Annotated in this window: 105 protein-coding genes, 2 tRNA genes and 4 pseudogenes (1 of these 111 cut by a window edge); 52 read left to right on the top strand and 59 right to left on the bottom strand. The window is 69.4% G+C overall.

Annotated features, from left to right (window positions below; translation table 11 throughout):
- Positions 1-470: 470 nt before the first annotated feature.
- Positions 471-5,786 (top strand): LamG-like jellyroll fold domain-containing protein, encoded by a 5,316-nt coding sequence (locus ACQP1V_RS09115; protein WP_433420844.1) that lies wholly within the window; start codon positions 471-473, stop codon positions 5,784-5,786.
- A gap of 154 nt (positions 5,787-5,940) precedes the next feature.
- A complete protein-coding gene (locus ACQP1V_RS09110) occupies positions 5,941-6,783 on the top strand; it encodes a hypothetical protein (protein ID WP_433420841.1) in 843 nt (280 codons plus the stop codon).
- A gap of 369 nt (positions 6,784-7,152) precedes the next feature.
- Here ACQP1V_RS09110 and ACQP1V_RS09105 read toward each other — a convergent pair whose 3' ends face one another.
- The 13 genes and pseudogenes from ACQP1V_RS09105 to ACQP1V_RS09045 form a co-directional block, all read right to left on the bottom strand.
- Entirely contained in the window at positions 7,153-8,007 is an 855-nt protein-coding gene (locus ACQP1V_RS09105; RefSeq protein ID WP_433420838.1) for an NlpC/P60 family protein, read from the bottom strand.
- Positions 8,007-8,870 (bottom strand): replication-relaxation family protein, encoded by an 864-nt coding sequence (locus ACQP1V_RS09100; protein WP_433420835.1) that lies wholly within the window; start codon positions 8,868-8,870, stop codon positions 8,007-8,009. Before ACQP1V_RS09100 ends, ACQP1V_RS09105 begins: the two co-directional genes overlap by 1 nt.
- Positions 8,867-11,278, bottom strand: coding sequence for a helicase HerA domain-containing protein (locus ACQP1V_RS09095; RefSeq protein ID WP_433420832.1), 2,412 nt, complete (start codon positions 11,276-11,278; stop codon positions 8,867-8,869). The genes ACQP1V_RS09100 and ACQP1V_RS09095 overlap by 4 nt, the downstream gene beginning before the upstream one ends.
- Positions 11,275-11,577: a hypothetical protein gene (locus ACQP1V_RS09090; RefSeq protein WP_433420830.1), complete on the bottom strand. Its 303-nt coding sequence runs from the start codon at positions 11,575-11,577 to the stop codon at positions 11,275-11,277. The genes ACQP1V_RS09095 and ACQP1V_RS09090 overlap by 4 nt, the downstream gene beginning before the upstream one ends.
- Positions 11,549-12,735, bottom strand: a protein-coding gene (locus ACQP1V_RS09085) for an IS3 family transposase (RefSeq protein ID WP_433412153.1) whose coding sequence is annotated in 2 segments (ribosomal slippage) — positions 11,549-12,463 and positions 12,466-12,735 — 1,185 coding nt in all. Because the reading frame shifts where the segments join, the coding sequence is not laid out codon by codon here. Before ACQP1V_RS09085 ends, ACQP1V_RS09090 begins: the two co-directional genes overlap by 29 nt.
- A 36-nt stretch (positions 12,736-12,771) precedes the next feature.
- On the bottom strand, positions 12,772-14,316 hold the full coding sequence (locus ACQP1V_RS09080) for a VirB4 family type IV secretion system protein (protein ID WP_433420827.1): 1,545 nt from the start codon (positions 14,314-14,316) through the stop codon (positions 12,772-12,774).
- Positions 14,313-15,251, bottom strand: a complete 939-nt coding sequence (locus tag ACQP1V_RS09075) for a PrgI family protein (protein ID WP_433420824.1) — start codon at positions 15,249-15,251, stop codon at positions 14,313-14,315. The genes ACQP1V_RS09080 and ACQP1V_RS09075 overlap by 4 nt, the downstream gene beginning before the upstream one ends.
- Positions 15,248-16,621: a hypothetical protein gene (locus ACQP1V_RS09070; RefSeq protein ID WP_433420822.1), complete on the bottom strand. Its 1,374-nt coding sequence runs from the start codon at positions 16,619-16,621 to the stop codon at positions 15,248-15,250. The genes ACQP1V_RS09075 and ACQP1V_RS09070 overlap by 4 nt, the downstream gene beginning before the upstream one ends.
- A gap of 197 nt (positions 16,622-16,818) precedes the next feature.
- Positions 16,819-17,184 carry a pilin gene (locus ACQP1V_RS09065; protein WP_433420819.1) on the bottom strand — a complete coding sequence of 122 codons (366 nt, stop codon included), beginning with the start codon at positions 17,182-17,184 and terminating at the stop codon, positions 16,819-16,821.
- A gap of 173 nt (positions 17,185-17,357) precedes the next feature.
- Positions 17,358-18,161: a hypothetical protein gene (locus tag ACQP1V_RS09060; protein WP_433420817.1), complete on the bottom strand. Its 804-nt coding sequence runs from the start codon at positions 18,159-18,161 to the stop codon at positions 17,358-17,360.
- A gap of 364 nt (positions 18,162-18,525) precedes the next feature.
- Positions 18,526-18,732 carry a hypothetical protein gene (locus tag ACQP1V_RS09055; RefSeq protein ID WP_433420814.1) on the bottom strand — a complete coding sequence of 69 codons (207 nt, stop codon included), beginning with the start codon at positions 18,730-18,732 and terminating at the stop codon, positions 18,526-18,528.
- A gap of 189 nt (positions 18,733-18,921) precedes the next feature.
- Complete coding sequence (locus ACQP1V_RS09050; RefSeq protein ID WP_433420811.1) at positions 18,922-19,374, bottom strand: hypothetical protein; 453 nt, start codon at positions 19,372-19,374, stop codon at positions 18,922-18,924.
- Between the two features lie 484 nt (positions 19,375-19,858).
- Positions 19,859-20,852, bottom strand: a pseudogene (locus tag ACQP1V_RS09045) (IS1380 family transposase); the annotation flags it as partial.
- A gap of 282 nt (positions 20,853-21,134) precedes the next feature.
- Between ACQP1V_RS09045 and ACQP1V_RS09040 the strand changes: the two are divergent.
- The 3 genes from ACQP1V_RS09040 to ACQP1V_RS09030 all read left to right on the top strand — a co-directional run bounded on the left by ACQP1V_RS09040 (position 21,135) and on the right by ACQP1V_RS09030 (position 23,874).
- Positions 21,135-21,761: a TetR/AcrR family transcriptional regulator gene (locus ACQP1V_RS09040; protein ID WP_433425788.1), complete on the top strand. Its 627-nt coding sequence runs from the start codon at positions 21,135-21,137 to the stop codon at positions 21,759-21,761.
- 199 nt (positions 21,762-21,960) lie between these two features.
- The gene (locus ACQP1V_RS09035; RefSeq protein WP_433420808.1) at positions 21,961-23,580 is read left to right on the top strand and encodes a CocE/NonD family hydrolase; all 1,620 of its coding nucleotides are present in this window, start codon (positions 21,961-21,963) and stop codon (positions 23,578-23,580) included.
- 81 nt (positions 23,581-23,661) lie between these two features.
- Positions 23,662-23,874, top strand: a complete 213-nt coding sequence (locus ACQP1V_RS09030) for a hypothetical protein (protein WP_433420805.1) — start codon at positions 23,662-23,664, stop codon at positions 23,872-23,874.
- 351 nt (positions 23,875-24,225) lie between these two features.
- Here the strand turns inward: ACQP1V_RS09030 and ACQP1V_RS09025 are convergent.
- Positions 24,226-25,618 (bottom strand): annotated as a pseudogene (locus ACQP1V_RS09025) (IS1380 family transposase).
- A gap of 222 nt (positions 25,619-25,840) precedes the next feature.
- Between ACQP1V_RS09025 and ACQP1V_RS09020 the strand changes: the two are divergent.
- The 5 genes from ACQP1V_RS09020 (at position 25,841) to ACQP1V_RS09000 (ending at position 31,151) form a co-directional block, all read left to right on the top strand.
- On the top strand, positions 25,841-26,638 hold the full coding sequence (locus tag ACQP1V_RS09020; RefSeq protein WP_433420803.1) for a hypothetical protein: 798 nt from the start codon (positions 25,841-25,843) through the stop codon (positions 26,636-26,638).
- Positions 26,635-27,501: a TRM11 family SAM-dependent methyltransferase gene (locus tag ACQP1V_RS09015; protein WP_433420800.1), complete on the top strand. Its 867-nt coding sequence runs from the start codon at positions 26,635-26,637 to the stop codon at positions 27,499-27,501. Before ACQP1V_RS09020 ends, ACQP1V_RS09015 begins: the two co-directional genes overlap by 4 nt.
- 172 nt (positions 27,502-27,673) lie before the next feature.
- Complete coding sequence (locus ACQP1V_RS09010) at positions 27,674-27,910, top strand: DNA-binding protein (protein ID WP_433420797.1); 237 nt, start codon at positions 27,674-27,676, stop codon at positions 27,908-27,910.
- Entirely contained in the window at positions 27,897-29,414 is a 1,518-nt protein-coding gene (locus ACQP1V_RS09005; RefSeq protein ID WP_433420794.1) for a tyrosine-type recombinase/integrase, read from the top strand. Before ACQP1V_RS09010 ends, ACQP1V_RS09005 begins: the two co-directional genes overlap by 14 nt.
- A gap of 117 nt (positions 29,415-29,531) precedes the next feature.
- The gene (locus ACQP1V_RS09000) at positions 29,532-31,151 is read left to right on the top strand and encodes an endonuclease NucS domain-containing protein (RefSeq protein ID WP_433420791.1); all 1,620 of its coding nucleotides are present in this window, start codon (positions 29,532-29,534) and stop codon (positions 31,149-31,151) included.
- 263 nt (positions 31,152-31,414) lie between these two features.
- On the opposite strand, the gene ACQP1V_RS08995 is transcribed toward ACQP1V_RS09000, so the two are convergent.
- From ACQP1V_RS08995 to ACQP1V_RS08975, 5 genes are all read right to left on the bottom strand, one after another.
- A tRNA-Lys gene (locus ACQP1V_RS08995) sits at positions 31,415-31,491 on the bottom strand.
- Between the two features lie 112 nt (positions 31,492-31,603).
- On the bottom strand, positions 31,604-32,200 hold the full coding sequence (locus tag ACQP1V_RS08990) for a nucleotidyltransferase family protein (protein ID WP_433420788.1): 597 nt from the start codon (positions 32,198-32,200) through the stop codon (positions 31,604-31,606).
- A gap of 122 nt (positions 32,201-32,322) precedes the next feature.
- Positions 32,323-33,075: a metallophosphoesterase family protein gene (locus ACQP1V_RS08985; protein ID WP_084259609.1), complete on the bottom strand. Its 753-nt coding sequence runs from the start codon at positions 33,073-33,075 to the stop codon at positions 32,323-32,325.
- Positions 33,072-33,317, bottom strand: coding sequence for a BON domain-containing protein (locus tag ACQP1V_RS08980; protein ID WP_066947049.1), 246 nt, complete (start codon positions 33,315-33,317; stop codon positions 33,072-33,074). Before ACQP1V_RS08980 ends, ACQP1V_RS08985 begins: the two co-directional genes overlap by 4 nt.
- A 112-nt stretch (positions 33,318-33,429) precedes the next feature.
- Positions 33,430-34,497 carry a glycosyltransferase family 9 protein gene (locus ACQP1V_RS08975; protein ID WP_433420785.1) on the bottom strand — a complete coding sequence of 356 codons (1,068 nt, stop codon included), beginning with the start codon at positions 34,495-34,497 and terminating at the stop codon, positions 33,430-33,432.
- 146 nt (positions 34,498-34,643) lie between these two features.
- On the opposite strand from ACQP1V_RS08975, the gene ACQP1V_RS08970 reads away from it, so the two are divergent.
- Positions 34,644-34,931: a hypothetical protein gene (locus ACQP1V_RS08970; protein WP_387412869.1), complete on the top strand. Its 288-nt coding sequence runs from the start codon at positions 34,644-34,646 to the stop codon at positions 34,929-34,931.
- A gap of 77 nt (positions 34,932-35,008) precedes the next feature.
- Here ACQP1V_RS08970 and ACQP1V_RS08965 read toward each other — a convergent pair whose 3' ends face one another.
- On the bottom strand, positions 35,009-35,407 hold the full coding sequence (locus tag ACQP1V_RS08965) for a ChaB family protein (protein WP_433420782.1): 399 nt from the start codon (positions 35,405-35,407) through the stop codon (positions 35,009-35,011).
- Between the two features lie 107 nt (positions 35,408-35,514).
- Here ACQP1V_RS08965 and ACQP1V_RS08960 point away from each other — a divergent pair, with 107 nt between their 5' ends.
- Positions 35,515-36,057 carry a shikimate kinase gene (locus ACQP1V_RS08960; protein ID WP_433420780.1) on the top strand — a complete coding sequence of 181 codons (543 nt, stop codon included), beginning with the start codon at positions 35,515-35,517 and terminating at the stop codon, positions 36,055-36,057.
- Between the two features lie 47 nt (positions 36,058-36,104).
- Here the strand turns inward: ACQP1V_RS08960 and ACQP1V_RS08955 are convergent.
- A pseudogene (locus ACQP1V_RS08955) lies at positions 36,105-36,626 on the bottom strand (ATP-binding protein); the annotation flags it as partial.
- A gap of 458 nt (positions 36,627-37,084) precedes the next feature.
- On the opposite strand from ACQP1V_RS08955, the gene ACQP1V_RS08950 reads away from it, so the two are divergent.
- Both ACQP1V_RS08950 and ACQP1V_RS08945 read left to right on the top strand, forming a co-directional pair.
- A complete protein-coding gene (locus tag ACQP1V_RS08950; protein ID WP_387412862.1) occupies positions 37,085-37,561 on the top strand; it encodes an SPW repeat protein in 477 nt (158 codons plus the stop codon).
- Positions 37,562-37,714: 153 nt separating this feature from the next.
- Positions 37,715-38,425, top strand: coding sequence for a maleylpyruvate isomerase family mycothiol-dependent enzyme (locus ACQP1V_RS08945; protein ID WP_433420777.1), 711 nt, complete (start codon positions 37,715-37,717; stop codon positions 38,423-38,425).
- Positions 38,426-38,445: 20 nt separating this feature from the next.
- Here the strand turns inward: ACQP1V_RS08945 and ACQP1V_RS08940 are convergent, their stop codons facing one another.
- Complete coding sequence (locus ACQP1V_RS08940) at positions 38,446-40,269, bottom strand: glycoside hydrolase family 15 protein (protein WP_433420774.1); 1,824 nt, start codon at positions 40,267-40,269, stop codon at positions 38,446-38,448.
- On the opposite strand from ACQP1V_RS08940, the gene ACQP1V_RS08935 reads away from it, so the two are divergent.
- Both ACQP1V_RS08935 and ACQP1V_RS08930 read left to right on the top strand, forming a co-directional pair.
- Complete coding sequence (locus ACQP1V_RS08935; RefSeq protein ID WP_433420771.1) at positions 40,268-40,855, top strand: SRPBCC family protein; 588 nt, start codon at positions 40,268-40,270, stop codon at positions 40,853-40,855. The genes ACQP1V_RS08940 and ACQP1V_RS08935 overlap by 2 nt on opposite strands.
- 65 nt (positions 40,856-40,920) lie before the next feature.
- On the top strand, positions 40,921-41,373 hold the full coding sequence (locus ACQP1V_RS08930) for a DUF2809 domain-containing protein (protein WP_433420768.1): 453 nt from the start codon (positions 40,921-40,923) through the stop codon (positions 41,371-41,373).
- Here ACQP1V_RS08930 and ACQP1V_RS08925 read toward each other — a convergent pair.
- Both ACQP1V_RS08925 and ACQP1V_RS08920 read right to left on the bottom strand, forming a co-directional pair.
- Positions 41,352-42,179 carry an ABC transporter permease gene (locus ACQP1V_RS08925; RefSeq protein WP_084259606.1) on the bottom strand — a complete coding sequence of 276 codons (828 nt, stop codon included), beginning with the start codon at positions 42,177-42,179 and terminating at the stop codon, positions 41,352-41,354. The two genes, ACQP1V_RS08930 and ACQP1V_RS08925, sit on opposite strands and share 22 nt — an antisense overlap.
- Complete coding sequence (locus tag ACQP1V_RS08920) at positions 42,176-43,204, bottom strand: ATP-binding cassette domain-containing protein (protein ID WP_433420766.1); 1,029 nt, start codon at positions 43,202-43,204, stop codon at positions 42,176-42,178. Before ACQP1V_RS08920 ends, ACQP1V_RS08925 begins: the two co-directional genes overlap by 4 nt.
- A 77-nt stretch (positions 43,205-43,281) precedes the next feature.
- On the opposite strand from ACQP1V_RS08920, the gene ACQP1V_RS08915 reads away from it, so the two are divergent.
- Positions 43,282-43,929: a TetR/AcrR family transcriptional regulator gene (locus tag ACQP1V_RS08915; RefSeq protein WP_433420763.1), complete on the top strand. Its 648-nt coding sequence runs from the start codon at positions 43,282-43,284 to the stop codon at positions 43,927-43,929.
- Positions 43,930-43,956: 27 nt separating this feature from the next.
- On the opposite strand, the gene ACQP1V_RS08910 is transcribed toward ACQP1V_RS08915, so the two are convergent.
- Positions 43,957-44,526, bottom strand: a complete 570-nt coding sequence (locus ACQP1V_RS08910) for a CGNR zinc finger domain-containing protein (RefSeq protein WP_433420761.1) — start codon at positions 44,524-44,526, stop codon at positions 43,957-43,959.
- Between the two features lie 70 nt (positions 44,527-44,596).
- On the opposite strand from ACQP1V_RS08910, the gene ACQP1V_RS08905 reads away from it, so the two are divergent.
- A complete protein-coding gene (locus ACQP1V_RS08905) occupies positions 44,597-45,370 on the top strand; it encodes a class I SAM-dependent methyltransferase (protein ID WP_433420758.1) in 774 nt (257 codons plus the stop codon).
- A 4-nt stretch (positions 45,371-45,374) separates the two neighbouring features.
- On the opposite strand, the gene ACQP1V_RS08900 is transcribed toward ACQP1V_RS08905, so the two are convergent.
- Positions 45,375-45,731: a nucleotide pyrophosphohydrolase gene (locus ACQP1V_RS08900; protein WP_387412844.1), complete on the bottom strand. Its 357-nt coding sequence runs from the start codon at positions 45,729-45,731 to the stop codon at positions 45,375-45,377.
- Between the two features lie 109 nt (positions 45,732-45,840).
- The gene (locus ACQP1V_RS08895) at positions 45,841-46,455 is read right to left on the bottom strand and encodes a hypothetical protein (protein WP_433420754.1); all 615 of its coding nucleotides are present in this window, start codon (positions 46,453-46,455) and stop codon (positions 45,841-45,843) included.
- Between the two features lie 298 nt (positions 46,456-46,753).
- Between ACQP1V_RS08895 and ACQP1V_RS08890 the strand changes: the two genes are divergently transcribed.
- From ACQP1V_RS08890 to ACQP1V_RS08870, 5 genes are all read left to right on the top strand, one after another.
- Positions 46,754-47,455, top strand: a complete 702-nt coding sequence (locus tag ACQP1V_RS08890; RefSeq protein WP_387412841.1) for a response regulator transcription factor — start codon at positions 46,754-46,756, stop codon at positions 47,453-47,455.
- 5 nt (positions 47,456-47,460) lie between these two features.
- Positions 47,461-48,954: a HAMP domain-containing sensor histidine kinase gene (locus tag ACQP1V_RS08885; RefSeq protein WP_433420751.1), complete on the top strand. Its 1,494-nt coding sequence runs from the start codon at positions 47,461-47,463 to the stop codon at positions 48,952-48,954.
- A 115-nt stretch (positions 48,955-49,069) separates the two neighbouring features.
- Positions 49,070-49,957, top strand: coding sequence for a polyphosphate polymerase domain-containing protein (locus ACQP1V_RS08880; protein ID WP_433420748.1), 888 nt, complete (start codon positions 49,070-49,072; stop codon positions 49,955-49,957).
- A gap of 6 nt (positions 49,958-49,963) precedes the next feature.
- Positions 49,964-50,641: a DUF4956 domain-containing protein gene (locus ACQP1V_RS08875; RefSeq protein ID WP_433420746.1), complete on the top strand. Its 678-nt coding sequence runs from the start codon at positions 49,964-49,966 to the stop codon at positions 50,639-50,641.
- Between the two features lie 6 nt (positions 50,642-50,647).
- A complete protein-coding gene (locus ACQP1V_RS08870) occupies positions 50,648-52,411 on the top strand; it encodes a CotH kinase family protein (protein ID WP_433420743.1) in 1,764 nt (587 codons plus the stop codon).
- A 154-nt stretch (positions 52,412-52,565) separates the two neighbouring features.
- Here ACQP1V_RS08870 and ACQP1V_RS08865 read toward each other — a convergent pair whose 3' ends face one another.
- A complete protein-coding gene (locus tag ACQP1V_RS08865) occupies positions 52,566-53,372 on the bottom strand; it encodes an endo alpha-1,4 polygalactosaminidase (protein WP_433420741.1) in 807 nt (268 codons plus the stop codon).
- 300 nt (positions 53,373-53,672) lie between these two features.
- Between ACQP1V_RS08865 and ACQP1V_RS08860 the strand changes: the two genes are divergently transcribed.
- Entirely contained in the window at positions 53,673-55,181 is a 1,509-nt protein-coding gene (locus tag ACQP1V_RS08860) for an alpha/beta hydrolase (protein ID WP_433420738.1), read from the top strand.
- Positions 55,182-55,256: 75 nt separating this feature from the next.
- Here the strand turns inward: ACQP1V_RS08860 and ACQP1V_RS08855 are convergent, their stop codons facing one another.
- Positions 55,257-55,409 carry a S26 family signal peptidase gene (locus ACQP1V_RS08855; RefSeq protein ID WP_433420735.1) on the bottom strand — a complete coding sequence of 51 codons (153 nt, stop codon included), beginning with the start codon at positions 55,407-55,409 and terminating at the stop codon, positions 55,257-55,259.
- Positions 55,410-55,810: 401 nt separating this feature from the next.
- On the opposite strand from ACQP1V_RS08855, the gene ACQP1V_RS08850 reads away from it, so the two are divergent.
- Entirely contained in the window at positions 55,811-56,863 is a 1,053-nt protein-coding gene (locus tag ACQP1V_RS08850; protein WP_433420733.1) for a hypothetical protein, read from the top strand.
- 363 nt (positions 56,864-57,226) lie between these two features.
- Here ACQP1V_RS08850 and ACQP1V_RS08845 read toward each other — a convergent pair whose 3' ends face one another.
- Positions 57,227-57,703, bottom strand: coding sequence for a MarR family winged helix-turn-helix transcriptional regulator (locus ACQP1V_RS08845; RefSeq protein WP_433420731.1), 477 nt, complete (start codon positions 57,701-57,703; stop codon positions 57,227-57,229).
- 77 nt (positions 57,704-57,780) lie between these two features.
- Between ACQP1V_RS08845 and ACQP1V_RS08840 the strand changes: the two genes are divergently transcribed.
- From ACQP1V_RS08840 to ACQP1V_RS08830, 3 genes are all read left to right on the top strand, one after another.
- A complete protein-coding gene (locus tag ACQP1V_RS08840) occupies positions 57,781-58,821 on the top strand; it encodes an LLM class flavin-dependent oxidoreductase (RefSeq protein WP_433420729.1) in 1,041 nt (346 codons plus the stop codon).
- Complete coding sequence (locus ACQP1V_RS08835; RefSeq protein WP_433420726.1) at positions 58,818-59,459, top strand: NADPH-dependent F420 reductase; 642 nt, start codon at positions 58,818-58,820, stop codon at positions 59,457-59,459. Before ACQP1V_RS08840 ends, ACQP1V_RS08835 begins: the two co-directional genes overlap by 4 nt.
- Positions 59,460-59,743: 284 nt before the next feature.
- Positions 59,744-60,316, top strand: coding sequence for a Pycsar system effector family protein (locus tag ACQP1V_RS08830; RefSeq protein ID WP_433420723.1), 573 nt, complete (start codon positions 59,744-59,746; stop codon positions 60,314-60,316).
- Between the two features lie 40 nt (positions 60,317-60,356).
- Here ACQP1V_RS08830 and ACQP1V_RS08825 read toward each other — a convergent pair whose 3' ends face one another.
- From ACQP1V_RS08825 to ACQP1V_RS08810, 4 genes are read right to left on the bottom strand one after another with little or no spacing between them, the layout of a single operon-like run.
- Positions 60,357-61,127 (bottom strand): hypothetical protein, encoded by a 771-nt coding sequence (locus ACQP1V_RS08825; RefSeq protein ID WP_433420721.1) that lies wholly within the window; start codon positions 61,125-61,127, stop codon positions 60,357-60,359.
- A 4-nt stretch (positions 61,128-61,131) separates the two neighbouring features.
- Positions 61,132-63,219, bottom strand: a complete 2,088-nt coding sequence (locus ACQP1V_RS08820) for a hypothetical protein (RefSeq protein WP_433420718.1) — start codon at positions 63,217-63,219, stop codon at positions 61,132-61,134.
- A complete protein-coding gene (locus tag ACQP1V_RS08815) occupies positions 63,216-63,974 on the bottom strand; it encodes a hypothetical protein (protein ID WP_433420715.1) in 759 nt (252 codons plus the stop codon). The genes ACQP1V_RS08820 and ACQP1V_RS08815 overlap by 4 nt, the downstream gene beginning before the upstream one ends.
- A 57-nt stretch (positions 63,975-64,031) precedes the next feature.
- Positions 64,032-64,703: a Crp/Fnr family transcriptional regulator gene (locus tag ACQP1V_RS08810; protein ID WP_433425786.1), complete on the bottom strand. Its 672-nt coding sequence runs from the start codon at positions 64,701-64,703 to the stop codon at positions 64,032-64,034.
- A gap of 647 nt (positions 64,704-65,350) precedes the next feature.
- On the opposite strand from ACQP1V_RS08810, the gene ACQP1V_RS08805 reads away from it, so the two are divergent.
- A complete protein-coding gene (locus ACQP1V_RS08805) occupies positions 65,351-65,764 on the top strand; it encodes an ISL3 family transposase (protein WP_433425785.1) in 414 nt (137 codons plus the stop codon).
- Positions 65,765-66,287: 523 nt separating this feature from the next.
- Here ACQP1V_RS08805 and ACQP1V_RS08800 read toward each other — a convergent pair.
- Positions 66,288-66,359: transfer RNA gene (locus ACQP1V_RS08800), tRNA-Arg, on the bottom strand.
- A 132-nt stretch (positions 66,360-66,491) separates the two neighbouring features.
- Between ACQP1V_RS08800 and ACQP1V_RS08795 the strand changes: the two genes are divergently transcribed.
- Complete coding sequence (locus tag ACQP1V_RS08795; protein WP_245656588.1) at positions 66,492-66,881, top strand: response regulator transcription factor; 390 nt, start codon at positions 66,492-66,494, stop codon at positions 66,879-66,881.
- 2 nt (positions 66,882-66,883) lie between these two features.
- Entirely contained in the window at positions 66,884-67,435 is a 552-nt protein-coding gene (locus ACQP1V_RS08790) for a hypothetical protein (protein ID WP_433420713.1), read from the top strand.
- Here ACQP1V_RS08790 and ACQP1V_RS08785 read toward each other — a convergent pair.
- A complete protein-coding gene (locus ACQP1V_RS08785) occupies positions 67,432-68,136 on the bottom strand; it encodes an alpha/beta fold hydrolase (protein WP_433420710.1) in 705 nt (234 codons plus the stop codon). The two genes, ACQP1V_RS08790 and ACQP1V_RS08785, sit on opposite strands and share 4 nt — an antisense overlap.
- A 103-nt stretch (positions 68,137-68,239) precedes the next feature.
- Between ACQP1V_RS08785 and ACQP1V_RS08780 the strand changes: the two genes are divergently transcribed.
- From ACQP1V_RS08780 to ACQP1V_RS08765, 4 genes and pseudogenes are all read left to right on the top strand, one after another.
- Complete coding sequence (locus ACQP1V_RS08780; RefSeq protein ID WP_433420708.1) at positions 68,240-68,812, top strand: TetR/AcrR family transcriptional regulator; 573 nt, start codon at positions 68,240-68,242, stop codon at positions 68,810-68,812.
- A gap of 179 nt (positions 68,813-68,991) precedes the next feature.
- Positions 68,992-69,648, top strand: coding sequence for a hypothetical protein (locus ACQP1V_RS08775; protein WP_433420705.1), 657 nt, complete (start codon positions 68,992-68,994; stop codon positions 69,646-69,648).
- A 713-nt stretch (positions 69,649-70,361) separates the two neighbouring features.
- Positions 70,362-71,609: pseudogene (locus tag ACQP1V_RS08770) on the top strand (DUF222 domain-containing protein); the annotation flags it as partial.
- Between the two features lie 359 nt (positions 71,610-71,968).
- Positions 71,969-72,595 (top strand): HNH endonuclease signature motif containing protein, encoded by a 627-nt coding sequence (locus tag ACQP1V_RS08765; RefSeq protein WP_433420702.1) that lies wholly within the window; start codon positions 71,969-71,971, stop codon positions 72,593-72,595.
- Between the two features lie 254 nt (positions 72,596-72,849).
- Here the strand turns inward: ACQP1V_RS08765 and ACQP1V_RS08760 are convergent, their stop codons facing one another.
- The 6 genes from ACQP1V_RS08760 to ACQP1V_RS08735 all read right to left on the bottom strand — a co-directional run bounded on the left by ACQP1V_RS08760 (position 72,850) and on the right by ACQP1V_RS08735 (position 81,378).
- Entirely contained in the window at positions 72,850-74,058 is a 1,209-nt protein-coding gene (locus tag ACQP1V_RS08760) for a hypothetical protein (RefSeq protein ID WP_433420700.1), read from the bottom strand.
- A gap of 1 nt (position 74,059) precedes the next feature.
- Entirely contained in the window at positions 74,060-74,440 is a 381-nt protein-coding gene (locus tag ACQP1V_RS08755; protein WP_433420697.1) for a RidA family protein, read from the bottom strand.
- 22 nt (positions 74,441-74,462) lie between these two features.
- Positions 74,463-75,749, bottom strand: a complete 1,287-nt coding sequence (locus tag ACQP1V_RS08750; RefSeq protein ID WP_433425783.1) for an alanine racemase — start codon at positions 75,747-75,749, stop codon at positions 74,463-74,465.
- A gap of 186 nt (positions 75,750-75,935) precedes the next feature.
- Positions 75,936-77,531 (bottom strand): N-acyl-D-amino-acid deacylase family protein, encoded by a 1,596-nt coding sequence (locus tag ACQP1V_RS08745; protein ID WP_433420694.1) that lies wholly within the window; start codon positions 77,529-77,531, stop codon positions 75,936-75,938.
- Positions 77,532-77,545: 14 nt separating this feature from the next.
- Entirely contained in the window at positions 77,546-80,692 is a 3,147-nt protein-coding gene (locus ACQP1V_RS08740; RefSeq protein ID WP_433420691.1) for a DUF4153 domain-containing protein, read from the bottom strand.
- Entirely contained in the window at positions 80,689-81,378 is a 690-nt protein-coding gene (locus tag ACQP1V_RS08735) for a response regulator transcription factor (RefSeq protein WP_387408590.1), read from the bottom strand. The genes ACQP1V_RS08740 and ACQP1V_RS08735 overlap by 4 nt, the downstream gene beginning before the upstream one ends.
- Before the next feature lie 231 nt (positions 81,379-81,609).
- Here ACQP1V_RS08735 and ACQP1V_RS08730 point away from each other — a divergent pair, with 231 nt between their 5' ends.
- The 3 genes from ACQP1V_RS08730 (at position 81,610) to ACQP1V_RS08720 (ending at position 83,378) form a co-directional block, all read left to right on the top strand.
- Positions 81,610-82,461, top strand: coding sequence for an arylamine N-acetyltransferase family protein (locus tag ACQP1V_RS08730; RefSeq protein ID WP_433420688.1), 852 nt, complete (start codon positions 81,610-81,612; stop codon positions 82,459-82,461).
- Positions 82,462-82,517: 56 nt separating this feature from the next.
- Entirely contained in the window at positions 82,518-83,117 is a 600-nt protein-coding gene (locus ACQP1V_RS08725; RefSeq protein ID WP_433420685.1) for a hemerythrin domain-containing protein, read from the top strand.
- Positions 83,118-83,186: 69 nt separating this feature from the next.
- Positions 83,187-83,378: a hypothetical protein gene (locus ACQP1V_RS08720; protein ID WP_067130278.1), complete on the top strand. Its 192-nt coding sequence runs from the start codon at positions 83,187-83,189 to the stop codon at positions 83,376-83,378.
- 96 nt (positions 83,379-83,474) lie between these two features.
- On the opposite strand, the gene ACQP1V_RS08715 is transcribed toward ACQP1V_RS08720, so the two are convergent.
- Positions 83,475-83,801 carry a DUF3817 domain-containing protein gene (locus tag ACQP1V_RS08715; RefSeq protein WP_433420682.1) on the bottom strand — a complete coding sequence of 109 codons (327 nt, stop codon included), beginning with the start codon at positions 83,799-83,801 and terminating at the stop codon, positions 83,475-83,477.
- A gap of 23 nt (positions 83,802-83,824) precedes the next feature.
- Positions 83,825-84,646 (bottom strand): SURF1 family protein, encoded by an 822-nt coding sequence (locus tag ACQP1V_RS08710; protein WP_433420679.1) that lies wholly within the window; start codon positions 84,644-84,646, stop codon positions 83,825-83,827.
- Between the two features lie 237 nt (positions 84,647-84,883).
- Between ACQP1V_RS08710 and ACQP1V_RS08705 the strand changes: the two genes are divergently transcribed.
- Together ACQP1V_RS08705 and ACQP1V_RS08700 are read left to right on the top strand one after the other, a co-directional pair.
- Complete coding sequence (locus ACQP1V_RS08705) at positions 84,884-85,057, top strand: hypothetical protein (RefSeq protein WP_169806527.1); 174 nt, start codon at positions 84,884-84,886, stop codon at positions 85,055-85,057.
- Positions 85,058-85,236: 179 nt separating this feature from the next.
- Positions 85,237-86,676 carry a flavin-containing monooxygenase gene (locus ACQP1V_RS08700; protein ID WP_433420677.1) on the top strand — a complete coding sequence of 480 codons (1,440 nt, stop codon included), beginning with the start codon at positions 85,237-85,239 and terminating at the stop codon, positions 86,674-86,676.
- 44 nt (positions 86,677-86,720) lie between these two features.
- Here the strand turns inward: ACQP1V_RS08700 and ACQP1V_RS08695 are convergent, their stop codons facing one another.
- From ACQP1V_RS08695 to ACQP1V_RS08655, 9 genes are read right to left on the bottom strand one after another with little or no spacing between them, the layout of a single operon-like run.
- Positions 86,721-87,071, bottom strand: a complete 351-nt coding sequence (locus ACQP1V_RS08695) for a cupin domain-containing protein (protein ID WP_433420674.1) — start codon at positions 87,069-87,071, stop codon at positions 86,721-86,723.
- Positions 87,072-87,114: 43 nt separating this feature from the next.
- Entirely contained in the window at positions 87,115-88,491 is a 1,377-nt protein-coding gene (locus ACQP1V_RS08690) for an NAD(P)/FAD-dependent oxidoreductase (RefSeq protein ID WP_433420671.1), read from the bottom strand.
- Complete coding sequence (locus ACQP1V_RS08685) at positions 88,488-89,654, bottom strand: ABC transporter ATP-binding protein (protein WP_433420668.1); 1,167 nt, start codon at positions 89,652-89,654, stop codon at positions 88,488-88,490. Before ACQP1V_RS08685 ends, ACQP1V_RS08690 begins: the two co-directional genes overlap by 4 nt.
- Positions 89,644-90,438, bottom strand: a complete 795-nt coding sequence (locus tag ACQP1V_RS08680; protein ID WP_387408580.1) for an ABC transporter permease — start codon at positions 90,436-90,438, stop codon at positions 89,644-89,646. Before ACQP1V_RS08680 ends, ACQP1V_RS08685 begins: the two co-directional genes overlap by 11 nt.
- Positions 90,435-91,340, bottom strand: a complete 906-nt coding sequence (locus ACQP1V_RS08675) for an ABC transporter permease (protein ID WP_433420665.1) — start codon at positions 91,338-91,340, stop codon at positions 90,435-90,437. The genes ACQP1V_RS08680 and ACQP1V_RS08675 overlap by 4 nt, the downstream gene beginning before the upstream one ends.
- Entirely contained in the window at positions 91,325-92,410 is a 1,086-nt protein-coding gene (locus ACQP1V_RS08670) for an ABC transporter substrate-binding protein (RefSeq protein ID WP_433420662.1), read from the bottom strand. The genes ACQP1V_RS08675 and ACQP1V_RS08670 overlap by 16 nt, the downstream gene beginning before the upstream one ends.
- Positions 92,403-93,914 (bottom strand): 2Fe-2S iron-sulfur cluster-binding protein, encoded by a 1,512-nt coding sequence (locus ACQP1V_RS08665; RefSeq protein WP_433420659.1) that lies wholly within the window; start codon positions 93,912-93,914, stop codon positions 92,403-92,405. The genes ACQP1V_RS08670 and ACQP1V_RS08665 overlap by 8 nt, the downstream gene beginning before the upstream one ends.
- Complete coding sequence (locus ACQP1V_RS08660) at positions 93,911-95,107, bottom strand: FAD-dependent oxidoreductase (RefSeq protein ID WP_433420656.1); 1,197 nt, start codon at positions 95,105-95,107, stop codon at positions 93,911-93,913. Before ACQP1V_RS08660 ends, ACQP1V_RS08665 begins: the two co-directional genes overlap by 4 nt.
- A gap of 3 nt (positions 95,108-95,110) precedes the next feature.
- Positions 95,111-95,485, bottom strand: a complete 375-nt coding sequence (locus tag ACQP1V_RS08655) for a (2Fe-2S)-binding protein (RefSeq protein WP_433420653.1) — start codon at positions 95,483-95,485, stop codon at positions 95,111-95,113.
- A gap of 226 nt (positions 95,486-95,711) precedes the next feature.
- Here ACQP1V_RS08655 and ACQP1V_RS08650 point away from each other — a divergent pair, with 226 nt between their 5' ends.
- Entirely contained in the window at positions 95,712-96,335 is a 624-nt protein-coding gene (locus tag ACQP1V_RS08650) for a TetR/AcrR family transcriptional regulator (protein WP_433420650.1), read from the top strand.
- A gap of 68 nt (positions 96,336-96,403) precedes the next feature.
- Here ACQP1V_RS08650 and ACQP1V_RS08645 read toward each other — a convergent pair whose 3' ends face one another.
- Positions 96,404-98,302, bottom strand: coding sequence for a gamma-glutamyltransferase family protein (locus ACQP1V_RS08645; protein ID WP_433420649.1), 1,899 nt, complete (start codon positions 98,300-98,302; stop codon positions 96,404-96,406).
- 142 nt (positions 98,303-98,444) lie between these two features.
- Positions 98,445-99,026: an NADPH-dependent FMN reductase gene (locus ACQP1V_RS08640; RefSeq protein ID WP_433420646.1), complete on the bottom strand. Its 582-nt coding sequence runs from the start codon at positions 99,024-99,026 to the stop codon at positions 98,445-98,447.
- Between the two features lie 210 nt (positions 99,027-99,236).
- Here ACQP1V_RS08640 and ACQP1V_RS08635 point away from each other — a divergent pair, with 210 nt between their 5' ends.
- The 4 genes from ACQP1V_RS08635 (at position 99,237) to ACQP1V_RS08620 (ending at position 102,317) form a co-directional block, all read left to right on the top strand.
- On the top strand, positions 99,237-99,575 hold the full coding sequence (locus tag ACQP1V_RS08635; protein WP_433420643.1) for a winged helix-turn-helix transcriptional regulator: 339 nt from the start codon (positions 99,237-99,239) through the stop codon (positions 99,573-99,575).
- A 93-nt stretch (positions 99,576-99,668) separates the two neighbouring features.
- Positions 99,669-100,796 carry a sensor histidine kinase gene (locus tag ACQP1V_RS08630; protein ID WP_433420640.1) on the top strand — a complete coding sequence of 376 codons (1,128 nt, stop codon included), beginning with the start codon at positions 99,669-99,671 and terminating at the stop codon, positions 100,794-100,796.
- Entirely contained in the window at positions 100,793-101,455 is a 663-nt protein-coding gene (locus tag ACQP1V_RS08625; protein WP_387408569.1) for a response regulator, read from the top strand. The genes ACQP1V_RS08630 and ACQP1V_RS08625 overlap by 4 nt, the downstream gene beginning before the upstream one ends.
- A gap of 214 nt (positions 101,456-101,669) precedes the next feature.
- Positions 101,670-102,317 carry a phosphatase PAP2 family protein gene (locus tag ACQP1V_RS08620; protein WP_433420636.1) on the top strand — a complete coding sequence of 216 codons (648 nt, stop codon included), beginning with the start codon at positions 101,670-101,672 and terminating at the stop codon, positions 102,315-102,317.
- Here the strand turns inward: ACQP1V_RS08620 and ACQP1V_RS08615 are convergent.
- A complete protein-coding gene (locus ACQP1V_RS08615; RefSeq protein ID WP_433420633.1) occupies positions 102,271-102,447 on the bottom strand; it encodes a response regulator transcription factor in 177 nt (58 codons plus the stop codon). The genes ACQP1V_RS08620 and ACQP1V_RS08615 overlap by 47 nt on opposite strands.
- Before the next feature lie 220 nt (positions 102,448-102,667).
- The gene (locus ACQP1V_RS08610; RefSeq protein ID WP_433420630.1) at positions 102,668-103,294 is read right to left on the bottom strand and encodes a hypothetical protein; all 627 of its coding nucleotides are present in this window, start codon (positions 103,292-103,294) and stop codon (positions 102,668-102,670) included.
- Between the two features lie 371 nt (positions 103,295-103,665).
- On the opposite strand from ACQP1V_RS08610, the gene ACQP1V_RS08605 reads away from it, so the two are divergent.
- Both ACQP1V_RS08605 and ACQP1V_RS08600 read left to right on the top strand, forming a co-directional pair.
- Complete coding sequence (locus tag ACQP1V_RS08605; RefSeq protein ID WP_067129145.1) at positions 103,666-103,866, top strand: hypothetical protein; 201 nt, start codon at positions 103,666-103,668, stop codon at positions 103,864-103,866.
- A gap of 2 nt (positions 103,867-103,868) precedes the next feature.
- Entirely contained in the window at positions 103,869-104,975 is a 1,107-nt protein-coding gene (locus ACQP1V_RS08600) for an urease accessory protein UreH domain-containing protein (RefSeq protein ID WP_433420627.1), read from the top strand.
- Between the two features lie 51 nt (positions 104,976-105,026).
- On the opposite strand, the gene ald is transcribed toward ACQP1V_RS08600, so the two are convergent.
- Together ald and ACQP1V_RS08590 are read right to left on the bottom strand one after the other, a co-directional pair.
- Positions 105,027-106,142, bottom strand: coding sequence for an alanine dehydrogenase (gene ald, locus ACQP1V_RS08595; RefSeq protein WP_387408564.1), 1,116 nt, complete (start codon positions 106,140-106,142; stop codon positions 105,027-105,029).
- A gap of 29 nt (positions 106,143-106,171) precedes the next feature.
- Entirely contained in the window at positions 106,172-107,554 is a 1,383-nt protein-coding gene (locus ACQP1V_RS08590; RefSeq protein ID WP_433420624.1) for an aspartate aminotransferase family protein, read from the bottom strand.
- Between the two features lie 246 nt (positions 107,555-107,800).
- On the opposite strand from ACQP1V_RS08590, the gene ACQP1V_RS08585 reads away from it, so the two are divergent.
- The 5 genes from ACQP1V_RS08585 to ACQP1V_RS08565 form a co-directional block, all read left to right on the top strand.
- On the top strand, positions 107,801-109,141 hold the full coding sequence (locus tag ACQP1V_RS08585) for a M20/M25/M40 family metallo-hydrolase (protein WP_387408562.1): 1,341 nt from the start codon (positions 107,801-107,803) through the stop codon (positions 109,139-109,141).
- Positions 109,142-109,280: 139 nt separating this feature from the next.
- A complete protein-coding gene (locus tag ACQP1V_RS08580) occupies positions 109,281-109,934 on the top strand; it encodes an ATP-binding cassette domain-containing protein (RefSeq protein WP_387408561.1) in 654 nt (217 codons plus the stop codon).
- 11 nt (positions 109,935-109,945) lie between these two features.
- Complete coding sequence (locus ACQP1V_RS08575; RefSeq protein ID WP_433420620.1) at positions 109,946-112,282, top strand: YhgE/Pip family protein; 2,337 nt, start codon at positions 109,946-109,948, stop codon at positions 112,280-112,282.
- Complete coding sequence (locus ACQP1V_RS08570; RefSeq protein ID WP_433420618.1) at positions 112,279-112,863, top strand: TetR/AcrR family transcriptional regulator; 585 nt, start codon at positions 112,279-112,281, stop codon at positions 112,861-112,863. Before ACQP1V_RS08575 ends, ACQP1V_RS08570 begins: the two co-directional genes overlap by 4 nt.
- 155 nt (positions 112,864-113,018) lie before the next feature.
- A protein-coding gene (locus tag ACQP1V_RS08565; RefSeq protein WP_433420615.1) for an extracellular solute-binding protein crosses the window boundary here: on the top strand, positions 113,019-113,770 show its beginning. Its footprint extends 1,081 nt past the window's final position; the window shows 752 of its 1,833 coding nt (coding positions 1-752); the start codon lies at positions 113,019-113,021; the stop codon falls past the right edge of the window.

The raw sequence follows: 113,770 nt of genomic DNA, 5'->3' as shown, positions 1-113,770 counted from the left end.
CACGAGACCAACAAAGCCCAACTGATCAGCCAGCTCGCACCTACGTAAGCAATACCCGTTCTGCCATCCGGCAGGACGGGCCTCGTCGTAGCTCAACTCATGGCAGCGACCGGTGGCTGGATCTGCGGACTTGAGACAACTTCGTCCCGCGCCTTCCGGGTGGAATACAAGGCGTCCTTACAACCCGAGAAGATTGTGATCTTTGTCACATGGAGGGCTGGTGTTCACATGTACGGCGATCGTCGACCGAGCCTTCGACTACTGACTGCTGACACACGTATGGCCGGTTCCCCCAGGTGAGGGCGCCGCGTATTGACATCGCAGCCTTACCAGATTTCAACATCTCTGTTCTTTATGCGGGCCTTATAACCGATCGAGCGGCAGATGTCCATGCTTGTTGATTCCTGAAGATCGCCTGTAAAAGATCATCTGAAGCTGAGTAATTCCTGTGAACTCCGAACGAGGAGAACGTGAACAAGTCAGGATCACCTCCCCCCTCCCCACTGGGTGGCGTCAGCCTCCACAAGCTATCCGGCCTGCTGGTAGCAGTAGTCGCGGCATCGCTACTGACAGCTGGCCCTGTACCGGCAGCAGCGGACGACACCCAGCCCACCCCAAGCCCTGAACCGACGACGGCCCCGAGCACAACGACGTTCCCTAAGCCGGACGATCCGGACGCGGACCTGCGGGCCGCGATCGCCGAAGCCCGGAAGCAGAACAAGCCGGTCGAGGTGCTCAGCAAGGGCACCGAGTCCAGTCGATCCTGGGCCTATCCGGACGGCCACATCACCACCGACACCTATGCCGGCCCCGCCCGTGTCAAGCAGGCGGACGGTTCCTTCGAGTGGATCGACACCACTCTCGTCGAACGGGATGGAACGTTCCAGCCGAAAACAGCGAAGGCGGACGTCCGATTCAGCCAAGGCGGGGACACCAAGCTCGCCTCTCTGGAGAACGCAGACAAGGCCCAGCTGTTCGCTCTTGAATGGCCCACGCCTCTGCCCAAGCCCCGGATCGAGGGCAACAAGGCTATCTACGCGGGCGCAGCCGGTCCGACGGCCGACCTCGTCGTAACCGCCCTCGCCACAGGCTTCCGTCACGACGTGGTACTGCACGAGCGCCCGACCGGACCGGTCGAGTTCCGGCTACCCGTACGGACCAAGGGGTTGAAGCTCTCCGAGACGAAGGTCGGCGGACTGAAGCTGACCGACGCCAAGGGCAAGACCGTCGCCTCGGCAGCAGAACCGTTCATGACGGAGGCGCCCAGCAGCGACGCAAAGACGCTGCCGCACCAGCGAGGCGAGATCGACGCCTCCGTGGTCACCGCGAAGAACGGCGGCCAGGTTCTGGTGATTAAGCCGGACCCGGCATTCCTCGCGGATGAGAAGACCACCTACCCGGTCACCGTCGACCCCACCGTTTCCCTGACCGCAACGACGGATGCCTGGGTCCAGTCCAAGACAGGCGCCGCTGACGCGACAGGTTCCGAGCTGAACATCGGCACCGGCACCTACTACCAGTCCGAGCGCAGGTGCACAGGTAGCGTCTGCACCTACACCAACAAGATCTACCCGAACTTCCTGCGCGGCTACGTCGGCTTTGGCAGCATCAGCGGCTTCTCCGGGAAGTACGTCGACTCGGCCACCATCCAGCTGCTCGGCTCCTACGCCGGGCCATGCGGTTCGCGTACGCTCACCGCCTTGCCGATCACCTCTTCATGGTCGACGAGCTCGCTGTCGTGGAGCGGCCTTCCGCCCACGACGAGCACCGGTGCGGTCACGATCACGCCGAGCTGCGGTTCCAGCACGGTCACCAGCTTCAACGTGACGCAGATGGCCAAGAACTGGGCGGCGGGCTCGCCCAGCTACGGTGTGGAGCTGAAGTCGACGGAGGACTCGCGCTCCAGTTGGCCGGACGACCCCAACCCGGTCACGGCGCAGTACTGGTCGTTCAACTCGGTGGAATCCGGGCAGTCGCCTCCCAAGCTGACGGTCAACTACCTGCTCCCGCCTGAGATCCCCACCGTTACGGGCGAATCCATCGACTCGATCGCCGGCAACGACGCGATCTCGCGGTCCAGCGACGTCAAGGTGAGCTACAAGTCCACCTCGATCGACGGGAAGAAGATCGACTACCTGGTGTCGATCTCCGACCCCACGCGCCCGATCCCCCTGCCGCCGGTCCCGTCGCCGTCGCCCAGCCCGACCTCCTCACCGTCGCCGTCACCGACGAGCACGGCCATCCCGGGTCTTGTCGCGGCCTATGGGATGAACGAAGGCTCGGGTACGACAGTGGCGGACGCGTCCGGCTCCGGTAACACCGGTACGGCAAGCGCCACAAGCTGGGCCGCCGGCAAGTTCGGCCAGGCGTTGTCGTTCAACGGCACATCCAGCTGGGTAACCGTCAACGACTCCCCCTCCCTCAGGCTGACCAACAAGATCACGATGGAGGCGTGGGTCAAACCCACCAGCATCTTCAACTGGCACACCATCCTGATGAAGGAAGCCAGCCCCGATGACAGCTCATACGCCCTCTACGCCAGCATCACCGCCAACGGGGGCATCCCGATCGGTCCGGCCACGGACCTCCAGATCGACGGCTACTACGACGGCGCCGACACCCCGACGAAACTGCCCACCAACACCTGGAGTCATGTCGCCGGCACCTACGACGGCACCAGCACCAAGATCTATGTCAACGGGACCTTGGCCGCGGAAACCACGCTCAGCGGCGACGTCACAAACGGCGCGGCGCCACTGCGCATCGGCGGCAACAACCCCTTCGGTGACTACTTCAGCGGCCTCATCGACGAGGTAAGGATCTACAAAACCGCCCTCACTCAGGGGCAGATCCAAGCCGACATGAACAACCCCGTCGGCGCGGCCCCCGCACCGGACAACCCACCGTCGGCGCCGGGCACTGTGACCGCTGTCGCCGGGCCCGACACCATCAACCTGTCCTGGGACGCGGCGCTCGACGACCGCGGCGCGGTCACCTACCAGGTGCACCGGTCCAAGACCGCCGGGTTCACCCCGTCCACCACAACCCGGGTCGCCACCGTCAGCAACCTCACCTATGCCGACAGCGGCATGGTGCAGGGGCAGTACTACTACCGCGTGGTCGCCATCGACAGCGCCGGCCAGGCAGGGCCCGCCTCCAACGAGGTCTCGGCCCTCACCTCTGCACAGCTGTTCCCGCCGGTAACCGGAGCCAACTCCGGCCAGGTGGTCAACAACGAGTTCAACCTGGGCAGCCCAGACAGCTTCAAGTTCAAGGTCAAGGCCTGCCTGACCGGTATCACCCCGCGGATGTGCAACGAGACCCCGTACTACCGCATCACTACCGACGCACCGTACGCTCCCACAGATACCGGGACCGGCCTCGGCAATCCGCAGATTCCCATCCTTTCGGCGATGGTTGCCCGGCCATCCGGCGGCCCAGTCACCGCGAAGTTCTACCTCACCAACAGTCTCGGACAGCCTGTCGGATCTGTACCGCTAGCCCAGCGGACCGTTCCTGGCAGGGAACGCGTCTCCGTCGAAGTCCCTGAGGGAACCGTGCAGGGGGGACAGGCGTACTCTTGGCGAGTCCAAACGTGCGTCCAGGAAATCTGCTCCTCGAAGAGCGAGCCGGAGACGTTCACCGTGGACCCGGTTGAGGGCGAAGACACCACAGCACCCGTCACACAGACGGTGACACTTGCGCAGGATCATCTGTATCTGAAATCTGGCAAGAGCAGTCCAACTGCCTGCGGCGGCGCACCCTGTCTCTTGACTGACACAAGCACGATCCATGTGGATGGGACCTCGGGCGACGCTACCGTGGCCACATTAGCGATCAATCTGTCCGATATTCCGGACGGGGCCATGATCGATAGTGCATTGTTGGATCTGGGGTCAGCGACATGCGAAGACGGTACCTGCCCCGCAGACACCGCTATCTCTCTCCGCCCCCTCTCCGGCTCGGTAACCTCTGATACCAAGGCTTCGGATCTGGCAGGCATGGCTGTGGCGACGACCTATACGGCCACCGTCGCCAATCCGCAGGTGAATGTCACAGACGATGTGTACGCATGGTTCTTGGTTGAGACCAGCCGCGCAGGTCGCATGACTTTCGGAGAGGCAGCAGCGAGTGTACCGGTGTCGGTCAAGATCAGCTACGTGTCTCCGGGACCGCCCAGTCCGGTCATGAATCTCGCGGCCAGTCCGGGTGACAGTTCCGCCACCGCGAGCTGGGGAGTGCCAGAGTCGAACGGATCGATGTCGGTCCTGGACGGCTATGACGTGGAAGTCCTCGATGCCGCTGGCGCTCTCGTAGATAGCGAGGAGACTGAAGACGCGACTATCGGGATCGACGGTCTTACGAACGACGCGACGTACACAGTACGCGTTCGCTCCCGTACGCGCTTTGGCGATAGCGCCTGGTCGAGCACTACGGTGACGCCGAAAGCCCCACCTGGCTGTGGTGCTTCCACTTACACCGACGCGATCGTGAGCTACTATCAGGCCCAGGATGCGGTCCTTGAGGGCCAGGCGGCGGATGTGTGGAGCGTCTCGGGGATGACTCCGAACTCCCGGGTCGCGGGTGCTGTCTCGGTTTTGAACGCCCCGCTAACTCAGGAATTCCAGTCCCTCGGCGAAGCGGGAATTACACGAAGCGACTCTACGGTCACGCTGAAGAACGTAGTCGTGTCGCCGTCAGCAGGCGGCAAGATTCAAGTGTCGGCTACGGTGGAACGCACGTGGAAAGAAACCACTTCCGCGGCAGCGTCTGGCGCATCAGTTAGCGCGAGATCTGTTCAGACGCAGGACGAGACCGGTACTCCAGGCCAGGTCGAGCCCCGTGACAGTAGTGACAATGTCACGTACACCTTCGATCCGTGCGACCGTCTCAATGTGACGCTTGAGATGTCTGACCAGAACGAAGACTCCAGCGATTACGTCGACACTGGCACCGGTTCGTCTACTGGAGATGGCGCTGATGTCCTAGCTAGATACTTCGGAGTTTCGTCAAGATCGTCGCTGGCTGCCACTTCGGCCACAAAATCAACCTCCGCCCTATCCACGGCAACCACCTGCCCGCAAGGCCGCTACTGGACAGGCATTAAGATCGCCAGCAAGCTCAGCAAAGGCCTTGCCAAGGGAATGCTGCTTGAAGTTGTCGGCGGTTCCCGCTGGCAGGTATGCAAGCCCCGCCCGGATATCCATGAATGGAATGTCGACCAGATCGGCGCCGTCACCACTGTCTACACGAACTCTTCGTTCCGCAATCCCAAGATCAAGAAGAACGGGAAGTTGACTGCAGACAATGCTACAAAAAAGCGCAATGACTACATTCGAAAGTGGTCCAATGTAGAGCTAGCTACTACCGCCTGCTTCCGCGTGGATCAGAGTCAGGTGACGCCAAACTTCGAAATAGGGGTGGGCGGAGAATTCGGATTCCCGATTGCCGCCATAAACGTTTCAGGTGCCGCTGGCGTCACTATGGCCGCAAGCGCTGCGAAGGACTGCGGGGCGACCGCCCAAGCCGCCAGCAGAGTAGGCGGTCAGAATGCCAGCGTCGCATTCCGCACCTCCATGTGGAGCGTCAATAATTCGGCAATCGCCACCTGCTTTACGACCGCCGGCGTATGGTGCAACGTCGGACTCTACCGCCAGAGCACCACAGGAACATTCAACTTCGCAAAGAGCAAGGGAGTGGACGCCCATCTGAAATTGTCGCCGACAAGTGGGTGGTTGGGCTACGCCTACTACTGCGACACAATATACAAGACCTGCTTCCGGTAATTAGACACGATCAAACGTCAGCCCCGACGGTGCGAATGCGAGCGAAAACTGCCACCTCGCGTCACCGTCCGTGAATCAATAGTCGTGGTGGCGCCAGACTTGGTTTCTTGCGCCACCACGACCCGCGTCTACACCTTACCGAAGAGGAGTAACCGTGAAGCGAATCAAGATATGCGCCTCTATGCTAATCATCGCATCTACAGGTCTCGCTTGTGGAACGACCACAAAGCCGCCTTCCCAGTCAATCCACGGATTCTCGCCCGCACATCTGGAGACTGTCCTTCGCGGCGCTATCGTGATCAGCAATCCAGGCACGCCATTGATAGTCAGCGACTCCAGGCTTCAGCAGGTCCTCGGCGGCTACGAGTTCAGGGTCGCCGGAGAGGAGTGGTCGGGATACTATCAAGACAGTACACCGATCATGGACATCGACTATCCTCTTACGGTCACCCTGGACAGCAAAGGAAATATCAAGGACATTTCGAAGCTTCCCTTTAATAGACTGGATAGTGCGCTTAGATATTTTAGTCGAGGCTCGAGGGATGGCAGCGACTGGATCTTACCTCGACTCCCGGCCGGCATCCGATTGAAAGTATTAGTGGAGCTTAAGAACCCAATAGTCGAAAAGAATCTTGCCTGGGATTATCAATCCAATCGATTCTTTCTTTCCCGCGGATCCGGGAACGAGCGACCGCTATATTGGGGGGGAGATATCGGCTGCCCCGAACCACCCGTGAAGCCTGCCTGCGACAAAGATTCTTCAGTCGACACCTTTCGAAGCTGGGTTCAGCGCCTGACTGATAAAGACAGGCCGATCTTAGATAAGTTTGGGATCTCACTCAACTCGCTTCGGACTGTTGCCAAGGAGGGTCAGATCTACGGCTTCATCCAGGAGGCATCCCCGCAAGTTGTTCGACGATTCAAAAAGGATAAGAACGTCCGCTCGCTATGGGTTATAGACATGTGGCCATGTCGCCAGAAAGAGCAATGTCCTTAACCTCGATCCTTAATGATCACTCCTCCCGCACTCCTCTTGATCTTCGCTCTGGTCCTGCATGGGTCTGTTGGCATGCCAAAGGCTCTGTGGTGTGGACGCCGGACATGGTCTCCCCCCGGTGGGCCGGTTAGTCGGGGCCTTTCATATCGCCGGGATGGGCGGACGGGTGATCACGGTGGTGCCGGGACGTCGCTACGCTTTCAACGTTTCAGCAGTGGTTCACTCGCGTCCACCTTCTCGACCCGCACCTGACACCTCCCAGACGCCTTTTCCGCGATGCTCACCATCACGGCCATTGAGCATTGAGCCATTGCCGATAACGGCCTGTTGCTCTCGATAGCGGGCGAGGTCGACTGATGCGCCCAATGATCAGGAAATTCGTGCAAAGCCAGCAAAATCTGCTCGGTGAGCGTAGGGAGCGATCGAGACGACGTCGCCGGTTTGGGGGGCGTGGATCATCCGGCCGCCGCCGATAACGATGCCGACGTGGCCGGGGCCCTTGGACTCCATCCGGAAGAAGGCCAGGTCACCCGGCTGTTCCTGCCCACGTGGGACGTGCACTCCACGACGCCACTGGTCGTAGGTGACACGCGGGATGGTGATCCCGGCGGCCTCGTAGGCGCGCATGGTGAGTCCAGAGCAGTCGAAGGCGTGGGGGCCATCGGCTCCCCACCGGTACGGCTTGCCGAGTTGGGCGCGAGCGTAGACGATTACGCGGGCGGCGACCGCCGTCGGCGGAAGCGCAAACGCAGTAGCTCGCCGGTATCGCTCCGCCACCGCGAGCACTCGATCGACGTACTCCCAGGAGTGGTTGTAGGCGAAGAGAGCCTGGCGTACATCGCGATCGACGCCGGAGGCGCAGAGGTAGCGGGCCGCTGAGAGGACAGCGTCGGCGGGGTTCATGATGTCGGCACGGCCGTCGCCGTCCCCGTCGATGCCGTACGTCGTCCATGTCGCAGGCATGAATTGCATCGGCCCGAGTGCTCCAGTCGAAGAAGGGCCGGTGTTGGTCCCGTGGCCGGATTCAACCTTTCCGATGGCGGCCAGCAGCGCCCAGTCCAGGCCTGGGCAGGTCTTGGCTGCCTTGGCGTACAGCGCCAGATAGCGGGGCGGGATGTCCCTCGGCCGACCGGTCTGCGCACCCGGTAGCGACCCGTCGAGCAGGGCGGAAGTAACGCCGGTGAGCAGAACGACGACCAGCACCATTCCGGCCACCGCCGCCATCACTCCACGCACGAGTCCCCTCCTCGTGAGGAAGGCCAAAGGTCCGCAAGTTCGATCAGCCGCAGCCGGCGTCTGGCGGAGTCGATCGGAAGCCACACCGCCTCGCGTGGCCCGGAGGTCGTCTGGGCCGCGGTGGCGGCCGGCGCCTCAGGCGTGCCGATCTCAGCGCGGAGGTGCTGCTCCCGGCGAGTGCTCGGGAGCCAGAACAGCACAGGGGTGCTGATGCCGGTGGCCTCAGCGAGTTCGGCGTACGCGTTGAGCTTGGCGACCACCCGAGCCAGGGTTTCGCTGCCGGTGTCGTGTTCGAGAAAGAAGTCAACCTCGACGCCGCCTTCGGCCCACCGGCCGTACCCGTCCGGGCGGACGATGTCGCCCCAGAGCTGCGTGCAGCGGCGTTCGCCCCACCAGGCCGTCAGCTCGCCCTCTTGCTCGGCCTTCAGCCGGGTGAAGAAGTCGTTGACACCAATCAGATGGCCGAGCGTGGCGGAATGGCAGGCAGCCAGCGTCTGGTCGTGCCGGTAGCCCAGTTCCCGCACCGTGATACCCCGATGTGCTGCCAGGACGGCAGCCCCCGCCGGGCCAAGCACCCAGTGCCAGGGAGCCGATCCCGTCGGAGTCCAGGGGCGGGCCCGGTCAAGGGCCGCGAGCCGGTAGAGATCCAGCAACCGGTGACGAGCCTTGTCCGGGCAGGTGAAGTACGCGCGGGCGAGCTGGTGGGTAGTCAGTACGCGATGCTCGTGGGCGAGCTCCAGAATCTGCCAGTCACGTGGGGTGAGCCGGGCCGCGAGCTCGGCGATGACCGCGCGGGATGCCCGGGGTGGCACGGTACGACTGGCCCGCTGCCGGATGCTTGGGCGCGTCATGCCGCTCCCCCGCTGGGAGCCCTTCCGGACAGGCGTTCGTCGTTCGCTCTGGCCGAGTTACGTGGTTTCACCGGTCCTCCTGTGGTCGCGAAGGTGGCGCGGGAGGCCTGCCGTACCTGGGCCTCTCGCTCGGGGATGGCGGCGGGCAGCGGGCGGGTACGGAAGGTGAAGGCCGGGGTCGCGGCTCCGTCGACGACCAGGCGTCCGACGGCTTGGAACGCACCGAGGTGGGTGAGGTCGTGCGCGGACAGCACGGGCCCGACGTGCGCTTTCAGGTCGGCGGCGTCCTCGGGAGAGACGGCGAAGAACAGCTTGTTGCGGGCGTCGGCGGAGATCGCCTCGCGGAGGTCCTTGGGAAGCTGGGTGAGATGCTGATGGGCCAGAACAAGCGACAGCCGGTACGCGCGGGCCTCGGCCAGGACGTCGGCGATGCTGCCCGGCAGGTTGAGGAAGTTGTGGCACTCGTCGACGTAGATCGCAGTGTCGTGCCGTACGGCTTGCGCCTGGCGGGAGCGACGGGTGACCGCTTGCCACGTGTGGGCGAGCAGGACCGAACCGAGGAGCCGGGTAGCGTCGTCACCGAGTACGCCCTTTGGGGCGCGGACCAGGCAGATGCCTCCCTCATCGAGGTGCCGGCCGAGGTCGACCGACGAGACAGGGCTCGCGAGAGCATCCCGGACGAATGGGCGCAGCAAGACCGCGCGGAGCTTGTTCATCACCGGCCCGATCACAGCCGAACGACCAGCTGGGGTCAGGTCCTCGTACGCCTGCCAGAACCCGGTCAGCAACTCGTCACTGAGCTGGCGTACGACGCGGGCTCGGTAGCCGGTCTCGGTGAGCAGGCGCGGCACCTGGGCGAGGGTGGCGCGCGGGCCATTCACCGTAGTGAGCGTCAGGCAAGCCGAGCGCAGCAGGTCGTCGACACGCGGCCCCCAAGCGGAAGAGAAGCAACGGTGGAAGATGGTGACGACCGAGTCGACGGCGAAGGCGGGATCGGGTCCAGCGAGGACGTTCACGCTCGGCGGCCTGCCGGAGTCCGCGGGATCGAAGACGACAGTACGGCCGATGGCCGACTTGGGCAGCCGGGCAAGCACATCGCCGACGAGGTCGCCCTTGGGATCGATCACCAGCACGCCGCGCCCTTCCGCGGCATCAGCGAGGATCATGTTCGCGAGCAGGGTCGATTTCCCGACGCCGGTTTCCCCGACCACATGGATGTGATGCCGGGCGTCGGCGACCGACAGTGCCACGGGCCGCTGTGGGCCGCTGTCGGCGTCCCCCAGCATCCGGACCGGCCCGTCGTACGGCACCGCCGGGGACGGGGCCACGGGCCGCGTTCCTGCCCGGGTGATGCCGGGGGCGTCGGCGTCCAGGGGCAGATGGGCGACGGCGGCCAGCTCGCCGACCGACAGCAGGTAGCCCCGGTCAAGTCGTCGCAAGGCCAGCGCGCCGGCCGGTCGCCACAGGCGGTGTCGGCGCAGGTACTGGTGGCCGGAGGTGAACAGCGCGAAGACCGACGCCACGTTGTGGGCGCGGCCTCGCAGCCAGCCGTCGGCACCGGATGCGGTGGTGGCCACGCCGTACCGGATCGCGACTTCGTAGCGGGGCTGGCTCGCCTTGGCGAGGATCGCCCGGACCTGCTCGGCCCGTTCCGGAAACATGCGGGCCAGCTCGGCCGGGTGCCCGTCGCCGGACATCGTCCCGTGCCCGGGAGTGATGAGGTCGAACAGCTCTCCCACCGGGTGTGCCGATTGTCCGCCACGGAGGAAGGCCGCCGCGCGGTGTGCGCGGCCAAGCCGCGCTCCAGTAACCGGGCGGGCCAAGACCTGCACCGTCACGTGCTGACCATGAGCCAACCCGGACATCGCGCCGAGCAACGCCCGGAGCGGATCGGCATCATGGTCGTGCTTGATCGGCAGATGCTCGGCCTGCCCAAGAACCAGACGACCGCCCGTCGCATCGGCGTCAAGTGGCAACGGCGGTACGGCGGACTTGGACGTGGCCGTGGCCCCTGGCCAGGCGGACTGCACGGCCTTCTCGATGATCCCGTTCGGGACGCATCCGGGCACCCACACCTGAATCCGCACTCCGGCGGCGTCGCCGACGTACTCGAACACGATGTGCGGCTGGCCGAGCAGGAACCGCTTCCAGGCGGGCCGCAGCAGCCCGACCAGATGCGCCCACAGCGCGGCGGCGCCGGCGAGGTCGGCCTGGGGTGGGCAGGAGATCTCCACGATCCGCGCGTCCCGCGCCAGCCGTACGTGACGAAGACGCCAGAGCAACCGGCGTACGCCCGCCAGCAGGCTCGCGAATGCGAAGGCCACGACGGCGACGCGCCAGCCGTGCGTCCACATGAGCTCGGGCAACCGCTGCGGCAGCTCGTCGAGGATCCTGGGCAGGTCGTTCACAGCGGGTCGCCCTCCTCGTCCAAGCTCCGGAGCGGAGGTGGCTCGGCGGTGTCGAGAGCGGCGAGTTGCGCCGGGTCGCTGGTGGCCAGCATCGCCTCTGCGGGTGAGGCGACGACCTGGAAGGCGACCCGGTTGGCGGGGCCGGCGACCATGAGCGCCTCGCCCTGCTCCGCGGTGAGCAGGAACTGGCGTTCGCCGTCGGACAGGTCGAAGGCGTCACCGACAGCGTCGATCGCCTTGGGCTTCCCCCCGGGGCGTGGACACCCGGTTTCATGCAGCCAGTTCGGCCACTCTAACAAGCCGATCTTCATAGACGGCCGGGGGTAGGTTCCCGGTCGCCGAGTGCCTTCTCCGGTGGTTGTACCAGGCGATCCAGCGGAAGATCTCGGTACGGGCCTCTACCTCGCTCGACCAGCGGCGCCTGCCCCGGCCGTGCAGCAGTTCACGCTTGAGCGTGGCGTTGAATGCCTCCGCCAGGGCGTTGTCCAGGCACGTCCCGGTCCTGCCCACCGATCGGCGGATCTCGTACTTCTCACACAACTTCGCGAACTCGGCCGAGGTGTACTGACAGCCGCGGTCACCATGAAAGATCACCCCGTCGACCTGGCCGCCTCGCGCTCCGACCGCCGCCGTCAACGCGTCGCTGACCAGCTCGGTCCGCAGATGGTCGGCGATCGACCAGCCGACCAGCCGCCGTGACCCGATATCGATCACCGTCGCGAGATACAGCCACGCGTCACCGACCGGCAGATAGGTGATGTCCCCGCACCACCTCCGGTTGACCTCACCGGCCGTGAAGTCGCGTTTGAGCAGGTCAGGGACCGGCGGAGCGAGCTCGTCAGGGATCGTGGTCCGCCTGCCCTTACGCAGATGCAGCCCGACGATGCCGTTCACGCGCATCAACCGGGCCACCCGCTTGGCGTTGACGCGCTCACCGTCATCACGCAGGTCCGCCGTGATCCGCGGGGAGCCGTTCGTCCCACCCGAGGCGCCATGAAAGCGCCGGATCTTCTCCACGATCCGCTCGTCCTCAACGACACGCGCCGCTCGGGCCGGCTCCCGCCCCAGCCAGGCATAGAAGGCGCTACGCGCCACGTTCAGCACCCGGCACAGCCGCTTGACCCCGTAGACGAGGCGGTGGACGGAGATGAACTGCAAGCGGCCGATCAACGATCCATCTCCTTCGCAAAATACGCGGCTGCCTTGCGGAGGATCTCCTTTTCGATCTCCAGCTCGGCCACCCGCTTACGCAGCCGCGCCAGTTCCTCGCGTTCACTGCGGGCCAGCCCGACTCCGGCATCGGACTCCTGCTGTTCGGCCTCACGCACCCACACGCGCAGGGTCTCGCGGTTCATCCCCAGTTCCCGCGCGACATCCGCGCAGGTCCGGCGCGACTCGCGGACCAGCTTTACCGCGTCCTTCTTGAACTCATCGCCGTACTTCGACGGACGTGCCACCCGACAGTCTCCCCTTCATGGAACGAGGTCCAATTGTCAGGGGTGTCCACGCCGAAGGGGGAACCTCACCTGTGGCGCCTGTCGGAGCAGGATCTGGCTGGCGGCGTTGGCGACGATTGCTTGGCCGAGGTCGGAGCCGAGCAGGTCGGCGGCGTCCTGGGTGATGACGGCGAGTCCGGCCCAGTGCTTGCGTGCTGCTTTGGCCATACGGAACAGGAATCGGGCGCCCTCGGCTTCGCGCATGAGCAGCCATGCCTCGTCGACGACGACAAGGCGTCTGCGCCGGTCGCGGGGGTTGGCGACCCTGCGCCAGATGGCGTCCAGCGCGAGGAGCGTGCCGACCGCTTTCAGCTCCTCGGGCAGGTCGCGCAGCGAGAACACGATCAGGTGACCGGAGGGGTGGGTGGTGGTCGGCCCGTCGAACAGTCCCCGGTAGGAGCCGGTCACGTACGGCGCGAGCCTGCTCGCGAGCTCCTCGCCCTGCAGGTTCGCGACAAGGTCGGTGAGAAGCGGCGCGGGTCGATGCCAGGTACGGCTGTCGCGGGTGATTCCTGCCTTGGCGTAGGTGGTCAGGATCGCGGAGTCGAGCACTGCGCGGGCTTGCGCGTCGAGGGGTTCACCGAGCATCGTCGCGATCAGGGTTTGCAGGAACAGTGCGCGTCGGGCGAGAACGTCGTCCTCTGGTCCGTGGCTTGCCGGAAGGTCGAGGGGGTTCCAGCGCACGCCGCTCGCGCCGAGGCGAAGGTGTGTCCCGCCGACCGCGTAGGCGAGGCGCGCGTACTCGTCCTCCGGGTCGACGACCGCGACCTCGACGCCGTGGTAGAGCAGCCGGAGGATCTCCAGCTTGGTGAAGAAGCTCTTGCCGGCTCCGCTGCGGGCGAGGACGACGGAGTTGTGGTTGTCCTGGGCGAAGCGGTCCCACAGCACTACCCCGGAGCTGCTGGCGTTCACGCCGTACAGCACGGCCGTGTCGCTGGCAGTGCCCGCCAGGTCGGGTGAGGTGAACGGGAAGGCGGCGGCGAGCGCGGTGGTGTCGAAGCTGCGGCGCAGCCGGATCGCGTCGGTGGCCAGTGGCAGCGTCGTCACCCAGCCCTGCAGGGTGCGGAAGGTCGTCGGCTGTGCCTCCAGTAGGAGGGATGCGGCGAGTGTACGGGCGCGTTCGACTTCGACCTCCAGTTCGTCCTCGTCAACCGCGTGGACGGTGAGGTAGAGGCCGAGCCGGAAAAGGCGACCGTGTCCGCGTGCGAGGCTGGCGGCCAGATCGGTGGCGTCATCGGCGGCGGCTTCGGCTTCGAAGTCCTGCAGACGGCCGTGTTCGGCGTCGGCGCGGCTGGTGGATTCCAGGCGGGCGAGCTGGCGGCGCAGCCGCATCGCGGCCACTGCCTTCGGGATCGGCTCGATGTGCAGCGAGACGTCCAGCCGTCCGGGATAGGTCACCAGCGGCTCCAGCCACCCTGCCCCGACCTCGCGTGGGTACCCGGTCACGGCGAACGACGCGGTAACCCCGTGAGGCAGGACGAGGCTACGGGCACCGATCCGGAGCGCGCCCGGCTGGGTGAATGTGCCGTGCCGAAGTGTCATCGTTCCTCCCTGCCGGTGATGGGCTCCGCGAAGGTTTCTCTGACGAGGTCGCCGCCGGGGTCGAGGCACTCGGCCAGCACGTGGTGTGCGGCTTCGGCGTCGAGCACGTGCGCGGTGAGGCCGAGCGCGGCCAGCAATCGTCCGGCCTCGGCGGCCCGGCGGAGCACCACGGCCGCCCCCGCATCTCGTACGGCTCTGCGTCGCCCCGTCGTGGGCGAGTTGTCGCGGATGACGATGAGCACCTGCCGAGTCAGCAGGTCCCGTGAGGCGTTGAGCTGTGCCAGAAAGGCGGCGTGTTCGCGCGCGGCCTCCTCCAGCGCCGGATGCGGCAACGTCGCGGCGTGCCGTTCGACGGCGTCGATCTGGCCGCCGAGGTCGATGCGGCGGGCGCGGACGAGGATCTGCACCGGGGCGTCGAGGCTGTTGAGCCATCGCCCGAACCCACCGACCAGCGCCGCCTGCTCGTCCGCCGTACGCAGGTGGAAGGAGAGCGTGGATGCCTCGACCAGTACGGCGACGCCGTCGGTCAGCTCCAGCACTCCGTCGGTGCGGACGGCACGGACCGGCAACTTCAACGGTTGGGGCAGGCGTCCGCGCACCCGGCACCAGCGCGGCGGCGCGGCAACTCCTTCAGGGGCGGCGACCAGTTCCTTGGCTGAGCGCCAATGGAGGAGCGCGGCGAGGCCGTACCGGTCCAGGGTGAGCCCATCGCGGCGGCCGAGCGCGACCGCGATGCCGACCGCAACGAGGGGCAGCAGCATGGCGGCGAGTACGACAATCGGCAGAAGCTTCCCCGCCGTCCAGTAGATGGCAGCGGCGATGCCACCGGTGAGGATCAGGATCAGGAGTTGCCGTGCGGTGAGCCCGGAGACGACCTTGTCGGGCCGGTCCACGTCGGCGGGAATCCGGGCGATCAGGGGTTCGCTATCGGTCATCGCCTACCTCCCTTGCGGTCGGGCGGGAGTTCCAGACGGAGCCGGAGTTGGACCGGGCGTGGACGGCGGGTTGGCATACCGGGCAGCCGGTCCTGCACCCATGGCGGCTTGGGCCGGACCCAGGTCGTGGGCCGTGGACGCGGCGCGGGCGGGGCCTGCGGCCGGGGGACGCGCTGGACCGGGAACGGTAGGGCGAGCTGTGTCCCCTGCTTGCCCCTGTTCACGGGGAGCGGGATCGGCAGGGCGAGCTGCTGCCCTCTGGATGAGGAAGCCGGGGCCAGACTGCGGTTGGCCGGAGCCGCACCGGGGCTCGGCGTGGGTTGCGTCGTGACCCCTGAGCCGCTGGGACCTGGACCGGCGGCCAGTGCGAGACCCGGCCTGGTTTGTCCGCCCATGTGGCTCACGCTCGTGCTGGACTTCCGAGCCGATCCCAGCGTGGCGGCGGCTCCGGCACCTCGCGAGCCGCGGAACAGGCCACCGACGACGCCGAGCGACTTGTACAGCAGGAACGTGCGGACCAGGCGCATCACCAGGCGGGGCTGTGCCTGCTGCCAGATAGTGCGGGCCACCCAGCCGGGGATCCGGATCAGCACGTACAGCAGGCCGATCAGGATCAACACGTCGGCGGCCTGCGCGACCGGCGAGTCGCCACTGGTGAGAACGGTCTCGTGGGAGTGGGCCTCGGGCTGGGTGAGCTGCACCTTGAACGCCAGGATGAGCACCAGCGCCTGGAGGACCTGGATCGCCAGCACCCCGAAGAAGCAGCGCCACCACAGCCGGGCAATGCCTTCGGTCTGCGGAAGCGCGTGAAACAGCAATGCGAGCGGCGCGGCGATCATCAGGAACAGCAGCAGCGTGATCCGGATGACGGCGATGAACGCGAGAATCGTGCCCATCAGCACCGCCGTACCAGCCATGAGGACGAGATAGATCACCGCGCCCGTCGAGTTAGTGACCAGGGCGAGGACCTTGCCCGCCAGCAGATCGCCGGCGCGCTGCGGGTCGACTCCGTCGCCGAGCAGTCCTTCCACCAGCGCGTTGGCCAGCTCGATCGCTCGCTCACACACCAGCAGTGAGCCGTTGACGAGAATGGCCGCGACCACCAGGCGAGGGGCGACCTCCTTGACCGTGGTAGAGGTCTGCACGCTGCCGTACGACATGACGATCAGCCCACCCGCGAGCACGAACAGCACCAGCAGCGCGTTCGCAACCAGGGCGACGTGACCGGCCAACTCCTGAACGCGAGCGAGCATCGACGGCGGAGGCGACGACAGCAGGCTCTGCCCGACCAGCCGAAACGCCGGGTTGACCGCGTCCCGCACCAGGCTGGTGAACCAGCCGTTGACCGCCTCGTTCACCTTGCAGCCCACATCCAGCCACCCACAGCCTGTGGACGGGGTTGCCCGACCGACCTGCGGTGACGGCGTGGGACGAGGAGATGCGGCGGCGACCGGCGATGTCGCAAGAACCAGCAGGCCAGCGGTGAGCACCGCCAGGAGGACGCAGACGCTGAGCGCGAGCCGCGGATCTCCGCCTCGGGCCGCAGGGGAACGACGACGAAGCATCGCTACGCCCCCACGATCCCTTTGAGGATGTTGACCAGAAGCGGCGCCAGGACGGCGATGCCGTACCCGAAGGCGGCGTACCGGAGCGTCTTCTTGGCGGCCTCGACCTCACCGGGGTCGCCTCCGGCAAGCATGTAGCGGACGCCCCCGATAGTCAGGAACAGCGTGGCCAGCCCGACGAGCAGGCCGACGATGACGTTGCGCAGGTTGTCGATCACCTGGTTCAGCGAGGACGGGGCGGCGAGCAGACCCGCGGCCCAGGCCGGCGACGTGCACAGCACGATTGCGACGGCGATCAGCGCGAAGGTCCAGCAGCGGGTCCAGGTGATGCCCATCCGGCGGTGTCCCGAGCGCGATGGCGTGGGCATGAAAGCCTCCTCGATGACAGCGGGGCGCTGGTGCCAGAGGTCCGCACTCGACCGGCGGGGCCGCCGGGTTTCCTCCTTCGCGGGATGCGGGTGGCGGGTGCGGCTGGGGACCGGTGGACCGCCCTGGCCTTCGCCGGCCGGTGCGGACCTCTGACACTTGGGAAATACGCCGGTCAGGAGGCCGGATCGGACATCGAGTCGTGAATCTTGGTGCTTACTCGGCCGTCGAGGATCGCGTCCCGCAGGCGGGCTTCGGCGCGGCTCCTGCGCTTGCGCAGCGCGTCGTAGCCGAGGCCGAGCATCTCCGCCACGTCGGTCAGGTTCACGTCTTCGAGGCGGGTGGTTCCGATCAGTTGGGCCTCGAACCTCGTGATGATCCCCTGCTCGACGGCGTCGGCGAGCAGCAGATCGGGGTGGCCGTTGGGCGGTGCCGACATCGGTCGCAGGATCGTGTCCGGCGAAACCGGAACCACGTCGGTCCGGCGCGCTCGCTGGCCCGCCTTTCGTGCGATACGGCAGAGCCGGAGCATGATGCGGGGCCGGTCCAGGTCGATGTCCTCAAGGGCGTGGACGAAGCCGATGACGACCTCGGCGGTGATGTCCGCCCTGTCAGTTGCCGAGGATGCGCGGGACAGGGTGGAGATCACGTGCCGCAGGCCGGGCATGGCCACGCCGACGCAGCCGATCGTCCAGGCGTCGCCGTATGTCCTGGCCTGGGTGATGAGCTCACGCCAGGCCGCGTCGCGGGTGGTGCGGTCGGCCGAGGGGTGCAGCAGGATCGCTCGGAGTTCGGTGAGCGGGATGAGCCGGGCGGGCAGACCGTTCCCGATCGCCTTGCCGTCGATGGCGAGCGGAGCTGGGCCCTCGCAGAGCTGCCTGAGAGTCCGCTCGACGGTGTCGAGCAGGCTCGGGTCCCAGGTGATCGTTCGCGCGGTGGTCGGGTGCGCTTCTGGCCGGTCGTACGAGATTCGTGGCATGTGAACCCCCGTTGACGTGCCCGAATGGATCAGGACACGTTCAGCCACTCATCTGGTTTGGGAAGAATTCGGAGCCAGTTTGGGACCACCGCTTCCAGGACGGCACCCGAAAGCTGTCCCGGATGTGTACCGAATCGCGCTGACCTGCGAGAACAACTCTCGAATACTCAAATCGGGAGAAATTGAACGCCGCCCCAAAACCCGCTTTGACCTGCGGAGATGCCACCCTCCAGACGGCTGATCAAAGAACAGACAAAGATCCGAACTGGAGCCTTGCGCTCACGTGCGCCGCTCTTCAAGTGGACTCTTCACCAGGGACGGCAGCCCTTGAGGGTCAGTCGGGAACGCCCCGGGGTACCGCCGTCTATCGCCAGGTACGTTCGGCAGCGACCACCCGGGCGGCTTCGGCGTCAGTGGCGTCGCGGACCGTCAGAAGATCGTCCTCTTCGCCGATGACCGTGACGATCGCGGAGACCAGAGCCCGGCCGTCGGCGGCCTCCCGCTTGATGATCTGTCGATCGGGGGTGAGGATGCTGTTTCCGCCCTCCGAGTCCGCCTGCCACTGCTGCACCCGACCACTTAAGTTGAAGAGGCGGAGGAGCCGGGGCGCTGGGCAGCCTGCAATTTTGGCGTTGCCCTTGCCCTGCCCGAGCAGCTCATCGTCGCGAGGCTAGCCGCTCGCCTCACCGATCTCGACGGTGCGCCAGCCCTGTTCCCGGCCCTGCTGGGCCATTCTGTGACCAGGATGTGTTCGGCGAGGTCACCTGAGCGTGGGGCCATCACCGTTGTCATCTCCGGTGAAGGAGGTCGTTTTGCGGCGGCGGTAATGACCGTGAATTCCGTCGTAGTTCTGGCGCCAGAACCTGATCTTCTGCTCGTAGGAAGGCTTCGGAGTGAGTCCGTACAGATCGGCGGCGAGGTTGAAGAATCCCGGGCCTGGATCGGGGGAGCCCTTGTAGAGGACCAACGCCGAGATCATCCAGCCGGTCTCGGGCCGGTTTCTCTTCACGATCTCGCCGAGGAGGTAACCGATCGCGGCACGCTCGTCGATTCGTTCGAAGTCGAACCCTGGCAGCCCGGTGTGCTCTACCAAGGCCGCGTTCAGATCGGAATACGTGGTCGTTCCGCCCTCGCGTGCTATTTCGATCAGGAACTCGAGCCCCGCATCGATGAGCAGATCCCAGGTTTCATCGTCACGCCCATACGCCGACATCCCACCGCCTCCGCTTCGAGGGTAACCCGCGAATTTCCCGCTCGCCGGGAAACTCGGGTTTAGCCGGCGCAAGATCGACACGATCCGGCCCAGCCATCTGATTTAGTCCTGGAGTGGCTCGCCAGGAGTCGTCAGTTCCTGCCTGTGAATCGCGAAGGTGGGCGCCCCTTCAGGGTTGAGCTCCCACCCCCTCGTCCTGCGGAGACAGTCCGAGGTCGTCCAGACTGAAGCTCCCATAATCCACCTTGACCGATTCCTCGACCTTCCGAAGCAACTCAGCCATCGACCGTCCTTCCAACAAGACTCACGGGAGGACCGACGTTAGCCTCGATCTTTCGTGATCTTCGTTTGGTCGGTTAAGCGGTCCGTCTGGGGCTAAATTTCTGGCCTTGGTCAGCGCGGCTGCCCGGCTGTCGCGCCGGGTGGGCGGGGTTCCAAGGCCCGCTGGGTTTCCTTTCTCGCTCGTCGGGGCGCTTTGTGCTGGTCAGGTGGGTGCTGGCAGGGCGTGCAGCCGGTCGAGGGCGGCGGTGACAATATGCGTCGCCCAGGGCCATCGTTGGGCGATGCGTAGCCGTAGCCTGCGGCCGCCGCGGACGATTCGGCCGGCGACGGCGAACAGGCGCAGTCGCAGGCGTTTGGGTTCGTAGCGGCGGGCGGGGGTGCCGTGCAGGGCGAGCATCTGCATCCATGCCTGCAGTACGCAGGCCAGAGCGACGCTCTCCACCCAGATCTGGTTTTGGTCGAAGTCGTGCAGGGGGCAGGTTGGCCAGACCGGTGTCCTTGGCGCAGTGGATCCGGTCTTCGCAGCGGGCCCGACGGCGGTAGCGAAGCTCCAGGTCGGCAAGTTGACCGGTGCGGGCGTTGGTGACGAAGCAGGTGAAGCGGTGCCCGTCGATGTCGGTGAAGCGCAACTGCGCGCCTGGATGCGGGCGTTCCTTGCGGACGATGACCCGCATGCCTTTCGGCCAGGAGGAAAGGTCGAGCATGCCGGACAGTTCGGCGACCCACGCGCCGGGCCGGACCTGGCCGTGGTCGTCGTAGGCGGGCGTCCACGCGGCGGCGGGCAGCGCGAGGATCGCGGTTTGAATGTCCTCGGTGAGGGTGAACCCGATCGAGTAGGCGAGCCGGCGTCCCGGCCCACTCAGCCAGGACAGGAACTCGCGGGTGCCGCCGCCGGAGTCCGTGCGGATCAGTACCTGACGGCGGCGGTGCTTGGGCAGTTGGGCGAGCGCGAGACGGGTGGCGTCTATGTGGTCGGCCGCGGTGTTGGACCCGGCGTTGCCTGGGCGGAGCATGATGGCCAGCGGCTCCCCGGCCCCGCCGGCGCCGTGGTCGGCGAAGATCGTTATTGGGTGGAAACCGTAGCTCTTTTTCCAGGTCGGCGCCGCGTGCTGTTTGTCGGAGTGGGCGATCACGATGGTCGCGTCGATGTCCACCGGGATCAGTTCACCGTCTGCGCTGGGCGCTGTGTCGTGCGCTAGCTAGGACGATGTGCCTTGCACCGCTGTGACACGGTATGACCCGGTCCCATAGTCGGCGTACCGGTAGCTGCAGCGGCGTTGTGATCACCTGGAGTCCATCGCTGACCTGCATGGCCAACACCATGCCTTTGCTGTCTCAACCATCGACTGCCGGCGTCACTCGGGCCCTGGCTTCATACAGGCGGGTGCGGCCATTGGATCCACTGCCCAGCGCGGCCGCAACCGCGGGCGAGAGTATCGGCTTCCCATTGCGCTGACCATATGGTTAGTATCTTGACCATGCGATCAGCCGACGATGATTTGACCGCGCGGGCCCGGATCAGGAACGCGGCACTGGAGTTGTTCGGTGCCGAAGGAGCCAGCCGGGTAAGCCTTCGCGCGGTGGCCCAGCGCGCCGGCGTCTCGCACGCCCTGGTGCTGCATCACTTCGCCACCAAGGAAGGCCTGCGCCAGGCGTGCGACGACTACGTCATCTCGCTGGTGAAAGGTGCTCCAGACGCCGATCTGGGCGACACGGCCGGGCTGGCGGCGATGCTGGAGGCGGGCGTGGCGGTACGCCGCTACCTGGGACGGGCGTTCCTGGACGGCACTTCGGAGGCGGCGGCACTGTTCGATGAGATCGTCGCCTCCACCAGCCAGTGGCTAGAACAGGGCGTGCGCGAGGGCAGGGTGCAGCCCAGCGACGACCCGCCCGCGCGCGCCGCGATGTACGTGACGTGGCTACTGGCGCCGCTGGCGTTCGGTGAGCACCTGGCACGGTCATTGGGCACGGCGGACGTGCACGACATGCGGACGTTGCTGCGCTTCTCCCGCGCCGGCATCGAAATCTTCACCCGGGGTGTGTTCACCGACGAGCACGCCCTTGACGCGTGGGACGCCGTCCGCGACGAGCGCGGGCCACGATGAACGGTGTGCCTCGTCACATTCGTGGCGCCAGCGGTGACGCATGGCCGTACGCCGCTGATGCTGCAGCGCGCCGAAGCCGACGCGACTCGGGCCGAGCTTGTTCGTCCGCCGCCTGACCGGCCCTTGCCCATTGCTTCTCGAGGCGCATGTCGCCGTCACCCTCATCAGCCGTACTGCCGCACCGAAAAGGACACCTGCCATGAGCATTGCCGCCAGGATTCTGGCACGTAGGGCAAAACTGGCCCCGGCCGAGACCAAGAACGTGACTGTAGAGAAGGATCTGCGCGTTCCGATGGCGGACGGCGTCGTGCTGCTGGCCGATCACTACGTGCCCCGGGGTCTCGGCGATCGGCCGACCGTCCTGATCCGCTCCGTGTATACCGACAGGACCAAAGGCGGCATGCTGAGCCGCCTTGTCGCCGAACGCGGCTTCCACGTCGTAGTTGTCAGCGGCCGGGGTACCTGCGGGTCCGGAGGGAAGCTCACCCCGTTCGTCTCTGAGCGCGACGACGGCCTGGCCGTCCTCGCGTGGCTGCGCGAACAGCCGTGGTTCACCGGCGAACTGGGCACACTGGGCCAGAGCTACAACGGCTACACGCAGTGGGCCATCGCCGCCGAGGCCGGGCCGGAGCTGCGGGCCATGAGCACTTCGCTGATCGGGTCGAACGCCTACGACCTGCTCTACCCGGGCGGCGCGCTGGCCCTCGAACTCTGCCTGGGCTGGATCAGCATGGTCGCCAACCAGGAAAGGCCGGTACCCGCCTATCTGTCCGCCGTTGCGTTAGGCGGCAAGAAGCGGGCGCAGGCCGCTCATCGGCTCCCGCTGACCGAGGCCGACACCATCGCCATCGGCGCCGCGGCACCGCACTGGCGGAACTGGCTCGCGCACCCCGGTGCCGACGACCCGTGGTGGTCGCGCGGCGATCACAGCCGGGCGGTGCCGACGGTGACCGCCCCCAACCACCTGATCAGCGGCTGGGATGACATCGCGCTGCCCGGCCTGGTACGCGATTACCAGGCGCTGCGGAAGGCGGGACGCGAGCCGTACCTCACCATCGGGCCGTGGCAGCACTGGGACGCCGAGCTGTCGATGACCGCCCTGCGAGAGAGCCTCGCTTGGCTCCGCGCCCACCTGCTGAAAGACCAGCACGGGCTGCGCGAGGCACCGGTGCGGATCTACGTCAGGGGAGCTGAAGCGTGGCGTGACCTGCAGGTCTACCCACCCGCCGAGGCGCAGCCGCAGCGCCTCTACCTGCACGCGAATGGTGGTCTGGCCCGCGATCTACCGGCGGATTCCGCGCCCGACCGTTACCGTTTCGACCCCGCCGACCCGACCCCGGCCGTGGCCGGCATGTCCCGCATGATAGGCATCCGACGCAAGACCGGCGACATTGTGCTGCGTGCCCGTGACGACGTTTTGACCTACACCGGCAAGCCGTTGCCGACCGATCTGGAGGTCATCGGCATCCCCTCCGCCGAACTGTACGTGACCTCCAGCCTGGCACACACCGATTTCTACGTGCGCATCAGCGAGGTCTCGCCCGCCGGCAAGGTCACGCATGTGTCGGACGCGCTGCGCCGGTTCGCTGCCGACCAGTCGATCGACCGGATGGTCGAGATCGAACTGGCGCCCGTCGCCCACCGGTTCACGCGCGGCCACCGCATCCGGGTACAGATTGCGAGCGCGGCGTATCCTCGTTGGGACCGCAACCTCGGCACAGGTGAGCCGCCAGCTACCGCAAGCGCAATGCGCGCAGCCGACCAGCAGGTCCATCACGACACCAACCGCCCGTCCGCTGTCATACTGCCGGTCACTTGAAGGGCAGGGACTACCGCTAACAAGTACGGGTGTACCCCGTCTACCCCGTTGGACGGTGTGCGCATTGCGTAAAGTGCCGACATGGCGAAGTGTTTGAACTGCGGAACGAGATTCGATGTCTCAACTGTGCGAGACGAGTACGAGGAGTACGTCGGAGACGGCGACTATGACGGAGAACTCTGTGCCGAGTGCGCCATACCGGACTTGGAATCAAACCTGAACCTCGGTCACGCAATCATGATGATGAACGGCGACGAAGACTACGACGAAGACCATGTCGAGAAATGGCTGTGAGTGACTGGCCGCGACGCTCACGCCGTTCAAGGACTACCCGCGTCGACTCACGTCGGCGCGGTGCGCTTCAAGGCGGTCGAGTGCTTCAAGCGCGGTCATGTCGCCAGCGCGCTCCCGAACTTCGCTACGGCGTAGGACCGCGACCGCGTGCGGTGCTGGGCGCGGTGCTGGCCCTTTACGACAGGCGCTAGCCTCGATCTTTCGTGATCTTTCGGTGGTCGGCTGAAGGGTTCGGCTGGGGGTTGATTTCGCGGTCGTGGTCAGCCTTTTGCCCCGGCTGTCGCGCCGGTTGGGCGGGGTTCCACGGGCCCGTGGGTTCCTTTCCTGGTCGTAGGGACGGTTTGGTGCTGGTCAGGTCGGCGCTGGCAGGGCGTGCAGTCGAGCCAGGGCGGTGATGATCTGCGCCGCCCTGGCCATCATGTGGCGATGCGCAGGCGGAGGCGTCGGCCGCCGCGGACCCTGTCGTCTGGCGACGGCGAACAGGCGCAGTCGTAGCCGTTTGGGTTCGTAGCGGCGGGAGGGTCCGTCGAGGGCGAGCATCTGCATCCAGGCCAGGAGTTCGCAGGCCAGTGCGACGATCTCCACCCAGATCTGGTTCTGGGTGAAGTCGTACAGCGGCAGGTTGGCCAGGCCGGTGTCCTTGGCGCAGAGGATGCGGTCCTCGCAACGCGCTCGCCGCCGGTGGCGTAACTCCAGATCGGCGTCGGGTGTTGGTAACGAAGCAGGTGAAGCGGTGCCCGTCGATGTCGGTGAAGCGCAACTGCGCGCCCGGGTGGGGGCGTTCCTTGCGGACGATGAGGCGCATCCCCTTCGGCCCCGGTCAGCTCGGCCACCCACGCGCCGGGCCGGACCTGACCGTGGTCGTCGTAGGCCGGCGTCCACGCGGCGGCGGGCAGGGCCAGGATCGCGGCACCGATGTCCTCGGTGAGGGTGAACCCGATCGAGTGGGCAAGCCGGCGTCCCGGCCCACTCAGCCAGGACAGGAACTCGCGGGTGCCGCCGCCGGAGTCCGTGCGGATCAGCACCTGACGCCTGCGCTGTTTGGGCAGTTGGGCCAGCGCGAGCGCCGTGGCGTCGATGTGGTCGGCCGCGGTGTTGGACCCGGTGTTTCCAGGCCGGAGCACAAGGGCAAGCGGCTCTCCGGCCCCGCCCGCGCCATGGTCGGCGAAGACGGTCATGAGGTGGAAGCCGTAGCTCTTTTCCAGGTCGACGTCGCGTGCTGTTTGTCGGAGTGGGCGATGACGGTGGTCGCGTCGATGTCGAGGGGGATTAGCTCGCCGTCGGCGCCGGGCGCTGTGTCTCGCGCGAGCGTCCAGGCCCGCTCACGCGCGGTGGCGCGTGCGGTGCGGATCGCCTTCAACGCCTGAGCCGGGTCGGCGGCCATCCGATCGATCAGCCGGGAGACCGTCGGGTCGGAGGCAACGTGGCCGAACAGGTCGGGCTGGGAGCGCAGCATCGCAACATCGGCCAGGCAGCCCCCACCGAGAGCGAGGCTGATGGCCAGATCAGCGATGACCTTGCCGGGATCTTGGACGGCGCGAGCAGAGCGCCATCGCTCCAGCTGTGCTGACAGCGCCCGGTCCAGGCCGGTGACGCGCAGCGTCTCCAGGAGTAGCAGACCGCCCGACTGGGAGATGAGGCCGTTGCCGTCGGCGGAGGCAACAATCTTGGAACGGGAGACGATAGTCTGCACGCGAAAAGTGCCTTCTGATCTGGCGCGGATTGGACCTTCGACAAGCCCCATCCTCCCAGCTCAAAGACACTTTTCTCATGTAAACGATCAACTCCGGCGAAATTCGGCGCGAAAGCCCGAGGTTAGAGGCCGCCGCCGACATTTCGATCTTCACCGCCACGCCTTGATGCCCTCAACTCGAAGATGTTCGCGACCAGGTGTCCGATCTGGCGGGCGGCACGAGGTATTTCCAGGTGTAGCTGGGGATCGGTGACCGCCTCGGGTCACCACGCAATGACGAAACCTTCCACCTCGGGCCGGCAGCTCCTGCCGCTGTCGGTCTGGCTCTGCGCCGACGAGCAGCCCGAATGCGACCAGGCCACCACCGGGTGCCCGCGCCGTAACACGCTGGTCAGCATCGAGCTCGCCCGCCACCTCATCTCCGCGTGCAGCAAGCCCGGTGAGTTGATCGTCGAGACGCACCCGGTCAACGCGGCCACGCTCGCCTGCGCCGTACTGCAAGGGCGGAAGGCGATCGCCCTCGTTCCCAAGGTCGCGCACGCCCAGGCCATCCGCGCCCAGCTCCAGGAGATCTTCCCCGCCAAGGAGCTGACCGGCATATACCTGCGCCCGTCGTCCCCTCGGCAGATGGAATCCGCGCTGGCCAAGCAGGCCGGAACCGCCCGGCTGGTGATCTACGCGCCGCCGTGCCCTTCCGAAGGGCAGTGCCCCGCCTGTCCGGGCAGCGGAGGACCGGAGGATGAGCGGCTCGCACTGATGCGGGGCGCGTGGCAGGTTCTCGGCGACGGCGGGCACCTCGCCGTCGTCACCGCACCCCATCGAGAGGGCGAACGGCTCCGCGACCAGGCGCCTGTTCTGATCCGAGCCGCCCGCACCGCTGGGTTCGCCTACACCCAGCACGTCATCGCGTTGCGGGTTCCCGTCCGCGAAGGCGAGTTGGTCGTCCAGGCCGCTCCCGAGGGCCTCGGCTACCTCTACGACGTCCGCACTCCTGCGCCGCCCGTGACAGTCGGCGTACATGCCGACGTCCTGCTGTTCACGAAGGTCGCCAGCGACGGAGGTGCGCGATGACGCTGCCCTCGGTGTGGGCCACGGGCAATCTGACCTCCCGCACCCAGCGGACGGGCCGCTACCTGCCCGCGTCAATGGACCACCCGGCCAAGATGCTGCCCGCGGTCGCGTCCAAGGTCATCGCCGCCTACACCCAGCCCGGCGACCTGGTCCTCGACCCCATGTGCGGCATCGGCACCACCCTCGTGGAGGCAGTCCACCTCGGGCGGGAGGCGGTCGGCGTGGAGTACGAGGCCCGCTGGGCGAACCTCGCCGTCACAAACCTGCTGCACGCCCACCGCCAGGGTGCGACCAGCACCAGCCGCGTGATCGTCGGAGACTCTCGCCGCATCCGCGTCCTTCTCGGAGACCGCGCGGGTCGTGTGGCGCTGGTGCTGACCTCACCGCCGTACGGCTCCTCCACCCACGGGCACGTCCGCTCCACCCGGGACTCCGGCGAGCCGGGAATCAAGAAGTGGAACCACCGCTACAGCCACAACCCGGGCAACCTCGCCCACCGCGATCTCGTCACCCTGATGGAGGGATTCGGGGAGATCCTCACCGGCTGCCGGCATCTCCTGCGGCCCGGCGGGATCGTCGCGATCACCATCCGGCCGATCCGCGTACGCGGCGAGCTGATCGACCTGCCCGGCCAAGTGCTCGACGTCGCCGAGCACGCCGGGCTCGTTCTCATCGACCGGATCGCGGCCCTGCTGTGCGGGGTTCGCGATGACCGGATCGTGTCTCGTGCGTCGTTCTTCCAGCTCCAGGAGGCACGCCGGGCGCAGGCCCGCGGTGTCCCCGTCCACGCCATCGCCCACGAGGACCTGCTCGTCTTCACCACCCCGACCGGCGACACCGCGACGGATGGTGATGTGCGATGACCATCGCTCTCAGCGCGCCGATCAGGGGGAACCCCGCCGCTGGTGCCAGCGGATTTCCCCGGGTGGTCCAGCGGATTCCACTTGACGACCGGCATGGAGCCGAGCGTCGATCAACCACTCCGGCGGGGGCCGCCCGCGCCGCCGACTTTCGGGTGTCGGCATGAGGCACGGGATGTCCCTGACGGAGCTGGCCGAACTCCCGGCGGTGATCGACCTGGTCACCGCCGGGCGAGCCCTCGGACTGGGACGCACCAAGACCTATGAACTGGCCAAGACCGGCCAGTTCCCCTGCCGGATCATCCGCATCGGCAAGACCTACCTGGTGCCCACCGCCGATCTGCTCGCCCTGCTCGGCCTCCAGCAGAACGACGGATCGGACAGAAAGGCGGGTGCCGATGGCGACCGGTAAGACCTACAAGCAGTGCGGCTGCCGCGACGAAAACGGCAGACGACTGGGCCAGAAGTGCTCCAAGCTCCGCCGCACCGGCGGAGCTTGGAGCCGCGATCACGGCACCTGGTACTACCAGCTGGAACTGCCTCCCAAATCGGACGGCACCCGCCGTCAGCCGCTTCGGCGCGGCGGCTTCAGCGCCCAGGCAGCGGCGCAGGAGGAGATGGGTCACGCTCGGAGCCTGCTGGCCCTGGCCGACGTCGACGATCTGGACATCAGCGTCAAGATCGCCGATGCCATCCAGCGGACCGTCCGGGAACGCCGGGAACTCCCCGACGTCGAAGCCCTCCGCCGCCAGCTCCGATCCGGCCGGGATCTGACACGCCGCCTCACCGTCGGCCAATGGCTCACCGAGTGGCTATCCGGCAAGACCGGCCTGCGCAAGAACACCCGCCGAAGCTACGAAAGCCACATCCGGCTCTACCTCATCCCCCACATCGGCAGCATCCGCCTGGATCGGCTCCAAGCCGCCGACGTGGCCAGCGTGTTTGACGCGATCGACGAGCTGAACGACGCCATCGAGCGCGCCCGAACCAGCAACGACCCCGATGTCCAGGTGGCGGTGAAGGGCAAACGCCGTATCGGCCCCGCCTCCAAACAGCGGATCCGCGCGACGCTGCGGGCCGCGCTCAACACCGCGATCAAGCAGCGGCTCATCGACATCAACGTCGCCGCCCTCGTGGAACTCCCCTCCGGGAAACGCCCCAAGGCTCTGATCTGGACCCCCGAGCGCGTACGAGCGTGGCGTCTCGAGTACGCGCAGCAACTCTCCGCCGAGCACCAACGGCCGTACGGCAAGCGGCCCCTCGATGTCTACATCTCCACACCCCGCCCCTCGGCCGTCATGGTCTGGACGCCCGAGCAGACGGGAGCCTTTCTCGCGGTCGCGCGAGCTCATGAGCTGTACGCGCTGTACCACCTTGTCGCCCTCCGAGGGCTACGACGCGGCGAAGCATGCGGGCTTCACTGGAGCGACGTCGACCTCAAGGCCGGGGTCATCACCGTGCGATGGCAGATCACCCAGCTCGGCTGGACCACCGACCAAGGACAGCCGAAGTCCGAAGCAGGCGAACGCCACGTCGCCCTCGACAGCGAGACGATCAAAGTGCTCCGCACCCACCGCAAGAACCAGCGGCAACAACGCCTCGCCACGGGCGGGGACTGGACGGACAACGACTTCGTGTTCACGCAGGAGAACGGACAGCCGCTCCACCCGGCCCACGTAACCGACCAGTTCGAGCGGGTCGCTCACCAGGCCGACCTGCCACCCGTACGGCTCCACGATCTCCGCCACGGGGCGGCGACCCTCATCCTCGCCGCCGGGCACGATCTCAAGGTCGTCCAGGAGACCCTTGGCCTGTCCTCCATCACCATCGCCGCCGACACCTACACGTCGGTCCTCCCCGACCTCGCTCGCCAAGCCGCCGAAGACGCCGCCGCCCTCATCCCATTGAGAAGGTGATGCTGCCGGCCCTTCCCGGCCCATGAACACAATGCCGAATCTTCCGAACAAGCCACGCATACGTGTCTCGCCATCGTAGAGTAACGAAGATCTCTCCCCCCATCTCTGGAGATAACGGTGCAATCCAGCCCTCGCGAGAGTGTCATCCGTGACTTACTCAAAGAGAATCTTCATGTGATCGAGCCGGGACTCCGGCTAGTCAAGTCGGAGTTTCCTCTTGCCAACGCTCATGGAACACGTGGGTCTATCGATATTCTCGCCCGCGACCAGTACGGCATGTGGGTCGTAATCGAACTTAAGCGCTTGAACTCGACTGCCCGCCAGGCTGTACACGAAGTCGCCAAGTACACCGAGTTGCTTTGCCGAGAGAAGCAACTTCCGGCAGACCGGATCAGAGCGATCATCATAGCTCTTGATCCCCAGTGGAGTGAGCTTCTGACCCCTGTCAGCAACCTTGCTCGAGACTGGTCCTATGATCTCCGCGGTTACCAACTCACGATCGCACGAGACGGCACCCCTCTGAACGCCGAGCGAGTGAGCCTACTCGAGCATCCCTTCGGTCACGCCTTGACCCCAATCCAGTTCGTCTACTTTTTCAACTCCCCTGAAGATCGTGATCAAGGCTGGAAGAAAATCATCCGCTACGCCTCCGAGGCTCACGCACACGACATCGCCGGCGCAGATCTCCACTACATAGGACCTTCAGGGATCATTCGAGCTCCATATGCCCTCTACTGCGCGATCGGCCGAATCGATTCTCGTTTAGTTCCACCAGGAACCGATGTCGATGAGGCCGAGAACTGGGACGAAGAGGAGCCCGACGACCATCCATACCCCCTCGAATACGCGGCGTTGTGTCATATATGTGCCAACGTGTTCGCCGTCGGAACCGTTGAAGATGGGTCTCCGGACGAGTTCGTCAACTTGGTGAACCACCCCAACTGGGAGCTCGAAGGCCTGCGCGGCTCTGGGGCCTATACCCCATCAGAGTTGCTCGAGGAGCAGGACATCCTTAGGGCCTTGAAGGGCCAGGATGGCGGAGCGCAAGTCCTATTTGACGGGAGCGCGAACACCAAGATTGCAAGCCGGTGGGCGGCCTTCCGAGAGGCGGCTCTGAACAGCCTGGCGGGCAACACTGACTGGACGATGCTCGTTGGTGAATGGCTCGATAAAGTGGCGGATCTTCCTCAGCCCTACGACGTCGCCCTTCACGTCTACAACCCCTGCGATCTGCTTAGCACCATCGTCTTTGGCGCCCCCGGGAACCTTGCCGAACACGAGCCGATGGTGCTGGGATTCGCGGTCTCCCACACCGAGGGAGTCGAGCAGTTTCGCATCCAAGGTCAACTCCAATGGGGCGGGGCTCGTACCCCAAACCTTGAGCAGTGCGTCATGTCTGTATACCGGGATCCGATCATCTGGGGCATTGCCCGCAACCAGGGTGTCGTCTGGCAACACGACCAAGCACTTCTCGATCTTCTAGGACTTCGTTACGTGATCTACGAGATCGTCAGCGATTCGCCGCTAACCCGCAGGCCGGAAGATTTAAATAACACGACCCTCCTCATGCCAAGCGAGGCCGGCATGCGTCGCATCACGGGGGTTGAGGAGCTACGCGACTGGGGGTGGAAAGGCGCACTCAGCCTAGAGACCTTCTTAGAGGAGCATGCCCAACAGGTGGCAGCGCTGCTCAGGAAGTACCACGCAGAGCTCGCCATCCACATCACCTCCACCTGAATCTCTGTTCGCAGCCCTCGCCAAGACCGGCCTCGATCACGCGATACCTCAGGCTCGAGCGCGGAGGGTACTTTGCCCTTCAGCCTCAATCTTCTCGACAGCAAGCCCGCCCAGCGGCCGCAAATGATCATGCCGCGACCAGGATTTCGGCTGGCGAGCAAACGACGAGCAACCATCATGATCGCCAAGGGGCACGGGTCGCGGTTGAGTTGGTCACCAAATGAAGAAAGCCCAGGTCAGACACGCCGACCTGGGTTTCTTGCTGGTGCGCCGCCAGGGACTCGAACCCCGGACCCGCTGATTAAGAGTCAGCTGCTCTAACCAACTGAGCTAGCGGCGCCTGACACCCATAAGAGTAGCGAAGATTTGAGGTACTTCGTCCATGCGCATGAAGGCGCACGCGCCCCGAAAGCCCGGCCCTCGTCACGTACGCGGCGTCGATCAGGGGGCGGTCAGGGCCAGGTCACCCCCGCCGAGGGCGTGACCGGGGCGATGACGCCCAGCCGTTCGAGCAGTGTCACGAAGGTCGAGGCGTACGGCGAGGGCGCGGCGACGGCGACCACCCTGCCCCAGTCGACCTGCTCGCGCATCGCCCGGACCATGGGGAGCATCGCCCCGTAGTCGCAACTGTGCTCCGACATCGGCATGATCCACGAGATGACGAGGTCGGTCGCCTCCAGGACCTTCAGGTTGAGCGCGGCAACGTTGATCAGGTCGGCACGGGCGATCATCTCGTCGGTGACCGGCCGGTTGGCCAGCGAGAAGATGAGGTCCACCAGAACGCCGCTCTCGTCGTACGCCTTGACGAGCCAGTCCTCCGGCGGTTTGACCGTGCGGAACCCGAGATCCTCCAGGGTCTTGAGCGCGAGCCCGACGTCCTCCTCGACGAGCGCGAAGTCGACGTCGTGCAGCGAGGGAGCGGCCCCTCGCGCGTAGCCGGCGCAGCCGCCGGCCAGGGCGAAGCGCACCCCCGCGTCGCGCAGGCCCGCTCCCGCGCGCTTGAGCGTGTCCAGGATGGCGTCGGTGACGGCGTGCGTGTGACTGCCCACTTGGCTCGTCTGCCCCTCCGAATTCGACGCAAACAATCCGGGGAAGGCGGTTTCGATGGCAAACCGCAAGGAACGCCCCTCCGCGCCCCCTTTACAAAGTATGTCGGATTTGGCGGCCGCGGTCACCGGTCCGGCCCCGACGGCGGCGCGGTGTCATGGGCGTTGAGGCGGTAGACCGCGTACGCCATGCCGATCACCGGCACGGCGACGTTGCGCACCTGGATGCCGCCGGGAGTGAGCCCCTTCTCCGTACCGAGGTGCGCGTGACCGTGGATGATCAGATCGGCGCCCTCCTCGTCGGCCGCCTCGGCGAGCAGGTAACTCCCGAGGAACGGATAGATCTCCGTTGGCTCGCCCATGAGGGTGTCCTTGACGGGCGAGTAGTGGCTCAGCACGACCCGGTGGTCGCTGTCCAGGCCGCTCAGCGCGTTCCGCCAGCGGTCGGCGATGTGCCGGGTGTGCCGGACGAACGCCTTGGTCTCCGGCTCGCCGAACTCGCTCGCGCACTTGCCGGCGAACCCGCCGCCGAACCCCTTGCCGCCTACCACGCCCAGCGTCGCGCCGTTCATCGAGAGAATCGTCGCCTCGTCGTCGAGCACGATCACCCCGGCGTCCCGCAGGATCGCGGTGATCGCCTGCTCCGAGTCCGAGTGGTAGTCGTGGTTGCCGAGCACGGCGATCACGGGGATCGGCAGGTCGCGCAGCTCGTCGGCGACCACCCGGCCCTCGGCGACGGTCCCGTGCCTGGTCAGATCACCGCCCACCAGCAGGACGTCGGCCCGATCCTCGATGCCGTGGAGCTTGGGCCGCAAGCGCCCGCGCAGGTCCTCCCCCATGTGAATGTCCGCCACGGCAGCGACTCTCGTCTGTGTCACAGAGGCTCCTCCTCTCCCGGCTCACGGACCTCCACCAGCGTGATCTCGTTGTGCACGGAAAGGCCCGGAGCGGCTTCACGGGCGACGTCCTCGATCAGGAGACGGCGCTCCGGCGCGCTGACCCGGCCCCGGAGAAAGATCTTGTCTCCCCGCACGTCGACCCTGATCCCCAGCTCGACGGTCCGCTCGTCCTCCGCCAGCGCCCGCTGCACCCGGGCCGCGACATAGTGCGGCGCGTCCATGGACTCCCCCTCAGATCAGCCTCTCCAGCGCCTGCCCGCCCAATCAGGGATAAAACAGGTCGTCGCGCGGCTGGCCGAGGTCGGCCCCCTCCGCCTTCTCGGCACCGTCATGTCAGCGCCATCCCAGCAGGTCCCGGGCCTGTCCCACCGCCTCCTCCACGGTCACGTCGCCCACCCACGACACGCGGTGCTCGCACGGCTCGCCGTACGGGTCGGTCCCGTCGGCGCCGCAGACGGGGCAGGCGGTGGTCCACGAGATCAGCGGCCGGTGGTGGCTGCGGGAGAGCGGCCCCGCGTTGACGAGGTTCACGCACAGGAAGACGCCGACGGTGGGCGTGCCGGTGGCGGCGGCCAGGTGCCGCGGTCCCGTGTCGTTGGCGATCAGCAGGTCGCAGGCGGCGTAGAGCGCGGCGAGTCCGCCGATCGACAACTCGCCGACCACGGGCACGGCGGGGCCGCGCATCGCGCGCACGACCCGCTCCACGATCTCGCGTTCCGGCTCGGTACCGGTCACGACGACGGGACGGCCGAGCCGGTCGGCCACGGCGGCGAAGCGCTCGGGAGGCCATCGGCGGCGCGCGTCGTTCGCGCCGGGATGGACGGCGACCACGCCGCGCGGCAGCGAGCCGACCACTCTGCTCAGCTCGGCCCAGTCGGCCCGGGTGACCACCACCCGGGGCTCCAGGGAGCAGCCGCTGTGCGCGCCGACCAGCCGGGCCACCTCCAGAAAGCGCAGCGTCTCGTGCTGGTAGGGGACGTACGGCACCCAGCGGTCGAGCGGCGCGGCGTCCGGCGTACGCAGCCCCGCGGTAACGCGGGCGCCGAGCCGCCGCAGGAACGGATTGGAGTTGCGGCCTCCGCCGTGCATCTGGAGCGCGAGGTCGAAGCGTCCGCGCAGCGCGTCGTAGAGGCGGCCGATCCGCGGTGTTTCCGTACCGGCCGCCTGGTCGGCCGGTACGGAAACACCGCGAATCGGCGGCAGCGCGACGACGTCGTCCACCGGTCCCGGTCTGCCGCGCAGGAAACGGGCATGCCACTCGCGGGCGAGCAGCGTCAGCCGCGCCGCCGGATAGGCCCGCTTCACCGCCTCCAGGGCGGGCAGCGCGAGCAGGAAGTCACCGAGAGCGTTGGCCCGGAGCACGGCGATCTGTTCGACGCCTTCGACGAGGAGATTCCTCATGGCGCCACGCGATCGCGGGACCCGACACCGGCCGCGCTTGTTACCGGTAGAGGCTGGGACACCTGGGCACGGCTACCCGGAGCGCGTACCGGCAAACCCGCTACAACGACGCGATAGTCGACCGGATCCGAGGGTAGGTGGGCCGCATGTCCGAGGAACCCCGTAGCTATCCGCAGGAACCCCGCGTCACGCCCGAACAGGAGTCCGAGAAGGGGATCGCTCGCGTGCCCGCGACGCCACGTGACGTCATCCACATCCTGCTCGGCGCTCTCCTCCTGGCGGTGTGCTTCGGCGTCGCCCTCACCGGCGCGCTGACCCGGGTGTGGTGGGTGCTCGCCGCGGCGGGCGTCGTCGCCGCCATCGTGATCGCCGACATCTTCTTCGCCCTGCGCCGCCAGCGCCGGCTCGGCGTGGGCCCGCGGTCGAGAGGGTGACCGACCGTGCCCGGCGTCGGGCACGGCCGGGCGGGAGCCCGGGCGGAGCGCTCCGTTCGGGCTCCCGGCCGGCACGCTCAGCGTCCCCGCGCCCGCGCGGTCACGCGGCGGTTGGCCTTCTGGATCGCGTCGACCAGCTCATCCTTGGACATCTCGGACCGGCCCCTGACCTCCAGGCGGGCGGCGGTCTCGTAGAGGTGGTGCTTGGAAGCGGAGGCGTTCACTCCCTCGGCGGTCTTGCCACGCTTGGGCCTGCTCTTGCGCGCCTGCGCGTCCGACGGCCCCCGCTTCTCCTTCTTCTCCCAGTGGTCACCCACCTTCTCAAAGGAGTGCTTCAGCGCGGAGTACGCGGTCCGGTGCGCCCGCTCCCCCTCGCCGTACGTCTCGACGGCGGAGTCATGGGCCTTGATCCACGTCTTCTGCGCCTCCTTGGGCGAGCGCTCCAGGGTGGACGGGAGTTCCTCGCGGCCTGGCATCCGTGCGGCTCTCCTTTCTCGAACTCTCGCGGATCGCCTTCTTACGAATCAGCCCTATCCGCCCGACGGCTCCCAAACATCGGCCGCGAGGCGGAGGGAGGATCCCCGTGACGGACATCCCGATCGTCGTGGCCGGCCTCATGGGAGCCGGGAAGACCACGGTCGCCCGGCTGATGGCCGACGCGCTCGACCGGCCGCTGCGCGACAACGACGAGGAGCTGCTGGAGCGGTACGGCACGACGGCGGCGGACATCGCGACCGATCTCGGGGCGGCGGAGCTACACGCCCGTGAGGCGTCCCTGCTGCGGGAGGCGCTCGCCGGGGACCCGTTCGTGGTGATCGCGGCGGCGGCGAGCGCCGTCGAGGACCCGGCGTCGAGACGGGCGCTGGGCCGGGCCTTCGTGGTGTTCCTGGACGCTCCGCCCGCGGTCCTCGCGGAGCGGACGCTCTCGGGGACGCACCGGCCGCGTTTCGCCCCCGATACGGCGGAGATGCTGGCCAAGCAGCGGGAGCGGCGGCTGGCCTACTTCAGCGAGGTGGCCGACCTGACCGCGGACAGCTCGCGGCAGGCGCCGGAGGAGATCGCGGCGCGGGCGCTGGCCCGGTTCGCGAACGCGAAGCGATCCGGCCGAGCCGGACACTCCGAGTAGTCCGGATAGTCCGCGTCCCGTCGGGCGCCGCCGACGACGAACCACACCGTCTTGCCGTGGCGGCCCGGCCGTACGCCCCACTCGTCGGTGAGCGCGCCGACGATGAGCAGCCCCCGGCCGTCGGTCGCGCCGGGGCCGGAAAGCCGGGCCCGGGGCACGCCCTCCCCCGGATCGAAGATCTCGCCGCGGATCCCGGCGCCGTCGCCGGCCAGGCGGAGGGTGAACGCGGCCCCGCCGTGCCTTACGACGTTGGCGGCCAGCTCTCCGACGACGAGCACGCAGTCGTCGACCAGCGCCTCCGCGCCCCACGATGGGAGCTCTCGGCGGACGAGCGCGCGGGCGGCGGCCACGCCGGCGCCCGTCGCGGGCAGTAGGAACTCCGCCGCGCGCGTCGACGCCTCCGGCGGCTCCTTCGCGAAGGGAAGAACCACTTGCGCCTCCTTAGTTGTGGGAGCGCTCCCACAATCACGATACGGCGGCCTCCCCGCGCCGTGAATCGACAACCACGTGATCGCCGCGGGTCGATCACCACACGAAAGGCAGGGAATGCCGCGCCGGATCGGGCACATCAGCTGTTTCCGCTGATCGGAGCGTCGAGAACGCCGACCGTTGACGCGGCGAACACCGAACCACCGCCTCTCGATGACGGCGTCGCCGCCTGAATTTAGCTGAAACGTCGCGACCTAATTTGCGCCGGTGACGAGGCGCCCGTCCACGATGAGGCCGCACCCCACCTCGGCGCCCAGCGTGACCAGCGCGAACGGCGACGCCCTCCCCGAACCAGTACTCGGCCACGGTCGGCGCCCTGACCCCGTTCTCCAGCGTGACGTCGAGGCCGATGGCGTCGGCGAGAAGCGCTTCGGGCACCGGCTCGACGTCCCCGGAAACAGAGGCTCCGGGGCGGCGGGTGCGGGCGTCGCCAACCTTACTCGGACGTAAATGCATAAACCCGAATTGAGGGGAAGTAGCGGACATAGAATGGAAGGTGTTCGTCTCATCCCCGGAGGGGGTGCGCAACATGTCGCACATGTCGCACAGCAGCACGGACATCGGGCAGCATCCTGACATCATGCAGATGCGTGCCCGGTACGAGGCAGCCGCCGCGAATCCCACGGCCCAGCTGACGGACGGGCTCACGCTGCTCGCCGGGATATACCTGGCGCTGTCGCCGTGGATCGTCGGCTTCAGGACCCACCCCAACATCACGGTCAACAACCTGATCACGGGGATCCTGGTCGCGCTCCTGGCGCTGGGCTACAGCTCGGCCTACGGCCGGACCTATGGCCTGGCCTGGGTCGCCCCCGTCATCGGGGTGTGGACGATCATCGCTCCGTGGGTGATCAGCGGCCCGAACAACACTCTCGGAATCATCATCAGCAACGTGGTGGTGGGTGCGATCATCCTGCTGCTGGGGCTCGCGAACATGTCGACCGGCATGACCGCCGCCAAGCGGCACACGCCGCGGTTCGGCGCTGAGACCCACACCACCACCCACCCGCGCTGACAGATCAGGCCGCCAAGGGCGCTCACCCGTACGGCCCCACCCGGAAAATCCATCGGTCGTCCGACGACCGCCGGCCGGGAACGCGGGCACGGGGAGCGCCCCGGCGCCGGGACAGCGGTGAGATCCGGCGGGCCGGCGGGTAGGTCGTGTCGCATGACCACCACCGACCCGCTGCGGGATCTCGACCCGTTCGACATCTTCGACGCCGAGGCCGCCCGGCTGGACCGCTTCTTCTCCTCGCTCGACGACGAGGGATGGCGCAGACCGTCCCGGTGCGCGGGGTGGTCCGTACGGGACGTCCTCGGCCATCTCGCCGGGGAGGAACTGTACAACCACGCCTGCCTGGACGGGGACCTCGACGGGCTCTTCGCGATGCTGGAACGCGAAGGTGTCGGCGGGGGCTACAACGGCTTCAACGAGTGGACTGTGGAGCAGCGCCGTGACCGGCCGGTCGCGGACGTGCTGGCGGAGTGGCGCGGCAAGAACGCCGAGACGCGCGAGCGGATGCGAGTGCTCGGCCGCGACGCGACGCTGACCACGGGCGCGGGGCCGTACCCCGTGGGCCTGCAGACCTTCCACTACAACTCCGAGTACGCCACACACGGCGACGACGTGCACGCCCCGGTCTCCGACGAGGAGGCCGGGGCGCGCACACTGTGGCGGGTCCGGTTCGGGCTCTTCGTGCTCGACGAGCAGGGGTCCGGGGCACGGGCCGAGCTCTCCGACGGCCACGTGGACGTCCGGGTGGGCGACGCCGCCGCGCGCCTGCCGTACGCGGAGTTCGTCGACGCGACGGTCGGCCGGTTGCCCGCCGGGCATCCGCTGGACCCCGAGATCGTCTCCGCTCTGCGCTGCCTCGCGTAGTACGCGGACGGCCCGGCGGCTCAGCAGAGGATCTGGCCCTCGGACAGCGCGCCGTCGATCGCCCAGGCGGCGTTGACGAGACCGATGTGGCTGAACGCCTGCGGGAAGTTGCCCAGCTGCCCGCCGGTGACCGGGTCGATCTCCTCGGCCAGCAAGCCGACGTCGTTGGTGAGGGAAACGGCGCTCTCGAACACCTCGCGCGCCTGCCCGACCCGGCCGGCCAGCGCGAGGGCCTGAGCCAGCCAGAACGTGCAGAGCACGAACGTGCCCTCCCCGCCCTCCAGGCCGTCGTCGGCACGGTACCGGTAGACGAGGCCGTTCTCCCCGGTGAGCCGCTTCGCGATCGCGTCGATGGTCGCCAGCATCCGCGGGTCGTCGGCGGGCAGGAAGCCGACGATCGGCATCATCAGCACGGACGCGTCCAGGTCGGCCGAGTGGAACGCCTGGGTGAAAGCGCCCGCCTCCGCGCTCCACCCGTCGCGGAGCACGGCCCGGCGGATCTCGTCCCTCGCCTGCTGCCAGCGCGGCACGCGCTCGGCGGCGTCCAGCCGGTCGGCGAGCTCGATCGCCCGGTCCAGCGCGACCCAGCACATGACCTTCGAGTACACGTAATGGCGGGGATCGCCGCGGATCTCCCAGATACCGTGGTCGGGGCGGCTCCACTGGCAGGCCGCCGCGTCGGCCAGCGCGGCCAGGAAGCCCCGCTCGTCCGGGTCGATCCAGGTGAGCTGGTCGGCCAGCCGCCCGGCCGCGCCGAGCAGCGCGCCGTACACGTCGATCTGGGCCTGGCGCCAGGCGTCGTTGCCCGTGCGGACCGGCCGGCTGTCCCGCCAGCCGCGCAGGTGCGGCAGCTCGCGCTCGCTGAGGTCGTGCTCGCCGCCCACGCCGAACATGATCTGCAACGCCCGCCCCGGCTCGTACGTCGCGGCGGCCGTCGTCATGAACGAGAAGAACTCCTCGGCCTCGTCCGGGCAAGCGGCGACCCACAGCGCGTCCATGGTGAAGCTCGCGTCGCGTACCCAGGCGTACCGGTAGTCCCAGTTGCGCATCCCGCCGGCCTCCTCCGGCAGCGACGTGGTGGGCGCCGCCACGATCGCGCCCGTCGGCTGGTAGCTGAGGCCCTGCAGGACGCGCCCCGAGTGCCGCACCAGGTCGAGGTACGGCCCCTCGTACGCCTGGTGCACCCGCGACCAGGCCCGCCACGAGGTCAGGGTGGCCTCCAGGTCGGCGGCGATCTCCTCGGGCGAGCGGCGGCCGGGGTCCGGCTGGTCCAGCGCCGCCCAGCAGAGGGCGAACCGCAGCACCTCGCCCGCCTCCAGCGCCACCGTGCCGACGGCCTCGTCTCTGGCGATCTCCAGCTCCACGGGGGACGACAGGACGATCCGGCCGGAGCCACCGCGCGCCCTGACCCCGCCGTCCATCCGGGACAGCAGCGGCGTGACCAGGCCATACTCCGGTCGCGGCCGGTAGCGGATCTCCACCTCGGCCGAGCCGCGCACGCACATGACGGAGCGGAGCAGCGTGTGCGGGGCGGCGGCGCCCAGCCGGTGCGGGTCCGGGTCCGCCCCGGTCGCCATCGCGTCGGTGAGAACCACCGCACCGGTCCCGGTCTCGAAGACCGTCTGCAGCACCAGCGTGGCGTCCATGTAGTGCCGCGAGACCCTGTACGGCGCGGCCGGGCGGATCGACCACGACCCCGCGTCGTCGTCGAGCATCGCGGCGAACACCGAGGGACTGTCGAAACGCGGCATGCACAGCCACTCGATCGTGCCGTCCCTGGCCACCAGCGCCGCGGAATGCCGGTCGGACAACATGGCATAGTCGGCGATCGGAGTCGTCGTCATGATCCCTCCGGGTGCACTCGGGGTGCCCGCCCTCCCTCCACTGTGGACCAAGGCGGAAGGACCCGGCCGCTCGCCCCTCTCGCTGAGCCGCCGCCGTCCGGTGCGCGCCCCGCGCGGAAGCGGGCAGAAGGAGACCGTGGACAAGTCTCAGCTCACCGTGACCGCCCATTCCGACGCGAGCCCGGAGCGGGTGTTCGCCGTGCTGACCGACTGGCCGAGGCACGAGGAGTGGATGTTCCTGACCCGCGCGCTGGTCACCGCGGGGGACGGCCACAGCACCGGCAGCGGCCTGGCCGCGTTCACCGGGGTCGGGCCGCTCGGCTTCCTGGACACCATGGAGATCACCCGGTGGAACCCTCCGCACACGGTCGAGGTGCGGCACACCGGGTGGCTCGTCCGGGGGACCGGCGCCTTCCACGTGCTGCCGCGCGCCGGGGGCGGCAGCACGATCGTGTGGCGGGAGGAGCTCGACCTCCCCCTCGGCCTGGCCGGACGGCTCGGCTGGCTGGCGGCCAAGCCGATCAGCGCGGCCGTGCTGCGCCACTCGCTGCGGCGCCTGGCCGAGCTGAGCCAGGACAGAGAGTGACTTCGGCACCCGGCGGCCTCTGGGACGCTGGAGCGGCCCACCACAGGAAGCCGCCGAGGTGCCGTATGAACCCGTCAGAGATCCACGAGCGTTCCCGGACGAGCGCCCTCACGAGCGGCCGGATGGCCGCGCTGCTGGCCGCACTGCTCACCGTCGCCGCCGGGCTCGGGATCCGGGCCGTGGCGGACGGACCGGTCGCCAAGTACGGCGGGGACGCGCTCTACACGCTCCTGCTGTACGCCCTGGTCCTGGCGGCCGCCCCAAGGACCCGCCCCACGGTCGCCGCGTCCGTGGCGCTCGCCGCGAGCTGGGCGGTGGAGTTCTTCCAGCTCACCGGCATACCCGAGGAGCTCGCGGCGCGCAGCGTGCTCGCCCGCCTGGTCCTCGGCACGACCTTCAACCCGACCGACCTGTTCTGGTACGCCGCCGGAGCCGGGGCGGGCTGGCTGCTCCACACCCTGGCCGGCCGTACGCGGCGGGGTCGGGCGGCCGAGGCTCAGCGGGCGAGCCGCCGGTAGCGCCGGGCGGACAGCGGCAGGAAGACCAGCGTGAGCGCCACCGGCCAGGCGACCGCGAGCGGCAGCGCGTGTGCGGCGGCCCAGGAGTCGCCGCCCCAGCCGGGGTTGCCGAACAGCTCGCGGCAGGCGGCGACGGTCGCCGACAGCGGGTTCCACTCCGAAAGCGCCCCCATCCAGCCGGGCATCAGCTCCGGGGAGACGAACGTGTTGGCCAGCATGGTGAGCGGCATGAGCGGCATCCACGCCGCGCCCGCCGACTCCGGGGTGAGGATGAGCCCGAGATAGATGCCGACCCAGATGAGCGCGAAGCGCAGGAGCAGCAGCAGCCCGAGGGCGGTCAGCGCGTTCGCGAGGCCCCGGTGCCAGCTCCAGCCGACCGCGAGGCCGCACAGGAGCAGCACGGCCAGTTCGAGCACCGAGTTGACCATGTCGGCGACGGCGCGGCCGAGCACCACCCCCGTCCGGGAGATCGGCATCGAGCGGAACCGGTCGGTGACCCCTCGCGCCGCGTCGTTGGTCACGATGATCATCGTGGTCATCACGCCGAGCGTCATCGTCTGCCCGAACATCCCGGGCATCAGGAACTCGCGGTAGTCGCCGCCTCCGGCGACGTTCATGGCGCTGCCGAAGACGAAGCCGAACAGCAGCACCATCACGATCGGATACAGCAGCAGGTTGAGGATCGCGGCCGGGTTCCGCGCCAGGTGGACGAGGTTGCCGCGGGCGATCACACACCCGTCCGCGAACGTCCAGTACAGCCGCTGCACGCGGGAGCGGGGGATCACGGGGGCGATGGCGGTCGTCACGCGGCCACCCGCTTCCCGGTCGCCTGCTCCCCGTCCGCCTTTCCGGCTGTCTGCTCCCCGGCTCCCTGCTTGCCTGCGCCGGGCGCGGGCTTCCCGCCGGTGAGGCTGAGGAACACCTCGTCCAGGGTCGGCCGGCGCAGGGCGATGTCCTCGACCGCGACGCCGCGCTCGCCCAGCTCGCCCACCACCTCGGTCAACGCCCCGATCCGGTCGCGTACGGGAGCGATCAGGCGGCGGGCGTCGGGGTCGGCGACCGGTTCGGCGCCCGCCGCGGCGGCCAGGACCCGGGCGGCCTCGGCGAGGTCGGCGGCATCGCGGACGACCAGGTCGATCTGGTCACCGCCGATCATCGACTTGAGCTCGTCCGGCGAGCCGTCCGCGATCACCCGCCCGGAGTCGATGACCGCGATCTGGTGGGCGAGCTGGTCGGCCTCGAACAGGTACTGGGTGGTCATCAGCACGGTGCTGCCCGACGCGGCCAGGTCGCGGACCGCCTGCCACACCTCGTTGCGGTTGCGCGGATCGAGCCCGGTGGTGGGCTCGTCCAGGAACAACACGCGCGGGGCGAGGACGAAGGCCGCGGCCAGGTCGAGCCGGCGCCGCATGCCGCCGGAGTAGTGCTTGACCCGCTTGTCCGCGTCGCCGGCGAGGCCGAACCGGTCGAGGAGCTCCCCCGCGCGACGGCGGGCAGTGGCCCGGTCCAGGTGGTAGAGGCGGCCCCACATCTCCAGGTTCTCCCGGCCGGTGAGGATCTCGTCGACGGCGGGGTTCTGCCCGGCCAGACCGATCCGGTAGCGCACCTCGGCGGGCCGGTCGGCCACGTCGAAGCCCGCGACCAGCGCCCGCCCGGCGTCGGCGCGGAGCAACGTGGTCAGGACGCGCACCGCCGTGGTCTTGCCCGCGCCGTTCGGCCCGAGCAGGCCGCACACCGTCGCCTCAGGGACGGTCAGGTCGAACCCGTCGAGGGCCTGCGTGGCGCCAAAGCGTTTACGCACCCCTTCTGCGACGACTGCAAAGGAATCCATGCGCCTCATTGTGGGACATCAATGTCCCAAAAACAAGCGCGACAGTCTCGTTGTGGTGGCGCTGTTAGCCTTTGGCCGTGAGCGCGACCCGGCAGCCCCCCTCCCGCACACCCGCCTCAGGCACGCCCGAGGCGGGCGAACCCGGAGAGCGGAAACCGAAGGCGCCGGAATCCGGCGTGCGGGGGCGCACCCGGCGCGCCATCCTCGCCGCCGCCGCCTCGGCGCTCGCCCGCGACCGCGGCGCCACGCTGGCGGACATCGCGGAGGCGGCGCAGGTGGGCCGGAGCACGCTGCACCGCTACTTCCCCGACCGCCATGACCTGCTTAACGCGACCATCGTCGACTCGTTCCGGGTGGTCGAGCAGTCGATCGCGGCGGCGGCCGTCGACCAGGGGCCGCCGCGCGAGGCGATGCGCCGCCTGATCACCGCCATGGTGGACGTCGGCGACCGGCTGGCGTTCCTGTTCGGTGATCCGCGCGTACTGGAGGAGAACAGCGCCTGCTTCGAGCCGGATGCGTCGGTGCCGACCGCGCTCAGCCTCATCGAGCGCGGCCAGGCCGAGGGCGTCTTCGACCCCCAGGTCAGCGCCGAGTGGATCCAGGAGATGCTGTACGCGATCACCTACACGGGCTGGGAGGCGGCGGAGAGGGGCCTGCTCCCCCGCCACGGCGTCACCTCGACCGTCATCCGCACGTTCGAGAACGGCCTGGCCGTCCGCCCCTGATCCGCCCCTGATCCGACCGTGGCGCCGTCACGCCTGCCGGGCGCGGAAGGCGGCGGTCTTGACCCGGTTCTGGCAGGGCGTGGAGCAGAAGCGACGGGTGCCGTTGCGCGAGGTGTCCACGTAGACGCGGTCGCAGTGCGGCGCGGTGCACACGCCCAGCCGGTCGTACAGGTCGCTGCCCAGCACGACGGCGAGGCCGGTCGCGCAGCTCGCCGCCCAGTCACCGGCGAGCGTGCCGCCGCGCCCGTGGAAGTGGACATGCCACGGCTCCCCGTCGTGCCGGTCGAGGTGCGGCCGCGCGTCGGTCTCGGCCAGGAGCCGGTTCGTGTGGTGCGCCGCCGCGTCGATGTCGCCGGCCGCCACCGACTCGAAAACCGTCCGCAGCGCCTCCGCGACACCGGCCAACTCGTCCGCCTGCTCCGCGCTCACCTCGTACGACCGGGAGGCGCCGGGGGCGACGGCCCGGCTGACGGCGTCGGTGCGCTCCTCGCCCGAAGGCGGCGCGTACAGCCGGCCGCGCGACTCCCCGGCGGTCAGCGTGTTGACGAGGGCGACGGCGACCGCCACCACGGCATCGGTGTGACTGTTGAAGTTCACTTGACCAGTTACGCCTTCTGTTCTAGTTTGTGACTGGCAAAAGCATATGTGACGGTCACAAGGAGGGTTCATGCTCACGTACGACACCGCGCGGAAGTGGATCGACCGGTGGGACCGCCAGCAGGAGGGATACCTCCCCGGCCGTGAGGACCGGTTCAAGGCGCTGATCGACGCGGTCGAGGTGGGGGTGGGACGGCCCGATCCCCTCGTGATCGACCTCGGCTGCGGCCCCGGCTCGTTGTCGGCCCGCCTGCTGCGCCGGCTTCCGTGGGCCACGGTCGTCGCGGTGGACACCGACCCCCTGCTGCTGTCGCTGGGTGAGGCGGGGTACGGCAAGACCACCGGGCTGCGCTTCGTCTCCGCCGACCTGCGCACCCCCGGCTGGAGCGAGCGGCTCGGTCTCGACCGCCCGGCCGACGCCGCCGTCAGCACCACCGCGCTGCACTGGCTGCCCGAGGAGCGCCTCAGGGCGATGTATGCGGAGCTGGCGGGCGTCCTGCGGCCGGGCGCGCTCCTCCTCAACGGCGACCACCTCAACTCCGACGAGACGACCCCGACCCTGGCCAGGCTCGAACGCGCCGTCCACCAGAACGAGGAGCGCCGGGTCTTCGGCGACGAACGCCCGGAAGACTGGCGCCACTGGTGGGACGCCGTGCTCGCCGACCCGGCGCTCGCCGAGGCGGGCGAGGCGCGGCGCCGCAGCGCGGCGGCCGTCGCGCACGAGGGGTCGGAGTCCGGCCTCCTGTCCCAGCACGTGAACGCCCTCCGCGACGCGGGCTTCGGCGAGATCGGCACGCTTTGGCAGCGCGGGAACGACCGCCTCCTGTGCGCCGTACGGTCGTGAGCCGTCACGGGGCCGCCGGAGGAGCCTTCCTGGCCGAACCCCGATAGAGCTCGGGATCGTAGCGGCGGTCACTCTCGTCCAGCTTGGTGTGCGCCACCTCCACCAGGTCGACGCCGATGACGTCGGCCAGGCGGACGAGGTAGGCGGTCACGTCGCCGAGCTCCGAGCGCACCCGGGCGAGGGTCCGCGGATCCAGGTCCGCGGACTCGGCCGGCGTCAGCCACTGGAACTCCGCCACCAACTCACCCACCTCGCCCGCGAGCGCCATCGCGAGGTTCTTCGGGGTGTGAAACTGCTCCCAGTCACGGGCGCGGGCGAACTCGCGCAGCCGTACCGCCAGTCGCTCCAGCTCGTTCGTCACGTCTCGCGACCCTACTCCGGCCCGGGGGCCCGGGATTCACCCGCGGATCGCGACGACGTAGACAGGGAACGGTGCCCGGGACGGCGGTCCCGGGCACCGGGGAAGGCGATCAGTTCGCGCCGCTGATCCGCTTCAGGTCGTCGGCCGTGAGCGCGACCGGGTTCTCGGGCAGCTTGGACGGCTTGCCCGCCGCGTCGAGGGGGTACTGCCCCTGGACCGGGTTGAGCAGTGCGGCGGGAGCGTCCGGATACGTCTGAAGGAAGAGGACGTAGCCCGTCTCCTGCTTGAGGGGGTGCGCCTCCGCCTCCTGGTAGGTGATGCCGTCGAGCCGCCCGCCCAACTGCTGGATCTCGATCGTCTGGCCGGGCTGGACGGCCCCCTTGTACGCCTTCTTCACCTCGGCCCGGTAGACGGAGATCACCACCGGGTCGGCCTCGGCCGCCTGCTCCGCCGGCACTCCGGCCGCCGGGTTGAGCTGGGGATCGTCGCTCGTCGTGTCCGGCTTGAGCTCCTGGACACGGACCGGCGCGGCGCTCACCGTGGCCTCGATCACGACGTCGGCCTTCTGGAAGAGGTTGTTCGCCGAGTCGTAGGCCGGATAGTCGGCGTGATAGGTGATCGTCCGCCCCTCGCCGGACGCCGACGTTCCGGAGCAGGCGGCCATCGTGGCCGCGGACGCGACGAACACGAGCGTCACGGCGAGCCGCCGGGAAACCCTCGCCATCAAGCAAAGCGCGGACCCGGCCGGCGACACCCGGCGGGAGAGGCGGCCGCCGCGTGTTCCACGGCGTGGGCGGGGAAAGGGCATGCGTCGACTCCGAATCTCTGGGCGAGATGGCACGGCCATCCCGCACCCTGAAATACGACGAGGCGGCCAAGTCGGTTCAGAGCCCTTGATCGCCACCCGGACAGCAACCAGACAAATCTGGTAAATCAACGACAAGAGACGCAGTAAAGAATGGAGTGACGAGCGGCCTGCGGTCTCTCAGTCCGCTCTCACATGGCACACGTAGAACGAGGCCATGAACGAAGCTGTCCCCCCGAAGGTGTTGGTCGTCGACGACGAGCCGAACATCCGCGAGTTGCTGTCGGAGGCGCTCCAGCTCAACGGCTTCGCCGTACGGACCGCGTCGAACGGGCGGCGAGCGCTCGACGCGGTGGCGCGGGAGCGGCCCGACCTCGTCGTGCTCGACGTGATGCTGCCCGACCTCGACGGGTATGCGATCGCCCGCAGGCTGCGCGACAGCGCCGACAGCCCGCTCGTGCTCTTCCTGACCGCCAAGGACGCGGTGGCCGACCGGATCGCCGGTCTGACCGCGGGCGGAGACGACTACGTCACGAAGCCGTTCAGCCTGGACGAGGTCGTCCTGCGGATCCGCGCCATCCTGCGCCGGATCCGGCCGCCCGAGGAACGGGCCGACGACGGGGTGCTGCGGTACGCGGACCTGGAGCTGGACGCGGAGACCCACACCGTACGCCGCGCCGGACGGGCGATCCACCTGTCCCCGACCGAGTTCAGCCTGCTGCGCTACCTGATGATCAACGCCGAACGCGTGGTCAGTAAGGCGCAGATCCTCGACCGGGTGTGGGAGTACAAGTTCGACGGCGACAGCAGGATCGTCGAGTCCTACATCAGCTACCTGCGGCGCAAGATCGACGTGGACCGACCGCCCCTGATCCACACCCTGCGCGGCGTGGGCTACCGCCTGTCGGGCCCGTCATGAGAGCGGTGGGACGTCCGTGGCCGTTGCGGCACCGGCTGCTGGCGGCCCTGCTCGGCCTGTGCGCGGCGGGTCTCACGGTCTTCGCCGCGGCCGGCGTGCTGCTGCTGGACCGGTCGCTGCTGTCACGGGTGGACTCTCAGCTCGCCGAGATCGCCACCTCTTTCGGCAAGCACCCGCCGACCGGCCCGCCCCCAAGCCTGGCGGACGCCGGACCACCCATGACACCCGCGCCGGCCGTGGACATGGAGCTGCCGACGCGCTTCCAGGTCGCCTTCTACGACTCGTCGGGAACCCTGCTCCGGGAGGTGCCGAGCGGATCTCCCGAACGCCCCGCGATCCCCACCGAGGCGATCACCAGGGTGCCGGACGGCCCGATCACCGTGCCCGGCACGACCGGGTCGGGCGGATGGCGCGTCCTGGTGGTGCACACGCCATACGCCGAGCGGATGGCGGTGTCGATGTCGCTGGAGTCCAACGCCTCCACGGTGCACCAGCTGCTGGTCATCGAGGTGGCGGCGGGCGCGCTCGTGCTGTCGCTGCTCGGCGCGGTCGCGCTCGTGGTGGTGCGGCTGGGGCTGCGCCCGCTCACTCGCATGGAAGGCACGGCACAGGCGATCGCGGCCGGGGAGATCGACCGCAGGGTCGGCGACGCCGATCCCCGCACCGAGATCGGGCGGCTGGGCGGGGCGCTCAACGTCATGCTGGAGCGCCTGGCCCGCGCGCTGCGCGAGCGCGAGCGCTCCGAGCGGCGGCTGCGCCACTTCGTCGCGGACGCCTCGCACGAGTTGCGCACCCCGCTCACCTCCATCCGCGGGTTCGCCGAGCTGTATCACCACGGGCACGCGCCGCGCGACCCCGCCGCGGAGCGTGTCATCCGCCGCATCGAGGGCGAGGCGGCCCGCATGAGCGTGCTGGTGGAGGACATGCTGCTGCTCGCCCGCCTCGACCAGGAGCCCTCTCTGGACCAGACCGCGGTGGACCTGCACGTGCTGGCGGGAGACGTCGTCCACGCCGCCCAGGCGCGCGACCGCGAGCGACCGATCCACCTGGCCGTCTGCGACGACCCGGTCTTCGTGCTCGGCGACGAGCGCCGCCTGCACCAGATCATCACCAATCTCGTCGGCAACGCCGTCACGCACACGACGAGCGACACGCCGGTGCGGGTCGAGGTCAGCCGCCGGGCCGCCGCCGGGCCTCCCCCTGAAGGCGTCGTGTGCGCCGGTCCCGGTCCCGCCGCCCATGCCGAGGCGGCGCTGATCGAGGTGCGCGACGACGGGCCGGGCATCGCCCCCGAGCACCTGCCGTACGTGTTCGACCGGTTCTACCGGACCGACACGAGCCGCTCGCGCCACCAGGGCGGCACCGGCCTGGGTCTGGCCATCGCCGCGGCGCTCGTCGAGGCGCACGGCGGCCGGATCGAGGTGACCAGCTCCGCCGGGCACGGAACCGCCTTCCGCGTCCTGCTGCCGCTGCATGTGCCCCGGGACGCGGACTGCTGAGAGCCCCCTCGGGCGACGCCCGGGAGGCAGCGTTGTTCACTCTCCGTTTCGAGGCCGTTCACACACTATTCCCAGCTTTGTCCTGTCAGATGTGCTCTGACCCGGAAGGAGGCACATGCTGCAAAGATTCCGCAAGCGTGCCGTCCCCGCAGCTCAGAGCGGTGAACAGGCGAGATCCGCCGGCGACGGGGACGACGACGCGGGCCACCGGCTGCGCGCCCCGAGCAGGCTGCACGCCTTCAACAGGTACGAGATCAAGTACCTCGTCGACACGGCGGCGGCGGCCGAGCTGCGGCAGGAGATCGAGGGGAGGCTCGACCGCGACAGCCACAGCGGCGACACCGGCTACGGCATCTGGAGCGTCTACTACGACACCAGACATCTGCGGTTCTACTGGGAGAAGATCGAGGGGCTGAAATTCCGCAGGAAGCTGCGGGTGCGGCATTACGGCGACCGCTTCACCGTGAGCGCGGACACGCCGGTGTTCGTGGAGATCAAGCAGCGGATCAACCGCGTCACCCAGAAACGCCGGGTTCGCCTGCCGTATCGGGACGCGCTGCAGTTGTGCGACCGGCGCGAGATGGTCGAGCACGAGCCCTCGCAGCGGGCGTTCCTCGAAGAGGTGCTGGACCTGATCCTCCGGCTCGACCTGCGGCCGACCGCGATGACGGGCTACCAGCGCCACGCGTACGTCGGCAGGGACGCCGACGTGGGCCTGCGCGTCACCTTCGACCAGCGGATCCGCGGCCGCGACCGGGACTTCCACCTCGGCGCGGACACCGAGAACCGGCTCATCATCCCCGCCGGCAAGACCATCGTGGAGGTCAAGGCCAACGACCGGGTGCCGTACTGGCTCACGGACCTGACCGCCAGGCGCAACCTGCAGGTGGTGCGGGTCTCCAAGTACTGCCAGAGCGTGGAGGCCTACGGGCTGGCGCCGCGCTCGATCTTCCACGTTCCCGACCACGACCTTGACCGATCGACCGTTCTCTCGGAGGCCTGACCCCCCATGGACTTCACCTTCCAGGACCTGTCCGGCACGTTCAGCGTGGCCGACATCGCGATCGCCATGGCGCTGTCGTTCGTGCTCAGCGCGATGATCGGCTGGGTCTACCGGGCGACGCACCGCAACGTCTCCTACAGCCAGTCGTACGTGCAGACACTGGTCATCCTCGGCATGCTGATCTCGCTGATCATGCTGGTGGTCGGCTCGAACATCGCCCGCGCCTTCGCCCTGGTCGGCGCGCTGTCGGTGGTGCGCTTCCGCAACGCGATCAAGGAGACCCGCGACGTCGGGTTCATCTTCCTGGTCATGGGCATCGGCATGGCCGTCGGCACCCGCTTCTACCTGCTGGCCGTCGTGGCGGCGGTGGCGATCTCGCTGATCGTCATGGTCATGAACCGGTTCAACTGGTTCGCGCTGAACGTCCGGCGCCAGGTCGTCAAGGTGCAGGTGCCCTCCGACGAGGACTACACCCCCGCCATCCAGGACGTGCTGATCCGGCACACCGACGAGTTCGAGCTGGTCAGCATGGAGTCGATCAGGGCGGGCGCGCTGACGGAGCTGATGTACACGATCAAGATCAAGAAGGGCAGCGAACCCGCCGACGTGATCGCCGCTCTGCGCGAGCGCAACCACGGCCAGTCGGTCACCGTGCTGACCGGATACGACCAGACCGACCTGTAGGCCACCGTGGCGCATCTCAAGCACCGGATCCCGGTCAGGCTCCGGCACAACTGGAAGCTGGTCGCGACCTGCGCGGCCTTCCTCGCGATCTGCGCGGGCGTCTTCGGCAGCGGGACGATCCGCCCGTACGTGACCACCGTACGGACCGCCTCGGCTACGACCGTGACGCAGAACCTGACCGGGACCAAAGAGCTGTTCGACACCTCGGTCCCGCACGAGGTGAAGATCACCTTCAGGGACGAGGCGTACCGGGACATGCTGAGCGAGTACTTCACGGACGGGGAGAAGAAGTACGTCGAGGCGGACGTGACCATCGACGGGACCACGATCCCCAGCGTCGGCATCCGGCTCAAGGGCAACTCCACGCTGGCGGGGCTGACCTGGAAGGACAAGTCCCGCATGGACCGCCGCGGCGTCCCCGGCGGCGGCAGGCTCCCGGACGGCGTGAAGCTCCCGGACGGTTTCCAGCCGCCCGCGAACGCGCCGGCGCCGGGCGCGGGGGCGGAGCAGCCGTCCCCGTCTCCGTCCCCATCTCCGTCCTCGTCCCCGTCTCCGTCCATGAGCCCGAGCCAGGCCGACGGAACGACGTCAGAGGGACCGGCGCCCGACGGCCAGACGACCGGGCAGCGTCCCGGAGGCGGCATGTTCGGCGCCACGCTGAAGGCCGAGGAGCCGGAGAACCTGCCGTGGCTGATCCGATTCGACGAGTTCGTGAAGGGGCGTCGCTACCAGGGCCACAGCCAGGTGGCCGTACGGCCCGCGGCCATGCAGTCGGCGACGCTGCTCAACGAGGCGCTGGCCAGCGCGCTGGTCGGCGCGGCGGACGAGCCTACGCAGCGAACCGCCTACAGTTCCTTCACGGTCAACGGCCGCGCGTCCACGCCGCGCCTCATCGTGGAGTACCTCGACGAGGGGTACGCCGAGGCACTGGGCGACGGCGTGCTGTACAAGTCACTGGCCAGCAGCACCTTCGCCTACAAGGGTGAGGACCAGACGGAGTACACCGCCGACTTCAAGCAGATCAACAAGCGCGGCGAGCGTGATCTCCAGCCGCTCATCGACCTGGTCAAGTGGGTGGAAGGGTCCTCCGACGAGGAGTTCGCCTCCGGGCTGGCCGAGCGGCTAGACGTCGAATCGTTCGGCCGCTACCTGGCGCTGCAGAACATCATGCTGAACTTCGACGACATGAGCGGCCCGGGCCGCAACTACTACATGTGGTACGACCTGGGCACGAAGAAGTTCCGCGTGATCTCCTGGGACCTCAACCTGGCCTTCGGCGGCGACGCCACCACGGGCGTGAACGACACGGTGGGGATGGGGTTCGGTGGTGGCGGCATGCGCCCCGGCGCGCAGCAACCAGGCGGACAGGGCCGGCAGCAGGGACAACCGCCGCAGGGCTTCCAACCGCCCGAAGGCTTCCAACCCCCGGCGAACGCCGACCAAGCCGGTCCGGGTGGTCCGGGTGGGGGCGGCCGTAACGGTGGCGGTCCCGGCGGTGGCGGTGGTCCCCGCATGGGACACGCGCTGAAGGAGCGATTCCTGAAGACGGCCGCCTTCAAGGCGGTCTACGAGGAGCAATACCGCGCCCTCTACCGGAAGCTCCTCTCCGGCGGAACCGCCACCACGCTCCTCGACGGCATCGTGAGCTCCTACAAGCTCAACGCCGGGGCCGACACCGCCAAGATCGAGTCGGAGGCCGCGTCCCTGCGTACGATGCTCCAGACCCGCACCGAGACCCTCCGCTCCGACAAGGCGATCAGCGGCGGCTGACGGCGACGACCGCAACCGTCGGCCGCAGGCCCAGACCGCCGGATCCCCATCCGGCGGTCGAGCGGTGCGGGCGATGCGGCGATGGAAACGGTGAGCGCCGGGACACGTTCGTCCTCGGTCACCACTGAGGTCACCACTGACGCCCGGTCAGGGGTCAGACGGGGCAGGTTTCGCGTTTGGCGGTGAGGTCGAGGGTCTTCTTGATCGAGCTCAGGCCGAGTCGCTTCGATTCCGGGCAGAACTTGCTGAGTGCCAGGGAGTACTCGGCGTGGAAGACGGGCTTGCCCGCCTTGATGAACGGGGTCAGCGAGGAGCACTCGCGGTACTGGGCGCACTGCTCGTTCACCGCGAAGTCGAAGTCGCCGACCAACTGCGGGATCTGGTCGAGGTCGTTCTTCAACCCGATCGAGAGGCCGTGCTGGTGCGCGACCTGGGCGAGCATGCGGTTGAAGGCGAGCTGATGCTTGGCGGTGACCGGGAAGCCGGAGTCCTGCTGGTAGGCGTCCACCAGGTCGGCCTCGACTCCGTCGAAGCCCTTCGCCTTGCACTGGTCGAGCCGGGCCGACCAGATGCGCTTGAGTACGTCGATCTGCCGGATGTCGACCCACCGCTCCTGCGGCCAGCCGTCGACCTGGTTCCCGAGGATCGACTTCGGGAAGTCCTTGAAATCGGGACGCCCCTGCTCGGCCGCCCCGATGTCGATGTAGCAGACGACCTTGCGGCCCATGCCGTGTAAGGCGGACACCGTCGAGGCGGGCGTGTCGAACAGGTCGACGTCGTACACATCGGCCTTCACCGAAGTGTCGATCTTGCCGGAGAGCTGCCACTGCCAGGTCACCCCGGCCTTGGGGCGCCACCAGTCGCCGGACGCGGCGGAGGCGGCGTGCGCCGACGTCTGGAGGCCGGCGACGCCGATCGCGGCCAAGGCGAGGGCAATGATCCGAGGGGGTTTGATGATCACGACGGGACTATAGCTCTGCGGGTCGCCATGAGGGGCAGCCATCGGGAAGATCGGCCCGCTGGATGAAGGCGAGAATCTCGGAGCACGATGTGCCCCTTCTCAGGAGATCTCCCTCATGGTCCACGACCAACGAGCGCCAACGAGAAAGTTGGACACAAGCCTGTACGTTGCCCGTGGTCTAAACCTTTGGTATCGCCCTCACGTCGACTTTGGTTCGATGGCTTTGCCCTGATTGAGGAAGATTCGCGGAGGAACCGCTGGGAGGGTCGAGGAAGAGATTCCTCGACTCCGAAGGCGGTCATGTTGATCCTCCAGTCACCCAGGTCCCTGGTTCTGTCGGTGGTGGCCGCGCTGGGACTCCTGCCGGCCACCGCCGCCGTCGCGGGCACGACAACCGGTACGGCCGCCACGGCGCCCGCGATCTCCTGGGGGGCGTGCACCGGACTGCCCGTTCCCACCACGGGCCTGGACTGCGGCAAGCTGACCGTGCCGCTCGACTACGGCAACCCGAGCGCCGGGACCATCGACGTCGCGGTGATCAGAGCGAAGGCCACCGGCACCCGGATCGGCTCACTCGTGATGAACTTCGGCGGCGACGGCCGCGGCGTCATCGACCTGGCGGCGAGCCACCAGAAGTACGCGGACCTGCGCAAACAGTACGATCTGGTGAGCTTCGATGCGCGCGGCTCGGGCGCTACCTCCCCGGTGACCTGCGGCCCTGGCGCCTCGATCGACCGCCTGTTCGCCGTCAACCCGGGCGTCAGAAACCCCGCCGACCGTAAGGCGTTCCTGGGGGCGACCGCCGACTTCGTCCGTACCTGCGAGAAGGAGTCGGGCAGGATCCTGCCACATGCGGGCATGGGCGACACGGCCAGGGACATGGACGGGCTGCGCGCGGCGCTGGGCGAGAACAAGCTCAACTACTACGGGATGTCCCTCGGCAGCGTCCTCGGCGGCGTCTACGCCACCCTGCATCCCCAGCGGGTCGGCCGGATGGTGCTGGACGCCGGGCTCAATCCCCGGCAGTCGGTGCTCGAGGTGCAAACGCAGCTCACCCGCACCTTCCAGCTCTTCTACGAGAGGTTCCTGGCCGGGTGCGTCAAGAAGGGCTGCGACCTGGGCAAGGACACCAAGGAGGTCAACAGCGCCGTCGAGGGACTGGTCGAGCGGCTCAAGCGCAAGCCGCTCGAGGTCGGCGACCGCCGGCTCGGCGCCAGCCTGGCGATCGCCACCCTGCATGCAGCGAGCGGCGGCGAGGCGTACTGGCAGGAGCTGGAAGCCAGGCTCGCCAAAGCGATCAAGGGCGACGGTGGTCCCCTGCTGGAGCTCGCCGACGCGATGACCGGTCGCCAAGGCGACACCTACAGCCCCTTCGGAATCTTCGGCTCGGCCCCGTACGGCAGCGCGGTCTACTGCCGTGACCGCGACCGGCCCGCCATACGGGACCTGCCCCGGATCGAGGCCAAGCTGACCCGTATCTCCCCGATCTTCGGCCAGCTCAGCCCGACGACCGCCTTCATGATCCCCTCATGCGCGCAGTGGCCGGTGCCCGTCGACCCCGAAGGCCGCACGGTCAGGCACACCGGCCCGGCCCCGATCGTGGTGATCAGCTCGAAGCAGGACACGGCCGCGCCGACCAAGGAGGCGGCGAGCCTGAGCAGGCAACTCACCAACGGCGTGCTGGTCACCTACGAAGGCGACCTGCACGGCGCCTACCCGGCCGGTGGTCCCTGCATCACCGGCGTCGTCGAGGACTACGTGGTGAACGGCAAGGTCCCCGCCAAGGGAACCTCCTGCCCCGCCACCTGATCGCCGGCGTCTCCGTCACCCCCACGCCGTGACTCTCGGCGATCGACACGGCAGTTGCGACGGCGGCGGCGAGCATCAGCCGATCTTGCGGAGCACCACACCGCGCAGGCGGTCGGTTGCCAGGTAGCCGGTGTGACGTGAGTCGTGCGAGCGATCCGGGTTGTCGCCGAGCACGACCAGGTGGCCGGCCGGCACCCGTGTTCCCGGCGCGGTCCGCGGCGCGGGCACGGTGTCGCGCGGGATCGCGTCGCCCGGCAGGGCCGCCGCTTGATGATCCAGCGGGCGCCCACGCCTGTCTCGGGGTCGGGGCGTCCGGAGAGCACGACGACCTGGCCGGCGAGCAGCGAACCGGGTGCCGCCCGCTTCTACGCTGTTCACCCTGGTCAGCGGCCGGAATCACTGATCAAGATTGTGTGCCCCCTGCAAGATTCGAACTTGCGCTCCCGGCTCCGGAGGCCGGACGAATTCATGCTTCCGACCTGCGGGAACGCTCTGTACACACGCGCGCCTGTACGTCTCCGGACGTGATCAAGCCACGAGGCCTCTGAGGCGGCGAATCGGTGACGAGTGGTTCCTCCAAGACCGAATTTGAGTCAGCATGATCCAGTCGTTGTGGTGTGGGAGGGCGGATGGTCGTGTTCGCGTGCGCGGGATGCGGTGTCGTGCTGACGGCGCGGGTGTCACGGGTCGCGCTCCCCGTCCACGCCGGTCAGCATTACGGCCATGAACTGCTGCCTGCGCTCCTGGAGCCCGGGACGTACGCGGTGAACCCAGAACCTTTCGGACCGCCGAGGCGGCGATGGGAGGAGGTGGGGGCGGACGAAGCGGAGGCCCGCGGCGTGTATGCACCGGTCTACTCCCTGTCGTACGGGCCGCCCGGAACGGTAGGGGTTGCGCCCGGCGATGTTCGCGGAACCGTTCTGATACCTGAACGGTGCGACGGTTACTGTTTGGGGCTGGACGGGCGAGACGGTCCGAACCTGGCGTGCGAGGAGTGCGGGCAGGCGGTTGCGACCCGCATTGACGACTGCACGCTCTGGCAGGTGGTGTGGCTGGACCCGCGCGCCGTGCGCCCAGTCAGCGTCGAGGGCCCCGCTCGCCGGGTGGTCGGCTGGGAGGCACTACGGGAGGAACATCCGGGCACGCCACCTATCGAGCAGCCCGGATGGTGGAGCCCGGTGTGGACCGCGGCGGTCGCGGTGGCGCTGGCCCACCTGCTGGCGGCGTCGGGCGGCAAGCGAGTGGCCGTCCCCGACGGACCGGTCGCCGAGGCGTTTCGCAGGGCGATCGACACCTTTCTCCCGCCGGGACCACCGACTCGGGACCTTGTCTTGGCCGGTCCGGGCCTGCCCGCCACGGTCACGGACCTAGCCCTGGTACCGCGGCATCCGCAGACTGATGAGGTGTGGCCGACCAGTGCACGGGGGGCGGTGCCGCTGGCTGCTGACGTGTGGATGTACATGGCCTTCCACGACGATCGGCGACTTGTTCCAGCGGCGAATGGGATGCCTGACGGTGTCCGCCGCGACGATCCGCCGCCACTGTTGCCGTGGAGTCCGTTCCGGCCCGATTGGAAGGTGTTCCTCAGTACATTGGCGCGCCTGCCGGAGGTTCGTCAGCCGTGGTTACGCGCCATCTATGACCAGGTGAGAGACCGCCGATACCAACACCCGTTCTCGTAGACGATTTCGCGACCATTCTCGGCGGCAACCTCGTGCACCGCCCCGACTCCACGAGCGGACGCCTGATCCGTCATCGATGAGGACGACACGGCCACTGGGACGCAGAACGTACTGGCCTCATCCGACTGCACGGACACCATGGAGGCGGCGTACCACTGGAACTGCATTCTGAACCCGTTGTCGAAGGCGAATTCGGCATCGAGCCGCCACCCCAGGTCCGCGCAGAACGTCTTCGACCCGTCGACGTCCGACACAGGAATGACGATGGCGACACCGGTCGGGCCGGCGCCAGAGGGTGAGGACCCGAGCAGGTGCTGGAGGCCATCGACCGGGCCTGGCACCACCGAACTGCGCAGCGGTTGATCAGCGGGACGCGTGGTCCTGGCGCCCGGCGTGCGCGCGGAGCGCGGTGGCCACCTCCCCGGCCGCACCGAGCTGCTCGGGCGTCAGCGCGTCGACGAACAGCTCCCGTACGGCCCGCAGATGCGGCACCGTCGCCGCCTGGAACGCCTCGGCCCCAGCGGCGGCCAGGACGACCTCCGCCCCTCGGCTGTCGGTGACGCAGTCCTCCCGCCCGATCAGCCCGCGCCGCTCCATCCGCCCCAGGTGGTGCGACAGGCGGCTGCGCTCCCAGTTGATGTGTGCCGCCAGGTCCGAGGACCGCATCCGGTGGCCCTGCGCCTCGCTCAACGCCAACAGCACCGCGTAATCGCCCGGCGAGAGCGCGGAGTCGCTCTGCAGCCGCGCCGAGATCACCGCCCTGAGCGCCTCGGCCGTCTCGATGTAGTCCCGCCATACCCGCAGCTCGTCCGCCGTGGGCAGGCTGCGCTTCCGCGTCATCCCCGCCTCCTAGTTGACATGTCAATCACATCATACATAATTGACGCGTCAATCACATCGGGCGAAGGAGGCCTGTCATGTCTGATCTCGTGTTCGGCCTGGACACCTTCGGCGACCTGCCGGAGGACGACCACGGCGAGCTGATGACCCACCCCGAGGCGATCCGGCAGGTGGTGAAGGAGGCGGTGCTGGCCGACGAGCTCGGCGTCGACGTCATCGCGCTGGGCGAGCACCACCGCCCGGAGTTCGCGATCTCCACCCCCGAGACCGTGCTGGCCGGCATCGCCACGCGCACCGAGCGGATCCGCCTGTCCTCGGGCGTCACCGTGCTGAGCTCGGACGACCCGGTCCGGGTGTTCCAGCGCTTCGCCACCGTCGACGCGCTCTCCAACGGCCGCGCCGAGATCATCCTCGGCCGCGGCTCGTTCACCGAGTCGTTCCCGCTGTTCGGCTACGACCTGGCCGACTACGACGAGCTGTTCGAGGAGAAGCTCGACCTGTTCGCCAAGCTGCGGGACGAGCGGCCCGTCACCTGGAAGGGCAGACTGCGGCCCGCACTCGAGGACGCCGACGTCTTCCCGAAGACCGCCTCGGGCAGCCTGCCCACCTGGGTCGGCGTCGGCGGCTCGCCGCAGTCGGTCGTCCGCACCGCCACGTACGGCCTGCCACTCATGCTGGCCATCATCGGCGGCCCGGCCAAGCGGTTCGCCCCCTACCTCGAGCTGTACCGGCGCGCCACCGAGCAACTCGGCACCACCGCGCACCCGGTCGGTATGCACTCGCCCGGATTCGTGGCCGACACAGACGAGGAGGCCAGGGAGCTGTTCTGGCCGCGCTATCGGGTGCTGCGCGACCGGATCGGCGCGCTGCGCGGCTGGCAGCCGATCCGCCGCGAGGAGTACGACGCCGAGGTGGAGCACGGCTCTCTCTACATCGGCTCGCCAGAGACAGTCGCCCGCAAGATCGCCGACGCGGTCGGCACCCTCGGCGTCGGCCGCTTCGACCTCATCTACACCGCGGGCTCGCAACCGGCGAGCGCCCGCCTGCGGGCCGTCGAACTGTACGGCAAGGCCGTCATCCCGATGGTCCGCGACCTGCTCGGAAGGAGTGACCGATGAACGAGACCATCGGCGTGCTCGGCGCGGGCAAGGTCGGCACCGTGCTGGCCAGGCTCGCGCTGGCCGCGGGCTACAAGGTGCTCATCGCCGGGTCGGGCGATCCGGCGAAGATCGCGCTCACGGTCGGCGTGCTCACTCCCGGCGCGGTCGCGACCACGGCGGCCGACGCCGCGGCGCGCGGCGATCTCGTCATCCTGGCGCTGCCACTCGGCAGGTACCGCACGGTGCCCGCGGCGGAGCTGCGCGGCAAGCTCGTGATCGACGCGATGAACTACTGGTGGGAGGTGGACGGCGTCCGCGACGACCTCACCGACCCGGCGACGTCCTCCAGCGAGATCGTGCAGGCTTTCCTGGCTGGGTCCCGCGTCGTGAAGGCCTTCAACCATCTGGGTTACCACGACCTGGAGGACGAGGCCCGGCCCGCGGGCAGCCCGGGACGCAAGGCCATCGCGATCGCCGGCGACGACCCGGCCGGTCTCGACGCCGTCGCCGCACTGGTCGACGCGCTCGGCTTCGACCCGGTCGTGGCCGGGCCTCTCGCCGAGGGCGTGCGGTTCCAGCCGGGGACGGCCCTGTTCGGGGCCGACGTCGACGCTGCGGAGGTCCGGGCCAGGCTGAAGAGCTTCCCTCAGCTCTGAGAACAATTCAAAGGAGTCAGGATGTCTCACCCCGTCGATGCCGGTCACGCCACTCCCGAGCTGACCGAGCTGGTGCTCTCCCTGTTCGAGCAGAAGGCGGCCGCGTCCGCCGCCGGGTTCTTGGACCGGGCGCGGGACCTGCTGTCCTACGGGCTCGGAACCTCGGTACGGCATGTGGTCGGCAGAAGTGGTGTGCAGCGGGAGCGAAGCGCATCACGGGCTTCAACCCACGGCGGTCGTGGAATGCTCTGCGTTGTGATCGCCCCCCGGCGAGGAGGTTTCTCGTGTTCCACAAGATCGTGCGAGCCTTCACCCAACCCCCTACAGACGAACGGCAGGCAGCCGAGGACGATGCGTGCGCTTACGGAACACAGTTACTTAGAGAAGCCCGTGAGGAGCTCAGCCGGGCGGACACCAAAGCCCAGGTCCTCCTCGGCATCGTTGGCATCGGCCTCGGCGCCGTCGCAGGCGGTCTGCTTGCGGGAAGCTGGTCACCCTTCGAGATGTCCAATGCCGTCGAGTGGCTGTGGTGGGTAGGGGCAGCGGCAGCCCTAGCGTCCGTGGTCGTGCTCGCCGGCGCGGTCTATCCGCGCCTGGATCGACGGAAGGGGAGCAGCGCCGTCATGTACTACGCCGATGTCTTCCACCTCGACTCCACGGCGACTGTCGCCAGCGCTCTAATGCGGTCCTCGGCGCTCGACCTGGAGCGGATCGCTGATCAGCTGTACCGGGTCAGCCGCATCGTCGGGCAGAAGTATCGCCTCATCCGCTGGGGGTTTTGGCTGCTCCTGAGTGGAATGTCGGCCACGGTGAGCGCGGCCCTCATCAATGTCGTGCTCACCGGTTCTCCGCCGTGACCGCGCAAGCGTAGACATGACGCCTGCGCGGTCAGGCAGGTCACGCTCTACCTGCCAGCAGCGTGTCGTCCTCCAGCGACGGAACGGGCAGACCGAGAAGCTTCAGGGTGCTGCGGAGCACCGATTCGTTGCTGACGACGAACTCGAGCATGTCCACTGCCTGGTAGCTCTGCATGATCCTCTCGACCGTGCCGAGCAGTTCCTGCGCTCCCTGCTGTCGCTGCTCGACGAGCTCCGCGATGATCTGTGGCAGTTGCTCCGGGGCGACGGCCAGTTGGATCGCGTGCACCACTCGGGCGCTTCCCTCCACAGCGGCGAGAAACTCCTGCCACTTCTGCCGGACCTCGTCGGTGCTCTTGATCTGGAGCAGCGCCGCCGCGGCGTCAGATCTGATGTCATGCAGCTTCCTGTGGCTGTCTCGGTTGAGCTGGCGTATCTCCTCGGGAACGTTCACCTCGGCTCTGACCGTCCATCGGTAGACACCCGTCATCGAGCCTGAGATCAATCGGAGTTTCTCGTTCGCGGCCTGCTCCGCCGCGCCCGCCTCGGTGATCTCGAACCGCCTGGTGATCAAACGTACCTCCAGGCAAGCGCGCTGGAGAACTGCCTCGGCTTCGGGCACTTCATCGTCGAGGAGAACTCGGGCCCGCTTCCCGGCCGAGGTCGCGGTCCGGCGCAGGGTGACGGAGAAGTCGTAAGCGTCGCCCTTGGCGGGCGCGGCCAGAACGAACGCCTCGATGTTGACGGGCGGTTCGGCCTCGGGCTCGTTCTGCTGGACGTGATAGAGCACGGGTGCCAGCCATTTGCGCATGGGATCAGCTCCTGTGAACGAGTTGACGCAGGTGATGGTAAAGATCGGCGGTGATCTCGCCATGGTGCCGCCAAAGCCGGAGGTAGAGCAGTGCCCGCTTGGCGTTCCGTCTGTCGGTCAGGCTGAAGATCTGGTCCGTGATCTCCCGTACGGTGGGCCGCTCGTCGTAATGGCACAGCCATTCGCTCAGCAGCAGGTCCCAGGACTCGGGCACGACCAGGCGGCCATCTTCCTCGTAGCTGAGCGCGTTGCGCCAGAGCGTCACCAGCGAGGGATGGGGATCAAGCCGGCTCAGATGCGGCCGCTCAGAGGTCGAGACGGGCAGTGCGGCCAGCCGTCCGAAGGCGAGGGCGGCGCTGCGATGACCGGCCGGTCCTCCGTCACCGACCCAGTCGGCAAGGCGGTGCACGATGGTGTACGCGGTGTCCCCGCGATAGAGGTAAGCGATGGACTGGGCCACGTCTTGGTGAAACTTGATGCCCTTGGTGAGAACCAGGTTCCTGAATGCAGCGAGGGCTTGGTCAGGTGCGGAGAGACCGACGGACGAGGCGTAGGCGCGGATCGCAATCGACTTCTTTGCATCGTTGCCTTGAATCATCGAGCGGAGATGGAGATGGACACGGCGTGTCATCGACGGGTCCTCAGCGGCGGCCTCCAGCGCCAGGGCGGCCAGTTGATGATCCCGGGACCGGCGGGATCGGCTCCACACCTCCAGGAACCGCTCGTTCACGAGGGCGAAGTCGAAGGTCGCGAGCTTCCCGACCGCATGTCCGACCTTGATCCTCGTATGCGAAGATCCCTCACCACCGAGCCAGAGCAGCCAGTCGACCAACGAGTCGCGGATGGTCGGTTGGTCCTCCCAGATCGCGCGCAGCATGACGGCCGCCAGCTTGGGGCGTCTCAGCCTTATGCTCCGCCCGCCACCAGGTCCGGCGGGTGTGGCCTCGGCATCCACGTAACTCAGCCAGAGGGGCAGTTTCTCCCAGAGCCGGACCGGTTTCGGCGAATGGTCACGACGCCACTTCTCGTCGAGCCGTTCGGCCAGGGCCAGCGCCGCGGCGGAGATTTCCGCCTCAGGCAACCCGTGGAGTACGGCGATGCTCGTCATGAAACACCGGCCCAGGATCGGCCTGCGCTTCTCGAGGTCTTCGCCCACCTTCGCGCGCATTCGATTGAACCGCCGGTCCAGCATGACCTCGATGGAGGTGCCGGACTCCACGGTGGCGGCCACCTGCCTGACCAGTTCGACCACCTGCCAGGGCGCGGAAAGAGCTCGGAGCTCCTCGTTCAGAAGCTGCTGGTCGTCCGAGACAAGCCGTGCGCTCTGTGCCTGGACGGATAGATGTTTGGCGAAGATCCGGCTGTTCGGTGGGGGGTCGTGCTCGATCAGGGGCGCTACAGACGATTTGATGTGCTCCGGCACCAGGACGACCATCCTGCAGTCCGCGTTGACGCCAGCACGCTTGAGATTCGTGGTCACCCTGTCTACGGCATCGGGCGTATCGACCAGGTCCAGCAAATAGCCGTGACCCGATTCCAGTTTCCAGTCGCGGGGGTTCGGCGTGCTCGCTCCGTGCGGAATGATCCAGCTCACCCGGCCACCCCAGTCGAGCAGCGCCGCCAGGGACGTGGTCGCTTTGCCGGTCTCCGGCGCGCCGCTGAGCAGAACCAAACGTTCGCTGTCGAGCAGCCTGCGTATTTCGGCTTGCGACTGGGTCGATACCAGCGTTCGTCGTAGGTCCTCGACTTCGTTTACTGTCAGTTCATGGATCGTCGCTGTCGGTTGTGGCCGCCCCTGGTCAACGTGGATGTCACCCTGGGCGAACCAGATATTTCCTTTCTTGACGCGGTTGCTTACGCGGCCATTCAGGTCTCGGGTGCCGGCGCTGGGCCTCTCGTCGGAGAACAGGTCGTCCAGGCTCTGCCTGCGTTCCAGCCACTCCTGTCCGGAAGCAGTCATTTCGTTACGGATCGATTGGCTGTCGGGTTCCTGTGACGTCTCGTCCGGCTCCTCGGGCGGAGTGTCCTCGACCTCCGGGTCTTCCGGTTGCGGGGTCTCGGATCTCGATTCCTCAGGCGGGGAGTCGCTCATTTCTTCCTCCGCTCGGGGTCATGGGTGACGTTGATGTCTCCTTGCGCGAAAAAAATGTCGCCTTTCTTGACCCGGTTCTTGATCGATCCGATGCCCGACGGCGGTGTGGACGGGGCGTCGTCGCTGGGCAGCGGGGATCCCGGAGGCTCCATGTCGTGGACATCGAAGTGCGGCACGTACAGGTATGCCGGGTACTCCTGTTTCTTCTCCGCCACCGCAACCTCCAGGAACTCCGACGGTCTGGGCCGCCCCGGCCCCTGTGATACGTAGTCGCGGAACACCTCTCGCGAAATGATCAGCGCCAGGTCGGCATCGCGGAAGATGTCGAGCGCGGTCCGGATCGGTGCCGAATCACGCAACCTCGCGGGCTGTACTGCATGCTGTCCAGGCCACCCGGCCGCGCCGTCCAACTGCAGCGGTCCGACGTGGACGGCAAGCCGTATTCTCATCCGCGCCCAGGTGGGATCGGCGCGTCGGCTGTTGTGCGCCGCGATGGCCACATCCAGTTCAGTCAGGAACTGGTCGAGGAGAAGAGGAATTGTGATGAGAGGGCCCGGCTCGGCGGGAAGGACCGCGGTCAGCGAATCACCGCCCACCTGACGCGACCACGACTCGTGATCCAGCTGAACGCGGTCCGCCGCCGTCTCGATCGCGCTGATCAGGCCAGACTGGAGGGTCCGCTGTTGGGCGTCAGTGCGGCCGCCGTAGTTCTCGATGTCGGCTGTGAGCAGGACGTGGTAATCGTGCATGACCATGGCATCTCCAATGAGCGGGTGGGCTCTACCGTGAGGCACCATCCGGCGGGAGAAGCCTTAGAAATATGGCTTGGCGAGGAATGGGAGGTCGGCGAGCGCAGTCAGCCCTGCCAGGTCCTTCACTACCACGTCGCGGCGCCCACGCCGGATGACCCCCTCCGCGGCCAGTTCGCGCAGCGCCTTCTGCGTCGTGATCTCCTTGGCGCCCACCAGCATGCCCAACTCGGCTCGCGTGAGTGGGATGCCGATGCTCACGCCGTCATCCGTGGTGCGGCCGTGCCGCGAGATCAGCGCGATCAGCACGCGTGCCAGGCAGATCTTCGTCTCATACCCGGCAAAGTCGAGGCGCCGTTGATTGGACCAACGCAGCCGCTCGGTCACGACCTGCGTCAGCGCCAGTGCCGCAGCCGGGCGCCGGGCCACGAAAGACCGGAACACCGGGCCCTTGACCTGTTGGCAGACGGCGCGCCCGCAGGTGGTCACGGTCGCTGACCGCGGCGACCCGTCCATGGCAGCCATATCGCCCACGATGTCACCCGACACCCGGATTGCCAGGGTCGCCTCCACTCCGTTCTCAACGCCCCCGGTCACCTTGACCAGAGCGTCCAACAGGATCCAAACCGATGTACCGCGATCCCCCTGCCTGATCAATGCGTGTCCGGGCGGAAACGAGCGCAAGGTCCCGAGCCCAAGGAGTTCCGAGCGCAATTCGTCCGTCAGACGGTGCATGAAGGTGCCGATCGGCCATCGGTTGGGTGCCAAAGTTTCCTCCAGCAGGCGATGTCTCACACATATGCCAGCCGGGTTGTCTCGGCAAGGTAGTTATACGTTCGCGAACGTTCAGCCCTATCGTGTCAATGGCCAAGTGCGTCTAGGCCAGACCCACTTTTACATTGCCACGGAAACATCGGTGGGGCCTTTTCGGGCTCTTCGAGCTTGATCGGAAAGGTCCGCCGCGTATCTCGGTAGGCGATCACGGTGAGTGACGGCTGAGGTGCCGACCCCGGCGCCGCTGGATCTGCCGGGAGACGTTGTGCCCACGCAGGTCATTCACCGAACAGATCGCGCAGGTCAGTGCCGGGATGCGAACGACGGCCCGGCTGCGCCGCGCATGCGGACGGGCAGTGGCCGATGGCGGGCGTACGGTGGCCCAAGCCGCTCGCGACCATCGCGTGTCCTGGCCGGTGGCGATGCGCGAGATGCGCGCCTACGCCGCACAGGTGCTTCCTGAGCAGCCCAAGCCAACGGAGGCGATCGGGATCGATAAGATCCGCCGGGGCCGTCCCCGCTGGGAACTCGACCCGGTCACCGGGAAATATCGGCTTGTCACGGACCGATAGCACGTCGGGTTCACCGACCTTTCGCGCGGTCAAGGACTGCTCGGTCAGGTCGAGGGCCGCGTCTCGACGGCGGTCGCCACGTGGCTGACCGCCCGCCCCACCGAGTGGAGAAACGCCGTAACGCACGTGGCGATTGACATGTGCACCGTGTTCCGGTCGGCGATCCGTACCGCATTGCCCCACGCCGTCATCGTCGTCGACCACTTCCACCTGGTGCAGCTGGCCATCACCAAGCTCGCCGAACTGCGACGACGGCTGACGTGGAAGATGCGCGGACGCCGCGGCCGGGCAGGCGACCCGGAGTCCGACCACCGCAGGCTGCTGCGCTCGAACACCGAGGACCTGACCGACCAGCAGCGCTCCGACCTGAAGCGTGACCTGAAGCGGACCGGCACCTACGGCAAGACATCCTGGCCGGCTGGCACGCCAAGGAGAAACTGCGCCGCCTGATCGCCCTGGCCCGGACCAACCCTGCCCGATCACAGATCAGCCACCGCCTGCATGCCTTCTACGCCTGGTGCGCCGACCACGCCTACCTTTCACAAGATCGAGCTACAAGAGTCACTTTGGCCATCAATCAGGCACGGAAGGTGGCTTACCGGATGAAGACCACACGCTTGCCAGCATGAATGATCAAGTGGAGATCGGGCGGAGGCTATTGGGATCGTTGCCGGTAGAAGAGATGAGCGAGTGCGGCGGTATACGGCGGCGGAGTGTTCGATGCGGAGTCGGGCATCGTGCCTCAGTGCGGCCGGGTGCAGGTGGTGGAGCTCTGCCCGAGCTCGGGTGCGGTGCGTCTGGCTTGGAGGAGTCTGAGGCAATGGAGGGTCCCACCCAGAGATCGATCATGGCCCACGACTGGCCCACAACCCACGAGCGACAACGAGAACGGGCGGGACTCCGTGAAACTGGAGACCCGCCCGTTCCTGTGCCATTCACCCTGCTCAGCGGCTAGATCCGCTGAGCAGTTGTGTGCCCCCTGCAAGATTCGAACTTGCGCTCCCGGCTCCGGAGGCCGGTGCTCTATCCCCTGAGCTAAGGGGGCTCAACGAGAGATAAGGCTACCAGTTCTCGCGGACTCCTCGCGCACATCGTTCTGGGCCGTCTTTGCGACGATCCCGCGACGATCCGGCGAAAGCCACGCGTGGACCCCTGGCGAGGGGTTAGCTTTGCGCCCGTGAACGACGTTCTGGGCCGTGTACTCGTGGTGGACGACGACGAGGTCATCAGGCAGCTCATCGCGGTCAACCTGACTCTGGAGGGGTTCGAGGTCGAGACGGCGTACGACGGGCAGGACTGCCTCGACCGGGTCCACGAGGTCGATCCGGACATCATCACTCTGGACGTGATGATGCCGCGCCTGGACGGATGGGAGACCGCCACCCGGCTGCGCACCGATCAGAGCACCAGCCACATCAAGGTCGTGCTCATCACGGCCCGCGCGCAGGAGGACGACAAGCGGCGGGGGCTCGGCATCGGTGTGGACGCCTACCTGACCAAACCGTTCGACCCGGCCGAGCTGATCGACGTGGTCCGCGACCTCGCCGACGGCGCCCTATCGTCATAGCCATGAAGCTGGCGGTATGGCGCGAATCTGGACCTATTTCACGTGACCAGGCCCGGGAACGTTTTCTCGACGGCCCACCGGAGCCCGACGACGACTTCGCCGACGCGTTCGCCGCGCTCTTCCCCGGGGAGCGGATCGACGACATCCCCCTGGAACGCGTGGACGAAATCTCGAACGCCGTGTTCGCGCTGGCCCGGGAGCACGGCCTCGTCTGCTACGACCCCCAGCGCGACCTCGTGCACAATCTTGAGCCGCGCAGCGTGTATCCCCAGATGCAGATGCACACCGGCGACGGGATGATCGTCGGAGACCCGGACCTGAAGCTGATCTCCGACGTGCTGGAGACGCTCTCGCCGCAGAACCCGTTCGTCGCGCTCGTCTGCTTCGGGGAGCACTTCATGCAGGTGTCCCCCGGCTACGAGCTGGAGTTCAAGGAGAACGGGGAGATCCGCGCCACCGTGACCGCCGACCTCGCCGAGGTGCGCCGCGCGATGCTGGAGTACGCCACGGGAGACCGGTCGTTCCTCCAGCGCCACGAATGGAAGGCGGTCTAACCGGCCGCCACCTCGGCGGCCGCGCGGTCGAAGAACACGGCCAGCCGCTCGGGAGCGGCCAGCACGCTCAGGTGGCCGCGTCCTGAGATCGTGATGAGGCTGCCGTTCCGGCAGGCCCGCAGGAAGGCGCGCTCGTCCGCGCGAAAGTGGTCGCGTGCCCCGTTGACCAGCCACACCCGCCCCGGATATCCCGCCAGCGACGCCACCGGATCCTCGGACGCCACGGCGGCGACCACCGACGGGACGACCTCGCAGGACAGGCCGCCGGCGAGCATCGCCTCCCCCGCTGAGCCCGGCAGCGACCGGCGGATCACGTACGCGCTGACCCGGTCGGCCCGCGCCGCGTTCGCGACGGCCAGCCGCCCGGCGAGCCGGTAGGCGTGGATCAGGGCACCGGCGGGCCGGGCCGTACACCCCATGGCGACCAGCCCGGCCACCATGGACGGATGGCGGGCGGCCGTGGCGATGCCGACATAGCCGCCGAGCGACAGCCCGCCGACGAGCGCCCGCCCGCCGAGCCCGGCGATGCACTCCGCGACCGCGTCGCAGGCCGCGTCCAGGTCGAACGGCTGCCCGCGCCGGGAACCGTGGCCCGGCAGGTCGGGCGCGGCCGACGGGCTCCGCAGCAGCGACCGCACCGGCGACCACATCGAGCCGGAGACCCGGGTCCCATGGACGAGGACGACGGGCAGATCCGCCATGACACGACCTCCTTCAACGCCAAAGAACGCAACGCAACGTCGCGTCGCATTTTTATTGAACCACAACGCAACGGTGCGTTGCGGTCGCGGTAGGGTGACGGACATGGCACCGCGTAAGAAGGACGACATCCTCAACGCCACCCTGGAGCTGCTCGCCGAGAAGGGGTACGAGGGCCTGACCGTCGAGGGCGTGGCCGAGCGGTCGGGGGTCAACAAGACCACCATCTACCGGTGGTGGCCGTCGAAGGCGGCCCTCCTCGGCTCCGCGCTGATCGAGGGGCGGGCGCTCGACCTCGAGTCGCCCGACACCGGTTCGCTGGGCGGCGACCTCCGGGCCCTGACTGAGGAGATGGCGCGGCTCCTCACCGCTCCCCCCGCGTGCGACATCGCGGTCGCCGCACTCGGCGCCGCCGTGGGCAACCCCGAGCTGGCCGAGGCGACCCGCGCCTTCTTCGCCGACCGGTACGCCCGTGAGGCGCCCATCTTCGAGCGCGCCCGCGCGCGCGGCGAGATCGCCGAGGACATCGATCCGATGCTGATCGTGGACCTGCTGGCCGGAGCCGTCTGGCTGCGCGTGGCGTTCCGCGGGCTGCCGCTGGACAAGAGCTTTACCGGCGAGGCCGTCAGGGCCGTGCTGGGCGGGGTAGCGGCGGTGCCAGGCGCCCACCGCGGGTGACAGATCGCGGGCCGAGGGCGCCTGACCGTGCCCGCGGCCGGTCCGTGCCGCGCAGATCGCGTCGCCGGACGGAGCGAGCGCGGCGGAAGGACACCCTGAGCGCAGCGCACTCCCGAGAGGAGGGAGGGGCGATCTTCCCCGCCCCGAACCGGCTGGGGAACGCTCGCCCCGGAATCCCGATGGTCGATCGCGAGTTCACCCCAGCCCGGCTCCCGCGCGAGACGCCGCCGCGGCGCCTGATCCGCCGCGGACTGCTCCTCGGAGCCGCCACCCTGATGGTCGCCGCCGGTACGGGCGCAGCCACTCAAGGGGCGCAGGCGAGCGCCCCCACCCGGCCCTCGTACGGCGACGCGGCCGCCCAGGGTGCCTCCCGCGGATATCCGGTTCCCAGCCCGGCCGACGCGCTCGGCGCGGCCGCCGTCCTCGCCCAGCCGACCCCGTCTCCGACCGGGCCCACCGGGCCTCCCGGGCACGGGATGGAAGGTCCGCTCGGCGCCGTCCACGGCGAGCTGGTCGTCCCGAAGCGCGGCGGCGGCTACCAGACCGTCACCACCCAGACCGGGACGGTGACCTCGATCAGCCAGAACTCCGTCTCCGTCCAGAGCACCGACGGCTACGCTCGTACGTACACGATCAACGACTCGACCCGCGTCTGCGCCGACCGCAGGGGGCTGGCGGACATCGTCTCCGGCGACACGGTCTGGGTGATCAGCTCCGGCAAGGAGAACAATGCGCCCGCCACCCTGCTCGTGAACCTCAGCCGTCCGCAGTGGCCGACCGGGCACGAGGGAGCCGGATCCCCGGGCGTCCCGACGCCGTTGGAGTCGCCGTCGTGACCGGCCCCGTGGCGGTCACGTGAGACACGGCCGGTCTCCGGGAAACGTTCCCGGGAGACCGGCCGTGCCCCCGTTTCGAGGGAACACGCTCAGAAGCGTCGACACCGAATCCAGATAACGGGGACCGTCGCCGACCCGCACCGTGACGCCTCACCGACCTGAGCCGACGAAGCTCCCCGACGGCTTCGTCCGGGACGCCGCGACCGCCGGCGGATTCACAACCCAGGCTCGCGACAACGACAGGCGGGGTTGCGCACGGGAGCGTTGTTAGAGTTCCCGCTGGTAGCTACGTAGGGGCGGGTCCCGCGCCGGCCTCCCCCTGGCCTGCTCCCCTTTGAGAGCTCGCGGGGACCTCAACGGTCGGACACCTGCCGCAGCACCGAACCGGACGTCGGTCCCACCGTGCGCCGCCGGGAACTCGGCTGTGCGCCTGCGCCGGGAACCGGCCGCGTGCCTGCGCGGATCCGCCATAGGGACCGTTGAGGGACGGCCGCGAGGGACGGCGGCGAGGGGCCGGCCTTCCACCTGCGCGGGTACTCGCGTGATCCCGGGTGGGATCGGGCACCGCCACTACCCTCGCGACATAGACGTCCGATATTTCCTGAAATTTGATATCGATATTCGCCTCGAAATTCTTTGCGAATTCGACTTGAATAGCGCCGCCGCCTTTGGCATTATTCATACAGGCGTTCTAATCGCGATCGGGGGTGGACATGACTCAGCTGTTCGAGCCCGCCGGGGCCTTTCCGGATGAACTACCGCGTCGCGACGAGTCCCGCCCTTGTGATGCTGACTGGTGGGAGCGCGCCACGATCCCCAGGCCAGCCCAAACGGGCGAAACGCCCCGTAGTGCCGCCATATTTACGATTGACGACTTTCTCCCCAATACGGCGAAAGGAAGCAATTCAACGGCGAATAACGCGACCTCGACAAAAACCGTGCCCCCTTTCCTCGGCCACCTGGGTCCGGACGCGGCTGCGGCGAAAACGGCACCGCTTTCCGGCCGAGCGGGCCGGGGCCCGCTATCTCCGGGTGTGCCCGTCGTTCCTCCGCGGTCATCGCCTGACGCCACCTCCTTTGGCACTAGCCCTCGGGTCCCGGGCGCCGAAGGGCGGTCGGCGGCGGAGCCCGAATTGCCGGTGGGTGAGTCGGTGCCGGTGTCCGAGGCTCACCCCCCGACCGCGTCAGACGACGGTGACGAATCCCCCCGCGCAGCCTCCGGCCCCGACCCGTCCGACGCGGACCCATCCTCTGCCGGGTCCGCGTCCATGGCTGGGCCTGGTGGGTCTGGTGAGGGTCGGGGTTGTGGGGTGTCGTGGCCGTTGGTGGCGCAGGTCCGGCAGGTCGCGTCGGCGTTGGCGGTGGGGGTGGTGCCGGACGCTCCGGGGGTGTGTCTGGCGGAGGCGGAGGATCTGCTGTTCGCGCGGGACCGGCTGATTTCGGCGATCGCGGCGCGGGTGGAGCGGGTGCATGCCGCGGGTGAGGCCAGGCGGGCTGGGCATGCCTCGACGCGGTCGTGGTTGCGGGGGGCGGCGGGGATGAGTGTGGCCGGGGCGGGCCGGGTGCTGGCGTTGGCGACCGAGCTTGCCCGCCTGCCGACCGTGCGGGCGCGGTTCGCGGAGGGGAGCCTGGCTGAGGGTGTGGTGACGGCGATCTGTTCGGCGACCGCGCGGCTGACGGATGAGCAGGCGGCGTTGGCGGAGCCGATTCTGGTCGGGCTGGCGGACCAGGCGACTCCTGCGGAGATCGCACGTGCGGGGCGGTATCTGCGTGCGGTGCTGGACCCGGACGGAGAAGCTGACGACGGCGAGGCGGATTATCGGGGCCGGTTCCTGTTGGTACGGGAGAGCGCTTCGGGCGGGGTGGAGGGGGAGTTCCGGCTGCCTCGGGAGGCGGGGGCGCGGTTGCGGGCGTTGTTGGATGCGTATGCGAAGCCGAGGGTGGCGGGGGATGAGCGGCCGCTGCGGGTGCGGAACGCGGATGTGTTGATCGCGTTGTTGGAGCAGCAGATCGGTACCGAGTTGCTGGTGTTGATCAACGCCGAGTCCCTTCCCGACGACCCGCCCGCCTCCTCACCCACTGAGACGTCCGACTCCTCATCAGCGGGAACGCCCGCGCCTTCGCGGTCGAAGGCGTCCGACCTGGGCGAGGCGAGCCGTCTGCCCCCGACCGGCGCAAGACAAGCGATCAAGATGACACGAGCCGCGAGCAGGGCGCCCGCAGCAACGGGCAACCTGACCAGAGCGCTGGTCACGACGCAGGGCATCGCCGGGAAACTCGCGACGGCGGGCAGCATGGTCGGAGCGCTGGGCGCGACGCGGTGCGCGGTCAGAGAGCGGGCGGCCGGGGCACCCGGGCCGGTAGGCCGAGCAATCGGCCTGCCCGCGATGGCGGACAGCGCAAACAAGGCCAGGCACGGGAGCGGGGACAGGCACGGGGCCAGGCGCGGGGGCCGGGACAGGGACAAGGCCAGGCACAGAGCCAGGGACGGGGGCGGGGTGCGGACTGGGCGACGCCCGGCGGGCTCATCTCAGGACGCACACTGCCCGGGCTGCTGCTCGCCACCGGACAACTCCTGCCCGTCACCGACATCCACCGCCTCGCCCAGACCTCCGGACTCACCCGCCTGGTCATGGACGCCGACGGATGCGTCCTCGACGTCGGACGCACCGCCCGCCGCGCCACCCGACGACAACGCCGGACCATCCTCACCCGCTACACCCGATGCATGGTCGACCACTGCCCCATGCCCGCCCACTTGTGCCAGATCGACCACATCACCAACTGGTCCGACGGCGGCACCACCGACCTGGACAACCTCGGACCCACCTGCCAGTTCCACAACCGCGACCGCTACCGCAACCCCGCCCACTACCAACTCCACCAGGTCGGCAAGAACCGCTGGGGATTCACCTACCTCAGCCCCCGAACCAGGACCCGCCAATGATGATCAGAGGCTGGCCAATCACCGAGCAGATGCCTGGCAGATCACTGCCCAGGCTGCGAGCCTTGCTGCCCGGCATCGGGGCGGACCCGATAGCGGCAACCACGGCGACACCAGTCCACGCGTGCCGCCACAATGCAGGCTGCCAAGTAGCCCCGGACTGGGTGACCGGACGCTCTACCCCGCTCACGACCGAGCGGCCGAGCTCTACCCGCGGACTGGGCGACCGGCGGAGGCACCGGGACGGAGTCGTAATGTCAGCCGAGTGCTCCCTGGATGCGACCGAGAACGTCGAAGGGGGCCAGGCCGTAGGCGTAGAAGTCCACCGCCTCGGCGCCGGCCGCCTTGGCCGCGCGGACCTTGGCGGCGAGCCGATCCTCGGAGTCGGTGTCGGGCGACCCCGGCCGCAGGACGGCGCGCAGTTCCCGGTCCTTGCCCACCGACCGCTGGTAGGCGGCGATGTCGTCGGCCACGCGGGCGGCGTCCCTGGCGTAGGCGAGCACGGCGAAGGACGGCACGATGTCTCCGAGGGCGACCAGGTCCACGCCGAGCTGCCAGGCGTCGTGGGCCGCGAGACCGGCGGAGGGCAGGCCGTCGGCGTAGCCCTTGCAGGCGCCCGTCGCGTCCATGAAGGTCAGCCGCGCGCCTTCCGCGGTCACGGCCGCGGACACCTCGGCGACCAGCGACGTCACCGTCTCGGAGCGCGCCCTGGCGTACGCGACGACCTCGGGGCCGGCGTAGGCGGTCAGCGCGGCACGGGTCACCTCGCCCTGGGCGGGCGGGTCGCCGTCCAGGACGCCGCCGACGATGCGTGAGCACTCCTCGCGGGCGACCTCGGCGTTCACTCCGAGGTCCGTGGCCCGGCGCATGCAGTGGTCGCAGAAGCACAGCCCGAAGAGGAACGCGTCCATCGGCCCGAGTGCCACGAAGCATCGCTCGTGGTGGTAGCCGTGGCCGAAGGTGCCGAAATGCAGTGCCTCCGCGACCACACTGTCCACACCCTGCCGGGCCGCCGCGCGGCCCAGCGCCACCGCGTACGCGCGGACGTCCGGATGGGCCGGGCAGAGGTCGGCGGGGGATCCCCGGTCGCCGAAGCAGTTCTGGACGGTGACGTCCGGGGAGGCCAGCCCCAGCGTGGTGTTGTGCAGGAAGATCGTCCAGGCGTGCATCTTGAGGCCGCGCTCGGCGCAGGCGCGGCGCAGATCGGCGAGGGGTTCCTCGTCGGCGCCCTCCTGCACCGGGGGAGTCAGGCGCAGCCCGGCGAAGAGGTCGTCAGGCGGGGGGAAGTGGACGCCGTCCCGTCGGAGCGTCACGCGGGAGGCGCCGTGCGGGGTGACGTCCCGCGCCCGGTGATAGGCGGCGGCGATCGTCACTCCCTGGGCGCCGTATCCGGCCACCCGGTCGAGGACCTCGTCCACTCCCTCGCCGCGCAGGTCCTCGACGAAGACGTAAAGCGAGCTGTCCACGTCAACGGCCCTTGTAGGCCACGAAGTCGATCTCGACCAGGATGTCCATCAGGTCGGAGCCGACGGTCGTACGCACCGGATAGGGCGGGGTGAAATACGACTTGTAGACCTCGTTGTAGGCGGCGAAGTCCTCTTTCACGTTCTGCAGATGGACGGTGGCCTTGACGACGTCGTCGAAGGTCAGCCCCTCGGCGGCGAGCACCGCGCCGAGGTTCTGCATGGTGCGGCGCGTCTGCGCCGCCACGTCGTCACCCACGACCTCTCCGGTCTCCGGGTCGAGCGGCCCCATGCCGGAGGTGTAGAGGAAGTCGCCGACGACGAGCCCCTGCGAGTACGCGCCGACGGGCGCGGCACCCTCAGCCGTACGGATCTCCCGCTTCATGTCACCCAACTCCTGGACGTCGCTAGAAATACGTTTTGATCACATCAATGACGACATAATCGTCGTCAACTACCGGGATGATCCGCCACTTGTCGAACGCGGTGCAGGGGTGCGACAGGCCGAACGACACCAGGTCTCCCGGCCGGATCCGCTCCTCCCCCGGCGGGAACCGAAGGTAGGTGTGCTGGTCCTGGACCTTGACGACCCGCGCCTGCTCCAGCCACCCGGCCGTCTCGCCGTTCACGGTCCGTACCGCCGGCAGGTCGATGTCGTACGGAACGTCCCTCTTGCCCATCCCGAGCAGCGCGAGGCCGGGCTCGGGCACGGACAGCACCTGCGCCCAGGCCTCCAGGGCGGGCAGCAGCCGGCCCTCGATCCGGTTGTACGGCGTGACCTCGCGGTAGAAGCCGTCGTCGTGGGCGACGTAGGCTCCGCTCCGCAGCAGCACCAGCGCGTCGAGCCCGCCCTCCTCCCGGGGCCGCGCCAAAGAGGCCAGTTCCTCGGCGACCAGGTCGAACCACGCGCTCCCGCCCGCGGAGACGATCAGCCGCCCGGCCGTGACCGGGGAGGCGCCCGGCCGCCCGGTGGTACCCGAGGAGACGCCCGGCGAGACATCCGAAAGCGAGACGCCCGAAAGAACGTGCGGTGCGACGGCCTCGGCGGCGGCGCGCAGCTCGCGGAGGATCTGCCGCACCTCGTCCGGCCCGGAGCGGGTGCCCTCGTAGCTGGCCACGCCGGCCAGCTCCACACCGGGAGACGTCCGTACGGCGTCGGCGACGGCCAGCAGCTCGGCGAGGCCGCGGCAGCCGGTCCGCCCGCCGGTGTGGCCCAGCTCGACCAGGATCCGGAACGGCACCGCCCCGGCGGACTCGGAGAGGATCCGCACCCCCTCGACGGAATCGGCGTAGCAGAGGAACTCCAGCCCCCGCTCCACTTCGCCGGCCAGCAGGCGCAGCGCGGCCCGGTCGACGATCTCGTTGGCCAGCAGCACGCGCGGCACGCCGAGGCGGCGGTAGACGAGCGCCTGCCCGGGCGTCGCGGCGCTGATCCCCCAGGCGCCGGCGTCGAGCTGAGCCCGGAAGATCGCGGGAGCCATCGTGGTCTTGCCGTGCGGCGCGAACGCGATCCCGTGGGCGCGGGTGAAGGCGGCGAGCGTGGCGATGTTGTGGTCGAGCGCCGACCGCTTCACGGCCATCACCGGCCAGGTGAAGGACCCGTCGAACAGGGAGTGCCGCGCCGCGACGAACTCACGCGCGGTGACCGGCTCGCCGGTGTGCAGGAAGCCGCGCGTGCTCCAGTCGATCACCACGTCGGCCGCGTCGTCGCGGACAGAACCGGGTACGGGGCCGGAGCCCGCCGGTTGACCGGCAGCGTCGGCCTGATCGGCGATCGGGTCCGGACCGAGGCCGCCGACGTCACCATCCGCGATGCGCACGTCGTCCCCCTTGCCCCGGTATAGACCACCTGGGTGGATCGTACTGGACCGGCGGCTTCATCAGGCGGGTCGCAGCGCGCGGCCAGGTGTGGCGCCGGTCAGCCGTCCCCCCGCCAGCACCGGTACGCCGGAAACCAGCACGTCGTCGACGCCGACCGCCAGGGAGCGCGGGTTCTCGTACGTCGCGGTGTCGGCGACGCGCAGCGGATCGACCACGATCACGTCGGCGACCTGGCCACGTCGCAGGAGTCCGCGGTCCGGCAGGCGGAAACGACGGGCGGGGTGCGACGCGAGGTGGACGGTGGCCTGCTCCCACGTGAGATCGCCGAGCTCCCGGACATGCCTGCCGAGATAGCGGGCGAACGCTCCGAACCCCCGCGGATGCGGATGACCGCCCACATAGATGCCGTCGGAGCCGCCGGTGTGTCCGGGGTCGCGCAGGATCGCGCGGATCGACGCCTCACCCTCGGGGCCCTCGTCCGGCCGGGCCGCCACGCAGCCCGCTTCGAGCCGGGTCTCGATCAGGAGCGTCCGGGCGAACTCGGCCGGCTCCATGCCGTGCCGTCCGGCGGCGGCGGGCAGGGTCAAGCCTTCCGCCCACTCGAAACCGGGCGCGTGGGACAGCGTGATCCGCCCCCACACATCGGCGAACCCGGCCCAGTCCCGCGCCAGCCGTTCCGGCTCGGCGCGCAGGGCGGCCACGGCGCGGTCGGGGTCGGCCGCGGGCACCCAGGGCGGCAGCAACACCATCGCGAGGATGGTGCTGCTCCGCAGGTACGGATAGGTGTCGAAGCTCAGGTCCACGTCCCGTCGCCGCGCCTCGTCGAGCAGCGGGAGAAGGGTGCCCGCCGGGCCGTGGTAGTGCGAGATGTGCACCGGCGCGCCGGCGCGGATGCCGATCTCGGCCGCTTCCGCCATGCCCGTCGCCGCCGACGCGCCGTAGCCCCTCATGTGGGTCACGTACGGCAGGCCGCCCAGCGGCTCGCACAGGTGCGCCAGCTCGGCCGCGTTCGCGTACCGGCCGGGGGCGTACTCCAGGCCGGACGACAGACCGGCGGCGCCCTCGGACAGCCCCCGCTCGACGCGTTCCCGCATGGCCCGCAGCTCGGCCGCGTCGGGGGCTCGCTCCGCCGCACCCATGACGTCGAACCGGATGGTGCCGTGCGGCAGCAGGTACGCGGTGTTCACGGCGGTCGCGCGGTCGTAACCGTCGAGCAGCTCGGCGACGGTGACCGGCCCGTCCACACCCGGATGGCCCCCGTTGACGGCGGCGAAGTAGCGGCTCGCGTAGTCGAACCCGGCCTTGGTCGTGGTCGGCGCGTACGACAGCCCGTCCTGCCCGAGGACGAACGTGGTCACCCCCTGCCGCAGCGCCGCGAGCTGGATCTCCGGGTCGAGGACGACGGCGTCGCCGTGGGCGTGGCAGTCGACCAGCCCGGGCAGCACGTACCGGCCGGTCGCGTCGATGACGGCGGCGGCGCGGGTCTCGCCCGCCGGGTCGGGTCCCGGCTCTCCGGACGGGCTCTGGGTGACCGGGGGACGCGACGGGCCCACGACGGCGATCCGGCCGTCCGCGATGCCGACATCGGCCCGGAAGGGAGGCGCTCCCGTCCCGTCGACCACCCAGCCGCCGATGATCAGCACATCAAGATTCACAATGCCCGATTCAATCACTTTCCCGGCGAATCGGCCCTTAGCTGTTCCCTTGTCCGCGCCCGAACCCCGTCGGCAGCCGGCCGGAGGCGGGGTGTCAGGAGGCGGGGCGTCCGGGCCCCGCCGGCAGGGTCCGGGCACTCGGCGTCCGCGCGGACCGGGTGCCGGCGCAGCACGTCGCGCGCCCGTTCTCTGGCAAGGTTCCAGCCGTTCCACGGGTCGGGCCGGTCGAGGCGGTTCGCCGCGACCACGTCCCGCAGCACGCAGCTCCTGACCGGCTCGGGCAGCCGGTCCAGCGCGGGTACGGCCTCCGCACCGAGACCGGCCAGATAGTCGTGGTCCAGCCGGTGCACCCCGCGTACGGAGAGCTGGGTCTCGGCCACCCGCGCCTCGGGGTTCCACCCGGCGAAGGCCAGCAGTGACAAGCCGGTGACGAGCACGAACGTGCGGGAGAACCACGCCGACCCGTACTGCGCGAGCCGTACCGCGCCCGCCGCCAGGACGAGCACGAACACCGCGGCCAGCCACCACAGCGTCGCCTCGACGATGGCCCGCAGCCGGGTCACGCCGTACGCGCTGATGTAAAGGTCCAGGCGGTGCAGCGCCGACGCCAGGACGACCAGCGTGAACACGCACAGCGGCCCGAGCAGCCCGGCGAGCAGCCACCGGTCGGCGGCGCTCCTGAGGTGAAGGAAGACGACCGCGGCGGCGACGACGCCCAGGACGAAGACGCTCACCGTCACCAGCTCGAAGAACCCCGACCGCGCGTACTCGGCGTAGGTGAGACCGGCCGTGGAGAGGACCCGCCGGCTCCCGCCGAACAGGACGGTGATCTGCACCGCGACGAACGACGCGAACAGCAGGTTGAGCCCGACCAGCGGCACCACCCAGACCATGCGGCTGACCGGGGCCCGCAGGTTCGGGGGTTCCGGCTCGACGACGGGCCGCAGGCCGACCAGGACCGCCGCCGCCACGAGCAGCCCGAACACCACGAACAGGGCGGTCCGGTACGGCAGGTCCGCCGCCCAGTCGGGAGCCCGCAGCAGTTCCCGCGCGAAGGTGGAGAACACCGCGTCGGCCGAGCTGAACAGCAGCCCGAACACCCCGAGGAGCACGACCGTGAGGCCGGCGCTCGCCAACCCGGAGAGCAGCCATCGGCCCTTGAACAGCCGTTTCATCGGCGCGGAGAGGAACCACGGCAGCGGCGGCAGCGTGAGGAGCACCGACAGCCCGCCCCGGATCACCCCCAGCCAGCCCGTCCCGGCGCCGGACACCGCGAGCGAGGCGGCGCCGAAGCCCGCGAGCAGCGACGGCGTCACCAGCCAGTCGGCGTCCCGGAACATCGCCACGGACACCAGCGCGTAGGCGAGCAGGCCGAACCCCACCGTCCATGGGGTCAACCGCCGCCGCACCACGGGGAGCAGCGCGAGCAGCGTGGCCGCCCCGAGGCTCACCGCCCCCGCCACGACCCCCACCCCCAGCGGCGCGTACGGCATGACCACGGCTGCGATCAGGCCGCCCGCCGCCGCCGCGGGGAGTATCCATCGCGGCGCCTCCGGCAGCTCGGGCCTGGGGAACAGCGACGGCGGCACGTACGCGGGCGGCTGGGGAGGCGCCGAGCCCGCGGGATCAGGCACCTCCTCCGAGCCCACATCCTCGGGCGTGGTCGCGTCGGACGATGTCGTGCCCAGGATGGTCTCCGGGTCCGCCGTGTGGTCCCGGGTGCCTGCCGCCTCAGGCCCAATCGGCCCGGCGTCGGCCGCGTCGAATCCTGGCACCCGAGCCCCCGGAACCTCAGCCCAGGCCGCCTCGGATCCAGCGACGTCCGATCCCGTCATGTCCGTTCTCGGCGGCTCAGCTCCCGGTGGCTCAGCCCCGGCCGTCCCGAGCACGGGCGACTCGGTGATGGGCGCCCTGGACACCGGCACCTCCGCCGCCTCCGGGATGGAGGAAGCCGCTCTGCCGATTCCAGGCGCCACCCACCCTTCCGAAGCGGTGGCCTTCCCAGACGTCGAAGCGCCCGGGACCGAAGCCCGCGACGCCTGCAACGTCCGCGAGACCTGCACGGCCTGGGAGGCCTGCAACGCCGCAAAGGCGTCCAAATCCTCGGATGCCTCGTTGGCCTTCGACATCGACGACGTCTCCAACGCCGCCTGCAGCGAGAACTCCATCGGAGAAGCCAGACCGTGAAGTCCGACGATCATGCGGCATCCGGGGTCGTCCCCGATCCGGATCCGGCCGCCGTGCAGTTCGACGATCTCCTTGGCTATCGCGAGGCCGAGCCCGGCGCCTCCCGCGTCGGCGGCCCGGCCCGCGTCCAGACGCGAGAACCGTTCGAAGACCCGGGCGCGTTCCGAGGCGGGGATCCCGGGCCCCTCGTCCACGACCGCGATCTCGACGTCCGCGCCGGACGTGTGCGCGGACAGCCGGACCGTCCCGCCGGGCGGGCTGTGCCGTACGGCGTTGTCGAGCAGGTTGGCGAGCACCTGGGCGAGAAGGCCGGGGTCGGCGACCAGCCGGGTGCCGGACGGGACATCGCTCTCCACCGTGACGTCGTCGCGGGCGAGCGCCGCCTCGCCGACCGCCTGACGGCACAGCGACACCAGGTCGAGCGCCTCCGGTTCGATCAGCCGGGCGCCGGAGTCGAGGCGCGACAGGTCGAGAAGCTGGGCGACCAGGCGGCCGAGCCGCTGCGTCTGGGCGAGCGCGGTGCCCAGGGTGTCGACGTCGGGGGCCGAGACGCCGTCAACGACGTTCTCCAGCACGGCCTGCAGCCCGGTGATGGGGGTGCGCAGCTCGTGGCTGACGTTGGCGACGAGCTCGCGCCGCTGCCGGTCGACCTCGCCCAGATCGGCGGCCATCGCGTTGAAGGCCCGGGCCAGCTCGCCGACCTCGTCCCTGGACGTGGCCGAGACGCGCATGCCGTACCGGCCTTTGGCGATCGTCTGGGCGGCCGCGGCCATCTCACGGAGCGGCTTGGTCATCCCCCGGGCGAGGAGCTGGACCATGATCAACGCGAGGACGACCGCGATGGCGATCCGGACGTTCCGCGACAGTCCGGAGTTGATGCCGACCTCGTTGACCACGAACGCGGCGACCACCGCGAGCACGATCACGATGCCGAGCTTGACCTTGATCCGGCCGAGGAAGTCGAGTGGCCTCATGGCCGGACCAGCGCGTATCCGACACCGTGGACCGTACGGACGACCTGGGGGCCGAGCTTGCGGCGCAGGGCGCGGACGTGGCTGTCCACGGTCCGGGTGGCCGCGGCCTCGGAGAACCCCCAGATGTCCGACAGGAGCCGCTCCCGCTCGAAGACCTGGCCGGGACGCTCGGCGAGCCTTCTGAGCAGGTCGAACTCGGTCCGGGTGAGCTGTGCCTCGGCCCCGCGCACGAACACCCGCCGCTCGGCCGTGTTGATCTCCACCTCGCCGACCCGGATGACCGCGTCCTCGTGGGCGAGAACGGCCGCCCGCTCCACCCGGCGGAGCAGCGCGTGGATCCGCGCGACGAGCTCGCGCATGCTGAACGGCTTGGTGAGGTAGTCGTCCGCGCCCACGCCGAGTCCCACCAGGACGTCGGTCTCCTCGCCCAGCGCGGTCAGCATGAGGACGGGGACCGGCCGGGCCGCCTGGATGCGACGGCACACCTCCAGACCGTCCAGACCGGGCAGCAGGCGGTCCAGCACCACCACATCGGGCTCCGCCCGGCCGTACGCCGCCAGCGCGGCCTCACCGTCGTGTACGACGCGCACGTCGAAACCCTCGGCGGTGAGCCGGTTCCGTACGGCTGTCGCGATCGTCTCGTCGTCCTCCACCACGAGGACGCGCCGATGCTGTGAGGGACCCATGGCGGCAGCCTAGGACCGCCGTGTGCAGAGAGATCAGAGTCGAATGTGCAGATCCGGTGCACAGATGAGATGGGCCGGGGTTCCCCGGCGCCGGACCGATGACCGCGTCTCGCTTTCCGCGGCGTACTCCAGCCACCCCGCGTGGTACTTCTGATCTCCTCTGGTGTGATCCCGTTCGGTGGCCGCCGCGATCGGCGGAACGGCCCGCGGCGCCCCATGTACCGTGAGCCGGTGATTGAGCGATATCTCCGGCGGCTGGGGCTGAACGACGCGCCGCCCAGCGTGGAGGGCCTCTTCCGGCTGCAGCGAGCTCACGTCGAGCGCGTGCCGTACGAGAACCTGGAGATCTGGCTGGGCCGCCCGACGACGGTGGATCCGATGGAGTCGGCCCTGCGGATCATCTCGGGGAGGGGCGGGTACTGCTTCCACCTCAACGGCGCCCTCTCCCTGCTGCTCGAACGGCTGGGGTACCAGGTCACCCGGCACTACGGCGGGGTGCAGGACACGCCCGACAAGGCGCCGGGCGCCAACGGCAACCATCTCGTCCTCGTGGTCTCCGGCCTGCCGTCGGAGGACAACCCGGAGGGCCGGTGGTTCGTGGACGCCGGACTCGGCGACGGGATCCACGAGCCGATCCCCCTCGTGGAGGGCGCCTACGGGCAGGGCCCCTTCCAGTACGGCCTGCGCCCGTCGGAGAGCGACCCGGGCGGCTGGCGGTTCGAGCACGACCATCGGTGCAGCTTCACCGGCATGGACTTCCGGGCCGAGCCGACCGGGATGGACGCCTTCACCGCGTCGCACGAGCATCTGTCGACGTCTCCGGAGTCGGGGTTCGTCCGGGCGGCCGCGATCGCCCGGCGCGACGCCACCGGGGTCGACTCCCTGACCGGACTCGTCCTCAAGCGGATCGGCTCGGAGACCGGCTCCCCCACGACGCTCGACCGGCCGGAGGACTATTTCGCGGCGCTGGCCGACGTCTTCGGAATGACGCTCGACGACGTGTCCGCCGCCGAGCGGGACAAACTCTGGCAGCGCCTGTACACCGCGCACGAGCGCTGGCTGCGCCGCGACGACCCCTCCTGAGAGGTTTCGGCTGGTAGGGAAGGGTAGGCCCAGACAGGACCCGGAAGGAGGAGCACATGGACCGCCAGACGACGCCGGAAACGATGCGTGAACACGACGTCATCGACCTGCTACTGCGGCAGCACAGCCTCATCAGGGACCTGTTCGACGAGGTCGACAGGAGCCAGGGAGACGCCCGCACGGAGTCCTTCGCGCGACTGCTTCGCCTGCTGGCCGTACACGAGACGGCGGAGGAGGAGATCGTGCACCCGTTCGCCCGGCGCAAGCTGGTCGACGGCGAATCGATCATCAACAGCCGACTGAAGGAGGAGCGCGAGGCCAAGGAGATGCTGTCCCGCATGGACGGCATGGACACCTCTACTTCCGAGTTCTCCCGGCAGTTGCAGATCCTGCGGGCCGCGGTGTTCGCGCACGCGGCCGCCGAGGAACGCTACGAGTTCGCCGAGCTGAGGGCCACGACGAGCCAGGCCGAGCGCCGGGCGCTGGCCGTCGGGGTCAAGGCGGCGGAGGCGCTCGCGCCCACCCACCCGCACGCCGGGGTCGAGTCCGCCGCGGCGAACCTGCTGCTCGGGCCGCCGGTAGCGATCATGGACAGGGCGCGGGACGTGATCCGCAAGGCGATGAGCAAGAAGTCCACAGGCGAGGGCACCAAGTAGGCCGCCAGGAACTCGGCCGTGTCCGCGGACGTTGTCACTGGCGACGCTCTGGACGGAAAGGCCCGGACAATGTCTCCACTCGGGAAGTACTACATCGGCGCGGCGGCGGTTTCCGTGCTCTCGCTCTGGTTGCTGCCGAGCCTGATCGCCTGGCTCGTCGTGATCGGCGTTCTTGGCGGGCCGGTCGTCGCCTACTTCATGCTCGACGAGTCCCAGCGGGCTCGGCTGCGCCGGATCAGACGCCGCCAGATCGGGCGTTGACCCACGCCCGCCGAGCCGGCGGCCGCACCTGGTGAGAACACAGCGGCGCCCGTGACCCATCGAAGGTCACGGGCGCCGTCGCCGTTTCGGACGAGGTCAGGCGGCGGCCGCCGCCGCCTCGATCTCGCGGTTCACCCGCACGGTGGCCTTCTTCTCCACGACGAACGACAGGAACGGGATGGTGCCTGAGATCAGCACCAGCAGCAGGTATCCGACCGGCCAGCGCGCCTTGAGCCCCAGGTTGAGCGCGGTCAGCAGGTAGACCATGTACAGGAAGCCGTGGACCGGCCCGATGATCGCGACGAAGGTGCCACTGTCGAACATGTACTTCGCCACCATGGCGGCGCAGAGCAGGAGGAGCATCACACCGACGATGTAGGCCATGACGCGGTACGGCTTGAGCGCTGATTGCACGACGATCATTACCTCTGCTGGGAAAACTGTCCTCACACGATATCCGCGACCGGCGCCGGTCCGTTCGCCGGTCCGGCCGCCCCGGACCCGTCGGGCGACCGCTCCCCCGCCCGCGCCTCGCGTACGGCGTCGCGGACGAAGTGGTACCACATGAACACGGCGAAGATCGCGAAGATCCACCACTGCGCGGCGTAGGCCAGGTTGCGCCAGGTGAGCCCGCCGCCGACGGTGGGAGGGGGCACCGCGACCGACTTGGCGGTGGGGGACGGGGCCGGGTCGGCCGCCACGACGAACCCGCTGCGCAGCCTGCCGTCCGGCCACAGGTTGATCAGCTCGCTGGTGGAGACGGTGGCGACCTGGCCCGTGGGCAGGGTTCCGCTCCGCTGTACGGCGTCGGTCTGCTCGGCCGGGCGGAGCCGTCCGGTGACCGTCACCGTCCCCTCGGGCACGGCGGTCGCCGGATCCGTCGCCGTGGGGATCCAGCCCCGCACGATCGGGACGGCCGTCCCGTCGGCCAGCCGCAACGGTGTGAGGAGCCAGAAGCCGCGCCCGCTCGCGACCCGCCCGCCCGGCGCCGAGACGTCGGGCTCCCGGTCGGCGACCAGGAGTTGCCCCTTGGCGTCGTAGGTTCCCTGAGCGGTCACCAGGCGCCCGGCCACGTCCGACCCTGTGTGGCCGTCCAGCCGGGCGAGTTCGGCGACGGCGACGGGGGCGGGGTCGGAGGCCGCCAGGGGCCTCCCGGACGCCTCGAATTCACCGAGCTGCCAGCGTCCCAACAAGAAGAAGGAGACCAGCACTCCGACCAGCAGCAGGTGAAGGGCCACCAGCCGGGGCGAGAACAGGATGCGGAGCATGGCTAACACGCTATCCGGCGCCCACGGCGGTCCGGCACGCGTGGTCCGGCAGGCACCGCCGAGCAGCACAATCGAGCAGCACAACCGAGCAGCGCGGGCAGGAAGCACGGGCAGAAAACCCGGTCGGGAGGGCGGTCTGGAGGGGCGCGTCCACAGCGTTCGATCAGCGTCCACGCTGATCGCGAAAAGCGACAAAAGGACGCCCTGGACGCGAAGGATCTCGGTAAAGTGCCTCTCATGTCCGAACCGCAGATTGACCCGGCCCAGAACACGCAGGCGTTCCGCGCCTTCGCCCGGGAGCAGGAAGTCGAAGCCGCCAAAGAGCAGCCCTCCCGGCTGCCGATCTGGATCGTCGTGGGGGTCGTCGCCGTCGCCGCGATCGCCGTCGGGGCGTACCTGCTGCTTTCCTGATCCCGCGTCGCCGGCCGTCTCCGCCCGGCGGACATCCGCGTACCCGCCGCCGACGACCGCGCCCGTCGGCGGCTTTCGCATGCCCGCGGCCGTACGCTCCCTGGACCGGGTGCCACCTTCGCGTTAAATTGGACAATTGTTCCAATAGGAGCGCTTTGCCGGCACGCCGAGGGGGCCGCATGGGGATCGCGATCATCGGGGCGGGCTTCGCGGGGCTGTGCATGGCGATCAAGCTCAAGGAAGCGGGCTACCACGACTTCGTGATCCTGGAGAAGGCCCCCGACCTCGGCGGGACCTGGCGGGACAACACCTATCCGGGATGCGCCTGCGACGTGCCGTCGCCGATGTACTCGTTCTCGTTCGAGCTGAACCCCGGCTGGTCCCGGATGTTCTCTCCGCAGGAGGAGATCTGGGCGTACCTGCGCGACTGCGCCGGGAAGTACGGCCTGACACCGCATCTGCGGCTCGGCGTCGAGGTCACCGGGCTGGAGTACGACGACGACCGCAACGTGTGGCGGGTCTCCACGAGCGCGGGTGAGCCGTTCACGGCCAACGCGGTCGTCTCCGGGATCGGGGCGCTGCACGTGCCGTCGTTTCCCGACATCCCCGGAAAGTTCGCCGGTCCCGCCTTCCACTCGGCCCAGTGGGACCACTCCGTCGATCTGGCCGGGAAGCGGGTGGCGGTGATCGGGACCGGCGCGTCGGCGATCCAGTTCATCCCCCGGGTCGCCGAGGTGGCGGCCGAGCTGCGGCTGTTCCAGCGCACGCCGCCATGGATCCACCCCAAACCGAACATCGTGTTCTCCGAGCGCGCGAAGCGGATCCTCCGGCTGCCCGGAGCCGCGCGTACGGCCCGGAACGCGATCTACTGGCTGCTGGAGTCGCGCGCGCTCGGCTTCACGATCGACCCCCGGCTGATGCGGGCCCACCGGCGCCTGGCCGAACGGCATCTCGCCCGCCAGGTGGCCGACCCCGCGCTCCGCGCCAAGCTGACCCCCGGCTACACGATCGGCTGCAAGCGCATCCTGCTGTCCGACGACTTCTATCCCACGCTGACCAGGGACAACGTCGAACTCGTCACGGACGCCGTCACCGAGATCCGGGACCACTCGATCGTCGACGCGACCGGCCGCGAGCACGAGGTCGATGTGATCGTCTACGGCACCGGCTTCAAGGTCGCCGACGCGCTGAACGAGCAGCGGATCGTCGGAAGGAACGGCAGGAAGATCCAGGAAGCCTGGCAGAACGGCGTCGAGGCCTACCTCGGCATCACCGCCTCCGGCTTCCCGAACCTGTTCTTCCTGCTCGGCCCCAACACCGGACTCGGCCACAACTCGGTCGTCTTCATGATCGAGTCCCAGGTCCGGTACGTCATGGACTGCCTCCGGCTGCTGTCCAGGACCGGGGCCAAGGCGATCGACGTACGGCCCGAGGTCCAGCGGGCGTACAACGACCGCCTCCAGCGGCGGCTGGACCGGCTGGTCTGGTCCGACGGCGGGTGCACGAGCTGGTACCTGGACGAGCACGGCAGGAACCGCGCCGTCTGGCCCGGATTCAGCTTCGAGTACTGGACCCGCACCCGCCGGATGCGCCCCGGCGCCTACGAGCTGCTCCGCTGACCCGGTCCCCTCGGGGATCACCCCTCGATGGCGCTCATGACGTGTCAGAGGCGAGTGGTCACGTAGGTCTTGCGCACGGATTCGTGGACGCGCCACTCCCCCTGCCAGCCCGCGGGCATGACCAGCGTGCTCCCGGGGCCGACCTCCTGGATCGTGCCGTCAGAGCCGACGATGGTGGCCCGTCCGGACAGGATCTGGCAGACCTCGTGGTAGCCGTCGCGTATGGCGGTGAAAGTGCCGGGGGTGCACTCCCACACCCCGGCGCGGGTCTTGCCGTCGGCGGAGGTCCACGCCGTGAGCGACGCCTCCCGCTGTTCTCCGGCGATCGAGGTCGGCTTCGGCGCGTACGGCCCCAGCTCGGCCATGACAGCGTCGGGCACGACGATGCTCTGCAATGCTCTTCTCCTTGTCAGCGAATCCGCCGGACGGTTCAGCAGGTCAGTGGCGGCGGGCCACCATGTCGGCGACCTTGGCGATGGGCGACGTGGTGGAGCGCCCCTCCACGATCTCGGCCCGGTCGGCGGCCCGGTACGCCGCGTACATGCCGCGCACGCCGATCCAGCGCAGCGGCTCCGGCTCCCATTTGCGCACCTTCCGGCCGACCCAGGGCAGCCGGGTCAGCTCGGTGTCGGCGCCGAGCACCAGGTCGCGCAGGGTACGGCCGGCCAGGTTGGTGGTCGACACGCCGTGTCCCACATACCCGCCGGCCCAGCCCAGCCCGGTCCGCGGGTCGAGCGACGCGGTGGAGCACCAGTCGCGCGGCACGCCGAGCACCCCGCACCAGGCGTGCTCGACGGCCGCGTCGCGCACCGCCGGGAACAGCCGGACGAGGGCGTCCTGGAGCGCGCGCACCGTGGTGGCGTGCGTGCGCCCGTCGTCGTCGGTACGGGAGCCGAACCGGTACGGCACGCCGCGCCCGCCGATCGCGATGCGGTCGTCGGCGGTCCGCTGGGCGTAGATGTAGGCGTGCGACATGTCGCCGAGCAGCTCGCGGCCCTCCCATCCGATCTCGTCCCAGACCCGCTGGGGCAGCGGCTCGGTGACGATGAGCGAGGAGTTCATCGGCAGCCAGGTCCGGCGCTCGCCGCCCAGCCCGGCGGTGAACCCCTCTGTGGCGCGCAGCACGAACTTCGCCCGAACGGTGCCGTACGGCGTGCGCGCCTCGTGCGGCACGATCTCGGTGACGGGGGTGGACTCGTAGATGCGAACCCCGAGTTCCTCGACGACCCGGGCCAGTCCCTGGACGAGCTTGGCCGGCTGCACCCGGGCGCAGTTGGGGCTGAACGAGGCACCGAGCGCGCCGTCCACCCGGATCCTGGCCGTGGTTTGCCCGGCGTCGAGAAGTTCCAGGTCGTCGTCACCCCAGGAGCGGGCGGTGCGCACGCCCGCGCCGAGCCGCGGCAGGTGCGAAGGGGCGTGCGCGACCCGGAGGATCCCGCTCTTGACGATGTCGGCGTCGATGCCCTCCGCCCGCGCGACCGCGATGACCTCGTCCACCGTCGCGTTCATGGCCCGCTGGAGGGCGTACACGCCCTCGCGGCCGTGCGTCTTGGCGAACCTGCGGGGCGACCCGGCCAGGGCCGCGGTCAGCCACCCGCCGTTGCGACCGGAGGCGCCGTACCCCGCGAACTTACGTTCCAGGACGACGACGTCGAGGCCGGGGTCGGCCTTCTTCAGGTAGTAGGCGGTCCACAGGCCGGTGTACCCGGCGCCCACGACGCAGACGTCGGCCGAGACGGAACGTTCCAGCGGAGGACGCCGGGCGGGGATCCCGACCTCCCGGTACCAGAACGACACGCCGCCGTTGACGGTCACGTGAAGATCCTTTCAATGGTCGGGTCGTCGGGCAGCAGGACGCCGTCCTCCGGATGCCAGCGCAGGGTGGCCCGGTCGCCCGCGCGCAACCCGCTGAGCGCGCCGGCCTGCTCGCGGACGAGGCCGCGGGCGCCGCCGGGCAGGATGACCTCCAGCTTGCGCGCCGCACCGAGGTAGATCTCCTCCGACACGGTGACGGGGACCGCGTTGCCTCCGGACGCGTCCCCGGAGGCGCTTGCCGGCGCGTCGGGGGTGAGCCGCAGCCGCTCCGGCCGCACGACCAGCGCGGCGTCCGTCCGCCCTCCCCCGATCCGGCCGGGCGCGCGAACGGCGAAGCCGTCCCCGGCCAGCGTCGAGCCGCCGCCGTCCGGGCTCGCCGTACCGCGCAGGATGGTGGACTCGCCGAGGAAGCGCGCCACGAAGAGCGTCGCGGGCCGCTCATAGAGCTCGTGGGCGGTTCCGACCTGCTCGATCCTGGCGTTGTTGAACACCGCGATGCGGTCGGAAAGGATCAGCGCCTCCTCCTGGTCGTGGGTCACGAAGACGAACGTGGACCCGACCTCCCGGTGGATGCGTTTGATCTCCAGTTGGAGGAACTCGCGCAGCTTGCGGTCGAGCGCGCCGAGCGGCTCGTCCATGAGCAGGACGCGCGGGCTGAACACGATCGCCCGGGCCAGGGCGACCCGCTGCTGCTGCCCGCCGGAGAGCTCGGCCGGGTAGCGGGCGGAGTGGCCGGGGAGCTGGACGGTCTCCAGTGCGGCGGCGACCAGTCGGCGCCGCTCCGCCTTGGGGACCCTGCGCTGGCGGAGCGGGAAGGCGATGTTCTCCTCGACGGTCATGTGCGGGAAGAGCGCGTAGTGCTGGAAGACGACGCCGATGTCGCGTTTGTGCGCGGGGACGCCGCCCACGGGACGTTCATCGATGTCCAGCGCGCCGGCGGAGATGTCGGTGAACCCGGCGACCATGTTCAGTGTGGTGGTCTTCCCCGACCCCGACGGGCCGAGGAAGGTCATGAACTCCCCCGGCTCGACCGTCAGGGTGACGTCGTCCACGGCGACGGAGGCGCCGAAGCGCTTGGTCATCCCGCGCAGGTCGATGCGGGCCCCCCTGAGGGTCGGCGCGGCTGTCTGGGCGGTCCCGCCTGCGGGCCGGTCAACGGGCACGGTTCCTCCTTGCGGACAGGGCGAGTCCACCGGTGACCAGGACCGTGGTGAGCGCCAGGATCATGGTCGCCGCGGCGGCGAGGGTCGGGTCGGTCTCGCGGGTCACACTCGAATACATCTGCACGGGCAGGGTGACGAGGGCCGGGCTCTGGATGAACAGCGAGACCACGACCTCGTCGAACGAGGTCACGAAGGCGAACAGCGCGCCCGACACGACACCGGGCATGATCAGCGGCAGCGTGACCTGACGGAAGGTCGCCCAGCGACCCGCGCCCAGGCTCGCCGCCGCGGCCTCCAGGCGTACGTCGAACGTCCCCAGGGACGCCGACACGGAGACGACCACGAACGGCAGGGCGAGCACGGTGTGCGCGGCGACGAAGCCGGCCAGGGAGCCGGCGAGCTGGAACTTCAGGAAGACCGCGTAGACGCCGATGGCGACGATGATCCCCGGAACGATCATCGGGGCGAGCAGGAGCACGCGGGCCGCCGCGGCGCCACGCCTGCTCGTCCAGCGGCTGAGCCCGAACGCGGCGGCGGTGCCGAGGACCGTCGCCACCACGGCCACCAGCACGCCGACCAGCAGCGAGTTGGCCAGCGCGGCCGTCCAGGCGGGATCGCTGAAGAAGTTGGCGTACCACCGGGTGGACCAGCCGGTCGGCGGGAAGGTCAACGACACCTTGTCGGTGAAGCCGAGGGGGATCACCACCAGCGTGGGCGCGACCAGCCAGGCGGCGACCAGGACGCCGGTCAACCACAGCGCGGCGCGGGCGAGACGGGCGCTCATCGGACGGCCGCCCGGGTCCGGCGGCCGGCGCGCATGGCCAGGCCGAGCAGCCCCATCAGCAGCAGCGTGGTCGCGAAGAGCACCACCGCCATGGCGCCGCCCCTGCCCCACATGAGCATGCCGCTGACCTGGGTGTACATGAACTGCGAGATCAGCGCGTCGCTCGGCGAGCCGAGCAGCGCGGGCGTGACGTAGAACCCGAGCGAGGTGATGAACACCATCGTCGATCCGGCCGCGACCCCGGGCAGGGAGAGCGGCACGAAGACCCGCAGCAGTGCGACGATCGGCCGGGCCCCGAGGCTCTGCGCGGCGGTGAGGAGCCGCCGGTCGATGCCGCTCATCACCGAGTAGAGCGGCAGCACCATGAACGGCATGAGGATCTGCACCATGCCGACGAGCACCCCGGTCCGGCTACGGACCAGGCCGAACGGCCCCAGGCCGAACAGCCCGAGGAAATCGTTGACCACGCCAGTGTCCTGCAGGAGCACCAGCCAGGCGAAGGTACGCACCATCAGGCTGGTCCAGAACGGCAGCATGACGATCAGCAGCAGCGCCGCCCGCGCCCTCGGCGACGCCACCGTCATCAGGTACGCGTACGGGTAGGCCAGGGCCAGGCAGATGAGGGTCGCCCACAGCGCGGTCGAGAACGTCCGGGTCAGCACGGCGACGTTGGCCGGGGAGCCGAAGAACCAGGAGAAGTTCTCCACCCCGGGCTCCGGGGTGGAGAACGCACCGACGAACGTCCGCGCCACCGGGTAGGCGAAGACGGCCAGGAGGACGAGCAGCGCCGGGACGATGAGCAGGAACGGCCAGTGCCGGGCCAGCCTCCCCGGCCGGCCGGAGGGCGGGGGCGCGGTCCCGGCCCGCCCACCGGAGGCGACGGGGGTCAGGAGAGCAGCCACTGCTGGAACCTGTCGTTGACGGCGTCCCGGTTATCGCCCCACCACACGTCGTTCACCTTGATCTGGGTGTCGAGGTGGGTCGTGGGCAGGTTGTCCTTGGCCGAGGGGTCGATCTTGTCCTGGGCGCCGACGTTGACCGGTCCGTACGGCAGGTACTTGGTCAGCTCGGCGGTGGGCTCGGCGGAGGTCATGTGCGCGATGAGCTTCATCGCCTCGGCCTTGTTCCTGGTGCCCTTGGGGACCACCCAGTAGGCCTCCTGCGACAGCCACGAGTCCCACGCGATCGCGATGGGCGCGTTGGCCGCCGACTGGAGGGCGCGGGCGATCCACACCATGCCCATGACCGCCTCGCCGCTCTCCAGGTACTGCTGGGCCTGGGCGCCGGTCTCCCACCAGATGAGCTGGTCCTTGATCGTGGCGAGCTTCTTCAGCGCCCGGTCCACGTCGATCGGGTAGAGGTCGGCGGGCGCGACGCCGTCGGCCAGCAGGGCCATCTCGAAGATGCCCCCGCCCACGGACTTCCACGCGGTGCGCTTGCCCGGGTACTTCTTCACGTCGAAGAAGTCGTCCCACGGCTTGGGCGCCGCGCCGCCGGTCTTGTCCGAGCGGTAGGCCAGCACGGTGCCCTCGACGTCGGCGCAGATCCGGTAGGTCTGGGCGTACCCCTCGATGATGGACGCCTTGTCGATGACGGAGTAGTCGATCGGCTCCAGCCACTTGGCGTCGGCGTCGCCACCGAAGTCGTTGCCGACGACCACGATGTCCCAGGACGGGTTGCCCGACTCGGCCTGCGCCTTGATCTTGGCGTTGTCCGAGGGGCCGTCTTCCTTGATCGTGAGGCCGTTCTTCGCCGCGTACGGCCCCCACAGGGCCTTGGCCTGGAACTTCTGGTAGTCGCCGCCGTAGCTCGCGATGGTGAGGGTGCTGCCACCACCGCCGCCCGCTGACGAGGAGAAGCCGCCGCCGCAGGCGCTGAGCAGGCCGGAGGCCGCGAACAGGCCGAGACCCTGACCGCCGCGGACGAACAAGGTACGGCGGGAGAGCTTCCCGTGCGCGCCGGTGTCACTCACTGGTTCCTCCTGAGGAAGATGGCCGCCCAGCCTGGCCGGGCGAGAGCGGGTGGGGGGAAATTTCCGGCAAGGCCGGGTTCTCGGGCGACCACCGGGCCAGGCGGGCGCCCGCGTCGGCGCCCGTGGTCAGGGACTCGGCGGGGTCGGTGATCCCGGCCGCGCCGCCGGCGACGGCCACCCCGTCCGGCAGCGCCGTACCAGCTCCCGAGTCGAGCGTGATGTCGCCGTGGTAGAGCCGCTGGAGGAGCAGTTCCTCGGCCGGGCGCCGCTCCGCCGAGACCACGACGACGTCGCAGTCCAGCCGTACGGCACGCCCGCCGTGTCCGGGCTCGACCACCAGGCCGGTCACCCTGCGGCGGCCGAGGGCCTCCCGCACGGTGTGTCCCGTCAGGTGCGGCACCCCCGAGGCCGCGACTCCCGACGGGAAGGACGCCGCGGCGTCCGAACCGGCCTCGGCCTCGCCCCGGGCGTCGACCAGGGCGACGACCTCGACGCCGACCGCGCGGAGCTGCGCGGCCACCGCGTAGCCGTACGCGTCGCGGGTCACCACGACCGCGCGGCGGCCGGGACGTACGTGGTCGATGTTGACGAGCCGCTGAACCGCGCCCGCGAGCATGACGCCGGGCCGGTCGTTGCCCGGGAAGAGCAGCGGCTGGTCGTAGTCGCCGGTCGCGACCAGCAGCCGCGCCGGTCGCAACGTCAGCACCCCGGACGGGGTGTGGACCGGCAGCACGCCGCCCTCGTACCAGCCGAGCGCGGTCGATCCGGTCAGTACCTCGATCGCGGGATGCGCGGCGGCCCGGGCGGCCAGCTCGGCGGCCAGCACGAAGCCGGGCGCCGCGCCGCCGTCCGGCGTGCGGACCGGAGCCGTCTCCGCGCGCAACGCGCCTCCCGGCCCGGCGCCCTGGTCGACCAGGACGACCTCCAGCCCGGCGTCGGCGGCCGCCAGCGCGCCGGCCAGCCCGGCGACGCCCGCGCCGACGACCGTCAGCGCGGACCGCCGCTCGCCGAGGCCGGGCCGCGCGGCACGCGCGATCGCGTCAGGTGTGGCCTCGCGCCCGCCGCCCGCGATCAGGCCCATGACCCGCTCCGCGAGGTGGGCCAGGCGGGGCGAGCGGCGGAACAGCCGGAACTGGAAGCCCGCCGGGATGAACGGGGAGAACCGGTCGATCACGCCGAACAGGTCGTGGTCGGCGCTGGGCCAGGCCCGCTCGCGCCGCACCGACTCGCCGCCGCGCAGCGGCGTCGCGCACCCCGGCACGCCGTACTGGCCGTCGATCGTGAGCTGGCAGCTCGGACACGAGGGCGCGCCGCAGGTCAGGCCGATGCCCCGGGGGCGGTGGTACTTGAAGCTGCGCGACAGCACCCGGACCCCGGCGGCGTGCAGGGCGGTCGCCACCGGCTCGCCCTCGTACCCGTGCAGGGTGCGGCCCTCGAAGGTGAAGGCGACCCTGCGGGTCCGCTCGTACGGCACGGCCGGATGGTCGATGATCCGCAGGTTCACGCGGCCTCTCCTTCCTCCGCGGCGACCACGAGGGTGCCTTCCTGGATGAGTAGGCCCTCGTGCAGCCGGGTGACCGAGAAGGGCCGGATCAGCTCCGGCATGACGCCGTCGTGGATGCCCCGCGCGAGCAGCGCTCCGGCGGCGGGGGCGCCCATGAAGCCGTAGACCCATCCACAGGTGAGGTGGAAGCCACCGACCTCCGGAACCGGGCCGATCACCGGGGAGAGGTCCTCGCTCTGGTCCACGAGCCCGGCCCAGTGCCGCAGCAGCCGGGCCCCGGCCAGGCGGGGCAGCAGCCGGACGAACTTGGCCGCCATGTCCAGGAGCAGGTCATAGGTGCCGTTGAGGCTGTCACTGACGTCCGGGATCGGCAGCTCGGTGCCGCCGACGAACTCGCCCCTCGCGGTCTGGTGGCAGTAGCCGAGCAGTTCCAGGGTGGCGAGCGCGGGCCGCAGGAACGGCGCCACGGACTCGGTGACGATCATCTCCAGACGGCAGGTGCGGGTCGGGAGGGCGACCCCGGCCATCTCGGCGACCCGCCGGGCGGCCCCGCCCGCCGCGTTCACCACGATCGGCGCGGAGACGTCGCCCTTGTCGGTGCGCACGCCTCTGACCGCTCCGCCGGCGACATCGACGCCGGTGACGGTCACCCCGGTGTGCAGCTCCACTCCGAGCCGGGCCGCGGCCCGGGCATAGCCCCAGACGACGGCGTCGTGGTGGGCGAACCCGGCGTGCTCCTGGTAGACGCCACCGAGCGCGAGGTCGGGGTTGACCTCGGGGGCGATCTTCCGCGCCTCCTCGGCGGTGACGAACTCCGAGCGGACACCCAGCGCGGCCTGCCGTACGACGTCGGCCCGGCAGCGCTCGACCTGCTCGGGGGTGGAGGCGAGCACGAGGTAGCCGCTTCCGGAGAAAAGCACGTTGAAGTCGAGTTCGGCGGAGAGCGTGCGCCAGCGGCGCAGCGACTCGTCGAACAGACCGCACCATTCCGGAGAGCCGAAGGCCGAGCGGATCATCTCGCCGTTGCGCCCGCTGCCGCCCCCGCCGGGATAGCCCCGGTCGAGCACGGCGACGTCGCGAACGCCCAGTTTGGCCAGCTCGTAGGCGAGGGCCAGGCCCTGCACGCCGGCTCCGACGATGACCACGTCGTACGCGCGGCGCAGCGGGGTGCGGGCGGCTCCGGGGATCGCCATCGCTCAGGCACCCCCGGTCGTCGCGCCCACGGCGCCGGTCCCGCCGGTCTCCGGGCCGATCTCTGGGCCGATCTCTGGGCCGATCTCTGGGCCGGCCTCCGCGGCGGCGGCGAGCAGGCCGAGGGCGACGGGCCGCAGCGGCGGCCGCGCCGTGGGGCGCCGGGTCACCGTCTCGCCCGCCGTCTCGCCCGCCGGCTCACCGGTCAGCTCGCGCAGCAGCGACATCACCGCGCCGGCGCAGTGCTTGCCCTGGCACGGTCCCATGAAGGCCGCGGTCGCCCGCTTGAGGGTCTCGGGATGGGTGTAGCCCGCCGCGTACGTGGCGCGGATGTCCTCCACAGTCACGTCGTGACACGGACACACGATCGTCTTGCCCATCGACCCCCTCCGGATCAGTCGCTCGCCGGACCGCTCATCTGCTGCCGAAAGGCGCTGGCCGAGCACCCCGTCCGGTAATACCGCATTATTAGAAGAGGGCCTTCATGTGCTTGTCAATAGGGGTTTTGCAGTTCCTTTCAGGCGCGATCCACGGCTATAGTTCGACCGGCGCGACAGGCGCGCCAGGTCGCCCTGCGCGTAGGACCGGGCGAAGAAGGGGCGAAGGGTGGACGCGGCACTGCAGTTGCGGACCGACGGTCAACGAGGCCGGATCCTGGCCTCCGTCATCGAGCTGGTCTCCGAGATGGGCTACGAGCGGGTACGGCTCCGCGACGTCGCCAAGCGCGCCGGAGTGTCCATCGGAACCCTGCAGCACTACTACGAGACCCGTGACGGCCTGATGCTGGCCGCCTTCGCCCACCACACCGGCAAGGTCGTTCAGGGGTTGGAGGAGATCGCCACCCGGGACGCCGAGCCGTGGGACCGCATCCTCGGACTGGTGGAGTACATCACGCAGCCGCGCGGCTTCCGCAACCGATGCCTCGCCTTCATGGAGATGGCCGCCGCGTCGGCCAGGGACAAGGAGCTGCGCCGCCTCTTCTGCCTGCAGTACGACGGCTGGCGCGCCCCGATGAAGGCCGCGATCGAGGAGGGCCTGGCCGCCGGGGTGTTCCGGGTCTCCTCGGACGTCGACGAGACCGTCGACCTGATCCTCACCCAGATCGACGGCCTGGAGATCGCGGTGGCGACCCAGGTGGCCGGGATGACGCGGACCCGCATGCGCGACGCCCTGCTCCGCGTGATTTCCGTGCACCTCGGCCTGCCGCCGTACGCGCCCGACGCGTCCTAGCGGTCAGGTCCGCGCCGCCCCGGCCTGACGGGTGCGCGGCGGATCGACCCCGCCGCGCACCCGTCCTGTCAGCGGGTCGGGGACACGACCAGGGCGCTGCCGCCACCGCGGCGCACCGGCTCCGCGACCGCCTGGACCCGGCCGCCGCTCAGGAACTCCAGCCCGGTGGCGGCCCCGATCTCCGGCGTCGTGGTGAACGCGTGGCCCCGCGCGGTCAGCTCCGGACCGTAACGCTCGACGAAGGCGGGCTCGGCCTGGGTCGCGGCGATGTTGCGCTGCGAGGCCCGGGGCGCGGCGACCGCCTCCGGCAGGGACATCCCGAGGTCGAACCGGTTGACGAGGATCTGCAGCACGGTCGTGATGATCGTCGCGCCGCCCGGCGAACCGACCGCGAGCAGCGGTTTGCCGTCCTTGAACACGATCGTGGGGGCCATCGACGAGCGGGGCCGCTTGCCGGGAGCGGGCAGGTTGGGGTCACCGGAAGCCGGGCCGAACGTGAAGTCGGTCAGCTGGTTGTTCAGCAGGAATCCGCGCCCGGGCACCACGATGCCGTTGCCGCCGGTCTGCTCGATGGTGATGTTGTACGCGACGACGTCGCCCCACCGGTCGGTCACGACGAGGTGCGTGGTCTCCGGCCCCTCGGGCTTCTCCCCCTGAACGCCCTTGTCCTCAACGCCCTTGTCCTGAACACCCTTCTCCTGGGCTCCCTTGTCCGGTACACCCTTGTCCGCGGCTCCGCCGTCCTGCGCCGGGGACGCCGCCGGGCAGGGGCCGTACGTCCCGTCGGGCGAGCCGGGCGGGGCCGGGTCCGGCAGCGCGGCCGGGCCGATGAGGCAGGCCCGCTCCTTGGCGAACCCCTCCGACAGCAGCTCGTCCAGCGGCACGTTCACGTACGCGGGGTCGCCGACGAACGCGTTCCGGTCGGCGAACGCCAGCCGCGACGCCTCCAGGTACGCGTGCAGCGGGGCGGTGGCGGTCTCCCCCGTCGCGGCCAGGATGCCGAGCGCCTCGCCGACCGTGGAGCCGCCCGAGGACGGGGGCGCCATGCCGTACACGTCGAGCCCGTTGACCGTGACATGTGTGGGCGGGCGCTCGACCGCGCGGTAGTCGCGCAGGTCGGAGAGCTCCATCAGGCCGGGCCGCACCACGCGGGTCGAGCCCGGCGTGACCGGCGGGCGCTTCACCGTGGCGACGATCTCCGCGCCGAGCACCCCGCCGTACAGCCAGGAGGGGCCGCGCCGGCCCAGCTCGCGGTACGTCGCGGCGAGGTCGGGGTTGCGCAGGACGGACCCGACGGCGGGTGGGCGCCCTCCGGGCAGGTAGATCCGGGCGGTGGAGGGGAAGTCCTTGAACCGGTCGGCGTTGTCGGCCGTCTGGTCGTGGAACGTCTGGTCGACGACGAACCCGCGCGCGGCGACCTCGATCGCGGGCTGCAGGGCGCGGCTGAGCGGGAGCGTGCCGAACCGGCGCAGCGCGAGATCCCACTGCGCGACGCTGCCGGGCACGCCGGCCGAGAGCCCGCTGGTCACCGCCTCGGCGAACGGGATGCCCTCGAACGCGGTGGCCGTCATGGCCCGGGGCGCGGTCTCCCTGCCGTCGATCGTGGACACGGTTTTGCGCCGGGCGTCGTAGTAGACGAGGAAGCCGCCGCCGGCGAGGCCCGCCGAGTAGGGCTCGGTCACGCCGAGCGTGGCCGCCGCCGCGACGGCGGCGTCCATGGCGTTGCCGCCCTGTTTGAGGATCTTCAACGCGGCCTTGCTGGCGTCCAGATCGACGGTGGCGACCGCGCCGCCGTACCCCTCGGCGACCGGGACTTTCCCGGTCGCCCAGCCTGGTGCCGCGTACGTGCGGATCTCTTCCGGCGTCGCCTGGGCGGGCGGGGCGACGAGGCCGGTGAGGGAAGTGACAGAGGTGGCGAGGGCGAGGGTGAGCGGTGCGAGGGCGCCGCGGCGTGCCGTGATGCGCATGGGTGACCTCCGTAGATCACTCCAGCATGACCGAGAGGGTCAGAAAGCGCCATGGCGGGTCCGCGTCGGGCCGGGGCCCCCGGCCCGGACCGGGGGAACCACCGCCCTTCCGGCCCGTGGTCCTCTGCGATCCGCTACGGGATCACCGGCCCTCGGGGCCACGCAGGTGCCCGAGGGCCGGGGCGGTCCTGGCGATCTCGGCGAGCATCGCGTCGGCGGCCTGGTTCATGACGTCATTGGGCCGCACGCGCCCGTCCTCGTCCACGAACTCGCGGACGAACGGGATGGTCACCGCCTCGACGACCGGCAGCATCTTCAGCCCGGAGACGACCTGCTTGAGCATCTGCACGGCCCGGGTGCCGGCGGACACGCCGCCGTAGCTCACGAACCCGGCCGGCTTGTACTGCCACTCGCCGTGCAGGTAGTCGAGGGCGTTCTTGAGCACGGCGTTGAAGCTGTGGTTGTACTCGGGGGTCACGAACACGTACGCGTCGGCGCGCTCGACCGTCGTACTCCACTCCTTGGTGTGCTGGTGGACGTACTGGCGGAGCCGGGGGTGGTGCGGCTCGTTCATGAACGGCAGGTCCACCTCGGCGAGGTCCACGATCTCGACCTCGAAGGCGCCATTGGCGACGGCGCGGTCGCGGAACCACTCCGCCACCGGGAGGCCGACCCGTCCGGGACGGGTGCTCGCCACGATGATCTGCAGAATCGGCTTGGACATAATGCTCCTTAAGGGAATATAACGGACACTTGACTACTCAACATAGCGTAGCAACTAAGAATTCCTTATCATGGGGAGCGTCGCACGGGCGAGGGTGGAACAGACTCGACAGCGTGGGAGCGCCGAGCGATCATCAGACCGGAACGCGAACCGCGGAGCTCCAGAGGGGAACCGGGGATCTTCCGGGAGATCGGGACAGTTGGGGAGGACATGACCGAGGCGCACTCGACCTGTTCCAGGTTCCACATCGCCGTCGAGCTCATCGGGGCCCGCTGGTCAGGCGCGATCATCCAGGCCGTCTTCGCCGGGCGGCACAGGTACGCCGAGATCAAGGAGTTCATCGACGGGGTGAGCGACACCATGCTCGCCCAGCGGCTACGCCGCCTCGAAGGCGAGGGGATCATCGAACGGCGGGTCATCCCCAGCTCCCCCGTCCGCGTGGAGTACCACCTCACCGACAAAGGCCTGGAGCTCGAACCCGTCATCAAGGCCCTGATCGACTGGTCCGGCAAATGGATCCGGCCCTCCGGAGCCGCCGGCGAGGCGTAGATACTCCCGTCGGCGTAGTGGCCGGTCCCGCACCGGGAGGATGAACTCGTCAGCGGTACTGGCTACCGTGCACATGTGCTCGCCCGCTTCCGAATGTCGCGAATCGCACGGCTGGCCCTGCCGCCCGCCGTGGCCGTCGCCCAGGTCGTCGGCACGTACCACGTGCAGCAGTTCCAGCTCGTCAGCGAGAGGCTGGGCCGGGAACCACTGGACTGGCGGGGGTGCCTGCTCCTGCTGGTCGGGCCGATCGCCCTCGCGGTCCGCCGCAGGTGGCCGGTTGTCGCGCTGTGGGTCACGCTGGCCGCGACCTGGGACTACCTGCTGCTGGACTTCGCGTACGGCTACGTGTTCATCAGCCCGATCATCCTGATCTTCTGGGCGGTCATCTCCGGACACCGCCGGGCCGCCTGGCTCTCCTCCGGGGTCACCTACCTCTTCTTCGTCGCGTACGCCACCTGGCTGATCCCGGTGCCGCAGGGCTGGTTCCACCACACCGCGGTCGCGGCGTTCCTGCTGCTCACCCTCACCGTCGCCGAATTCACCCGGGCCCGGCGCGAGCGGCTGGTCGAGGCGAAACGCGTCGCCGCCGAGGAGACCAGGCGCCAGGCCAGCGAGGAACGGCTCAGCATGGCCCAGGAACTGCACGACGTCCTCGCGCACAACATCTCGCTGATCCACGTCCAGGCGTCCACCGCACTGCACCTGATCGACGACCACCCCGAGCAGGCGCGCACCGCCCTCGCCACGATCAAGCAGGCGTCCAAGGACGTGCTGACCGAGATGCGCGGCGTGCTGAGCCTCCTGCGGGACGGCGCGCCGCGCTCCCCCACCGCCGGGATGGACCGGCTGGACGAGCTGGTCGAGAACAGCGGCCTGCCGGTGACGGTCACGATCGACGGCGACGTCCGGCCGCTGCCCGCGGGGGTGAACCGCGCCGGGTACCGGATCGTCCAGGAGTCCCTCACCAACATCACCCGGCACGCACCCGGCTCCCGGGTCGCCCTCCGGGTCACGTACGGCCCGGACGATCTGGCCATCATCGTCGAGGACGACGGCACGGGCGCGGCGACAGCCGTACACGGACTGGGCGGCGGAAACGGCATCCCCGGCATGCGCGAGCGGGTCGCCACCCTCGGCGGGTCGCTGACGGCCGGTCCGCGCCCCGAGGGTGGTTTCCGCGTGACCGCCACCCTCCCTCTACCCGCCGAGGAGACCAAGTGATCAGGATCGTGCTCGCCGACGACCAGGCCCTGGTCCGGGCCGGGTTCCGTGCGCTGCTCAACGCCCAGGACGGCATGACCGTGGTGGGCGAGGCCGGCGACGGCGCGCAGGCCGTGGACCTCGCGCGCGAGCTGCGTCCCGACGTGGTGCTGATGGACATCCGGATGCCCGGCGTGGACGGCCTGACCGCGACGAAGACCATCGGGGCGGACCCCGCCCTGGACGCCACCCGGATCATCATGCTGACGACGTTCGAGCTCGACGAATACGTCTTCGAAGCCCTGCGGAACGGCGCGAGCGGCTTCCTGGTCAAGGACACCGAGCCCGCCGAGCTGATCCAGGCCGTGCGCGTGGTCGCCTCCGGAGACGCACTGCTGTCGCCGGGCGTGACCCGCCGCCTCATCTCCGAGTACGCCGCCCGGTCGAAGTCGCCGGGCACGGCGCGCGAGCTGGGCGTGCTCACCGAACGGGAGCGCGAGGTCCTCGCCCTGGTCGGCACCGGCATGACGAACGACGAGATCGCGGCCCGGCTGTACATGTCCCCGGCGACCGCGAAGACCCACGTGAGCCGCACGATGATGAAGCTCCGCGCCCGCGACCGCGCCCAGCTCGTCGTGATCGCGTACGAGTCGGGCCTGGTCCGGCCCGGCTGGCTCTGACATCCGGCGACACCGTCGGGGCAGATCCGGAACGACCGGATGTCCCGGCCCGGTCGGCATCCGGCGACGCCGGACGGGCAGATCCGGAACGATCGGAACTCGCGCGGATTGACAAGGTCAACCCCGATCCGCGACCTCGGATGAACGCATGCACTCGCGAATGGCCGTACTGTCCTGTGATCAGTTAACGATCGGTTACGGCACGGAGAACAGTATGGATCCGAAGTTGGACGACATCCCTGACGTCAGCGTGGAGCTGTACCGGGACGTCGTGGATTTCGCCGGACAAACCCCCCATTGGTTCCAGACGTTCGTCGAGGTCGGCACGGACGCGGTGCTCTTCGTCTTCGCCGCGCTCTTCCTGGGCGCGTGGTGGCGGGCCAGGAAGCGGGACGACCGCGCGATGGCCCTGGCGTTGCTCGCGCCCGTGGCGATGGTGGCGGCCTACGTGGGCAGCGAGGTGATCAAGACGTTCATCCAGGAGGACCGCCCCTGCCGGCTCGTGTCCGGCGTCGTCACCATCGCGCAGTGCCCTCCGCTGGGGGACTGGTCGCTGCCGAGCAACCACTCGACGCTCGTCGCCGGAGCCGCGGCCGCCCTGGTCGTCGCCTGGCGCCGCACCCTGCCGTACGTGGCGATCCTGGCCGTGCTGGGCGCGTTCTCCCGGGTCTTCGTCGGCGTTCACTTCCCGCACGACGTCCTCGCGGGCATGCTCCTGGGCGCGATCGCCGCTCCCCTGATCATGCTGGTCCTGGCGGTGCCGGTGACGTCGCTGGCCGGATGGGCCCGGCGCACGGCCGCCCTGCGCGTCCTGCTCACCGACGCGCGGACGCGTCCGTCGGTCGGGACTCATAGGCGATGAGCGCCGCCTCCACGCGGTTGCGCACCCCGAGGCGGCTCAGGATCGTGCTCATGTACGTCTTGACGCTGCCCTCGGCGAGGTGAAGCCGGCGGCCGATCTCCCCGTCGGACAGCCCTCGGACATCGGCCACGGCCGTACCTCGTCGCCGGGCTCCTCCTGGCTGTGCGACTCGACCCGCGTCCCGACGACCCCGGCCACGCCGCACAGGGCGGGCGCCACCCGCTGTTTCATCACTGTCGGTTGACATTCCGCCACCAATCCGTGACCCTTGTATCGAGCCGGTCCCAACGGGACACGGAAGACGTGGAGCCGGGAACCCCCGCACAGCCGGGAGCCCGGCTCGGCGCGTTTCAGCGGCCTTTTCGCTTCTCGTACGCGACATCGACGAGTGCCGTGTGCGTCTCGTACCAGCTCGACCAGTTGCTCTTTTCCTCCACGAAGGCACGCCGCCAAGCCGCTGCGCATGCGTCGGCCACCCACAGCAGTGGATCCGCGGACGGCGGCGCCTGATGTACGGCGACGTCCGTAAGGTGACCGGCAGACCGCAGGTGCGCGATCGTCCGCATATCGGCCGCGCGGAGGGCGGCGTCCTCTCGCTGCTCGATGGTGATCTGCTCGGCTCCCGCCTTGGCCAACCACGGCAGTAGGTCGTCGAGAACGAGTCGGCGGACGTGCTCGCGCTCCTTGGGATCCCGATATCCGGTACAACATCCCAACCAAAAGGTGACTCCGCGCAACATCCCAAGGGTCGCCACGATCCGCGCCTTGCGCTGCTTGTCCTTGATCCTGGACACGTGCAATCTGCCGAACCCATGCTTGGGGTCGATGTCCTCAGGTTGAACCAGCGATCGAAGGAAGGCCCTCAGCAGGTTCGCCTCAGCGTCTTCCACCACAGCCGCCGCGACAAGATAGATGCCCTGCCTGCTTTGCGCCGGTTCCACATCGGCCTCGTCGAGGAAGGCGGCAAGGCGACTCATGGTGCTCCTTTGGGAATGGGGAGCACCAGCCTAGAGCTGCACGAAGTCACACATGGTCAGATTACATAACTCTGTGCGACAAGGCGCGCGACTACGGGAGTACGGCGGAGCCGGGGGGAAACGCCACCGGAACGGTAGGCGGGGACGCTCCGCTCCGCGGATGCACCCGCCGCGCCGCCTCGGCACGCCGGACGACGTGGCGAACGCGACGCCGCCCCTCGCCTCGGACGCGCCACCCTGGCTCACCAAGGAGGCGATCGACGGTCGCGGGCGGCCGGGTGATGTCCTGACGAAGCCACTCAATTGTTACTGGTCGTCAGGGGTCGGCGACGTTAGGTTGCGCACGTAGGCCAAAGCCCAGGGAGGACCATGTGAGGTCAATCGCGCGCTTTTGCGGCAACTGCGACTGCGGCTGCCCCGAGCTCTTCGTCGACTCCTCCGCGCCCCCGGAGCGCCAGGTCGTGATCACCGACGACTTCGGACAGCGGGTGGAGATGAGCCTCGATCAGTTCGGCTCGATCGTCGAGGCCGCGAGGAACGGCAGCCTGGACGATCTGGCGCTCGTCACCTGAGCGTGGGCCCGGCCGCCCTCTTCGCGAGCGGGCTCGCGGCGGGCACCGCCTCGTGCGCGGCGGTCCAGGGGGGTTTGCTCGTCGGCCTGGTCAGGCCGACGAGTACGCGCTCCGGGCCGTCCGCGCGCGCCGGGCCCTCCATCGGCACGACGACCGAGGCCGGGGCCAACACGGCGGCGGTGGGGGCGTTCCTCACCGGACGGCTGGCCGCCCACACACTCCTCGGCGGGCTGCTCGGCCTGGCCGGCTCGGCCGTACGGCTGGGCGCGTCCGTGCGCGCGGTGCTGCTCGTCGGCGCCGGGCTCATGGTCGCCGTCCACGCGGTCCGGCTCCTGCGCCGTCGCGGCGGCGTCGCCTGCGTCGGCGGTCCCCAGGGACGCTCCGCAAGCGCGGAGCGCACGGAATGCGCGGAGCGCACGGGATGCGCGACATGCGATGACCCCACGCGATGCTCCGGTTGCTCGGGCGGCCACGACATCCCGGCGGCCGCGCCGAGTCGGGCGACGCGGTCACCCGTACGGCGTGGCCTCGCGCTCGGCACGGCCACGCTGCTCGTGCCCTGCGGCGTGACGATCACCATGGAGGTCGCCGCCGTCTCCAGCGGGTCGGCGTTCGCCGGCGCGGCGGCGCTGGCCGGGTTCGCCCTCGGCACGGCCCCGGCCCTCGCCGCGCTCGGACTGCTGCTGCGCCGCCTCGCCTCGTCCCGGCTGGCCGTACTGGCCGCGGTGGCGGCGCTGGCCGCCGGGCTCTTCACCGTCGCGTCCGGGCTCAGCCTGGGCGGATGGCTGCCCGGCGCGGGTCCCGCCGCGCGGGCCGATTCGGTCCCGGCGGCGTCGGCCGGGCCCGACGGTGTCCAGCGGATCACGATCTGGGCGACCGAGCGCGGGTTCCGGCCGGGCATCGTCACGGCCCGGGCCGGCCTGCCCCTGGAGATCGTCTTCCGCACGCGGGACAACTACGGCTGCACCCGCACCGTCACCGTCGACGGTCACGACGTCGTGCTGCCCGTGACCGGCCAGGACGCCGTACGGCTGCCGCCGCGCGGGACGGGCGACCTGCGCTACGCGTGCGGCATGGGGATGTACGCCGGGTTCATCCGCTTCATCTGATTCATGCGCGGTGTCCCCCGAGACACCGCGCGACGGGCGATCAGGTGTGGATCAGGTGGCGAGTACTTCCGCGACCCGGGTGAGCGGCAGGCCGTGCGCCACCGCCACCGGCTCGCTGGTGATCCGGCCGGCGTGAGTGTTGAGTCCGAACTGGAGGGCTGGGTCACCGCGCAGCGCCTCACGCCAGCCGAGATCGGCGAGCTTGACGGCGTAGGGCAGCGTGGCGTTGGTCAGGGCGTACGTCGAGGTGTTCGCCACCGAGCCGGGCATGTTGGCCACGCAGTAGAAGACGGACTGGTGGACCGGGAATGTCGGCTCGGCGTGTGTGGTGGGACGGGAGTCCTCGAAGCAGCCGCCCTGGTCGATGGCGATGTCCACGAGCACCGATCCCGGCTTCATCCGGGAGACGAGGTCGTTGGACACGAGCGTCGGCGCCTTGGCTCCCGGGATGAGGACGGCGCCGATGACGAGGTCGGCGTCCAGCACCGCCCGCTGGATCGCGTACGCGCTGGACACGACGGTCTTGAGACGGCCCTGGTAGATGGCGTCGATGAAGCGGAGCCGGTCGATGCTGATGTCGAGCACGGTCACGTCGGCGCCCATGCCCACGGCGATCTGGGCGGCGTTGAGACCGGAGACGCCGCCGCCGATGACGACGACCTTCGCCGGCGAGACACCGGGGACGCCGCCGGGCAGGACGCCCCGCCCGCCGTTGAACCGCATCAGGTAGTACGCGCCGACCTGCGGGGCGAGCCGCCCCGCCACCTCCGACATCGGCGCGAGCAGCGGCAGGCCGTTCCCGACCTGCACCGTCTCGTACGCGATGGCCGTCGTCTTGGCGGAGAGCAACGCGTCGGTGCAGGGGCGGGAGGCGGCGAGGTGGAGGTAGGTGAAGAGCACCTGGTCCTCGCGGAGGCGGTGGTACTCCTCCGCGACCGGTTCCTTGACCTTGAGGATCATCTCCGACTCGCCCCAGACGACGTCGGCGGTGTCGATGATCTTGGCTCCGGCGGCGAGGTATTCCTCGTCGGTGATGTGCGAGCCGAGGCCGGCACCACGCTGTACGAGAACGTCGTGGCCGTGGCGGATGAGTTCGTGAACTCCCGCGGGGGTGGCGGCGACGCGGTACTCGTGGTTCTTGACCTCGGCAGGCACTCCGATTTTCATGCGCTGGTTCCCTTCATAGGGTCACGGTTTCATAGCCGGGCCCAGGCCTCCGTGAGCACCGAGCGGAGGATCCCCTCGATCTCGTCGAACTCCTTCGGGCCACAGATCAGGGGCGGCGCGAGCTGCACCACCGGGTCGCCGCGGTCGTCGGCGCGGCAGTAGAGGCCCGCGTCGTAAAGAGCCTTGGAGAGGAAGCCGCGCAGCAGCCGCTCGGACTCGTCCTCGTTGAACGTCTCCTTGGTCGACTTGTCCTTGACGAGCTCGATTCCGTAGAAGTAGCCCGAGCCGCGGACGTCGCCGACGATCGGCAGGTCGAGCAGCTTCTCCAGCGTGGCACGGAAGACCGGCTCGTTGGCGGTGACGTGGCCGAGCAGGTCCTCGCGCTCGAAGATGTCGAGGTTGGCCAGGGCGACCGCCGAGGCGACCGGGTGGCCGCCGAAGGTGTAACCGTGCGCGAACGTCTCGGTGCCGTTCTTGAACGGCTCGAACAGCCGCTCGGAGGCGATCATCGCGCCGATCGGGGCGTAGCCGCTGGTCAGGCCCTTGGCGCAGGTGATGATGTCGGGCACGTAGTCGAACTTCTGGCCGCCGAACATCGTGCCGAGACGACCGAAGGCGCAGATGACCTCGTCGGAGACGAGGAGCACGTCGTACTGGTCGCAGATCTCGCGCAGGCGGCGGAAGTATCCGGGCGGCGGCGGGAAGCAGCCGCCGGCGTTCTGGACCGGCTCGACGAAGACGGCGGCGACGGTGTCGGGGCCCTCCATCTCGATGGCCCGGCCGACCTCTTCGGCGGCCCAGCGGCCGAACGCCTCGGGGTCCTTGTCCGAGCCGGGGAAGCCGGTGATCTCGTCGGCGCGGTAGATGTTGGTGTTCGGCACCTTGATGGCGCCGGGCACGAGGGGCTCGAAGACCTGCTTGAGCGCGGGGATGCCGGTGATGGACAGCGCGCCCTGCGGGGTGCCGTGGTAGGCGATGGCGCGGCTGACGACCTTGGTCTTCAGCGGCTTGCCCTGAATCTTGAAGTACTGCTTGGCCAGCTTCCACGCGGACTCGACGGCCTCGCCGCCGCCGGTGGTGAAGAAGACGCGGTTGAGGTCGCCCGGGGTCAGCTCGGCGATCCGGTGCGCCAGCTCGGCGGCCTTCGGGTGGGCGTAGGACCACAGCGGGAAGAACGCCAGCTCGCGCGCCTGCTTCGCCGCCGCCTCCGCGAGCTCCTCGCGGCCGTGTCCGACCTGGACAACGAAGAGTCCGGCCAAGCCGTCAAGGTAGCGCCGGCCGTGGATGTCGTAGACATACGCGCCCTCACCCTTGACGATCATCGGCACTTCGGCGTCCTGATACGCGCTGTGCCGGGTGAAGTGCATCCACAGGTTGTCCTGTGCGGCCTTGAGAACGTCGGGGTCCGTCATCGCAACCTTCCCTAGGGTGATCTGGTGCTCGCTTCAGTCTGCACGTAGAAGCGGCAAAAGCCAAGTGATTGCGTGGCCGCAATGTGCATGGACCTCGAAATCCGTGACGCCATCAGGCAAGAACAACGAAATCCGTGATGCCATTACCGGACAAGCCCGACCTTGCTCACCTCTGACCCGCATCGGCGGTGTGGTGCAATGAAGCGCACTAGACACAGCCGACAAAGGGGTCGGAGAGGGGACCGCATGACACCTGAAGAGATCGAGAGCGCCGTCGAGGCCGGCATGCCGCGGGCCGTGGAGGATCTCACGCGACTCGCCGCCATCCCGTCCGTGGCGTTCCCCGGCCACCCCGACGAGCCGGTGCTCGCCGCCGCGGCGCTGACCGAGGAGCTGCTGCGCGAGGCGGGCCTGCCGCACGTGCGTCAGATCCCGGTCGAGGGCAGCTTCCCCGCCGTGTACGCGGAGGCGCCCGCCCCGCCCGGCGCGCCCACCGTGCTGCTGTACGCGCACTACGACGTGCAGCCGGCGGGCGACCTCGCCCTGTGGCGTACCCCGCCGTTCGAGCCGACGCTGATCGACGGCGCGCTGTACGGCAGGGGCACCGCCGACGACAAGAGCGGCGTGATCGCGCACGTGGCGGCGCTGCGCGCGTTCGGGGGTGACTTCCCGGTCGGCGTCAAGGTCATCGTCGAGGGCCAGGAGGAGTACGCCGGGGAGCGCCTGGAGGACTTCGTCGAGGCCAACCCCGAGCTGGTCCGGGCCGACGCGATCGTGGTCGCCGACTGCGGCAACCCGCGCGTGGGCGACCCGGCCCTGACGACGACGCTGCGCGGGATGGCCGCCTTCACCGTGGAAGTGCGCACCCTGCGCGAGGCCGTGCACAGCGGCGCGTTCGGCGGCGCCGCCCCGGACGCCCTCACCGCCCTCATGCGGATGCTGTCCGCGCTGCACGACGAGCGGGGCGACGTGCGCGTCCCCGGCCTGCCGCAGGGCACGTTCGAGGGCGACTCGGACGAGACCGAGGAGGAGTTCCGCGCCACGGCGGGCGTGCTCGACGGCGTCTCGCTGGTCGGTTCCGGCTCGCTGGCCGACCGCCTCTGCGCGTCGTACGCGATCACGGTCACCGGGTTGGACGTGCCAACCGTGTCGGGCGCCGTCAACGCGGTGCAGCCGACGGCGCGGGCCCGGGTCACGGTCCGGATCCCGCCCGGCGGCGACCCGAAGACGGCGCTCGACGACGTGACCGGCTTCCTCCAGAAGGTCGCGCCGTGGGGTGCCGAGGTGACGTTCGACGACCTCGTCACCGGCTCCGGCTTCCTGGCCGGCGGCGGCGGCCGGGCGCGGGCCGCCGTCAGCACGGCGATGGAGCGGGCCTTCGGCCGTCCGCCGCGGGACGTGGGCCAGGGCGGCTCGATCCCGCTGGTCGCCAAGCTGGCCGCGCTGTTCCCCGAGGCCGAGATCCTGCTGTACGGCGCCGAGGACGGCGAGGCGTCGATCCACGCCCCGAACGAGCGGCTGGTCGTCGAAGAGTTGCGCAAGGTCATCGCCACCGAGGCGCTCTTCCTGGCGAGCTACGGCGCCTGACGGCGCTTCCCGCACGTAAAACGGCCGTGCGGTCCCCATCCCCGGGGGCCGCACGGCCGTTTTTCGTGTGGGCGTATGATGGGTCCCGATTTGTACTGACTGGTCAGTTTAATAGATCGATTCGCGAGGAGGCAGGACCGTGGTGTTCCCGGGTGTCGAGGTCGTGGCGAAGGACCTCACGCTGAAGGGCGAGCACGGGCCGGTCTACTCCGGCGTGTCCCTCACGGTGGAACCGGGCAGCCTGGCCGCCGTCGTGGGGGCGGCGGGCAGCGGGCGCACTGCGCTCCTGCTGACCCTCGCCGGGCGGATGAAACCCTCCTCCGGCTCGCTGTCCGTCGGCGGGCAGAGCGCGATCCGGCGCATCCAGCGGATCGCCGCGCTCGGCCTGATCTCCGACGTGAACGACCTCGACGGCGCGCTGTCCGTACGCGAGCACCTGCACGAGCGGCTCGGGCCGTGGGGCCCGCCGTGGCGCAGGCGGCTCACCCGCTCCGCCGAGGAGGCGCTCGCGGAGGCCGGGCTCGACCTGTCCGCCCTGCCCGGCGGCGAGCGCGCCCTGGTCCGGGCGCTGACCCGCGACCAGGCGGTCCGTCTCGGGATCGCGCTCGCCCTGCTCGACCGGCCGGGCCTGCTCCTGGTCGACGACCTCGACCTCGGGCTCCCCGAGGAACGCGGCGACGAGCTCTGGCGGACCCTGCGCGACCTCTCCAGCGCCGGCCTCACCGTCGTCGCCGCCTGCACCGGCCCGGCCCTCGCCGGGCGCCACGCCGACACCGTCACAGAACTTTCGTGAGGATCTCCCCCGTGAAGCCGCTCCCCCTGCACCTCGGCCGACTCGAGCTGCGCCGGTTCACCCGGTCCCGGCTGACCCGGGCCGCGCTGGTGGGCGTCGTCATGCTGCCCCTGCTGTACGCCGGGCTCTACCTGTGGTCGTTCTGGGACCCGCAGGGCAACCTGAAGAACATCCCCGTCGCCCTCGTGGTCGAGGACCAGCCGGCGATCACGGACGGCAAGACCGTCGACGCCGGGCGCGACCTGGCCCGCGAGCTCGAAGAGCGCGAGGTCTTCTCCTGGCACCGCACGGACACCGCCGGCGCCGATCAGGGCATGCGCGACGGCACGTACTACCTGTCGCTGACGATCCCGCGCGACTTCAGCGCCAACCTCACCTCGCCGTCCGGCGACGGGCAGCCGCGCCCGGCCCTGCTCGGCGTCCGCGTCGACACCGGGCGCAGCTACATCATGCGAACCATCTCCGACGCCGTGTTCGACGAGGTGAAGGCGGCGGCCGACCGCACCGCGGTCAAGGGGTACCTCGACCAGATCTTCCTGTCCTTCGCCGACCTGCACGACGCGACCGCGAAGGCGGCCGACGGCGCCGACCAGCTCCACGACGGCTCCACGACCGCCCAGAAGGGCGCGATCAAGCTGGACAAGGGACTCGGCAGCGCGCAGACCGCCGTGCGCAAGCTCTCCACCGGCGCGACCACGCTCCAGGACGGCTCGGGCACGCTGGCCCGGGGCCTTGGCGAGGCGTACAAGGGATCGACCAAGCTGGCGGGCGGCCTGGCCACGGCCGGCAAGGGCGTGGGCGAGCTGCGCGGCGGCCTGGCCGCCCTCGACAAGGGCGCGGCGAAGCTCGCCGAGGGCAACCGGCAGGCGTACGAGAACGTGCACGCGCTGGCCCCGAAGATCAACCAGGCGGCGGACAAGTACGTGCCGATCCTGAAGGAGAACGGCCCGGCCATCCGGTCGGCGGCGCTGTCTGTCGCGAAGGGCGCCGACACGATCGCGAACGCGCTCGGCGACCTGCCCGACTCCGTGCGGAACCAGGCCGGGCAGGCGCAGCGCGACCTGAGGGCGGTCGAGCGGTGGCTGAACAGCCACCCCGACGCCGACCCGGAGCTGCGCTCCCTCGTCGGCAGCGCGTCCGGCTCGGCGGGCGAGCTGGCGAGCACGGCCGGCCGCCTGCGGGACAAGGTCGCCGCCCAGTCCAGCGCGGTGGACGACCTCGCCGCGAAGGCCCGCGCCCTCGCGTCCGACGCCCGCGCGCTCGCCGACGCCGCGCCCGCTCTCGGCGGCAGGCTGGAGAAAGCCAAGGACGACTTCAACACTCTGGACTCCGGGCTCAAGCAGCTCGCCAAGGGCGCCTCCGACCTGCACGACGGCACCGGAAAGGCGTTGAAGGGGGCCACCTCGCTCGCCGGCGGCGTCGGCGAGCTGCGCGGCGGCGCGGGCACCCTGTCGGACGGCCTGCGCCGGCTCGACAGCGGCGCCAAGCAGCTGACCGCCGGTCTCGGCACGCTCGCCTCCGGGGCGGGCAAGCTCGGCGACGGCATCGGCGAGCTGCGCGGCGGCGCCGGCCAGCTCGGCTCGGGCCTGGGCGAGCTGGCCGACGGCTCCGGCGAGCTGGCCGCCAAGCTCGGCGACGGCGCGGCGCAGATCCCCTCCTACGGCGCCGGCGAGCGCGACAGCCGTACCGAGGTGATGAGCGAGCCGGTGCGGGTGTCCACCGAGGTGGACAACGAGGTGCCCAACTACGGCACCGGCTTCGCGCCGTTCTTCCTGCCGCTCGCGCTGTGGGTCGGGGCGATGGTGACGTACATGGTGCTGCGGCCGGTCAACCCGCGGATGCTCGCCGGCTCCGCCCCGGCCTGGCGCACGGCCCTCGCGGGCTGGCTGCCCGGCGTGGCGATGGGCGCGCTGCAGGTCGCGGTGCTGCTCGCCGTACTGCGGTTCGGCCTGGGCATGGAGGCGCGGCACTGGGCCGGCGCGGCCGCGTTCCTGCTGCTCACGGTGGCGGCTTTCCTCGCGATCGTGCAGGCGGTGAACGCGCTCGTCGGGCCGCCCGGACGGGTGCTGGTGCTGGCGCTGCTGATGCTGCAGCTCACCTCGGCCGCCGGGACGTACCCGATCGAGACCTCGCCCGGGTTCTTCCAGACCATCTCCCCCTGGCTGCCGATGAGCTGGGTGGTCGCGGGGATGCGGCGGCTGATCAGTGGCGGCGACACGATCATCGTGTGGCAGGCTTGCGGAGTGCTTTCCCTCTTCGTCGTCGCCGGCCTCGCGCTGACCATGCTCGCGGTGCGCAATGGCCGTACCTGGACCATGCGCAGGCTCAAGCCGGAGCTGGCGCTGTGACCCGCGAGGACACCAGGAACCGGCTCTTCCGGTCGGCGGTCGAACTGATCGCCGAGCAGGGGTTCTCCGGCACGACGGTCGACGCCATCGCCGAGCGGGCGGGTGTGGCCAAGGGCACCGTGTTCTACAACTTCGGCAGCAAGGACGCCCTGTTCGCCGCCCTGCTCGACCACGGGATCGGGCGGCTCAGCACGTCCCTGGCGGAGGCGGCCGAGGCGGCGGGCGGGCCGGCCGCCCCGCTGGCCCGGCTCGACGCGGTCGTGCTGGCGCAGCTCCGCTTCCTCGACGAGTACGGGCCGTTCGCCCGCGTGCTGTTCGGCGAGATGTGGCGCACGGCCTGGCAGGACGCGGTCGTGCGGCTCCGCGAGGACGCGCTCGGCGTCTACGAGCGCATCCTCGCGGACGCGGTCGCCGCCGGGGAGCTGCGCGCGGACTTCGACACCGGGACCGCGGCGACCGCGCTGTTCGGCATGGTGCTGACGGTCTCGATCGAGCGGCGGGTGCTGCGTCCCGAGCGCCCGCTGGAGGAAGTCCACGCCACGCTGGTCGAGCTGATCCACGGCCGGGTGGCCCGCGGCTGACGTCACGCGTGCCGCGTTGTCGGTGACCAAATCGGTCGAAGCGGGTTAGCCCCCCGAGACGATCTGCAACTAACGTAGTTCGCCGTTCGTCAGCATAGGCAGCGACCTCAACCGCCGGATCGAGGTCGTGGCCCGCCTTCCCCCACGGAGGACGCGTGTACCAGCCCCAGCAGCCGAGGCGACGTCGCAGCTTCGCTCCGTTCATCGTCGCGATCGTCCTCGCGGGCGCCCTGATCGTCGGACTGAAGCTCTTCTTCGGCGGGGACGTGAGCTTCGGCGGGGGCGGTGGCGACGGGGGCGGCGACGGCACCGGTCAGAAGCTCGCCTGCGGCGACGGCGGCACGTCCGTGACGGTCGCCGCCTCCAGCGAGAAGGCCGAGCTGCTCCGGGAGATGGCGAACCGCTACAACGGCCGCAAGGTCGGCGGCCGCTGCGTGGACGTGGTGGTCACGTCCAAGCCGTCCGGCGGCGCGATGCAGGCCCTCGCCCGGGGCTGGAACACCGAGCAGGACGGCCCGAAGCCGGACGTGTGGACCCCGGCCGGCACCGGCTGGATCACCCTGCTGCAGCAGCGCGCCGAGGGGGCGGACAAGGGGCAGATCGTCTCCGGGGACAACCCGTCGCTCGCCACGACCCCGCTCGTCATCGCCATGCCCAAGCCGATGGCGCAGGCGCTCGGCTGGCCGGGCAAGCAGCTCGGCTGGTCGAACATCCTCGACCTCGCCAACGACCCCAAGGGCTGGGCGAAGTACGGCCACCCCGAGTGGGGGCCGTTCCGGCTCGGCAAGACCAACCCCGAGTTCTCGACCGCCGGCCTGAACGCCACCGTCGGCGCGTACTTCGCGGCCACCGGCCTCTCCGGCGACCTGTCGGAGAAGAACGTCTCCGACCCCGCCACCCGGCGGTT

Origin of the sequence: Microtetraspora malaysiensis, from assembly GCF_050947145.1 — a bacterium.
In the GTDB taxonomy this organism is placed as follows: domain Bacteria; phylum Actinomycetota; class Actinomycetes; order Streptosporangiales; family Streptosporangiaceae; genus Microtetraspora_A; species Microtetraspora_A malaysiensis.
This window is presented reverse-complemented; position numbering and strand designations above follow the sequence as displayed.

Coding starts and splice junctions, on each gene's coding strand:
- ACQP1V_RS08775 (WP_433420705.1), top strand. CDS start 68,992: ATGGTCGATCGCGAGTTCACCCCAGCCCGGCTCCCGCGCGAGACGCCG.
- ACQP1V_RS08930 (WP_433420768.1), top strand. CDS start 40,921: ATGAACCCGTCAGAGATCCACGAGCGTTCCCGGACGAGCGCCCTCACG.
- ACQP1V_RS08940 (WP_433420774.1), bottom strand. CDS start 40,269: ATGACGACGACTCCGATCGCCGACTATGCCATGTTGTCCGACCGGCAT.
- ACQP1V_RS08585 (WP_387408562.1), top strand. CDS start 107,801: ATGACACCTGAAGAGATCGAGAGCGCCGTCGAGGCCGGCATGCCGCGG.
- ACQP1V_RS08905 (WP_433420758.1), top strand. CDS start 44,597: ATGCTCACGTACGACACCGCGCGGAAGTGGATCGACCGGTGGGACCGC.
- ACQP1V_RS08785 (WP_433420710.1), bottom strand. CDS start 68,136: ATGGCGGATCTGCCCGTCGTCCTCGTCCATGGGACCCGGGTCTCCGGC.
- ACQP1V_RS08895 (WP_433420754.1), bottom strand. CDS start 46,455: ATGGCGAGGGTTTCCCGGCGGCTCGCCGTGACGCTCGTGTTCGTCGCG.
- ACQP1V_RS08645 (WP_433420649.1), bottom strand. CDS start 98,302: ATGCGCATCACGGCACGCCGCGGCGCCCTCGCACCGCTCACCCTCGCC.
- ACQP1V_RS08975 (WP_433420785.1), bottom strand. CDS start 34,497: ATGAGGAATCTCCTCGTCGAAGGCGTCGAACAGATCGCCGTGCTCCGG.
- ACQP1V_RS08840 (WP_433420729.1), top strand. CDS start 57,781: ATGTCTGATCTCGTGTTCGGCCTGGACACCTTCGGCGACCTGCCGGAG.
- ACQP1V_RS08620 (WP_433420636.1), top strand. CDS start 101,670: ATGGATCCGAAGTTGGACGACATCCCTGACGTCAGCGTGGAGCTGTAC.
- ACQP1V_RS08700 (WP_433420677.1), top strand. CDS start 85,237: ATGGGGATCGCGATCATCGGGGCGGGCTTCGCGGGGCTGTGCATGGCG.
- ACQP1V_RS08705 (WP_169806527.1), top strand. CDS start 84,884: ATGTCCGAACCGCAGATTGACCCGGCCCAGAACACGCAGGCGTTCCGC.
- ACQP1V_RS09040 (WP_433425788.1), top strand. CDS start 21,135: ATGCGATCAGCCGACGATGATTTGACCGCGCGGGCCCGGATCAGGAAC.
- ACQP1V_RS09100 (WP_433420835.1), bottom strand. CDS start 8,870: ATGACGCGCCCAAGCATCCGGCAGCGGGCCAGTCGTACCGTGCCACCC.
- ald (WP_387408564.1), bottom strand. CDS start 106,142: ATGAAAATCGGAGTGCCTGCCGAGGTCAAGAACCACGAGTACCGCGTC.
- ACQP1V_RS08845 (WP_433420731.1), bottom strand. CDS start 57,703: ATGACGCGGAAGCGCAGCCTGCCCACGGCGGACGAGCTGCGGGTATGG.
- ACQP1V_RS08610 (WP_433420630.1), bottom strand. CDS start 103,294: ATGAGTCGCCTTGCCGCCTTCCTCGACGAGGCCGATGTGGAACCGGCG.
- ACQP1V_RS09105 (WP_433420838.1), bottom strand. CDS start 8,007: ATGGCGGCGGTGGCCGGAATGGTGCTGGTCGTCGTTCTGCTCACCGGC.
- ACQP1V_RS08950 (WP_387412862.1), top strand. CDS start 37,085: ATGTCGCACAGCAGCACGGACATCGGGCAGCATCCTGACATCATGCAG.
- ACQP1V_RS08640 (WP_433420646.1), bottom strand. CDS start 99,026: ATGTCCAAGCCGATTCTGCAGATCATCGTGGCGAGCACCCGTCCCGGA.
- ACQP1V_RS08860 (WP_433420738.1), top strand. CDS start 53,673: ATGTTGATCCTCCAGTCACCCAGGTCCCTGGTTCTGTCGGTGGTGGCC.
- ACQP1V_RS08970 (WP_387412869.1), top strand. CDS start 34,644: ATGTCCGAGGAACCCCGTAGCTATCCGCAGGAACCCCGCGTCACGCCC.
- ACQP1V_RS08890 (WP_387412841.1), top strand. CDS start 46,754: ATGAACGAAGCTGTCCCCCCGAAGGTGTTGGTCGTCGACGACGAGCCG.
- ACQP1V_RS08755 (WP_433420697.1), bottom strand. CDS start 74,440: ATGAAGCGGGAGATCCGTACGGCTGAGGGTGCCGCGCCCGTCGGCGCG.
- ACQP1V_RS09030 (WP_433420805.1), top strand. CDS start 23,662: ATGGCGAAGTGTTTGAACTGCGGAACGAGATTCGATGTCTCAACTGTG.
- ACQP1V_RS09005 (WP_433420794.1), top strand. CDS start 27,897: ATGGCGACCGGTAAGACCTACAAGCAGTGCGGCTGCCGCGACGAAAAC.
- ACQP1V_RS08835 (WP_433420726.1), top strand. CDS start 58,818: ATGAACGAGACCATCGGCGTGCTCGGCGCGGGCAAGGTCGGCACCGTG.
- ACQP1V_RS09015 (WP_433420800.1), top strand. CDS start 26,635: ATGACGCTGCCCTCGGTGTGGGCCACGGGCAATCTGACCTCCCGCACC.
- ACQP1V_RS09050 (WP_433420811.1), bottom strand. CDS start 19,374: ATGTCGGCGTATGGGCGTGACGATGAAACCTGGGATCTGCTCATCGAT.
- ACQP1V_RS08725 (WP_433420685.1), top strand. CDS start 82,518: ATGGACCGCCAGACGACGCCGGAAACGATGCGTGAACACGACGTCATC.
- ACQP1V_RS08715 (WP_433420682.1), bottom strand. CDS start 83,801: ATGATCGTCGTGCAATCAGCGCTCAAGCCGTACCGCGTCATGGCCTAC.
- ACQP1V_RS08740 (WP_433420691.1), bottom strand. CDS start 80,692: ATGAGGCCACTCGACTTCCTCGGCCGGATCAAGGTCAAGCTCGGCATC.
- ACQP1V_RS08780 (WP_433420708.1), top strand. CDS start 68,240: ATGGCACCGCGTAAGAAGGACGACATCCTCAACGCCACCCTGGAGCTG.
- ACQP1V_RS09060 (WP_433420817.1), bottom strand. CDS start 18,161: ATGCCACGAATCTCGTACGACCGGCCAGAAGCGCACCCGACCACCGCG.
- ACQP1V_RS09035 (WP_433420808.1), top strand. CDS start 21,961: ATGAGCATTGCCGCCAGGATTCTGGCACGTAGGGCAAAACTGGCCCCG.
- ACQP1V_RS08920 (WP_433420766.1), bottom strand. CDS start 43,204: ATGGATTCCTTTGCAGTCGTCGCAGAAGGGGTGCGTAAACGCTTTGGC.
- ACQP1V_RS08720 (WP_067130278.1), top strand. CDS start 83,187: ATGTCTCCACTCGGGAAGTACTACATCGGCGCGGCGGCGGTTTCCGTG.
- ACQP1V_RS08655 (WP_433420653.1), bottom strand. CDS start 95,485: ATGGGCAAGACGATCGTGTGTCCGTGTCACGACGTGACTGTGGAGGAC.
- ACQP1V_RS08825 (WP_433420721.1), bottom strand. CDS start 61,127: ATGCGCAAATGGCTGGCACCCGTGCTCTATCACGTCCAGCAGAACGAG.
- ACQP1V_RS09065 (WP_433420819.1), bottom strand. CDS start 17,184: ATGCCCACGCCATCGCGCTCGGGACACCGCCGGATGGGCATCACCTGG.
- ACQP1V_RS08965 (WP_433420782.1), bottom strand. CDS start 35,407: ATGCCAGGCCGCGAGGAACTCCCGTCCACCCTGGAGCGCTCGCCCAAG.
- ACQP1V_RS09010 (WP_433420797.1), top strand. CDS start 27,674: ATGTCCCTGACGGAGCTGGCCGAACTCCCGGCGGTGATCGACCTGGTC.
- ACQP1V_RS08680 (WP_387408580.1), bottom strand. CDS start 90,438: ATGAGCGCCCGTCTCGCCCGCGCCGCGCTGTGGTTGACCGGCGTCCTG.
- ACQP1V_RS09020 (WP_433420803.1), top strand. CDS start 25,841: ATGACGAAACCTTCCACCTCGGGCCGGCAGCTCCTGCCGCTGTCGGTC.
- ACQP1V_RS08980 (WP_066947049.1), bottom strand. CDS start 33,317: ATGGACGCGCCGCACTATGTCGCGGCCCGGGTGCAGCGGGCGCTGGCG.
- ACQP1V_RS08820 (WP_433420718.1), bottom strand. CDS start 63,219: ATGAGCGACTCCCCGCCTGAGGAATCGAGATCCGAGACCCCGCAACCG.
- ACQP1V_RS08660 (WP_433420656.1), bottom strand. CDS start 95,107: ATGGCGATCCCCGGAGCCGCCCGCACCCCGCTGCGCCGCGCGTACGAC.
- ACQP1V_RS08815 (WP_433420715.1), bottom strand. CDS start 63,974: ATGGTCATGCACGATTACCACGTCCTGCTCACAGCCGACATCGAGAAC.
- ACQP1V_RS09080 (WP_433420827.1), bottom strand. CDS start 14,316: ATGACACTTCGGCACGGCACATTCACCCAGCCGGGCGCGCTCCGGATC.
- ACQP1V_RS08635 (WP_433420643.1), top strand. CDS start 99,237: ATGACCGAGGCGCACTCGACCTGTTCCAGGTTCCACATCGCCGTCGAG.
- ACQP1V_RS08630 (WP_433420640.1), top strand. CDS start 99,669: ATGTCGCGAATCGCACGGCTGGCCCTGCCGCCCGCCGTGGCCGTCGCC.
- ACQP1V_RS08875 (WP_433420746.1), top strand. CDS start 49,964: ATGGACTTCACCTTCCAGGACCTGTCCGGCACGTTCAGCGTGGCCGAC.
- ACQP1V_RS08710 (WP_433420679.1), bottom strand. CDS start 84,646: ATGCTCCGCATCCTGTTCTCGCCCCGGCTGGTGGCCCTTCACCTGCTG.
- ACQP1V_RS08590 (WP_433420624.1), bottom strand. CDS start 107,554: ATGACGGACCCCGACGTTCTCAAGGCCGCACAGGACAACCTGTGGATG.
- ACQP1V_RS08850 (WP_433420733.1), top strand. CDS start 55,811: ATGGTCGTGTTCGCGTGCGCGGGATGCGGTGTCGTGCTGACGGCGCGG.
- ACQP1V_RS08810 (WP_433425786.1), bottom strand. CDS start 64,703: ATGCACCGTCTGACGGACGAATTGCGCTCGGAACTCCTTGGGCTCGGG.
- ACQP1V_RS08735 (WP_387408590.1), bottom strand. CDS start 81,378: ATGGGTCCCTCACAGCATCGGCGCGTCCTCGTGGTGGAGGACGACGAG.
- ACQP1V_RS08935 (WP_433420771.1), top strand. CDS start 40,268: ATGATCCCTCCGGGTGCACTCGGGGTGCCCGCCCTCCCTCCACTGTGG.
- ACQP1V_RS08880 (WP_433420748.1), top strand. CDS start 49,070: ATGCTGCAAAGATTCCGCAAGCGTGCCGTCCCCGCAGCTCAGAGCGGT.
- ACQP1V_RS08945 (WP_433420777.1), top strand. CDS start 37,715: ATGACCACCACCGACCCGCTGCGGGATCTCGACCCGTTCGACATCTTC.
- ACQP1V_RS08790 (WP_433420713.1), top strand. CDS start 66,884: ATGAAGCTGGCGGTATGGCGCGAATCTGGACCTATTTCACGTGACCAG.
- ACQP1V_RS09075 (WP_433420824.1), bottom strand. CDS start 15,251: ATGACCGATAGCGAACCCCTGATCGCCCGGATTCCCGCCGACGTGGAC.